The following is a 115,343-nucleotide window of genomic DNA, read 5'->3' as shown; positions in this document are numbered from 1 at the left end:
GTCTGGTGGCCCCCGTTGGCGAGCGCGATCGCCTGGAGGATCTCCGGGTGGACCCCGGCGTAGTTGTCGCTGGCGAAGCCCTTCACCAGCGGGTCGTGCCTGCGGATGGCGTCCGTCACGCGGTCTTCCCCTCCGCCTTCGTACCGGGCGCGTCGGCGGTGAGGTCGATCCGGGTGCCGTTGGCCTCGGTCCTCCACAGGCCGTCGATCGCCTCGGCGAGGTCGTCGACGTCGGTGAAGCCGGGGAACGTCCGCCCGGGGCTCGCCGCGCGCATGTCCTCGTGCACGAGCGCCTTCACGACCAGGATGTTCGCGGTGGAGGCGGTGCCCACCAGGGCGTCGGCGAAGGCCAGGGTCCACGCCTCCGAGGCGGCCTTGGCCGTGCCGTACGCCGCGTTGCCCTGGGTGGGGCGCTCGGCCGCCTTCGCGGAGACGATGGCGAACCGGCCGCGCTCGCTGGCCTTGAGCAGCGGCTCGAAGGCGAGGGTGACGTGCTGGAGGGTACGGATCAGCAGGTCGTGCAGGAGGGCCCAGTCGTCCAGCGACGTCTCGGCGAAGGTCTTGGACCCGCGCCAGCCGCCGACCAGGTGCACGATCCCGTCCACCCTGCCGTACTCGGCCCGCACGTCCGCCGCGAGCCTCGCGACGGCGTCGGCGTCGAGCAGGTCGACCGGCAGGCACCCCTCGGCACCGCTCCTGTCGACGCCGATCACCGTGTGACCCTCGCCGGTGAACCTGCGGACGACGGCCCGGCCCGCGGGGCCGCCCGCACCGGTGACAAGGATGATCATGCTCGGATGCCCTTCGTGGAGTCGACGACGTCGCCGAGCTTACGGCGCAGGGCCTCGTAGAACATGCTCAGGGGGAACTCGTCGGGCAGCACCGCGTCCACCACGGCCTTGGGGAATCCCTCGACGGGCAGGGCGCCGACCCCTCCGGCCCAGACCGAGGCGGGGTTCGGCTCGACGTAGGCGGCGACCAGCTGGTGGGCGGCGAGCCAGTGGGCGAGCTTGGAGCGGTCGATGCCGTCGCGGTAGAGCTTCTCGACCTCGCCCCGCAGGTCCGCGACGCCCCCGGCGAGCCGGTCCCAGTCGACGCTCAGCCGGTTGTCGGTCCACCGGACGACGTCGTTGCGGTGCAGGTAGGAGAAGAGCAGCTGCCCGCCCAGGCCGTCGTAGTTGCGGACCCGGTCACCGGTGATCGGGAAGCGGAACAACCGGTCGAACAGGATCGCCAGCTGGACGTAGCGGGCGTGCGGCACGCCCTCCTTCTCCAGCTTCACGGCCTCCCCGAACGCGGTCAGGTCGCAGCGCAGCTCCTCCAGGGAGTAGAGCCAGTACGGCATGCGCTGCTTGATCATGAACGGGTCGAACGGCAGGTCGCCGTGGCTGTGGGTGCGGTCGTGGATCAGGTCCCAGAGCACGAAGGTGTCCTGGGCGAGCTCCTGCGACGCGATCAGCCGGGCCGCGTCCGGCGGCAGCGCGAGCTTCAGCGTGGCCGCGGCGGCCCCGCTCACCGCGCGGAACCTCGCGGCCTCCCGGTCGGCGAAGATCCCGCCCCAGGTGAAGCGGGCCGGGGTCTCGCGGACCGCGACGGTCTCGGGGAAGAGCACCGCGGAGTTGGTGTCGTAGCCGGAGGTGAAGTCCTCGAAGGCGATCGGCACGAACATCGGGTTGTCGTAGCCGTTCCGCTCCAGCTCGGCCAGCCAGCCGGGCCAGATCGTCCGGATCCACACGGCCTCGATGTGGCGGAAGGTGGTGCCGTTCTGGGTGTACATCGGGAAGACGACCAGGTGCTCCAGCCCGTCCACCCGCTGGGTGTCGGGGTGGAAGGCGTCGAGGGCGTCGAGGAAGTCGGGGACGCCCAGCCCCTGGCCGGCCCACTTGCGGAGGTCGGCGACGACGGCGGCCAGGTAGGCGGCGTCGTGCGGGAAGCGCGGCGCGAGCCGCTCGACGTGCCCGGCGATCGCGGAGACCAGCTCGGCGGCCCGCGGCCTGTCGCCCTCCTCGGGGACCGAGCCGTCCTTGGCCTGCAGCGGTTTGAGCGCCTCGACGGCGTCCTTGAGCTTCTGGAACTCGGCGCGGGCCTCGGAGTCCCCGGTCACCGAGCCCTTGGCAGCCGCCGGGCTCTTCGCGGCGGGGACGCGGGCGGCCCAGGTGACGAGGTTGCCCCAGAGCACGGCGTGGTCGTAGTCGCCGATCGAGTCGTCGCCGAACAGGTCGGAGTCGGCGACCACCACGACGCGGCCCTCGCCGTGCCCTACGGCCACAGCCAGCGGGCGGTTCGCGGGGGTCGCGGTGGGCGAGGTGGTGAACAGGACGGCCGCGTGATCGGGGGCGGTGAGCACGCCGGACCGGTAGAAGCAGGCCCGCCGGGCCCCGGCGAGCAGGTCCTGCCCGTTGTGGGGAGCGTTCCGGGGGGTGCCCAGGACCCAGGAGGCCACGCCGTTGTGGGCGCTCCCGGGGTCCCGGACGAGGGTGTGCTCGACGCCCACGCCGAAGCGCGCGAGCAGCTCGGTGAGGTTGCTGCCGTACTTGTCCTGCTCGTACTCGGCCAGCACGACCAGCCCGCCGCCGTCGCGGACGTACTCCTCGATCGCGTCGAGCTCCTCGACGGGCAGGACCGGGCTGCCCAGCCCGGTGGTGTGCTCCCACCGGTCGGCGGAGGGGTGCGCGATCACCAGCACGTCCCGCGCGCTCAGCAGGGCCGGGGTGAGCGGGCCCTCGACGTGCGCGTCCACGGAGTGCCCCAGCCCGCGCAGCAGCCCGGCCGCGCGGGCGTAGCTGCTGTCGTCGGGATGGCCGGGATTCATCGTCTCGGCGACATCCCGCCGGATGGTCCACGACTCGCTGTGTGCCTCGTCGAACAGTACGCGCGGGAACGCCGTCACGATAAATCCTCCTTCAGATGAGAGTGGTTAACGGAAAATATACACAACTTATGCCCGTTTTGACGCATCCCTTACGGGGCGAGGAGGGTAAAAGATGAAGGCCACGCGGGTGGGGGGCGGGTCGCGGGGAGGCGGTGAGGCGCCGGGCCGGTCAAGCCGGTCGAGCGCGGCGACGACGGTGCCGACGCCCTCGGCGGTCAGGTGCTCGGCGAGGAGACGCCGGTTCGCTCACGTGCCCCACGGACTCCGGCGTGTTCCTCCGTTTACGGATAGTTGACCGTTTACCGGTACTCCCGGCCATGGAAACGTTTCGCGCCATAGCCTGATCGCATGGCTATCGCGGATCTGGCGGTCGCCGCGATCGGTGCCGTGGCGGGCATCGTGGGCGCCTAGTTCGCCTGGGTTTCCGTACGAAGGAAATCCCTCGGAAAGCCCGCCTCCCGCACCCCGGATTCCCCGGCGCCCTCCCCCGGAATCGGTGGCGCAGTGACGACTTACCATGTTTTCGTCTCTTATTCGCACGACGACGCCGACATCGTCGCCGACCTGGCCGGGCGGCTGGAGCGGCGCGGGATCCGGGTGGCCTACGACAAGGTTCTCGTCCGGCCCGGTTCGATCATCTTCCACGAGGTGCAGGAGGCGATCAGGAACTCGGCGCACGGGCCGCTCGTCTTCGGTCCCGCGTCGATGGCGAGCGGCCCGGTGACGAACGAGTACCACACGCTTCTCCAGCGGTCCATGTACGACGGGCGGTTGCCCATCCCGGTCCTCGTTGAGGACGTGAAGACCCAGGACCTGCCGGAGTTCGTGAAGATCCGCTTCTACAGCGACCTGCGCGGCGTCTCCGACGCGGTCTTCGACCGGCGGGTGGACGAGATCGCGGAGGCCATCCGGAGGGCGTCGTGAGCGCCGCGCACCGGAGCCGCCGTCGAGCGTGTGAGACGACCATGCCGGCCGAGGGCGGGCCTCGACCGGCATGGGTCACGAAGCGGGACGAGCCCGGAACCGCGCGGCGTCAGTGGTACGAGTAGAAGTTGGGCTCCGGGTCGTTCTCCTGGAGTTCCCGGTGGTTGCCCTCCGGGCCCCACAGTGACCTGTAGGACTGGATGTTGTCCTGGTGCGCCTTCGCGTGCTGGTTGAAGACGACCCAGTTGACCGGCTGGAAGTAGGAGCCGGTCTCGTCCGGCGTCGTGAGGGAGCCGGTGTAGCGGTAGGTGGCGTGGCTCTCGGGCAGCATCGCCGTGAGGTCGACGCCGTGGACGCCCCTGGACTCGCCGAGGGCGGGGGGCGACGCGATCAGGCGGTCGTGCTGCGACTGGCCGTGGAAGGTCCTGGCGTCGACGAGGACCGAGAAGACCACGTAGCCCTTCGGCCCGGTCGCCCGCTCGTGGACGAAATGGGCTTCGAGGGGAGCGAAGGGCTGGCCGGCGAACCTGTGCTCGGCGTGGCCGTGGAAGTGCACGTTGTTCAGGTTGTAGCGCTGGCCGCCGTAGGTGACGTACGGCTGGGAACCCCCGGTGCCGATGACGAACCTGACGTCGTCGTGCTCGCTCGCCTCGCCCAGCGGGGGCTTGTCCTGGAACAGGAGCGTCCCGTCGACGCTGTGCGGGTAGTGGACGGCGAGCGTGGGCCCGGTGCCCGGGCACGCCGCCGAACGGTCGATCACGACAGGAGTCTGGACCGCGCCGTCCGTGCCGGTGCCGTGGCACGGCTTGACCTGAGCCTGAACGGGAGTGGAAAGGGAAATGAACGGAAGGGAGAACACAGCAGCCACCGCAATGGGGGCAAGACGGTACCGCACCAGGCGCCTTTCGTACGAGGGGATGCCAAATACGCCGCCTACGGAGGACCAAAGGGGGCGATGTCCGCATTAAGGGCGACATAAGAGCATTGGCGAGAATAGTCGAAGAAAGTGAACCTGCACCCTGTTTTTGTGTGGCCAAAACGACCATAAGTAAACAGGCGATTACTTGACATCGAGACACCGCACCGCGAGGACGTGACGCGCCGGACGGATCGGCCCGGCGACCACCCCCGCGACCGGCCCGGCACCCCGCCCACGGTCACCCCGGCGACCACACCCACGGGACCCACGGGCGCCCCTCGGCACCCCGCCCCCGCGAAGACGACCCACGGACCCGCCCCGGAGGCCACCCGACCTCACAGAACGTGTCGAAGTAGCCACAAAGGGTACAAAGAGGTCGAAAGGCGACGCCGTAACCGTCATCCAGGGGGGAAGATGCCTGTACGGAGTGCCCGATCCGTTGCCGTTCCGGCAGCGGCACTGCTGGCCGTGACACTGATCGGCGGCTGCGGCGGCGACAGGCCGACCGCGATGAGACCCGAGGCCGTCGTGGCCACATCGCCGCCCGCGATCGCCCCGCCCGCCGCGGGCGCTCCGCCCGCGGCGAACCTCCCGGAGGCGGACACCGCCCAGGAGTACACCGCGGATGACTGTCCGGTCGGCGCCAACACCAAGAGGTTCGCCAAGACCCGCTTCGCGCTGCACGCGGGTCTCGCACTGGGAGCCTTCTACCGCTACATCTACAAACCGCTGCAGAGCGGTGGGTTCAAGGCCGGAGCGGAGAAGCGGAAGCGGACCTTCGCGAAGGCCGCCGCGGCCGGGCTCTTCACCCTTCACGAGCTGAAGGTCGCCAGGCGCTTCGCCCTGGCCAACCCGACGATGTGCAGGGGCGTCAAGGCGGTCGCCGACAGCTTCGACAACCTGACCAGCAAGCTGAAGAACGGCACCGCCACCCCGGCCGACCTCGAGGCCAGCAAGAACTCCTTCGACACCCTGCGGCAGAACGCCGTGAGAAACGGCTACGACTTCAAGGAGAAGACCGCGGTCGTCCCCGGCATGGGCTGAGCGCACGCCACGGCGGCAGACCCCGGAAGACGGGGTCTGCCGCCGTGGCGTGCGTGCCCGCCCGGCCACCCCGAGCCGGCGCCGTTCGGGCCGGGGCGGCGGTCCGGCCGGTGGCGATCACGACGCCGGCGGCCGCTCTCCCTCCCACGGGTCCCCTGCCCACGGGCGCCCCACGGATCACGGCCCCCGAAGATCCCGGTCCGCGGCCGCCTTACCAGATCGGCGTCTTCCGGCCACCTCATGACTCCGGCCCGACAAACGCGCCGTCAGCCGTCAACCGCCGGCAGCCGCACCCCGTCGCGATTTCCGTCCTTTAACCTCGGATGCCCACGCCTTGCCGCTCGGTGGTAACAGAACGGGGAGTCGTTGCGAAATCGGACCGAAACAGATGCTGTTTAGCTTTGCCTGGACCGATGATTCCCGGCAAAGACGTTAGGCGGTCATCGCCCGCACACATTCAGGAAAACATTTCTCCGGGCCGGAATTCGAGGCCCGCGAAAGCCGGCGGCGCCCGGCTACCGGCCGCACGAGCGGCTTCTGACCCGACCCGTCCGAACCCTGTTGGCCCAGGCCAGGTCTTCGGCGGTTTGACCAGCGGTTTCCAGTCTCCCCACCCGATCGTCACCGCTGCTCGCAGAACTGGCCGAGCACCGACTGGAACCCGAACTCGCGTGAAATCCGTTCCTGGCAGAGTTTCACGACCCGGCCAGAAGGGTCACGTTCGCAGCCGGTCCCGCCAGTCGAATCACGCTTACCGGTATACCGCCGAAGAACGCCCCCGAAGTGGCGCCCGAAACCCGCGGGGACCCGCCATGGGCATTCACGGGTTCACGGCACGGTGAACTACTGGAGGAAAATCCCTTGTTAGTACGGTTCAAGCGATTCATGTCCGCACTGGTGGCGGTGGCACTTGTCGTCCTGATGGCGGATACGGCACACGCCGATTTCAATCCCATCGGCTCCGAACCCGATGTCCCCTACGTCCAACCGGCGGACGCGAACGTTCCCAGGCGAGGCTGCGCCACCACGCTGTCCGACCCCAAGAACGCCGAGGGGAGTGTCCCGGCGGTCCAGGTGATCTACGCCTGGCACGAGGAGTCCGGGAACCGCTACGACGACTTCGTCGAGAGGATCGCCAAGATCGTCGACCGGGTGGACTGGTCGCTGGACGAGTCCACGAACTACGACCAGCATGTCAACCTGAGCTGCCGGACCGGCTACGGCACCAGCGGGTACGCGGACTACGCCCGCGCCCTCGTGGTGCCGGAGAAGATCGAGAACGGGGTGATCGGCGGCGAGACCGCCGCGGACGTCGTCGAGGACGACCTGGAGGCGGCGGGTTACGACCACACCAACCGTACCTACATGGTGTTCGAGGACTTCGACGGGACGGCGGAGGCCTTCTGCGAGGTCCTCTGCGTCGCGGCGACCGACGACTGGGACAGCGGGACCATGCTGCACGAGTTCATCCACCTGTTCGACGTCGACCATGCCAAGGTCACCGAGACGGTCCTCCACGAGGACACCGACGTCATGTCCACCCAGTGGCACACCTGGCAGGTGGACCAGGAGTTCAACAACTACTACGACCCGAGCGAGACCACGGCCACGTTCTACACGAGCGCCTATCCGCATCCCCGCAAGGCCAACCTCGCCACCTGGTCGATGCTCACCCCGCCGGTCTGCTGCGACGTGGGGTACAGCAACGACCTGCTGACCGCGCAGGAACGCACGATCGAGGCGGACGCGCCCCATGGGTACCCCACGGGCTTCACCGTCTCCGGCGGCGGATGGCTGCAGGTCACCCCACCTGGGACGGACAACCAGGTGTCGGCCCGCTACTACGACGGCCGGCGGTCCCTGACCGCGAACGTCCAGGCGTGGGCCGAGGGGATCGTGTCGGTCACTCGCAGGCCCCAGGTGACGCCGGGGCAACGCTACAAGTTCTTCGTCCGGCTGACGACCGCCACCTCCGGCGGCGTCAAGCTGCGGCTCTCCTGGTACAACGCGTCGAACGCGCTGATCTCGAACAGCGACGGCTCGCTCCACGCCCTGACATCCGACTGGGCGGAGTACAACGTCTCGGCGGTCGCACCGGCCGGCGCGGCCACCGTGCAACTCTCGGTGGTGAGCCCGAGCGGCCAGTCCTTCGCCTACGTGGTGGACGGCCTCCAGCTCAACCATTGCGACAACACGCGCACCACCGACGGATGCCGCTTGGACAGCGGCCTGCCCACCCCCTGACGAGGACTCCGGCGTCGGTGCGCGGTCCGGTGCGCGGCCCGGCGGCGTGATCGGTAGGGTCTCGATGTGGGGAGCCAGAGCCGCGATCACGCCGAGGACGTCCGGGCCGCGGTGGCCGGGCACCTGCCCGGCTACCGTGTCGAAACCGTCGCACCGCTGGGTGCGGGCCAGGACAACATCGCGTACGAGGTCAACGGCGAGCTGATCGTACGTTTCGGCAAGGAGCCCGATCCCGCGCGGCGGGCCGCGCTCGTGGAGCGCGAGGCGCGCCTCCTGAGCACCGTCGCGCGCCTCTCGCCGGTTCCCGTCCCCGAGCCGAGGTTCACGGTCGCGGAGCGGGGCTGCCTGGCCTACCTCAAGCTTCCGGGCCGGCCGTTGCTCGACCTGCCTCCGGCGGAGCGGTCGGCCCACGGCCCGTCGGTCGCCGTCACGCTCGGCGGCCTGCTCTCCGCGGTGCACGCGGTTCCGGTCGATCGGCTGGCCGGCCTGGTGGAAGTGGACAACCCCCCACCGGCCGAATGGCTGGACGAGGCGGCGGAGATCCACCCGGCGATCGCCGAGGAGATCCCCGGGGCCCACCGGCGGGCGGTGGGGGCGTTCCTGGACGCCCCTCCCCCCGACGACGGCCATGACCCGGTCTTCTCCCACAACGACCTGGGGATCGAGCATGTTCTCGTCGCCCCCGCCACGGGTGCGGTGACCGGCGTCATCGACTGGAGCGACGCCGCGATCGTCGACCCGGCCTACGACTTCGGCCTGCTGTACCGCGACCTCGGCCCCGTCGCCCTGGACGCCGCCCTCGGCGCCTACCGGCCCGGCGACCTCACCGCCCTGCGCGAGCGCGCCGTCTTCTACGGCAGGTGCCGCCTCTTCGAGGACCTGGCGTACGGCCTCGAAACCGGCCTGGACGCGTACGTCCGCAAAAGCCTCGCCGCGATGGAGTGGCTCTTCCCCGCGTGATCCACGCCCTGCCTCCGCTCACCGGTTCGCACGCCGTGTTCCAGGTCCTACGAGGCGCGCGTCCCGTGCCTTCGACCGGCCCCAGGTGAGGACTCCTTACCCCGCGAGAGGGATCCCGGGTCAGCCCGGCGGCGGACGACCCGGCGGGACTCGCCGCCTACCTTCCTGGTTGACAGGCCGAAACCGCCCCGCACAGGAAGACAGAACATGTTCAAGGATTCAGCCGATTTCCGGCGCGTCGCAGCAGGTCTGCTGCTGATCGTCGCCCCAGCGCTCCAGGCCGTCGCCGTCATCCTCGACCCCGGCACCTGGGGGGACGATCGTGAGGCGGTCAGTTTCGGGGACAACCCCGCCCTCGCCCAGGTCCAGTCGGTGATGTACCACTGGGCCTACCTGCTGATGGCCCTGGTGGCCCTCAGCCTGCTGCACGTGATGCGCCGCCGCGCGGTGGTCTTCGGCCACATCGTCGGCTCACTCACCGTCCTCGGCTACATCAACCTGTCGGGCCTGCTCATCGCCGACCCGGTGGAGTGGTGGCTCGGGCAGCGCAACACCCCTGAGCAGACGCAGCGGATCCTCGACGAGATGCTGAACCTGCCCGGCGTCGTCTTCGGGTTCCAGATGCCCTGGCTGTTCTTCGCCATCCTCGGCATGCCCGTCCTGCTGGTCGGCGTCTGGCGGGCGGGATTCGGGCACTGGTGGGTGCCGCTCGTCGTCCTCGTCGGCTACGGCGCCTCCCTGGTGGTCCCGTACGGCCCGGTGACCATCCCGATGTGGATCGCCCCCGCGGTCGCGCTGGGATGGCTCGGCGTCAAGATGCTCCGGATGAGCCGCGAGGAATGGATCTCCTACTATCCGACCGCCGCCCCCGGCCGGACCACACCCGACTCGTACGCGAACACCACCGCCTGAGCCCGGTCGCGCAGGTGGAGCTTCATCAGCACCCGCGCCACGTGGGTCTTGACCGTGGCCTCACCGACGAAGAGCTCGCCCGCGATCTCGGCGTTGGTCAGGCCGCGCGCCAGGGAGCGCAGCACCTCCAGCTCGCGCGGGGTGAGCTCGGCCAGCTGCGGCGGGGGCGCGGGGTCGTGGCGCCCGGCGAAGGAGGCGATGACGCGGGTGGTGACGGCCGGGTCGAGCAGGGCGTCCCCGGCGACGACGACCCGGATGGCGTCCACGAGTTGCTCGGGCGGCGAGACCTTGAGCAGGAACCCGCTCGTCCCGGCGCGGAGCGCGGCGTAGAGGTTCTCGTCGGTGTCGAAGGTCGTCAGCATCACGACCTTCGGCGGGTCCGGCTGGCCCAGCAACTGCCTGGCGGCGGTGAGGCCGTCCATGCGCGGCATCGAGATGTCCATCAGCACGATGTCGGGCTTGGTGCGGCGGGCCACGGCGAGGGCCTCGACCCCGTCGGGGGCCTCGCCGACCACCTCCAGCCCGGCCTCGCTCTCCACCACGAGCTTCAGCCCGGCACGGACCATCGCCTGGTCGTCGGCGATCACGATACGGATGTTCACTTCTCCTCCTTTTCGGGCGGCTGGACACCTCGTTCCGGGGTCGGGCGATCAACGGCCCGCACGCGAGGACCGAAGAAGGGGAAGGAGAACCGCCATTCGGGGAGACTAAAGCCTGGTGCCCGTCTTGCCCATAGGACAAAACGCCCGGACAAGCCGCTCACAAGTGGGACACAAGTCAACGGGTCAGGACGCCGGGAACGAGACACTCCGCACGAACCGGTTGGCGACCGTGTCGTCACACCTGCCGGAGGCGCAGAAGTAGATCAGGAGGGCGGCCTCGTCCTGCCGCTCGACGGCCCAGCCGGTGAACTCCAGCTGGCCGCCGCGCTGCGGGTCGGCGATCGTCCCCTGCAGGCGCGAGGCGTTTCGCCCGCCCACACTCACCTGGACGACCTGGGAGAAGACGCTCACCGTCCCGGGAAGCGAGGACTGCAGGGTCTCCTGCAGCTGCTTGGCGCCGCCGAACGGGTCGAGGGTGTCGAGCGTCTGCGCGTAGAAGCCGGTGGCGTCCTGCGGGGCGTCCTTGATGATCTCGTTCGCCGTGGCCCAGTCGGCGGTGACGGGCGTGGCGAACAGCGCGCGGAACTGCTCCACCTTCGGAGATGCCGCCACGAACACGTCGGCGTGCGGCTCAAGGGTCCAGGCCCCGGGGTACTGGAAGGCGACCGGCACCGCGGACGAGCCCTCGTACGCCACCCAGCTGTCGTCGCCGCGCAGGAACGTCGCGAGCACCGCCACCAGCGCGACGATCGCCGTGATCGCCACGGCCGCGCCGATGAGGATGCCCTTCCCGGACGCGGGCTTCCTCTTCGGCGCCTTCCGCTTGCCGGACGCCTCGGTCGTCTCGGACGGCACCGGCGTCCTCGGCACCGTCGGTGACGGGTGGGCCTGCACGAGCTGGTACGGCTGTCCGGCGCCGCTGATCGCGTCGCGCAGGTCGGCGATGAACTGGCCGCAGGTGTCGTAGCGCTGCTCGGGCGACTTGGCCAGGGCCCGCATCATCACGCCGTCGACCTCGAGCGGCAGCTCGGGACGGAGCGTGGTGAGCGGCGTGGGGGTCTCGGCGAGATGCGCCCAGAGCAGGGCGATCTCGTTGTCACGCTGGAAGGGCAGCCGCCCGGACAGCGCCTCGTAGACCACGCAGGCCAGGCCGTACTGGTCGCAGCGGCCGTCGATGTGCTCCTTGTTGATCTGCTCGGGCGACATGTATCGGGGGGTGCCGATGAACTGGTTGGTCTGGGTCAGCCCGGAGATCGAGGTGCGGTGCTTGGTGATGCCGAAGTCGGTGAGGTAGGCGTGGTCGCCCTCGGTGTGGGCGGCGATCAGGATGTTGGCGGGCTTGACGTCACGGTGGACCAGGTCGTGGGCGTGCGCGGTGTCGAGCGCGGCGGCCACCTGGGCGAAGATCCGGCTGACCTGGCTGACCGGCATCGGGCCCCGGTCGTAGAAGAGCTTGCGCAGGTCGGGTCCGTCGACGTAACGCATCGCGATGTAGAGGGTGCCGTCGTCGGCGCTGTCGGCCTCGTAGATCGGGATGATGTTGGGATGGTCGATGCTCGCGACCGTGCGCGACTCCAGCACGAAGCGCTGGCGGAACCGGTCGTCCTCGCCGAGAAGCGGATTGAGGATCTTCAGTGCCACCCGGCGGTTGAGCCTGGAGTCGATCGCGAGGTAGACGACGGCCATGCCGCCCTTGCCGATGATGTCCTCGATCTGGTAGCCGGCCACCTCCCGGCCGATCAGCGCCCTGTCGTTCACGGACATCACGTCTTGGCCGGCTGGCCGCAGTAGCCGCAGAAGCTGTGGGCGGGGCCCAGCCGCATCCCGCAGCCCGTGCAGTATTTCTGCGCGACCGTGTCACCGGGTTTCGTCCCCGGGGCCGTGTCGTGGCCGGGGGAGGTGTTGTGACCCGGATCGCGTGCCACCAGCACCGGCTGGCCGGGCGTGGAGGAGATCTTGGGCAGCGCCGGGAAGGAGCGTCCGACCACGACCGTGGAGTCGGCCTGCTCGTCGAAGGCCGGTCGTGGCGGTGTCTGCGTCGGCCTCGGTATCGGTATCGGCGGCGCGGTCGGGACCGGGGGCCGGGTGTCCGCGGCCGGACCCGGCTCGGGCTCGGGGTCGGGGTCGGGGTCCTGCGACCCGCGGCGCCAGAGCAGGATCGCGGTGGTCAGCACGGCCAGCACCAGCAGGCCGCCGCCGACGAGGAACGGCCACAGGGGCGTGCCCTGGGGCAGGTCGGTGGCGGCGGACGCCCTCTTGGTGGCCTCGTCCTCGGCGGTGCCGCGCTTGGCCTGCGCCGTCTTCAGGTGCGCGGCCGCCACGGTGTGGCCCGGGTAGAGCTCCAGCACGCGCTGGAAGGCGGGGACGGCGTCGCCGTAGTAGTGGGTGTGGAAGCGGGTCAGCGCCTGCTCGAAGGCGGCGTCGATCGGGCCTCTGGCGGGCGCGACGTCCGCCTCGGCGAGGGCCTTGGTGACCTCGCGGATGCCGAGCATCCGGGCGTCCTTGCCGCCGCCGAGCAGCAGGCCGACGACCTCGCCCTTCTTGTCCTCGATCACCGGGCCGCCGAGCAGGCCCCTGTCGACCAGGGCACCCAGCTTCTCCGGCTCGTCGACCTTGCTCTCCGGGTCCTTGAACTGCCGTCCGCCCTCTCCGGCGCCGCCCGCCCGCAGGTGGGCGATGTCGACGGTCTCCGGCAGGTTCGCGGCGGGCCGCCCGGTGAACCCCGCGACCGCCACCGGCGACCCCTCCTTGGCGGGCACCGTGGTGGCGAGCGGGGCGGTGGGCAGGCCCGCGCTCCCGTCGGCGCGGCCGACGGGCCTCAGCACCGCGGGGCTGTCGGGCCTGTCACCGGTGCGGACGATCTCGGCCTTGAACCCCTCCTTGTCGGCGGGGGCGATGTTGGGGAAGACCGTGATCTCGGTGGTGACGTCGATGATGCAGGTGGCGGTGGGCTGCTTGGGCGGGTAACACTCCTGCAGGTGGTGGTTGAGCTGGTCGTCCTTGAGCTTGTGCCGCTCGAAGTCGTCGGGGATCTTCACCTTGTGGTGCGCGGCGAAGATCTTGTTGGCGGCGTAGATCCGGACGTCGCGGTCGGTCTTGACCACCCCGGTGAGGGTGACCATGCCGCCGTCGGGGTTGATCACGGTGCCGGTGCCGCTGCCGATCGGCACCTCGTAGGAACGCTCCACGTGCATCAGCTCGCCGATGTGGTCGAGCAGCGTGATGTCGACGCGCGCCGTCGCCTCGATCCTGACCACCGCGGGGGTCACCAGGTCGGTGATTCCGCTGGGGTGCTCGTGAGCCAGGGCGGGCGCCACCCCGGCGATCGCCAAGGAGAGCCCACCCAAAACCGCCAGCGCCGAACCGAACCGCCGCATCGCCACTCCCTACAGGGGATAGGACCAGGGTCGCAAACGGGGGTGAATAAGTGAACCGTCCAGGCCCGAGGGCTTGACTTTCTTTCCCGCCATCACCCGTGAAAAGCCATGAGCAGGGCATCGCCACCCCGTCTTGACCATCCCGTCTTACGGCCTATCGTCACGCCCACGCCCCGTCGCGGACAGTTACGCAAAGTCTAATCCTGACCGACCCCCGGCGCGACAACGTATGCCGGATGAAGATCGCCCCACTCGAAGAGACCCGCTCCCTCGGCGGGGAGATCAGGTGCTCGGCTCGTCACGGTTCGCCCATCGGTGGGCGCCCTGGAGGACGGCGGTGTGGACGGCGCGGGCGATGCGGGCGCCCCAGGTGGAGCGGGGGCCGCCGAAGAGTTCCTCGGGGGCGCCGGAAACGCCGGAAGCACGGTCGGGGGCGGCCACGCAGACGGCGTCGGAGGCGGTGCCGGTGCAGGGGAAACCGGCCTCCAGCAGCGCCTGGGTCTTCGCCTCGGTCACCGTCATGACCGCGTTGACCAGGGCGGCGTCGCTCATGGCGACCGGTACGGCGACCGCGATGTTGACCGTTCCCGGCAGGTACATGGGGGCCAGCTCGGGGTCGGCGGCGCCCTCCGGGGCGGCTGCCCAGGTGGGGACGCGCAGGCCGACGGTCGCCACGGCCTCCGCTCCCCCGTCGCGGGCCCGGGTGAAGTGGTCGACCGAGGCCGCGGTGAGCATGCCGACCCCGGGTCCCGGCGGGGCCAGCTCCAGGAGGTGGTCCACCGGGTCCATCCGCGAGTATCCGGCGACCACCTGCGCGTTGAGCATCCAGGCGGCCGGGCCGATGCCGCCGCCGACCATGGCCGAGGAGATCGCCCGCCAGCCGGGCCCGAACTCCCACAGCAGCGAGGCGAGCCGGGCGCCGTCCTCGTCGCGGTGGCTCAGTCTCAGCGCGGCCCCGTGTGAACCCCGGGCCCGTCCGGGGACGTCCGCACGGACCTCGAACCCGCTCACGAACGCCTCCGCCGCGTCATGGTCCCGCTCAAGGACACCCCAGCCGAGTCACGGTCCCGTTCAAGGACGCTCCAGGTGGACCTCGGGCCTGCCGCCGGGACCGGCCGCGACGCGGACGCGGGCGTCGAAGTGCTCGCCGATCAGCTCCCCGGTCAGCACCTCGGCCGGGCTGCCGGAGGCGGCCACCCTGCCGCCCGAGAGCAGCATCATCGAGTCGGCGTACTGACCCGCGAGGCTCAGGTCGTGCAGGGTCGTGACGACGGTGAGCCCGTCGGCCAGCCGGAGCCGGTCCACGAGTTCCAGCACCTGCTGCTGGTGTCCCAGGTCGAGGGCCGTGGTGGGCTCGTCGAGCAGGAGCACCGGCGCCTGCTGGGCCAGCGCCCTGGCGAGCACGACGCGCTGGCGCTCGCCCCCGGACAGGCGGGCGAGCGGACGGGCCGCGAGGGGGGACAGGTCCAGCCGTTCCAGCACCGAGGCGGTCACCTCGCGGTCGTGACGGCTCTCGCGGCCCAGATAGGGGATGTACGGGGTGCGGCCGAGCAGGGCGTAGTCGAACACGGTCATGTCGACCGGGAGCGCCGGGGACTGCGGGGCGCAGGCCAGCAGCCTGGCCCGCTCCCTGGGCTTGAGCCGCCTGAGCGGCACGTCGTCGACGAGCACCTCGCCCCCGAAGGGCAGCACTCCCGCCAGGGCGCGCAGCAGCGTGGACTTGCCCGCGCCGTTGGCGCCGATGACGGCGAGCCAGTCGCCGTCCCGTACGTCGAGACCGACGCCGGACAGCACCGCGCGCCGGTCCAGCACGACCGACAGGTCCCGCACCACGAGGTGGCTCACCGCTCTCCCCTCCGCTTCTCCCCCGCGCGCGGCGCGCGGGTCACCGTCGCGCGCTCACCGTACGGGCGGGCCGATGGCCTCACCCCGCCGCACACGTCCCCACTGCGCGGCCTCACGTCTCCACCCTGCGGGTCACGCGCAGCACGGCCACGAAGAACGGCGCGCCGACGAAGGCGGTCACCACCCCGATGGGCAGCTCGGCGGGGGCGAGCACGGTCCTGGCGATGAGGTCGGCGAGGACCAGGAAGGCGGCCCCGCCGACCAGCGAGAGCGGCAGCACGATCCGGTACGACGCCCCGGCCAGGCGGCGGACCGCGTGCGGCACGACGATGCCGACGAAGCCGATCAGCCCGCTGACCGCGACGGCCGCCGCCGTGGCCAGGGAGGCGGCGAGCAGTACGACGAGGCGGACGCGGGCGGCGTTCAGGCCGAGGGTGACCGCCTCGTCGTCGCCGACCGAGAGCACGTCGAGGAGCCTGCCGTGCAGCAGCATGACCGCCACCGAGACGGCGGCGTACGGGGCGACGAGCGTGACCTGGCCCCAGCCGCCGCCGACGTCGCCGAGGATCCAGGCGTAGATGCGCTGGAGCTCCTCCACCCTGAGCTGCTGCAGGAACGTCTGGATCGCGGTGAGGAAGGACGTGACCGCGACGCCCGCGAGGACCAGCGTGGCGGTGCCGCCGCCCCGGCCCGCCGCGCTGCCCAGCGCGTAGGCGAGCAGCACGCCGCCGACGGCCCCGACGAAGGCCGCGGCCGGGATGCCGATCGCCTCGACGTCGCCACCGGTGAAGACGATCGCCGCCGTGGTCGTCAGACCGGCGCCCGCGGCGGCTCCCAGCAGGTAGGGGTCCGCGAGCGGGTTGCGGAACACGCCCTGGTAGCCGGCTCCCGCGATGGCCAGCAGACCGCCGACGATCGCGGCGAGCAGGACCCGGGGCAGCCGCAGCTCGGTCAGCAGGCCCAGCTCGACCGGGGCCAGTCCCGAGTCCGCCGAGACGAACGGCAGCCAGTCGAGCAGCTGGAGCATCACGCCGCGCGGCGCGATGCCCGCCGCGCCGACCAGCAGCCCGGCGAGCATGCTCGCCAGGAGCACGCCCACGGCCGAGAGCGTCACCAACGGGCTCAGCCGGGCCGTCTGCCCTCCCCGGGCACCGGCCTCCCAGCCCGCCACGCCGGGGTCCGGGCCGATACCGGGTTCGGTGCCGGTGCCGGTGTCGGTGCCTGGGCCGGTGACAGTGTCCGTACCGGTGTCGGTGTCGGGGTCGGTGTCCGTACCTGGGCCGGTATCGGTCTTCGTGCCAGAGCCGAGGCCGGTAGCCGTGCCGGTCCCGGGGCCGGGGGGTGACGGGTCCGAGGCCGCGTCGCCGGGACTCACCGCGTCCCCGGGACGGATACCTCGTCCTTCGGGGCGGGGGGGAGGCATTTCTCGTTTCTTCTTCGTGGCGCCGATCAGCTCGCCGCGACCTTCTGGACGGCGTCGCCCACCTGCCTGGCGAGGTCGACGACGCGCGGCCCCCAGCGGGAGGCGACGTCGTCGTCGAGGAGGACGACCTGGTCGTTCTTCACGGCGGAGAGCTTGGACCAGCCGGGACGCTTGGCGAGGGTGTCCCTGGACTGGTCACAGCACTTGGTGTCGGCCAGGAAGACGAGGTCGGGGTCGGCCTTGGCGACGAACTCGGCGGAGAGCTTGGGATAGCCTCCGGCCGCGTCGGGAGCCTCGTCGGCGATGTTGGTCAGGCCGAACAGCCCGTAGACCTGTCCGATGAAGGTGGTGGAGGTGGCCGAATAGGGGGTGGTGTCCAGCTCGTGATAGTAGGTGAGCTTCGCGTCCTTCGGCGCGGCGGCGGCGAGCTCGTCGAGCTGCTTCCTCATCCCGGCGACGAGCTCGGCGGCCCTGTCGCCGTTGCCGGTGGCGGCGCCGAGGTCGGTGATCTGGTCGTAGGCCTCGTCGAGCTTGGTGGCGGCGGGCTCCAGCAGCACGGGGACGCCGACCTTGCCCAGCGCGGCCACGACGCTGTCGGCGTCGTTGGCGACCACGACCAGGTCGGGCTTCCTGGCGATGATCGCCTCCACGTTCGGCTTGAAGCCGGACAGGTCGCTCTTCGGCGCCTCGGCGGGATGGGTGGACTGGTCGTCCACCGCCACGACCTGCGGTCCGGCACCGATCGCGAACAGGCTCTCGGTGGCGGTGGGCGACAGCGAGACGATCCGCTCCGGCCGTTTCGCGACGGCCACGGGGCCGTTGCCCGCCTCGACGGTGACGGGGAATCCCGCCGCCGAGGGGGTGGCCGCCACGCTCGCGGAGGCGGCGGAGGTCGGGTCGGGGGCGCTCTGGCCGCATCCGGCGAGGGTCAGCGCGGCGAGCAGGGCACCGGCTAGGGCGGCGGGGGCGCTGCGTACGGGCCTCACACGAGGTCCTTTCAGTTGCCGGAACCGAGAGACCCAGGAGAGACGGGTCACCCTTTTCCACGAGGGTCGGCGTCGACGCGGCGGAGGCGACCTGGCTCGACCCCTGAGGGCCATGACAGTTGCGGGACAGCGCCGGGCTCACACCGGACTTCGCTCACATCGCGCGTCAGACGAACGGTATCAATCCCTCTCGGACATCCCCCAGGGTCCCCGGCGTCAGGCGGCCCCCGGTCCCCGGGTTCCCGCGTCCCCGGATCCCCGGATCCCGGTGTCAGGGCCCCGCCCGCGCTCTCCGGCGAACCGTCCCGCCCGGAGCCGCCTCCGCGACGAGCCGCACCCGGCGCGAACCGCTCACCCGGCCGGAACGCGTCTCCTGCGCGCCCCTCACCCGGCCCCGTTGACCTCCCGGCGGAGCCGCTCCTCAGGTGCGCCGCTCCTCAGCCGAGCTGTTCCTCGGCGGCGGCGATGATCTCCTGCAGGCGCAGGCCGTGCGCGGCGTCCAGCGGGTGGCCACCGCCGCGCCGTACGGTCGACGCGAACTCGGCGAGCATGAGGGAGAAGACGTCGGAGCCCAGGCGGGTGCCGTCCAGGGACTCCCGGCCGAGACGTCCGTAGATCTCGACGTCGGAGGGCGGGTTCTCGCCCGGCACGCTCATGCACAGCGACGCCTCGCTGACCGCGCCGGTCTCGTGTTCGAGCAGCAGGCCGACCCAGCCCAGCGGGTTGCCGTGCGCCCGGACGCCGACGACCCTGCCGAGCGCCACGTCCAGCATGTCGATCATGTGCGGGCCGACGTCGAGGATCGCGCCGCGCTCCAGCCGCCAGGAGGTGGCGAAGGCGCCGCCGAGCATCGCCCCGGAGATGTTGGCCGCCCTCCCGCCGAACGGCTCGATGGCCGACACCCTGGCCAGGAAGGCACGGGTGGCGGGCGAGTAACGCCAGGTGAGGACCATCTGCGAGGCCACGCCCGCCTCGGCGACCGCCTCGGCCAGCCGCCGGGCTCCGTCCAGGTCGGCGGCGAGCGGTTTCTCCAGCAGCAGCGCCTTGCCCGCCTTGGCGGCGCGCACTCCCAGCTCGGCCTGGACCGCGGGCGGCACCGAGAACGCGACCGCCTCACAGTTGTCGAAGAGCTCCTCGATCCGCTCGAAGACCGGGGCGCCGAACCTGGCCGCCGCCTCGGGACGACGAGCCCACACGCCCGCCAGACGTGTGTTCGGACCAGCCGCCAGCATCGGCGCGTGCACCATCTCGGCCCACGGACCGGCGCCGACCAGACCCACAGATAACGTCACCGATCCAGTTTCGCACGCTCTCCCACCGTGATCGCGTGCCCCGGACGGTGTTCCGTGCCCAGCCGCCGGTGCGTCACCGGTACGCCACCGCCGGGCCACCGCCGAGCCATCCGTACCGGCATGATGGACACCACCATGAACCAGATGACTCTGCTGCGGCACGGCGAGACCGAGTGGAGCAGGGACGGCCGGCACACCGGGCTCACCGACCTGCCGCTGACCGCCAAGGGCGAGGACCAGGCGCGGGCGCTGGCCCCGCTGATCGCGGGCCGGACGTTCGGCCTGGCCCTGGTGAGCCCGGCCAGGCGCGCGAGGGACACCGCCCGGCTGGCCGGGATCGAGAACCCCGAGACCGAGCCCGACCTGTGGGAGTGGGACTACGGCGGCTACGAGGGCGTCACCACCGCCACGATCCGCGAGAGCCACCCCGGCTGGTACCTGTGGCGCGACGGTGTCGTCCCCGGCGACTCCGGCCATCCCGGTGAGAGCGCGGAGCAGGTCGGCGCCCGCGCCGACCGGGTGATCGCCCGCGCCGGGGAGGTGGAGGGCGACGTGGTCGTGGTCGCCCACGGGCACTACCTGCGGGTGCTGTGCGCTCGCTGGCTCGGGCTGCCCCCGCGGGACGGGCGTCTCTTCCGCCTGGACACCGGGACCTACTCCCGGCTCGGCTTCGAGCACGGCGAGCGGGTGGTCCTCGCCTGGAACGCCCCTGTCTGACCCGTCTCCTCCCGCAATTCCCGTAAGTCCCGTAAGGGCAGGGAACGGGGAGGCCGGGGGAAGGACCGGGGCGATGGAAGGCGTCGCGAGGAGAGACTTTCACCCCGGGCCCGGAAGGAACCTCCCTGCCCTCGCGCCCGTCCGGGCGCGATCACGCCGTACGGCGTCACACCGGACGACCGCACGCCGTACGACGTCATGCCGTACGGCGGGGAGATCTCGTTCAGGCGGCGAGTTCGGCGGGCTGGGGGCCCCGGCCGGTGAGCCATTCGAGGACCTTGCGATGACCGTGGCAGGCGTCCTCGAAGTGACCCCAACGCCAGTAACGCGGCTGGTCGCGCACTCCGGTGACCCATGTGCGGTAGGACACCGGAGTGGGCGTACCCTCCCCGGTCGCCGCCGAGGCGACGCCGTAAGTGCGGATCACGACGCGCCCGCCTGGCGCGAACAACACGTCGTCGGCAACCGGATACAAGGTCATCTGGTCGAGCACGGTTTGAGCCCCCAATCACTGTGATCTCAAACTCTTCCGTGCCGATCCACTCCCCCGGTTACGTCACAAGCGCGCCACGGTTAACCTGGCGGCCCTGATGTAAAAACGGTGTTACACCGTTAAACCGTCGAACTCCCCATCCTTCACCCCGAGCACCAGGGCGCGGATCTCGTCCCGCGTGTAGATCAGGGCGGGTCCCTCGGGGAAACGCGAGTTACGGACCGCGATGCTGCCATCCGACAGTTCGGCCAGTTCGACGCAGTTACCCGTCGAGTTGCTGTAGCGGCTCTTGCGCCAGCTGGCCCCGGCAAGGTCAGTGGCGGGCATACCGTTGTAGGTCTGCTTCATTTACATCTCTCTGAGAAGGTCGCCGAGGATCTCGGCGGTGCCCCCGGGCGTGGTGCTTTCCACGCACAACTGCTCCATGGCCGTGAGATATGGATCGATATCCTCACGCTTGTCCAGGTAGAGGGCACCCCAGAGCTGCTCGACATAGACGACGTCCGACAGATCGGACTCGGGAAACCGCAAGATGCTGAACGCACCACCCTCGGCCGCGTGCATGCCGAATCGGAAGGGCATCACCTGAAGGGTGATGTTGGGAAGCGAGGACACTTCCAGCAGGTGCTGGATCTGTTCGCGCATGATCTCCTTGCCTCCGATGGGACGCCTCAGGGCCGCCTCGTCGATAACCGCCCACAACCGGGGGCCGTCCTTCTTCGTCAGGCGATCCTGCCGCTGCATGCGCATATGCACACGACGCTCGATCTCCGCCTCCGGCACGTCCGGGTAGCCCAGCCGGATCACGGTGTGCGCGTAGGCGGACGTCTGCAGCAGGCCGGGAATGAACTGCACCTCGTAGGTGCGGATCATGTTCGTCGCCTCCTCCAGCCCCACGTAGGTGGTGAACCAGTGCGGCAACAGGTCGCCGTACTTGTGCCACCAGCCCGGGGTGTTCGCCTCGCGGACCATCTCCAGCAGGCCGCGCCGTTCTGCGTCGTCGAGCACGCCGTACAGGGTGAGCAGGTCTTCCACGTCACGTGTCTTGAAACCGACACGACCGAGTTCCATGCGGCTGATCTTGGACTCGGAGGCGCGGATGTGAAATCCCGCGGCCTCACGGGCGAGTCCCTTCTCCTCACGCAGCCGGCGCAGGCTCGCTCCGAGCATGATTCGCCGAACAGTGGAACCGGTACCGGGCGGATCCATGGACACGTGGTGCTCCTCGCTCGCTTTCCTGATCGACAGTCTGTCACTTCGTGACCTAAGAATCCTTGGCCACGACCAAGATCCCCTTTCGTCCGTAATCACCCAATCAGGGGTAACGGTAGCGGTTGCACAGACCTTATGCACGTGCATTCGCTCTTGCACCTGCACGGGAGTTTGCAGCATGATGACGGCTGTGCAGTCCGCCCAAACCGCGCCCCCCCGAGCGTCAACGTCATGGACGGCGCTCGACTGGTGGCCCCCCGCCGGCTGGTGGCCCGATTCCGCCCGTGATCTCCTTCCCGGAGCCCCGGCAGCCATGGCCAGCGCCACCTTCGTGCTCCCGCCCCACGCCGAGTCCGTCCACTCCGCCCGCAGCTTCGCGACGGGCACCCTCACCGGATGGAACCTCGGCGAGCTGAGCGAGAACATGGAGCTGGTGGTCTCGGAACTCGCGACCAACGCCTTCAGGCACGGTCTGAGGCTGGCCGAGTCCCGGGCCAGGGAGCCGATCCGGCTCTCCCTGCTCCGGCGCGGCAGACTGGTCGCCTGCACGCTCAACGACCCGGGAGCCGGATTCCCCGCGCTCCGCGACCCCTCTCCCCTCGACATCGGCGGTCTCGGGCTGCACATCGTCGAGTCGCTGAGCCTCCGCTGGGGCTGGGCGCCACTCGCCCCGTACGGCAAGATCGTGTGGGCCGTCCTCAGGACGGGCCTCCCCGAGAACCCGGCCCCCCTCGACCACCCGTAGTCCCCTTCCGGACGCCCTCCGGCCCGCCCGCCCCCTCGGGGCCCACGCCCCGCCCTCTCGGGTCCCACGACCCTCTCCGCTTTCCCAGGACCTCTACCGAACCCTCCCGGACGGCGCCGCCCCTTCCCCTTTCCGAGGCGCCGGTCGGTCCCGGGGCCGCCATCCCTCCCGCCTCGCGGCCCCGGGACCGATCAGAACCGGACGGAGAGCTTTATAACGATCGCATTCTGCGCGGTGGATGCCGTCAGAGATGCCCTCTGCATTACCGTGGATGTTTATGGCTCACGGAGAGTCCCCGCGCGAGATTCCTGAGAGAGCTGCGAGATGGACGATCACCTGCTCGGCTGGTTGAAAACCCTCGACGAAGAACGGCTCGCCCGAGTTCTGGCCAACCGGCTGGACGCCATCGCCCCACCGTGGCCGCGCCGCCTGGACACCCTGGCGCAGCGGCTGGGCAACGGGTTCGCGGTGATGGAGGTCATGCGCGGGTTGCCGCTGCCCTCTCTCGAGGTGGCGCAGGCCGCACTCGCCCTCGGCGAGCAGGCCGGGCCGGAGACGGTCGCCCGGTTCATGGGCGTGCCCGAGACCGAGGTGTCGCCCTGGCTCGACCTGCTGTTCGACCACGCGCTGGCGTGGCCGGACGGCGAGGGCCGCGTCCGGGTGGCCGAGGGGGTCGCCCGGTGGTGGGCGGCGCCCTGCGGGCTCGGCGAGCCGCTCCCCCACTACCTGAACTCCTGGACGGTCAGCGCCGACGCGCTGCGCGGGCTGGCCAGGACCCTCGGCCTTCCGCACGGTCCCAAGCGGCGCACGGTCACCAGGGTCACCGAGATCCTCTCCGATCCCGCGCGGGTGACCGCGCTGCTGGAGAGGGCCCCGGAGGGCGCGAGGCGGCTGCTGGACGAGTTCGCCTGGGACGGCCCGGTCCGCGACGTGGACGGCGGCAGGTTCGTGGTGCCCGGCGCCCCCGAGAAGTGGGCGGCCGACCACGGGCTGCTCTTCCGTCCCAGCTGGAACGTGGCCGAGATGCCCCGCGAGGTGGCGCTCGCGCTGCGCGGCCCCGACTACCACCCTCCCTTCACCCCGGTCCCGCCCGACCTCGCCACCATCCCCGTCGACCCCGAGGCCGTCGACCACCTGATGACGCTGGCCGCCCCGCACGTGGTGGAGCGCTGCGCCGCCATGCTGGAGAACACCGCGAAGTTCCCGCTGCCGCTGCTCAAGGCGGGCGGGGTCGGGGTGCGCGAGGTCCGGCGGGTGGCCAGGGACACCGGCTGCGACGAGGACGAGACCCGGCTGCTGCTGGAGGTCTGCGCGGTGGCCCGGCTGCTGGCCTGGGACGAGTCGGCCGGCGGGCTGGTGCCCACCGAGAAGTTCGACCGCTGGCGGCTCGACGACGCCGCCGCCAGGCTGAGGGTGCTGCTGTCGGCGTGGTGGCGGATGGAGCGCTCGTCGCTGCGGAAGGTCGACGGCAAGTACGGCACGGTGCTCGGCGACGACCCGGCCGGAGCCATGGTCGCCCGCGCCCGGCGGGCGCTGCTCGGCGTGCTGGCCCGGCTGCCCGCCAGCACGGCGTGCACCGACCGGACGGGGCTGGTCAGGTCCGCGCACTGGCACGCCCCGCTGCTGGACCAGTCGCTGCTGGCCGAGTGCGCCCCCGCCGTACTGGAGGAGGCCCGCATGCTCGGGCTCGTCGCCCTCGACACGATCACCGACCTCGGCCGGGCGATGGCCGGGCTGGACGCCTTCCCCGGTGACGAGATCGACGACTCCTCGCCCATCGTGGAGAACGACCCCGTGCTGGTCGAGTGCTCCACCAGGGCGCTGGCCAGCGTGCGGCGCAGCGCGCTCTTCGGCGCCGACCTCACCGCCGTGGTGACCGGCCCGCCCGCCGGAGAGCTCGCCGAGCTGCTCGACCGGGCCGCCGAACGCGAGTCGCGGGGCGCGGCCTCGGTGTGGCGGTTCACCCCGGCCAGCGTGCGCCGGGCCATGGACTCCGGATACACCGCCGAGGGCCTGCTGGCGGACCTCGCCGAGGTGGGCACGGTGCCGCAGCCCCTCGACTACCTGATACACGACGTGGCCAGACGGCACGGCGAGGTCACGGTGACCACGGTCGCCTGCATCGTGCAGGCCTCCGACCCGGCGCTGCTGGCCGAGATCGCCGGGCACCGGCGGCTGGGCAGGCTGGGCCTGCGGCTGCTCGCCCCGACCGTGCTGGCCAGCTCGGTGCCCGCCGACAAGACCCTCGCGGCGCTGCGGGAGAACGGCTACGCGCCGGTGCCGATCGAGGACACCGGTGAGATCACCATCCGCAGGGCCCGCGTCGAGGAGCCGCAGAACGGGCGGCTGATCCTGCTTCCCGGGGGCCGGGTCGCCGAGTTCGAGCAGCCTCCCTACCCGCTGGTGGAGCCGCCCCCCGACCCGCACGAGCACGCCCAGCGCCTGCTCGTCGCCGAGGGCGAGGCCTCCCAGTCCGTCGGCAGGACGTGGGCGGTCATCGGCCGGATGGCCTCTCGCCTGCCGACCGCCCAGCAGTCGCTGCTCGGCTTCGTCGTCGACCGCGGCGTACGGGCGGCGATCACGCTGACCGACGGCCTGACCGCCACCATCAGCCACGGCGAGCTGCGCAGCGGCGTGCTCGACGCGTGGTGCGAGGAGGCGGGCGACTACCTGGAGTTCCCGCTGGCCGACATCGTCGAGGTCCGCGGCACCTACGCCTGACCCGGGCCGCACCACCGGCCCGGCCCGGCGTCCTTCGTCCTCCTCCGTCGGCCTGGCCGTACGCAGTCCGCCGCCCGACCTGCCTGCGTGTGCCGTACGCCGTCCGACCTGGCCTGCGCGTCCGGCCTGGCCTGCTGGTGCCGTACGCCGTCTGGGGGCGGTGGCGATCCGGCTAGAGCTTCTTCGCCTTGGCGAGGTCGGTGTTGAGCTGCTCCAGCACGTCGGCGTAGCCCTGGTAGCTGTAGCGCTCCTCGGCGTGCCACTGGTAGACCTGTCCCGCCTTGACCGCGGGCAGCGCCGCGAAGGTCGGCTTCTTCTTCATCTCCTCGGGCCGCATCGACTGGGTGCGTGCGTCCACCAGGATCACGTCCGCGTCGTAGGTGTCGGCGTTCTCCCAGCTCAGGGTCTGCCAGAAGCCACCGTCGTCGACCTTCTCCGGCACGACCAGGTCCAGGCCGAGTTCCTTGAAGTAGCGCAGGTCCGCGTGGTCGTCGGGGTTGGCCACCCAGATGGACTCCGGCCCGCTCGCCAGGACCAGGACCTTCAGGCCCTTGGCCTCGGGGGTGGGGAGCGCGGCGGAGGCGGCGTCGAACCTGGCCTTGGCCTCGGCCACCTCGGGGGCGTCGAGGTCGGCGCCGAGGGCCGTGGCGACCTGCCCGTACCGCTTGATGAGCTGGGGCACCGACACGTCGAGCAGGCTCACGCCGAGCGTGGGCGCGACCTGCTCGATGGTGGCGGCGGACTTCTGCGGCACGTACCAGAGGGCGTCCTTGGCGTACATGCCGCTGATCAGCAGGTCCGGCTGGAGCGAGATGTACTTCTCGACGTTGAACTCGTCCCACACGTTGCCGATGGACTCGACCTTGGTGATGTCGACGTCGCCGACCTGGGGATCCTTCGTGCCGTCCTTGAGCTTGTGCGGCCCGAAGACGGCGACGGGGCGGACCCCGAAGTCCCAGAGCGCCGCGGCGGCGCCGACCTGGGCGACGACCCGGGCCGGGCGTGTGGGCGTGTCGATCTTCTTTCCACGGTCGTCGGTGAACGTCCACGGACCCGCCGGGGAGGCCGCGGCCGGGGAACCGCCCGTCGCCGCGGGCGTCTCCGTACCGCCGCCGCACGCTGCCAAAGCGAACACGAGGCCGAGGCCCGCGGCCATGAATCCCCGCCGGGGCAGGACAGGTAGGGACATTTCCGACTCCAATGGATAGGCTTACCTAAATTGACTCTTGCATTAGATTAGCCTTACCTAACCATTGTCGACGAAGAGGGGTACCCGGTGAGCAGGGCCGCTGTGGCCACGGCCGCGTCCGCGCCGGAAACGGCCGCGAAACCGGACGCGACACGTCCGGAGCGAGCGGGAGGGACCGGACGGCGCTCGGTGGCGCTGGCGGCCGGGCTGCTCGCCGGGCTGGCGGTGCTGGTGCTGCTGGCGACGGTCAGCGTCGCGGTGGGCTCCCGCTCGGTCCCGCTGTCCACGGTGCTGGACGCGCTGCTCGCGCCCGACGGGTCCGCGGACCACACGGTCATCAGGGACCTGCGCGTACCGAGGACCCTGATCGGCATCGGCGTGGGCGCGGCGCTCGGACTGGCCGGCGCGCTGATGCAGAGCCTCACCCGCAACCCGCTCGCCGACCCCGGGCTGCTGGGCGTCAACCAGGGCGCCATGTTCGGGGTGACGGTCGCGATCGGGCTGCTCGGGGTGGGCGACCCCTCCCTCTACGTCTGGTTCGCGTTCGCCGGTGCGGCCGCCGCCGCCGCGCTGGCCTACGCGCTGGGTTCCGCCGGGCGGTCGGGCGGCGGGCCGGTGCGGCTCACGCTCGCCGGTGTCGCGCTGGGCATGGTCTTCAACGCCGCCGCCTCGGCGATCCTGCGGACCGACAGCGCGACCTTCGACCGGATGCGGTTCTGGCTCACCGGCTCGCTGGCCGGGATCAGCGGCGACGTCGCGGTGCGGCTCGCCCCGTTCCTCGCGGCCGGGCTGGTGCTCGGGCTGCTGCTCGCCAAGCCGCTCAACGCCCTCGCGCTCGGCGACGAGGCGGGACGCGCGCTCGGCGTGAGCGTGGCCCGTACGCGCGGGCTGACCGCGATCGCCGTCACCCTGCTGTGCGGGGCCGCCACCGCCGCCGCCGGGCCCCTGTGGTTCGTGGGGCTGGCCGTGCCGCACGCGGTGCGCGCCTTCACGGGGCCCGACCAGCGCTGGGTCCTGCCCTACACCGTCGTGCTCGCCCCCGTGGTACTGCTCGGCTCGGACGTCCTCGGCCGGGTGGTCGCCGCCCCCGCCGAGGTGCAGGTGGGCATCATGTGCGCCGCCGTCGGCGCCCCGGTGTTCGTCCTGCTCGCCCGCCGCCGGAGGCTCGCCGCCCTATGAAATCCTCCCCATCCGCGGACACCCGCCTCAGAGTCTCGCCGCGCGCACCCCTCACGAAAACCACCCCACCACCGACGACCGTCTCGAAGGCTCACCGCGCGGACCTCTCATGAAACTCATCTCACCACCGGCAATCGTCCCGGAGACTCACGGCGCGGCCCCCTCGGGGCGGACGCCCGCCTCGAAGGCCCTTCCCGCCGCGCTGCGCCTGCGTTCCTGGTCGCTGCGGCTCTCGCCGCGCGGCCTCGCCGCCGGGACCGCCGTCGCCGCCCTGGGAGTGGTCGTCAGCCTCGTCGCCCTGTCCGTCGGCGAGTTCACCGTTCCCATCCCCGACATCGTGGCCGCGCTGTTCGGCCAGGGGCCTCCGGCCGCCGAGCTCATCGTGGGCCGCCTGCGGGCACCGCGTGTCGTGACCGGCCTGCTGGTCGGCGCAGCGTTCGGGCTGAGCGGGGCCATCTTCCAGAGCCTCACCCGCAACCCGCTCGGCAGCCCCGACTTCATCGGCTTCACCGCGGGGGCCTCCACCGGGGGCATCGCCGCCGTCGTGCTGGGCGGCACCGCCTGGCAGATCGCGGGAGCCTCGCTCGCCGGGTGCGTCGTCTCCGCGCTGGTGGTGTACGCCCTGGCCTTCCGGCGCGGGGTGCAGGGCTACCGGCTGATCCTGGTCGGCATCGGGATCAGCGCGCTGCTGGTCTCCGCCGACTGGTACATGCTGACCCGCGCCAACATCAACGACGCCGCCACCGCCGGGGCGTGGATCACCGGCAGCCTCAGCGGGCGCGGCTGGGAGCACGCGATCCCGGTCGCGTACGCGCTCGCCGTGCTCCTGCCCGTCTGCGCCTGGCTGTCGCGCCCGCTGCGGATGATGGAGATGGGCGACGACGCGGCCAAGGCCGCGGGCATCCGCGTCGAGCCGGTGCGCGCGACGGCCATCGCCGTCGGCGTACTGCTGTGCGGAGTCGCCACCGCCGCCGCCGGACCCGTGGTCTTCGTGGCGATGGCCGCTCCCCAGCTGGCCCGCCGGATCAGCCGCTCCCCCGGCGTCACGCTGGTCACCTCGGCTCTGACGGGCGCCACACTACTGGTGGGCGCCGACCTGGCCGCCCAGCGTGTCTTCGCGCCGGTGCAGCTGCCGGTGGGAATCATGACCGCCGCGATCGGCGGTACGTACCTGGTGTTTCTACTCCGGAGGGAACGACGTTGAGACTGTACGGCACCGGGCTGACGCTCTCCTACGACAAGCGCGTGGTGGCCAGTGACCTGGACGTCACGATCCCCGACGGATCGTTCACCGTGATCATCGGCCCCAACGCGTGCGGCAAGTCCACCATGTTGCGCGCCCTGGCCCGCATGCTCAAACCCCGCGCCGGGGCGGTCCACCTGGACGGGGCCGTGATCACCTCGCTGCCGTCCAAGGAGGTGGCGCGCAGGCTGGGCCTGCTGCCGCAGAGCTCGATCGTTCCCGACGGCATCACGGTCGCCGACCTGGTGGGCCGGGGCCGCTACCCGCACCAGCGGCTGATGCGGCAGTGGTCCCGCGAGGACGAGGTCGCGGTGGCGGCGGCCATGGAGTCGACCGACGTGACCGATCTGGCCGACCGCTGCGTGGACGAGCTCTCCGGCGGCCAGCGCCAGCGTGTCTGGCTCGCCATGGCGCTGGCCCAGGAGACCCCGATCCTGCTGCTCGACGAGCCGACGACCTTCCTGGACATCGCCCACCAGATCGAGGTGCTCGACCTCTGCGCCGACCTGCACGAGCAGGGCAGGACCATGGTCGCCGTGCTGCACGACCTGAACCAGGCCTGCCGCTACGCCACCCACCTGATCGTGATGCGCGACGGCCGGATCGTCGCCGAGGGCGACCCCGCCTCGATCATCACGGCCGCGCTGGTGGAGGAGGTCTTCGAGCTGCGCTGCGAGATCATCGAGGACCCGCAGAGCGGCACCCCGTTGATCGTCCCCGAGACCCGCCGCCGCGCCCCCGCCCGCACATAGCCCCTGCTCGTACGTGGGCGGGGACCGCGGATCAGCCCTCCAGGGCGACCCGGCGGATCAATCCTCCAGCGCGACCCGGCGGATCAGCCCTCCAGCGCGACCCGGCGGGCCAGTCCGAGAGGGAGCCCGCCGGAACCGGCCAGCGTGTCGTGGAAGGCGCGCAGGTCGCCACGGCCCGCGGCCAGGTAGTCGTCGCGGATGCGGTCGATCTCCAGGGCACCGGTCAGGTAGGAGGGCGCCTGGGTGGGCCACGCGCAGTAGCGGTCGACCTCGCCCTTGGCCGTGCCGGGGGTGAGCGACGATCTCGTGGTCATGTACTCCTCGGCCTGCTCGATCGTCATGTCGCCGCAGTGCAGCGAGGTGTCGACGACGATGCGGGCCGCCCGGAAGAGCCGGAAGTCGAGGTGGGCGAGCTCCTGGGCCGGGGTGGTGAAGTAGCCCTGCTCGTGCATGAGCTTCTCGACGTACAGGCCCCAGCCCTCGGCGAAGTACGGGGTGCGGAACAGCTTGCGGGCCCGCCGGGGGTTGTCCGCCATCCACGACAGGTGCCAGTGGTGGCCCGGGTAGGCCTCGTGGACGGCGATGGAGGGCATCTGCGCCCTGGCGTTGGTACGCAACCGCTGGCGGACCTGCTCGTCGGTGAACGAGGACGGGGTGAACGGGACGAAGAAGTGCCCGATCCTGGAGGTCGACAGGGGCGGGGGCGACATGTAGGAGGCGACGGCGACGATGGGCCGCTGGAACTCCGGCGACGGGACGACCCTGCACTCCTCGCCCTCCGCGAAGGTCACCAGGCCGCGCTCGCGGACGAACCTCCTGGCCCGCTCCGTCTCGGCCTCGTACTCGGCCCGCATGTCCTCCAGCGTCGGCGCGTGGTCGCCCTGCAGCTCGGTGACGGCCGCGTGCCAGTCGCCGGATCCGCCGTCCAGCCTCGCGGCGACCTCGCGCATCCGCGCGTCCAGCTCGTCGTAGGCGGCCTGCCCCCGCTTGAGCAGCTCGCCGGCGCCGTAGCCGAGCATCTCCCGCTCACGCAGCAGGGTGGAGTAGAGCTCCTCCCCCATCCGCCAGGTGCCGGTCGCCCGGAAGCCCTCCAGGAACTCCACCAGCTCGTCGAAGGCCGCCGCCGCGGGCTCGGCCGCCGCGGCCAGCCGGGCGCGCAGGGCCTCGTCCGCGACCTGGCCGGGGACCGTCTCGGTGAGGAAACGCCGGGCGGTCCGCGACTGGCCCAGCCCCCGCGCGACCAGCAGCGGGGCCGCCAGGGCGGGGTCGAGGTTGGCCCGGCAGGCGGCGATGACGTCCGGCACCTCGGCCAGCCGCGCGACGGCCGCGTCCACCAGCTCGGCCTCGCCGGACAGCCTCTGCAGGAACGGACCGAACATCGAGGAGAAGATCGGCCCCACGTAGGCGCCCGGGTCACGCCGCCAAATGGGCCACGCCTCGTACGCGATCTCGCCGCGCAGCGTGGACATGACCAGCTCCCGGTCGATCTCGTCCTCGAAGCTCTCGGGCTCCACGGGGACTCCTGGGCCACCGGGGCTCCCCGGGCTTTCGACGTCCCCGGCGCTCCCGGGCGTCCGGACCTCCTGGAGCCGTTCCAGCCAGCGGCGCGCCTCCCGCTCCCTGGCGAGGATGCCGGACTCGGTGAAGTCGCCGAGAGTCCTGTCGTACCCCTGTGCGCCCGCGAGGTTGGCGTAGGCGGGATTCGCCGCCAGATACCAGTCAAGGAAGCCGCTCACGAGCTCAGGAGACGTCATAACGCCGGATCCTACTCGGCGGACGAATCCCCATCACCGATGTCGTCCCCCGGTCTTCCGGCGCCCGGGTCCACCCGGGTTCGCCGACGAGCGGGCACGGCTCCGCGGTTCCCATAAACTTCATGCTGTGGGTGACCCGAAGTTCGAGATCCAGATGCTCCACGACCGCGTCATGGTCAAGATCGAGCAGGAGTCCGAGGAGCGCCGCAGCACGGCGGGCATCGTCATCCCGGCGACGGTGAAGATGGCCAACCGCCTCGTCTGGGGAGAGGTCTGCGGCGCGGGCCAGAACGCCCGCGCGGTCAAGGTCGGCGACAAGGTCCTGTTCAACCCCGAGGACCAGTACGAGGTCGAGGTCCACGGCCAGCTCTATCTGGTCATGCGCGAGCGCGACCTGCACGCCATCGCCACCCCGCAGACCGACAACGGCACCGGCCTGTATCTGTGAGAGCCGCGCGGTTCCCGGTGAGGTCCGTGGAACGCGCGGGTCACTTCCGGGTGTAGCCGAGATAGAGCTTGTTGGACCAGTCGTCCGCGGAGAAGGCGGCCAGGACCCGCGTGGTCTTGCCCTTGAGGGTCGACAGGACCACCTGATAGTGGCCGGAGGCGGGGATGACGGCGATGAAGTGCTTCTCGTCCCACCAGCCCCACAGGGCCTTCGGCTTGATGCCGGGCACCTTCGCCGCGAGCTTGCCCGAGGTCCGGTCCCAGACACAGACGTGCTCGGTGTAGCTGGACGGGCACCAGGTCATCAGGCCCCGTCCCGAGGGGGTGAAGGCGTCCTCCCCACCGGCGGGCCTGCCGGTCTTGACCAGGGTGCGGCGGATCGCGCCGTCCTGCCCGTAGAAGCGGGTGCCGCCCGAGTGCTCGGCCACGATGTCGGCGCCGTCGGAGCTCCAGCGGAACCTCGCGGCCTTGTCGACATTGGCCACGGTCACCGTCTTCGCGGTCTTCGCGACCGCGTCGACGACCACGAACCCGGAGGTCACCCACGCGGATCCGCTCTTCCTCTCGACGGTCAGCACCGCCTTGCCGCCGTTGCGGCTCCAGTGGGCGTAGTGCGCGACGAGCGGCTTCTTCACCGTACGGATCCTGGTGCCCTTGGAGGTCGCCAGGTCGAGCAGGACGACCGAGTCGTAGCCGCTCTGGTAGGAGGTGGGCACCGCGAGGGCCTGCTTCCCCTTCGGCGCGACCGTGATCTCCTGGTAGGCGGCCTGCCGGGTGAAACCGGCCCCCCTGCGCAGGTAGTTCATCTTGCCGGAGGAGTAGGAGGTCACCCTGAGCGCGTCCGTGGAATCCTCCCGGACGGTGACCCGGGTGCCGGGCAGCACTATGTCGACGGGCGCGGCCACGGGCGCAACGGCGGACGCGGCGGCTGCCGGCTCGGCGGCGTGTGCGGCCGCCGGAATCGGCACGATCACCGAAGCCAGGACGGCGAGGCAACCGAACAATCGGTAAATCCCAGGAGTCACGGGCACGGCGGAATACTAAGCCGGAAAGCCCCCAAGATCTTGATCTAGAACGAATCGGTTAGAAGAGGTGTGAGAGAGGCCGACCGGGGTGAGGGGACACCGGAAGGCGGGCGGGACAGGAGACCGCCGACACCGGGAGACGGGGGCGGGACGTCCAAGACCGCCGTAAGGCGTCGTAGGGCGTCGCGAATCGCCGTAGGTCTCAAGGACCGGGCGGATGGCGGGCCGGAGGTGGGTGGCGTGGCCGAAGGCGGCACGGCGGGCCGGAGGTGAGCGGCGTTGCCCGGGACGGTATGGCTGCGAACGGCCGCGGCGGACCGGGGGAAAGCGGCGCGGCCGTCTCGGTGCCGCGGCCACGGGCGGCGCGGCGGAACGAGGGCGGGTGGCGTGACCGAAGGCGGGCGCGGCCGCGGGCGGCGCGGGGGACAGACCGAAAACGAACGGCGATTTTACGGCGGCGGACTCCAACCCGTCTCCCACCGTTTTCGCGGAGGGTTGGCGACGCGCCTCGCGACACTCAAGGCAAAGTCACCGGAGCCCGCCGGAGTGGATTCGGCCTTGGCGAGCCGTGTGGTCACGTTAAGGCCCCTATCACCGATTAATGTCCTCCCATGAAGGATCGGTCATGGGCACCCCGTTCCTGGGTCTCCACCGCGACCGGTTACGCGGCGATGGCGATCGGCGTCCTGGACATCATCAGGGCCGTGCTTCCGGCGTTCAGGAGGAGCCGGGTCGGCGAGATCACCGGGCTCCTGCCCGGAACGTTCACCTCGCTCGCCCAGGCGGTCTCGCTCGTCCTGGGCGTCCTGGTCGTCATGCTCGCCCACGGCCTCCGGCGCAGGAAGAGGCGGGCGTGGCGGGCGGTGATGGTGCTCCTGCCGCTGAGCGTCCTCGTGGACCTCCTGCACTCGCACCGCCCCTTCACCGCCGTCCTCAGCGTGCTGGTCGTCGTCCTGCTCGTGATCAACCGGAACGAGTTCAACGCCCTCTCCGATCCCCGGACCCGCTGGCGGGCGCTGTGGAACCTCCTCGTCCTGGGCGTCCTGGACATCGTCATCGGCTGGGTCGTGGTGAACGCCCACCCCCTGATGATCGTCGGCGCCCCCAGTGCCGGAGAGCGGCTCCAGCACGTGCTGCTCGGCCTCGTCGGGGTGCAGGGGCCGGTCGAGTACTCCTTGGAGCGAACCGCCGACCTGGTCTACTACTCCCTCCTCGGTCTCGGCGCGCTCACCGCGGTGACGACCCTCTACCTCGTCCTGCGCCCGGAGAGGCCCGTCGCCCGGCTGGACCCCGAGCAGGAGAAGACGGTCCGCGAGTTGCTCGCCCGGCACGGTGCCCGTGACTCGCTCGGCTACTTCGCGCTGCGCCGCGACAAGAGCGTCGTGTTCTCCCCGACGGGCAAGGCGGTGATCGCCTACCGCGTGGTCTCCGGGGTCATGCTCGCCAGTGGCGACCCCATCGGGGACGTCGAGGCGTGGCCGGGCGCGATCAAACGCTTCATGGAGGAGGCCGAGCGGCACGCCTGGGTGCCCGCCGTGATCGGTTGCAGCGAGACGGGCGGCGAGGTATGGACCAGGGAGGGCCGCCTGTCCGCCCTGGAGATCGGCGACGAGGCCGTCGTCGACGTGGCCGCCTTCACCCTCGAAGGCAGGACGATGCGCAACGTCCGGCAGATGGTGAACCGGGTGGAACGCGCGGGCTACACCTGTCTCGTACGGCGGGTCGGAGACCTCACCGAGGAGGAGAAGGACCGGATCCGGCACGCCGCCGACTCCTGGCGCGGCACGGACACCGAGCGGGGCTTCTCCATGGCGCTCGGCCGGTTCGGCGACCCCGCCGACGCCGGATGCGTCGTCGTCACGGCGCACGGTCACGCCGGGGGCACCTCGAAGGCCGGGAGCACCTCGAAGGCCGGGGGTTTCCCACAGGCTGAAGGCACCTCACAGGCCAAGGGCACCTCACAGGCCGAGGGCGCCGAGGGCTCTAAGGACTCTGAGTGCGCGATGGACGGCGAGGGCGATGCGGGGGGTGAGGATGGCGAGGGCGCGGTGGACGGCGGGACCGGGCCGGGCGGGGACATCCGCGCCATCCTGCACTTCGTCCCATGGGGGACGGACGGCATCTCCCTCGACCTGATGCGTCGTGACCACGAGGCCGACCCGGGCCTCAACGACCTGCTGATCGTCAAGACCCTGCAGGCGGCCCCGTCCCTCGGTGTGAGCATGGTCTCGCTGAACTTCGCCATGTTCCGCGCCGCGCTCGCCAGGGGCGAGCGGCTGGGCGCCGGCCCGATCCTCCGCGCCTGGTACGGCGTCCTGGTCTTCCTGTCCAGGTGGTTCCAGATCGAGTCGCTGTACAGGTTCAACGCGAAGTTCCAGCCGCTGTGGAAACCCCGCTTCCTGGTCTATCCCGCGGCGCGGGACCTTCCGCGAATCGGCATGTCGGCACTCCAGGCGGAGGCCTTCATCTCCCTCCGCCTTCCCGAGGTCGTCTCACGCCGCATCAGGAGCCTCCTCCCCGCGCGCCTCCGCACCTCACGCATTCCATGACCATGGGGACGCGGTGCCGCCGGTGCTCGTAGAACCGGTGACCGAGCGCTGTCACGACGAGCACCCCGCCGAGCAGCAGGAGCATGAACGGCCCGTACTTCTCGTGTCCTATCAGGCCCATGACGAGATGGGCTATACCAGCGGCGACGATGATCGCGCCGACGTTGAGCAGTTCCCTGTTGAGCGTCCACCCCGAGGCGGATCGTTCCCGTTCCGTCTCACTCATGCGTCCAGGCTCACTACCGCCAGTTACAGTCCGCGGCGGATCCCGTCACCACGATGTAAAACACGGAGCATCTTCCCGCGGCGGCGAACATGTGAACCCGGTGATCCGGCGGGAACACACCCCCGCGAAGACCGGGGACCAGAGACCGGAAACCGGAGACCTGCGAGCGGCGAGCGGCGAGCGGCGAGCGGCGAGCGGCGAACGGCGAGCGGCGAACGGCGAACGCACCTGTCAGCCTCCGAGCCTGCGGAACGTGCGCGCCGACAGGGGCAGGAAGACGGCGATCAGCAGCAGCGGCCAGACCACCGCCATGAGCACGGCGTTCTGCGCGACCCAGGACTCGCCTCCCCAGCCGGGGTTGTCGAAGAGCCGCCTCGCGGCCGTGGCGGTGGCCGAGAGCGGGTTCCACTCCGCGATCGTCCCGAGCCAGCCGGGCATGGTGCCGGGATCGACGAACACGCTGGACAGGAAGCCGACGGGCCAGACCAGGATCTGCACGGACGTCACCACCTCCGGCCCTCCCGCGACGAGTCCGACGAAGATGCCCACCCAGAGCAGGGCGAAGCGCAGCAACAGGAGCAGGCCCACGGCGGTGAGCGCCGCGGAGGCCCCTCCCCCGGCACGCCAGCCCAGCAGCAGCCCGGTCACGATCATGACGGCCAGCCCGACGACCGAGTTGAGCATGTCGGCGATCCCCCGGCCCGTCACGACCGCGGAGGCGCTCATCGGCATCGACCGGAACCGGTCGGTCACCCCCTTGGCCGCGTCGGTGGTGACCGCCGTCATCGTGCTCTCCAGGCCGAAGAGCACCGTCATGGCGAACATGCCGGGGATCAGGAAGTCGAAGTAACCTCCCCCGCCGGGGACGCCGATGGCGCCGCCGAACAGACCGCCGAACATCAGCACCATCATGATCGGGAAGAACCACCCGAGGATGACCGGGCCGGGCCGGCGGACCCAGTGGCTCAGGTCGCGCAGGGTGATGGTCCAGGAGTCGGCCAGCGCCCAGCCGAACCGGGACATCAGAGTTCCGGCGAGCTGCGGGGCCGGGGGTGGAGCCGGGGTCGTCGTGCTCATGGGGATGCCTCCGCACCGGGGATCGAGGTCGTCGTACTCACGGGGATGCCTCCGCAGCGAGGTTCAGGGGCGTCGTGCTCTCGCGGGACGGGGGCGCTACTCGGACGGGCGCCCGTACGGGAGAGGGCGGCGTTCAGGCGCACGCCCGCACAGGAGGGGGCGACGTTCAAGCGGACGCCTCCGTACGGGAGAGGGCGATGCTCAAGCGGACGCCCCCGTGCGGGAGGCGGGGACGGCGACCGGGGGCCGGGTTCCCTCCTCACCGCTCGTCAGGTGCAGGAACACCTCGTCGAGCGTGGGGCGGCGCAGTGTGACGTCGAGCGGCTCGATCCCGGCGTCCCCGAGGGCGGTGGCCATCGTGACGAGCGCCCGGGTGCGCTCGGCGACCGGGACGCTGACCCGGCGCGCCTCGGCGTCCACGTGGACCTCGCCGGACGCGACCCGCGCCGCGAGGGCCTCCGTCGCGGTCACGTCCGCCTGGTCGGCGAGGACGAGGTCGAGCCAGTCGCCGCCGATGGCGGACTTCAGCTCCTCGGGGGTGCCCTCGGTGACGACCCGGCCGGCCCCCAGCATCGTGATCCGGTCGGCCAGACGATCCGCCTCCTCCAGGTACTGGGTGGTGAGCAGCACGGTCGTGCCGGAGCCGACCAGGTCACGGACGGCCGCCCACACCTCCTGGCGGGCGGCCGGGTCGAGGCCGGTCGTGGGCTCGTCCACGAAGAGCACCGGGGGCGCCACGATGAGGCTCGCCGCCAGGTCGAGCCGTCTGCGCATGCCGCCGGAGTACCTGACGACCGGCCTGCCTCCGGCGTCGGCCAGTGAGAAGCGCTCCAGCAGTTCGTCGGCCCGCCTCCGCGCCCTGTCGGCGGAGAGGTGGTTCAGCCTGCCGAACATGACCAGGTTCTGCCGCCCGCTGAGGATCTCGTCGACCGCGGCGTACTGGCCGACCAGCCCGATCCGCTCGCGTACCTGCCGCGCCTGTGTCCGGACGTCGAACCCGGCGACGCTCGCCCGGCCCGAGTCGGGGCGCAGGAGCGTGGACAGGATTCGAATCGCCGTCGTCTTTCCCGCGCCGTTGGGCCCGAGCAGGCCGCAGACCGTCCCGGGCGCCACCCGCAAGTCGAACCCGTTGAGGCCCGCCCCCTCGGCGGCCCCCGCGTAGTTCTTGCGCAGATCGTGCGCGGCGATCGCCACCTCGTCCCGCCCGGCCACCTTCACATCCACCCGTTGCACCCTTCACACCCGTCTTCCCACCCGGCGTCCATTACGGACGATTCGCCCGACATCGACGCACCTGCAGAACGTAGACCGTACCGTACACCGTACGGCTCGGTTACGGTGGTCTCGACGCCGAGAATCTGGAGACCGTTCCCGTGAGTGCGAAGAAAGCTTCCGACGCCGACCCGGCACGCAGCCTGGCGCTCCTGTGGGGATCACACAGCAAGCCCGGGCGTTCCGGGCTGACGGTGCGCTCGATCGTCCTGGCGGCCATCGAGCTGGCCAACGACGAAGGGCTCGACGCGGTCTCCATGCGGCACGTCGCAGAGCGGCTGGAGGTCGGGACCATGTCCCTCTACACCCACGTCCCCGGCAAGGGCGAGCTGGTGGATCTCATGATCGACACCGCGTACGGGGAGCTCTACGACGACGTGGACGCCCCGTCCCGGCAGCCCGGCGGGTGGCGGGGGGCGCTGGAGTTCGTCGCCGCCCGCAACTGGGACCTCTACCGGCGCAACCCGTGGCTGCTGCAGATCATCGACGTCCGCTCCACGCTGGGGCCGAACGCCTCACTCAAGTACGAGGCCGAGCTGCGCCCGCTGGAGGGCACCGGCCTGTCGGACGTCGAGATGGACTCCGTCCTGGCCCTGGTCCTCAGCCACGTGGAGAGCACCGCCAGGGCGAAGGCCAACCAGGCCCGGATCCAGGAGGAGAGCGGGATGACCGACGCCGAGTGGTGGCTGTCCAACGCCCCGCTCCTCGACAAGATCGTGGACTCCGCCCGGTTCCCCCTCGCCTCCCGCGTCGGCCAGGCGGCCGGGGAGGCCTACCAGTCGGTCGCCGACCCCGTCCACGCCCTCACCTTCGGCCTGGAACGCATCCTGGACGGCATCGCCGGCCTGATCGAGGGCCGGGGCCGCCCGTGACACCGAGGGGCCACCGGGCGGACACGCGGTCGCCGGAGACATGTGGCTGGAAACAGAGAAACCGGGGCGCGCGGGACGGGAACGCCCTCGGTAGCCGTTCCCGTCCCGCGCACCCCGGCGGGCCGGTCTAGTAGTAAGCCGGTCTAGTAGTAACCGGTGCCCGTGATGGCGGCGGTCTGGTTGCCCATGTTCTTCACCCGGTAGCGGATGCACGGGGCGGGCGGGGAGGTGCTGGCGGCGACGTACGCGGCGTGGTCGTTGGCGGCGATCGGCACCGTCCCGATGTACCTGCCACGGCAGTTAGCGATCTTGACCTTGACGGGCACGCTGTTGGTGTCGAGCTTGACCAGCACGTTTCCGTTGTACTGGGCCGCGGGGACGAGCTCGGGCGTGAGGAACACCTCCTCGCCGGGCTGGACCCTCGCGGCCAGGTTGACGTCGTCGGCGTGGGCGGGGGTGCCGGTCAGGGCGACGGCTCCGGCGGCCGCCAGGGCCAACATCGAGGACAGGGCGCGCATAGAACGTCACTCTCCTTATTCGTCTCTGCCGATCCGTCCCTGCGGATCGGACGTGGAGACACTACGGAGAGTCACATCCGGGAAAGATAACGAGGTGGGCGGACCTGGGTAAAACTCCGGGGAGCGCCGGTTCCCCTCCGGACACGCGACGCCATCGGCGACCAGAGCGTCGCCATTGCCATCACGTGGGGACAACCACCCCGGATCAGGAGGCACGGGGCGAAGCCGCCAGAACCAGGATCAAAACCGAGGATCGGGGCCGGGAACGGGCTGTCGGCTCGACCGGATCACGCGGGCGCCGGTCGGCCTCGCGGCCGGGACCGAGATCAGGATCGGGCCATCGGACTATCGGGCGAGGAGCTTCTGGGCCTCGACGATCAGGTCGAGGTCGAAGCTGAGCTTGAGGCCGTAGTAGACGATGGCGGTGGCGGTCGCCGCCGCGGCGAGGACGACCAGGATCTTGACGGTCCAGCCCTGGCGGCCCAGCCAGGCCGTCCAGGCCGACAGGGTCCGCTTGCCGAACTCCAGCACCCGGTGGGCCCAGTGGAACTCGGTGGCCAGCACCGCCAGCCCCGCGAAGACGACCAGCCAGCCGGGGCCGGGGAAGGGCACCATGATCAGGCCGCCGATGACCAGCACGGCGCCGATGGCACCAATGACGATCTTCAGGGTGAGGCGGCCCGCACGGGTGGACCTCACCCCGTCGAGCCAGCCGTTCAGGCCGGACCGCTCGGCCGCGGCGTCTTTCAGCGCGTCCGCGTCGCCCGTCTCAGACGGCCGCCCGGGCGCGCCGTGAGGCTCGTGCACCCCATCTGAGATCGTCATGTTCTCCCCAGCAGAGTCGGTTTCTTCCACAATAGGCTCTGCTGGGCGACCCGGCCTCGCCGACGTCCTCAGATCATCCTCAAGGCGGAGGGCCGGGGGTCCTTCGGAGGGATGTCACGAGATCACCACGGTCGTCCCCCGCGCCCGTTCGGGGCGCGGGGGACGACCGGACGGCGTTCCGGACACCCCTCCGGGGTGAGGGCGCCCGCCCCCTGCCGGAAAACGGTCAGAGAGCGGGCGGAAAGCGGTCAGGGGGCGGATGGAGAGCGGTCAGGGGGCGGTGCAGGTGACGGTGGAGGGAACGCCGTTGGTGCCGGTCCAGGAGGCGCCGAAACCGAACGACGTGGAGGCTCCGGCCGCCAGGACGCCGTTCCAGCTCACGTTCTTCACGGTGACGTCCGCGCCGGTCTGGGTGTGGACGCCGCCCCAGAGCTGGGTGATCGTCTGACCGTTCGGGAACGACCACTTGACGGTCCAGCCGGTGGTCGCCGAGGTGCCGGTGTTCTTTACGGTCACCTCGCCCTGGAAACCGCCGGGCCAGGAGTTGGACACCACGTAGGTCGCGGTGCAGCCGCCGCTCACCGGCCCGGTGAGGGTCCTGAAGGTCACCGGGGCCGAGGCGGTGGAACTGTTCCCCGCCGCGTCACGAGCGACCACATAGAAGGTGTACGACGTGTCGGCCGTCAACCCGGTCAGCGCGAACGACGCCGAGGCCGGCGAACCCACCTTCACATCCGTCGCCCCCGCCTCACGGTAGACGTCATAACCACTCACCCCGACGGCGTCCGTCGAAGCCGTCCAAGTCAGCGTCGCCCCCGACGAAGTGATCGCCGACGCCACCGGAGTACCCGGCCTGGTCGGCGGAACGGTGTCGACCGTCCCGGTGAGGGTCCTGAAGGTCACCGGGGCCGAGGCGGTGGAACTGTTCCCCGCCGCGTCACGAGCGACCACATAGAAGGTGTACGACGTGTCGGCCGTCAACCCGGTCAGCGCGAACGACGCCGAGGCCGGCGAACCCACCTTCACATCCGTCGCCCCCGCCTCACGGTAGACGTCATAACCACTCACCCCGACGGCGTCCGTCGAAGCCGTCCAGGTCAGCGTCGCCCCCGACGAAGTGATCGCCGACGCCACCGGAGTACCCGGCCTGGTCGGCGGAACGGTGTCGGGGGGCGGGACGGTCCCGCCGTTGTCGGCGTACACGACACCGCGGCCGTTGGTGCCGAGGTAGACGCGGCCGTAGACGCGCGGGTCGCCGGTGAGGGCCTCGCCCGCGTTGCCGTACTGGTGCTTGTCGTCGTTGATCCTGACCCAGCTCGCGCCGGTGTCGTCGGAGCGGAAGACGCCGGTCACGCCGCCGATCGTGGCGAGGGTGTACAGCGCCTGGTAGCCCCCGGCGGAGGCGGACTTGCCGAAGCCGATGTTGACGGCGCTCGTGACGCCGGACAGCTTGGTGAACGACGCGCCGCTGTTGGTGGAGTGCCACAGGCCCGAGGCGGCGCCGGTGTCACTGGGGGGCCCGGCCAGCCAGATGTCGCCCTCGCGGCCGGGTACGGCCTTGAACTTGACGTTGCCCTCGGCGGGCAGCCCGGTCGCGGCGGTGGCCGTGAAGGAGGCGCCGCCGTTGGTGCTGACGTAGAACCTCCCGGCGCTGAAGCCGTAGAACTTGCTGGAGTTCACCCGGTCGGACTCGACCACGGCTCCCGTCGGGAGCCCGGTGGAGGCGGTCCAGGAGTTGCCGTAGCCGACCGAGTAGTGCACGCCCACGCCCTTGGGCGCCCAGACGAACCGGGAGCCGTCGGCCGCCGCGGCGATCGTGCCGCCCTCGTTGATCCCGCCGGGCTCGGTGCCCTGGAACCAGTTGGCGCCGCCGTCGGTGGAGAAGGCGGCGTGGCTGTCGTTCGGCCGGTCGGCGTCGGTGAAGCTGCCCGCGCGGACCATGACGGACGGGTTGGTCTCGGCGTAGTCGAGGCTGGTCGTCGTGGTGAAGATCGGCGAGGTGAACAGCATGGGCGGCACGGCGTCGAGGTTGGTGTGCCGGAAGCCGCCGATGTCGCCCAGGCCGCTGATCAGCGGGGCACCGGACGGCGGGCTGATCAGGTCGAGGACGGCGGTCTCCTCAAGCCCCTTGACCATGGGCTTGATGGTGAGCTTGCCGCCGGTGTCCCACTTCTTGAGATCCTCGGTGCCGTAGACGGTGGCGCCGGTGCCGTACATCATCCGGTTGCCGTCGAACGGGTCGATCTCCAGCGACTCGGTCATCCAGCCGAGCTTGGGCGTTACCTCCGGCGGCTGGGGGTTGGTCCCGAAGGTCAGCCAGGGCGCGGAGGAGATGTCCATCGTGTAGCGGAAGCTGCGCTCCGGGTAGGAGGTGAAGTCCCAGATGCGTGTCCAGGTCGCGCCGGAGTCGGTGGACCTGAAGAAGATCACGTCCGGCCACCAGGATATCTGGGTGGCGACCATGATCGTTCCGGGGTTCTGCCGGTCGATCGTGAGGCCGCTGTAGCCGAAGTAGTCGTCGGCCGAGCTGGAGGGGACCGGGCTGATCTGGGTCCACGCCCCGGTGGTGGTGTTGAGCTTCCACACGTCGCCCTTGGCGCCGTCGTAGGGGCCCGCGGTGTCGCTGGTCGCGATGTAGAGGGTGTGGTTGACGTGGTCGAGCACGCCCTTGTGCGCGATGTAGCCGGTGGGCTGCCCGGCGACCCTGCTCCAGGTGGTCCCGCCGTCCGAGGAGCTGTAGACGGTGTTCTGCTTGTCGGCGACGCCCACGTAGATCTTCTGCGTGGTGTTGCCGGCGGTCGCCGAGCTGGGGTCGAAGGTCACCCAGACCACGCCCGGACGGTGGCTGGTGTAGCCGTTGGGGTCGGAGGGGTTGTCTGCGTAGTTCCCCGGGTTGGGGAAGCTCGTGACCTTGGCCCAGGTCACGCCCTTGTCGGTGCTGCGCCACAGGCCGTTGCCTTCGGGCGCGCCGAAGTAGACGACGCTGTTCCTGTTGGGGTCGACGGCGAGCCGCTCCCCCATCCCCCGGCCGGGCATGTTGCCGCCGAGCTTGAACGGCAGCGGCGTGGCCTGCCAGGTCGCGCCCTTGTCGGCGGAGCGCAGGATGGCCCCGTTGTTGGGGTCCCAGCTGTTGGTGTACATCCCGGCGGCGACGTAGACCCGGTTGGTCTCCACCGGGTCGGTGGCCAGGCTGACCACGCCGTTGTATCCCCACTTGTCCCAGCCCACCCAGTCGAGCAGCGGGATCCAGCTCTTGCTCGACTGCTCCCAGCGATACGCGCCGCCAATGTCGGTGCGGGCGTATATCAGGTTCTGTTCCTTCTGGTTGAAGATGATCCCCGGCACGAACCCGCCGCCGTCGATCCTGACGTTCTTCCACTCGTACGACTCGGCGGCGGCCACCGAACCGGTCCCGGTCGTCCCGGTCCCGGTCACCGAACCGGTCCCGGTCACCGCGGTCCCGGCACCGGACGCGGACGCCTGGGCGCTCGCGCCCCCGACGGCCGCGCCGACCGACGCGCACGCCACCGCCACGGCGGCGAGCATGCTGAACAGCCTTCTTCGCATGTACGGCTTCCCTTCGCAATGCAACGGACAAACCGCCATGCACGATCAGGCGACGGGACCCTGACCTTCGACCGCCCATGATGCGCGTGCATGAACGCCCAGAGGTTCACATGCCGGACCCCGGGTCGTCAATAGTTTGAATAGACAACTAACAAACCTGCCGCGAATCACGGCGAACCTCCCCTGGGTGGCGCCGTGGACGACCCGAAGACCGGCCCGGAGACCGACCCGGCGACCGACCCGGAGACCGGCCCGCGCCGCGGCCTATCCCGCCTCGCAGGGAGCGCAGTCCCGCCGGGGAGGGAGCATCAGCCGCGAGCCGGGCCCCCTCGCGGCGGCCACGTCGTCGGGGTTGGCCAGCGCGCAGCGGTCCAGCGAGAGGCAGCCGCAGGCGATGCAGTCGGTCAGGCCGTGCCGGAGCCGTTCGAGCTGCTTGATGCGGTCGTCGAGCTCGTACTGCCACATCGTCGAGAGTCTCGCCCAGTCGTCCCTGGTGGGGGTGCGTTCGTCGGGGAGGGCGGACAGCGCCTCCTGGATCGTCTTGAGCGGGATCCCGACCCGCTGGGAGACCCTGATGAAGGCGATCCTGCGGAGTGTGTCGCGAGGGAAACGACGCTGGTTGCCCGCGGTGCGGCGGCTGCGGATCAGGCCCTTGGCCTCGTAGAAGTGGAGGGCGGAGACCGCGACCCCGCTGCGCGAGGAGAGCTGGCCGACGGTCATCTCCGGATTGTTGGGCATGCGTCAGTCTAACTTGACCTCAATCAATATTGAGGTTGCAGGGTGAGGGCATGACATTCACGGAGGCGGAAAGAGAGGGAGCATGACATTCACGAAGGCGGAACTCGCCTACCTCGGAGAGCAGCGCCTGGGCCGCCTGGCCACGACGGGCCCCGGCGGCTCCCTGCAGAACAGCCCGACCGGGTTCCGCGTCGACACCGAGACGGGCGTCATCGACATCTACGGCCGTGCGATGGGCACCACCAGGAAGTTCCACAACGTCCGGACCAACCCGCAGGTGGCCTTCGTGGTGGACGACGTCGCCTCCACCGATCCCTGGCGGGTCAGGGGCGTGGAGATCCGCGGCGAGGCCGAGGCCGTCGAGGACCACGACCCGCCCTCCCCGTACTTCAGCCGGGAGATCATCCGCATCTACCCCCGGCGGATCATCTCCTGGGGCGTCGACCCCGCCCAGGAGGGCATGAAGGGCCGCGACGTCTGATCCCCCGTTCCCCTCTCGGGGAGGCACCTCGGGGGCGCTTCTCCTGCGGGAAAGGCCGATCAGGTAGGAATGGCGCATGACGAGAGCATTGGTACTGGGTGGCGGCGGCGTGGCGGGCATCGCCTGGGAAGCGGGGATCATCACCGGTCTGCGCCGGGCGGGCATAGACCTGGGAGAGGCGGAACTGGTCATCGGCACCTCCGCCGGGTCGGTGGTCGGGACGCTCGTCGCCACCGAGGCCGACCTGGAGAGCTCGGTCGGCGTCCAGGCGAAAACGGAGGTCGCGACCGTCTCCGCCGTCGACATGGAGGCGGTCATGGCCGCCTTCAGCATCCTCTACGACCCGTCCCTGGACCCCGAGGAGGCCCGGCGCCGGGTCGGCGAGCTGGCCCTGGCGGTGAAGGACAGCGGCGCCAGGATCGAGACGATCGGTGACCGGCTGCCCGTCAAGGAGTGGCCGGAGCGCCGCCTGCTGATCACCGCCGTCGACGCGAGGACCGGCGAGTTCGTGGTCTGGGAGCGCGACTCGGGGGCGCCCCTGGTGTCGGCGGTCGCCTCCAGCTGCGCGGTCCCGTGCGTGTTCCCGCCGGTGGAGATCGACGGGCGCCGCTACATGGACGGCGGGGTCCGCTCCCCGACGAACGCCGACCTGGCGGCGGGCAGTTCGGCCGTGGTCCTCCTGGAACCGCTCGCGCACACCTCGCCGAAGGCGCGAGTCGAGGCCGAGCTCGCCGAACTGGGTGGCGCCGAGATCGCCCACGTCGTCCCCGACGAGGCGTCGGTCGCCGTGTTCGGCGCCAACGTCCTCGACCCGGCCCTGTGGCGCCCCGCCTTCCAGGCCGGTCTCGCCCAGGCGCCCGCCGTCGAGGAGAGCGTGGCCAGGGTCTGGAAGGACTGAGACCGCATGAGCGGAAGGCGGGTCCCCGGCAGGGTTCCCGGCGCGGTCGACGGTGAGGCCGGGAGGCTCGGTGAGACCGGGAAGCACGACATGACCGGGAACCACGACGTGACCGGCACCGGGGCCCTCGGTGGGGCACACGGCGAGATCCACGGCGGGGTCCGCGAGGTTTCCGGCGGGGGCGCGGGCGGGCCGGCGCCGCTGTGGGTGGTGAGCGGGCCGCCGGGAGGGGGGAAGTCGACCGTCGCGGCGGCCCTGCTGGCGCTGCTCGACCCGGTCCCCGCGCTGCTCGACAAGGACACCGTCTACGGCGGCTTCGTCGCGGCCACCCTCCGCGCCCACGGCCGTGACGACGGGGAACGCGAGGGCCCCTGGTACGACGAGCACGTCAAGCGCTTCGAGTACGAGGGGCTGACCGAGGTCGCCCGGCAGATCCGTTCGCACGGCTGCCCGGTGATGCTGGAAGGCCCCTTCACCACCCAGGTGCACGACGCGGCGGCGTGGGAACGCTGGGCCGGACGGCTGGGCGGGCCGCCCATCCGTCTCCTCTGGATCCGCTCGGACGGTCCGACGCTGCGTGCCCGCCTGGAGGCCAGGGGGCTCGCCAGGGACGCGGGCAAGCTCGACCGCTTCGAGGACTATCTGCGGGCCATCAAGGTCGACGAGCCGCCCGCCGTGCCCCACGACGAGATCGACAACCGTCCCGGCGCCCCGGCGCTCACGTCACAGCTGGAAAGGCTCGTCACCTCCTGGGGCACCGCCCGCGCCTAGCCCTCGCCCCGGACTTCGCTCCCGGACTTCGCTCCCGGACTTCGGAGCTCGCTCCCGGACTTCGCGCCCGCCCGCGCGCGGTCTCCGCGACCTCACGGCCGACCCGCCCGGCCCCCGCGCGCTCTCATGGCCGATCACCACACGGGGTGCGCCCGCCGAAGCGCCCGTCCCGCGGCCTCTCCTCGCGCGTACGGCGTCATGGGTGACCGCGTACGACGTCACGGAGGCCATGGACGGCGTCACGGGTGGCCGCGCGACGGCGGGAGAACGGTGGGAGAAACGGTGGGAGAAACGGTGGGAGACAGGTGTCGTGGAGTGGGATCACGGAACCTGGAAGCGGTCGTCCCTCGCGTCGGTGATCGCCATGTGGCCGGGGAGGTGACCGATGGCGAAGGACACCCCGCTCGCCATGACGGCCGCCTGCGGCGTCACCCCGCAGGCCCAGAAGACCGGGATCTCCCCCGCCCGCACCTCGACGGGGTCGCCGAAGTCGGGCACGCCCAGGTCGGTGATCCCGAGCTCACCGGGATCACCGATGTGGATCGGCGCCCCGTGCAGGGCCGGATACCTTGAGGTCACCCGTACGGCGGCCGGAACCAGGGAGGCCGGGATCGGGCGCATCGAGACGACCAGCGGGCCGCTCAACGATCCCGCGGAGCGGCAGGCGATCGAGGTGAGATACATGGGCACGTTCGTCCCCGTCTCGATGTGCCGCACCGGGACCTCCGCCCTCAGCAGCGCGTCCTCGAAGGTGAAGCTGCAGCCCAGCAGGAAGGCGACCAGGTCGTCCCGCCAGACGTCGCGAACGTCGTCGACGTCGGCCACGACCCTGCCGTCCTTGTAGACGCGGTAGGCGGGCAGGTCGGTACGGAGGTCGCCGCCGAACAAACCGGTGCTCACCGCGCCGGGGTCGCCGACATCCAGGACGGGACAGGCGACGGGGTTGCGCTGGGCGAACAGGAGCAGGTCATAGGCGAGTTCGTGGGGCACGACGAGCAGGTTGGCCTGGGTCCAACCCCGGCACCACCCCGCGGTGGGTGCCCGCAGCCCCTCCCTGAAGTGGGCCCGGGCCTGCGCAGGAGTGAGCGCCGCTACGTCCATCGGCGGATCATAACCTCGGTTCCGCCTCCCGGCCAGCGTCCCTCACCGGCACGAGAAGCGCGCGGCCGGCCTCCGCCGGCCCATGGCCAGGTGGCGGCGTCCTTCGCCCATGCGAGAGGCCTGCGACCGGTCTCCACCGGCATGTAACCAAGCAAAGGCGTCTCTCATTCGCGCGAGAGGCGTGCGGCCGGTCTCGGGGCATGACCCGCTGCACATGACCGCGACACATGACCACGACGCCACCCGTCCGCGCGAGGGGTACACGACCGGCCCTCGCCGACAGGTGGCCGGGCGGTGACGTCCCTCGCTCGCGTGGGGAGCGCGGGTGCCGGGTGCCGGTGTCACGGGGGCCGCCGGTGTCCGGAATATCGGCGAAGCCCGAAACCCAGGAATCTCGAATATCGGACACCGCTGCCAGACTACGGCCAGGTCGCACGGAAGCCCTCTAGATGAGATGGACGGAAACGCGCTAACGGGTGTCCATAAATATCGCATTTAAATAGCCTTAATTCTTTTTGGAACGATTCGACAAAATTGAGTCATTTTTCATGACATGTTGGCATTGCGGGCATAACGTCCCGGCCTTACGTTCCCGGTATGGATCTCGAGCTCCGACACCTCAAGATCGTGCGCGCGGTGGCACAGGCCGGCAGCGTCACCAAGGCCGCCACCCACCTCGGATTGGCCCAACCCGCGCTGACGGCGCAGCTCAAACGGATAGAGCGGGTTCTCGGGGGAGCTCTTTTCGAACGCGACCACAACGGTGCCAGGCCCACGCCCCTGGGGCAGCTGGTCCTGTCACGCGCGATGGTGCTGCTGCCCGCGGCCCGCGAACTCCAGGAGGAGGCCCTTCGATTCGCGAACGCGAACGCCGACATCCCCAGCTACCGGCTGGGTGCCACCAACGGGCCGATCCTCGGCGGCCTGATGGACCGCCTCGCCACCGCCTGGCCGTCCACCCCGGTGAGCACCCACACCTCCTGGTCCGCGAGGGAGCTCACCGCCATGGTGATGCTGGGCCGGATCGACTTCGCGTTCATCGGCGCCTGCGGGGAGAGCCCCCCTCCGGTGGAGGGGCCGGTGGTGTGGTCGACGGTGGGGACCGACCCGGTCTTCGTGCTGCTCAACGAGGACCATCCACTGGTGGACAGGGAGGAGGTGGAGCTCGCGGAGCTGGCCGACGAGCAGTGGACGGTCACCCCCGGCGACAGCTGCTTCGGCGACTGCTTCGCCACGGCCTGCGCCCGCGCCGGATTCACCCCCAAGACCATCTACGAGACCGACGTGGCCACCTGCATGCACCTGGCCAAGGTCGGCCGCGCCGCCGCGCTGTGCCAGGCGACCTTCCAGCCCGCCGAGGGGCTGAAGCTGGTACCGCTCGCGGGGGCCCCGCTGCGCTGGCGGCAGCTGCTCGGCTGGCACCCGGAGGCGTCCAGCGCCGCGGTCGCGACGTCGATCCTCGAACACGCGAAGGCCGCGCATGCCGACGCGATCGGGCGGAGCAGACGGTATGCCGGGTGGCTCATCCAGAATCCCGGACTGGGCACCTCTCCATAACGTGACGATAGGAGACATCTGGTAGAGGCGCGACTCATGTGCACGCCGTTACTTTGACGGCACCCCCCACATGAGGAGAGAACCCATGCTCCGCAGAAGTGCCGTGACAGCGGGCTTCGTGCTCGCTGTCGCGATGGTGGCCACCCCCGCCACCGCCGCTCACCAGGGACCCGGCGAATCCGCCGCCCCGTACACCCTCGCCGAGGCCCGGACACTGGTGCAGGCCACCGCCAAGCCGTCACCGGGCCTGGTCGACGCCATCCGGCGCGACCTCGGCGGTACCAGCGAGCAGGCCACGGCCCGGCTGATCAACGAGGCCGCCGCCGCCAAGATCGAGCCCGCCCTTCGCGGGCAGCTCGGCGCCGCCTTCGCCGGATCCTGGGTGACCGGTCCCACCTCCAACCTGGTGATCGCCACCAGTGACTCCACCAAGGTCGCCTCACTCGCGAAGTCGGGCGCGGAGGTCAAGCTCGTCAAGAACTCCCTGGCCACGCTCGACACGGCCAAGGAGCGGCTCGACCAGCTCGTGGCCACCGCGCCGAAGTCGATCCCGTCCTGGTACGTCGACGTGCCGAGCAACAGCGTCGTCGTGCTGGCCGGTGACGTCGCCGAGGCGCAGGCGTTCGTGGACGGCAGCGGCGTGGACAGGGCGCTGGTCCGCGTCGAGGCCTCACAGGAGAAGCCCCGGCCCCTCTACGACGTCCGCGGCGGCGACGCGTTCTACATGGGCGGCCGCTGCTCGGTCGGCTTCTCGGTCACCCGCGGCAGCCAGGGCGGCTTCGCCACCGCCGGCCACTGCGGCACGCCCGGCACCGCCACCCAGGGATACAACCAGGTCGCCCAGGGCACCTTCCAGGGCTCGTCCTTCCCCGGCAACGACTACGCGTGGGTCGCGGTCAACGCCAACTGGACCCCGACCGGCGTGGTGAACGGCTACAGCTCGGGCATCCTCCCGGTGACCGGCTCCACCCAGCAGGTCGTGGGCAGCTCCATCTGCCGCTCCGGCTCCACCACCCAGTACCACTGCGGCACCATCAGCCAGCACAACACGAGCGTCACCTACCCCGAGGGCACCATCACCGGTCTGACCCGCACCACCGTGTGCGCCGAGCCCGGCGACTCCGGCGGCTCCTACATCTCCGGCAGCCAGGCCCAGGGCGTCACCTCCGGCGGTTCGGGCAACTGCACCTCGGGCGGCACGACCTACCACCAGCCGATCAACGAGATCCTCTCGGTGTACGGGCTCACCCTGGTGACCAACGGGACCCCGCCGCCCACCGGCTGCAGCGGCTACCAGAACTCCTACACCGGCTCGCTGACGTCCAACGCCAATGCCTACCAGCCCGGCACCTCCGGCTACAGCGCCGCCGCGGGCGTCCACCGCGTCTGCCTGGACGGCCCCAACGGCACCGACTACGACGCCTACCTGCAGAAGCTGAGCGGCTCGACCTGGACGACCGTGGCCAGCGGGACCAGCGCCAACCCCGACGAGGCCTTCACCTACACCGGCACCGCGGGCACCTACCGCGTACGGGTACACGCCTACAGCGGCTCCGGCTCCTACACCCTCGGCCTGACCAGGCCGTAAGGCTCTCCCTCGGTCCGGCCAGGCCGTAAGACTCCCCCCTCGGCCCGGCCGGACCGCGGCGCCCTCCCCTGCCGGACTCGACCGAGCCCGGCCGGGGAGACGCCGGACGGACGGAGAGACGCCGGACGGACCGGAGACACTCCGGACGGACCGAGGCCACTCCGGACGTACGAGCCCCGGGCGATCCCGGGAAGATCGCCCGAGACCGGGCCGGTCCGCCGCCCCCGCGGACCGGTCGCCCCCGCCGTCCTCCCCCACGAGCCTGTGCGACCTCGTGGGAGGAGGGCGGCATCGCCATGCCCGGGCGTCGAGAAGAATGGAGGGATGAGCGACCTTCTGACGCTGAGCGAGGGCGCGGTGCTGACGCATCTCGCCACCCGGGCCGAGCTGGCGAGCGGGGTGCTGCCCGCCTCCGACGACCTGCGGCTGTGGGCCCGGCTGGCCGACGGCGAGGGGGTGCCGCTGGCGGGCGGCGGCCGGATACGCACCTCGCTCGACACCGGCGAGCCCGTCCTGACCGGGCCCGACGGCTGGCTCGACGGGGTGGAGCCCGAGCAGGTGGTCGCGCTTCGCCTGCGCGGCGGCACCCTGGAGCTGTCGGTCACCGAGCTGGACGACGTCCCCGCCGAGCGGGCGGTGCGGGTCGTCCAGGAGTTCGGGGAGCAGGCACTCGACGCGCTGCGCGCCTTCGCCGAGGGGCTGGAGCCCAGTCCCGGTGTGCCGGTCGACGTCGTGGTCCTGGAGCTGCTGATGAAGGCCCCCGAGACCTTCGCCGACCCGCTGCCGCCGCTGGCGCCGCTGCTGCGCAACGCCTCGCTGGAGCTGCGCGACGGCCGGGTGGGCATCGTGGGCGCGCCGTGGGACACCGCGTCGGTCGCCGACCTGGCCCCGCTGGACATCATCAGGCTCGCCCTGGTGCGCAGCGCGCTGCGGACGTACGGCGAGGGCGCCGACCTCTCCAAGGCCGTCACCTACCTGTCGCGCTCGGAGGTGGTGCTCGCGCGGATCGCCGACGAGGTGGAGCGCGAGCCGCTCGGCCCGGCGCTGGTCGAGGCCCTGCCCCGCACCGAACCGGCCGCGCTGCTGCTGATCGCGAGGTCGGCCGAGGGCGAGGGCCGCTCGTTCGAGGCGTCGGGGCTGATCTCCGAGGTGCTCTCCCTCTCCCCCGGCATGGCACCGGCCGTGCGCGACGCCGCCGAGTACGCCGCGTGCCGCACCGACCCCGGCGCCCCGCTGCCCGAGCGGGCCGCGCACCTGTTCCGGCAGCTGCTCACGTACGCCTACCGCCCGGCCCGCCACCGGCTGATCGAGGATCTGATCGCGCTGAGCGTCCGGGTGGCCGAGCCCGCCCTCGCGGACCTGGCGCTGTTCGAGAACGACGTCGTCGGCGAGTTCCTGGACGCGCGGGCCGAGTGGCTGCGCGACGACGAGGTGGAGCTGCTGGAGTCCTGGAGGCGGACGCCGCTGCGTCTGTGGGAGGTCCTCGGCGTGTCCGGGAACGAGATCACCGTGGCCGCCGCCGTCGAGGGGGGCGGGGCCGGGGAGCGGGTGACGCTGTCCGACGAGCTGCTCTCCGGGCAGGCGCTGCCCGGGGACCTGATGCTGACCAGGGTGCTGGGTGACGGGACGGGGCCGCATGTGTTCGGCCACCCGTTCAAGGTCGATCCGGAGCGGCGGGAGGAGATGCTCGCCCTGCTCGCCGACCCGGTCGACCCCTACGCGGTGGCCGCCTTCTTCAGGCGCCCCCGGCGGGCCCCCGGCGCGGCGGGCGGGGACGCCGGGAGCGCCTCACGCCCCCGCGAAGAACCGTGAAGAACCGCGAAGAACAGGGTGCGCGGGGAGAACGCCCCGGCGAGGGCCGGGGGCACCGGGGCGCGGGCGTGCGGGAGGTGTGACGCGGCCGGGCCTCCGGCCGCGCGGGCGGGTGCCGTCCCGCGCCCCGGTCTCCGGCGGCGAAGGTGGAGCCGGGACTCGTCAGAGGGTGCGCAGGAAGGCCAGGCCCGTGGTGGCGAGGGCGTCCTGGGTGTCGGCGAGGGGACGCCAGATCGAGGCGGCCGTGGCGATCGTCCGGTTGTGCGCGGTGAACGACTCGATGCAGAGCGGGCCCCGATAGTCCACGGCGCGCAGGGCGTCGGCGAGGGCGGGCCAGTCCAGGTGGTCGGCGCCGGGCGCGCCCCGGTCGTTGGCGCAGACCTGCACGTGCGCGACCAGGTCCCCGGCCCGCCGTACGGCCGCCGCCGGGTCCCGCTCCTCGATGTTCATGTGGTAGACGTCCAGCGCGAGGCCGACGCCCGGGATCCCGCCGACCGCCTCGACGGCCTGCTCGACGGTGTTGATCAGGCTCGTCTCGTAGCGGTTGAGCGGTTCGACGGCGACCGTCACCCCGCGCTCGGCCGCGTACGCGCCGACCGGGGCGAGGTTCTCCCGCAGCTCGGCGTAGCAGGTCTTGCGCTCCTCGTCCGACATCCGCCAGGTCCGCCCCACCGAGGCGTAGGCGGGCCCGCCGATCACCGGGCTGCCCACCGCCACCGCGGCGTCCACGCACCCGCGCAGGTAGTCCTGGGTGGCGATGACCGTCCCCGCGTCGGCGCCGACCAGCTCCCTGCCCGGCGGCATGACGAGGACCACCGACGCCTTCAGCCCGAGGTTCCCCAGCAGTTCGGCCGCCTGCGCGGGGTCCCAGTCACCGATCCGCTCCACCGGCAGCTCGATCGTGTCGAACCCCCAGGCGGCCACCTTCGGCGCCAGCCGGCCGAGATCCTCGTCCGTCAGCGGCGAGACCCACACCCACGTGTTGACCCCGATGGGGAACATCGGCAACCCCTTCCCTGAACTTCCCTGAGCTTCCCTGAGCTTCCCTGAGTTCGCCGCGGGCTCGTCGCGAGCCCGCGAACGGTTCGCCGCGGGCTCGCGACGAGCCCCCCGGGGCTCCGGGCACCGCCTGGCGGCGGTGCCCGGAGCCCGGCGGATCTGTCTTACTTGCCGCCCCAGTTGGCGGGGAAGTCCGGCAGCTTCTCGCAGCCGCAGAGCGCGTAGTGCAGCGGCGGCATGTTGGGCTGCAGGTAGCTGTCCAGGTTCTCGGAAGTGATCTTGGGCTGGGGCAGCTTCCAGGTCTTGGGCACCTCCTCGCCCTTGAGGATCTTCAGGGCGGCGATGATCGGGGTGCGCCACTGGTAGGTGGGGTAGGTCGGCGCGATGGCCGTGAGGCCGCCGCTCTTCCACTTCTGCAGGAAGTCCTGCTGGTCCTCGCCGACGATCGCCGGCACCGGCACCCCGGCGTCCTCGAACGCCTCGACGGCCGCCACGGCCGTGGCGCCCGCGTCCATCCACACCCCGTCGATCTTGCCGTGCCGCTGGATGTAGTCGCTCACGATGCTCTTGGTCTTGGCGGCGTCGCCGTCCGTGAACTCCACCCCGACCACGTCGAGCCGGCTCTTGTCGAAGGTGACCTTCGCCGCCGACCAGCGGGTCTCCAGCACGTCGACGCCCGGCAGGATCCGCAGCGCGAGGACCTTGCCCCCGGCCGGTACCTTCTCCACCAGGAACTCGGCGCCGTCGGCGCCGAAGGCGTAGCCGCCGATGGGGTTGATGAACGTCACCGGGCAGTCGGTCTCCACGCCGCGGTCGAAGACGATCACCGGGACCTCGGGGCACGCGCCCGTCACCGCGGGGGTGAGCGTCGCGGTGGTGTTGGGCGAGACGATCAGCGCGTCACAGCCCTTGCCGACCAGCTCGGCGATGTCGGAGATCTGCTTGTCGTCCTTGCCCTCCGCGTCGAGGGCGGTGAACTTCTTGATCTCCTTGTGCAGCGCCACCTCGGCCTGCATGGTCTTCCAGCCCACCTGCCGCCACGGGTTGTTCACCGCGGCGTTGGAGAAGCACAGGTCGTAGGGCCCGTCCTTCTTGTACTTGGCCGTGTCGACCATCTCCGGGGCGATGGCCTGCTCCCACGGCTTGTCCGCGGGCCCCACCGCGTTCTGGGTCCGCATGGCCAGCTGGGCGTCGTAGTCGGCCTGGACGAAGAACTTCGACTGCTCGCCGGTGTTGGGGGACGCGGCGGCCGTGCCGGCGGACGAGGCGGCTGCGGACGTCTCGGGAGCGGCACCGGAGGTCGCCGGCTTGTCACTGGCGCATCCCGCGGCGAGCAGCATCGCGGAGACACCCGCGACGAGCACCGTTATCGGCCTGTTCAATGAAGGTCTCCTTCTTTTTTCTGGGGGTACGTTCAGGCGCGTGCCGCGCGCCTGAACGGGAGCCGTACGGCGCTCGCCGCGACCGCGGCGATGATGATCACGCCCTGGACCGCGAACTCCAGGGCCCCCGAGATCCCGTACAGGTTGAGCAGGGTGAACAGCGCTTCGAGGGTGAAGGCGCCGGCCATCGCGGCGACCACGGAGCCGCGCCCGCCACCGAGCGCCACGCCGCCGAGGACGACGGCCGTGATGGCCTGGAACTCCAGGCCCTGCCCGACCTGGGCCGAGACCCCCGCGAAGCCGCCGAGCAGGATGCCCGCGACGGCCGCGGCCAGGCCGGAGAGGACGAAGGCGGCGATCCGGGTCCGGTCGACCCGGACCCCCGACAGTCCGGCGGCGCGCTCGTTGTCGCCGGTGGCGATGAGCCGCTTGCCGAAGTCGGAGCGCATGAGGAGGATCGCCGCGGCGCCCGCGGCGAGGAGGATGAGCACCGACCAGGGCACCGGGCCGAGGTCCTTGCGGCCGAACATCCTGAACGTCTCCGACAGCGCGCCGCGCGGGGCGCCGCCGGTCCACAGGAACACCGCGCCGGACAGCACGAGCATCATGCCGAGCGTGGTGATGAACGACGGCACCCGCAGCCCGGTGGTGATGACCCCGTTGGCGAGCCCGACCAGCAGCCCGATCACGATCAGCAGGGCCAGCACCGGCCAGGTCGCCTGCTCCTGGCCGTCGATCAGCCGGGCGGCCACCACGACCTGCACGGTGACCAGCGACCCGACCGACAGGTCGAACTCCCCGGAGACGATCACGAAGTACTGCCCGGCCGCCAGGATGACCAGCGGCGCGGCCCGCTTGATGAAGGCGAGGAACCCGGCGGGCTCCAGGAAGAACGGATTGGCCAGCGCGATCAGCACCAGCAGCACCGCGAGCACGGCCAGGATCGGCCCCATGGACCTGAGGGCTCTCATCGGGATCTCCGGGCGGCGCGACGGGCGTGGACGGGCCTGGGGGCTCTCATCGGGATCGCCTCCGGGCGGTGCGGCGGGCGTAGACGGCGACGGCGGCGACGATGACCACGCCGCGGACCACGTCCTTGAAGAACGCGTTGACCTCCAGCTGGTTGAAGACGCTGTCGAGCACGGCGAGCAGCAGCACCCCGCCGACCGTCCCCGCGACCCCGCCCCTGCCCCCGGCCAGGGCCGTGCCGCCGAGGACCACCGCGGCGATCGACTCCAGGTCGTAGCCGCCGTCGGTGCCGACCGTGGGCGCGCCCGCGCCGAGCCTGCTCGCCAGCAGCAGCCCGGCGACGCCCGCGCAGACCGAGCACAGGACGTGCGCGGCGACGACGATCCTGCCGGTCCGCACGCCGGACAGCCGGGCGACCTCCTCGTCGCCGCCGACCGCGTAGATCCGGTACCCGAGCCTCGTGCGGCGCAGCAGGAACCAGGCGGCGGCCGCGACGGCGGCCCACAGCAGCGCCGAGACCGGGACCGGCCCGATCCTGTCGTAGCCGAGCCGCTGGAAGGACTCGGGCACGCTGCCCGCGGGCCCGTCGTAGAGGTGGTCCACGATCCCCTTGACGATCAGCGCCGTGCCGAGGGTCGCGATGAAGGCGTGGACGTGCAGCCGGGTGATGACCAGCCCGTTGACCAGGCCGATCAGCGCGCTCACCGCGAGCACCGCCGCGACGCCGGGGACGACCCCGCCGTCCTGCCCGGCCATGATCTCGGCCGCGACGAGCGAGGTGAGGCTGATCAGGTACGCGACCGACAGGTCCAGCGACCCGACCAGGATCGCCAGCGTCTGCCCCACCGCGACGATGCCCAGCGCGGCCGAGCGCTGCTGGATGCCGACGACGGTCTCCAGCGTGAGGAAGTTCCCCCCGTCGAAGGCCACCAGCACCCATCCGACGAGCATCACCCCGACCAGGGCCAGGTAGATGACCTGGGTCGAGCCGATGCGGCCCGCCAGGGCGCGCCGCCCGCCGCCTTGCGGGGGGACGGGGGCCGCGGGACCCGCGGTGCCGGTCGCCTCCGCGGGGCGGACCCGGCCGGTCATGCCGTCACCTCACCGGCGGCCAGGCGCATGACGGCCTCCTCGGAGGAGCCCGCCGGGAGCGCCCCGGCGACGCGGCCGTCGCGCATCACCACGACGCGGTCGCTCATGCCGATCAGCTCGGGAAGCTCGGACGAGATCATCATGATCGCCATGCCGTCCTCCGCCAGGCCGCGCATCAGGTCGTGGATGGCGGCCTTCGCCCCCACGTCGACCCCGCGCGTGGGCTCGTCGAAGATCAGGACCTTCGGCGCGACGCTCATCCACTTGGCCAGCACGACCTTCTGCTGGTTGCCGCCCGACAGGTAGCGGACCTCCTGGTCGGGGCGGGGCGGGTGGAGCCGTACCGCCTCCAGGAGTTCGAGGACGCCGGTACCGCCGGTGCCGCCGATCCGGCCGCCGTTGCCGATCCTGCGCACCGAGCGGGAGACCAGCAGGGCGTTGTCCCGTACGGACTGGCGCAGCGCGAGCCCCTCGGCCTTGCGGTCCTCGTTCACCAGGCCGATCCCGGCGGCCACGGCCTGCCGTACCGACACCGGCCGCAGCGGGCTCATCGTGCCGCGCGTGAACGGCTCGGCCCCGAAGAGGGCCTTGGCCAGCTCGGTGCGGCCCGACCCCTGCAGGCCGGCCACGCCGAGGATCTCGCGCTCGCGCAGTTCGAGGTCGATCCCGTCGAGTACGGCGTTGCCGCCGCCGCGCACGCTGAGCCGTACCTCGCCCGGCTCCGCGCTCCTGGCGGGGAAGTAGGTGCCGAGGTCGCGGCCGACCATCAGCCTGACCAGTTCGTCGGAGGTGATCCCCGCGGTGTCGGCGGTCCTGACCAGCGCGCCGTCCTTCAGCACCGTCACCCGGGTGGCCAGGTCGAAGACCTCGCGCAGCCGGTGGGAGATGTAGAGGACGGCGATCTTCCGCTCCCGCAGGCGGGCCACCAGCCGGTAGAGCAGTTCCACCTCGTGTTCGGCCAGCGCCGCGGTGGGCTCGTCCATCACGATGATCCGGGCGTCCTGGGAGAGCGCCTTGACGATCTCCACGACCTGCTGCTGGGCGATGGAGAGGTGGCGGACCAGGTCGTGGGAGGAGAAGGAGGTCTCGCCGAGTTCCTGGAGCAGGCGGGTGGTCGCGGTCTCCATCGCCTCCCGGTCGACCAGCCCCCGCCGGACGGGCTCGCGGCCCAGGAAGACGTTCTCCGCGACGCTGCGCTCGGGCAGCAGGTTGAACTCCTGGTAGATGATCGCCACCCCGGCGCGCTGGGCCTCGACCGGGTGGGCGAAGGAGACCTGGGCTCCGTCGATCTCGACGGTGCCCTCGTCCGGGGCGTGCACCCCGGCGAGGACCTTCATCAGCGTGGACTTTCCGGCGCCGTTCTCCCCGACGACCGCGTGCACCTCTCCGGCGGCGACGTCCAGATCGACCCCGCTCAGCACGCGAACTCCGAGAAAGCTCTTGGCGATGCCGCGCATCCTCAGGATCATGGGGTAACCGCCCCGGCGTGAGACCCGGTGTCGGGAAAATTCGTCAGGGATGTCAGGGATAGGGCAAACACGTCCGAAAAGCCGGTTCCGACGACGCCGGATGGTAATTGATTCGTCGATAACCGCCCGATTTCCTCCATGTTTCCGGATGCTAAAGCGCCCTTATGCCGATGGTCAAGCAAAAGCGCGTCACCATTTGGCATAATGGAGTAGGTGGAGGACCTAAGTTGCTTTGACGTGGTGGAAACAAGGAGTGTTGACTGTGCGCATGCTTAGCGAAGCGAACGGTTCGATCGCCGGCGCGGGGGCGCTTCTGAACATCCTGCGCGACGGTCAGGCCAGGACGAGGGCCGAGTTGGTCCAGCTCACCGGGCTGGCCAGATCCACCCTGGCCCAGCGTCTCGACGCGCTGCTGAGCCAGCAGTGGATCATCCCGACGGAGGAGGCCATCTCGTCGGGGGGCCGTCCGGCCATCGCCTTCACGTTCAACCGCACCGCCCGCGTCGTCCTCTCCGCCGACCTCGGCGCCACCCACGCCCGGGTGGCGGTCACCGACCTCGGCACCACGGTCCTCGCCGAGCGCGCGGCCGAGGTCTCGATAGACCGCGGTCCCGAGGAGACGCTCGGCTGGCTCCAGCGCACCTTCGAGGAGATGCTCGCCGAGACCGGTCACCGCCCGGACGAGATCTGCGGCATCGGCGTCGGCCTGCCGGGCCCGGTCGAGCACAGCACGGGACGGCCGGTCAATCCGCCGATAATGCCCGGCTGGGACGGCTTCCCCGTCCCCGAGTGGCTCGGCTCGCGCCTCGGCGCCCCCGTGCTCGTCGACAACGACGTGAACATCATGGCGCTGGGCGAGCACTGGGCCGCCCGCCCCGAGGCCGACCACCTCATCTTCGTCAAGATCGGCACCGGCATCGGCTGCGGCATCATCAGCGACCGCCGCCTGCACCGGGGCGCGCAGGGCGCGGCCGGCGACATCGGGCACATCCGGGTGGCCTCGGCCCTGGACACCGTCTGCCGCTGCGGCAACATCGGCTGCCTGGAGGCCGTCGCCAGTGGCGCCGCGATGGCCGCCAGGCTGTCCGCGGACGGGGTCGAGGCCGAGGACAGCCGCGACGTGGTCCGCCTCGTACGCGGTGGCAACACCCACGCCGTCCAGCTCATCCGGCAGGCGGGCCGCGAGGTCGGCGACGTGCTCGCCTCGATCGTCAACTTCTTCAACCCCTCGGTGATAGTGGTCGGCGGCGACATCTCCGAGGCCGGGGAGCAGGTGCTCGCCGGTCTCCGCGAGGTCATCTACAGCCGGTCGCTCCCCCTCGCCACCCAGCACCTGACGATCACCGCCAGCGAGCTGGGCGACCGCGCGGGCGTGATCGGCGCCGCCGTCATGGTCATCGAGCACGTGCTCGCCCCCGGCAGCGTCGACAGGTCCGTGTCCGTCCCCACCGTCTGACCGGCTCCTGCCCGTCCTCACCGCCTGGCCGTTCTCCCTTCCCTCGGCGTCTGATTCCCCGTCGTCGTCCGACCGGTTTTCGTCCGCCCCTGCCGTCCGGCCGGTCCGGGCCCGTCCCCACTCGTCCGACCGGTCCTCGCTCGCCCCCGCCCTTCGACCGCGCCGGTGAGCGACGGCGGGCGAACGGCGCTCGTGGGACACTCGTTCGACCATGAACGCCGAACCCGTGAGGACCGCCCGGCTCACATTGGAGCCGCTGGCGGTGCACCACGCGACCGAGATGGCCGAGGTGCTCGGCGATCCGGCCCTGCACACCTTCATCGGCGGTTCGCCCGAGACCCCCGAGCGGCTCCGCGACCGCTACGCCCGCCTGGCCGCCCCTCCGCCCCCCGACCGGGGAGAGTCGTGGCTCAACTGGGTGATCCGCCTCCACGCCCCGGACATCGGCTCGGACCGGCTGGACGACGACCCGGGCAGCGGCTCAAAGGGCGGCTCGGACAGCGGCTCGGATCCACGGGCCGGCGGCTCGGACCGGCTGGTCGGCTACGTCCAGGCGACCGTCGCCGGTGACCGCGCGACCGTGGCCTGGGTCGTGGGGACCCCCTGGCAGGGCCGTGGCATCGCCGGGGAGGCGGCGGTCGCGCTCGTCGCCTGGCTCAGGGAGCGGGGCACGACCACCATCGTCGCCACCATCCACCCCGACCACACCGCCTCGTCGGCGGTGGCCCGCCGCGCGGGCCTGACACCGACCGACGGCAGGGTGGACGGCGAGGTCGTCTGGAGATCCGGCCAGGTCCGGGACCGGCCGCCGACGACGGATCGTGGATCGCATGAACCGTGGACCGTGAACGGCATGGACCGTGTGCCCCGGGGACCGCATGGACCATGGACCCGTGGACGCCGTGGATCGCACGGACCGTGGACCCCATGAACCGTGAACCGCACTGACCGTTAACCCCGTGGACCCCGTTGGACCGTGGGACGGGCAATCCGGGGGGATCCGCGTAATCGCGGGACCGCCGAACCGGGACGCATCTGAGTAGGAATGCTCAGGGGGACTGAGTGCGCGCGCCCTCCCCGCGTTTTGCGATCTTCGAAATGCTCAGATCATGAAATGGTGGATTTTCCTGGTCGGGCTCGTCACCACGGTGGTCGCGGCGTGGCTGCTCGTCTACGCCCACGTCCCGCTCTCCACGCTCCTGTCGCTCGGGCTCGGCGCGATCAGCCTCATCTGGCTGGTCGTGCTCCTCACCCTGCCGTGGAACCTCTACTTCGGGGCGCGCCAGGTGGTCCACGAGATCCACGTGTCCAGGGAGCGCGGCATCGAGGTGCCCGAGGGGCACGAGGCCGAGGCGCTGGAGATCGCCCGGCGGATGCGCGGGTTCGCCATCGGCGGCCACATCGTCTCGGCGGCGCTCCTCGCGGTCATCACCTACTTCTCCGGCGCCTCGGTGGGCTACTACTTCGCCGGTTTCTACCTGCTGAGCACCTGTTTCCGCCCGGCGGGCGCCTACCTGTCCCACCTTCGCGAGCGGGTCACCACGCTGATGAGCGAGGCCCGCCACCCTCGCGAGGACATCGTCTCCCTTGTCGCCAGGGTGGACGGTCTGGCCGCCGAGGTGACCGCGCTGACCAGGTCGGCCGAGCGGCTCCTGGACGTCACCGAGACGCTCGGCGCCGACCTGCGGAACGGCGACGAGGCCCTGGAGCGCCGGATCACCGGTCTCGCCCGGCGCTTCGAGGACACGGTGGACGGTCTCACCGACAACCACGAGGTCATCACCGGGCTCAAGGCCTTCCTGCGCCTCGTCCGCGCCGACGCCCCCGGTCACAGCCACAACCACGGCCACGCTTGACCGCCACCGCGCGTACGGCGGGAAATCGCGCACGCGGGGACGTTCCGCACGGGCGGCGAGGGAACTCTCAGCCGGGGACCAGTTCCTGTGACTCGCTGAGCTCCCGCGTGAACCAGGCGATGGTGCGGCGCAACCCCTCGATGACGTCGATCTTCGGCCGCCAGCCCAGCGCGGAGGCCGCCAGGGAGATGTCGGGGCGGCGGATCTCGGGGTCGTCGTCGGGGCGGCCGACGAAGCGGATCGGCGATTCCGAGCCGGTGAGGTGGCGGACCGTCTCGGCGAGGGCCAGCATGGTCAGCTCGGTGGGGTTGCCGATGTTGACCGGGCCGGTGAGCCCACCGCGGGCGAGGGCGACGATCCCCTCCACGGTGTCGTCGACGTAGCACACCGACCTGGTCTGCCCGCCGTCGCCGGCCACCGTGATCGGCTCACCGCGCAGCGCCTGGCGTACGAAGGTGGGAATGGCCCGGCCGTCATAGGGCCGCATCCTGGGCCCGTAGGTGTTGAAGATCCGCACGATCGCGGTGTCGGTGCCGTGGGAGGTGCGATACGCGGTGGTGAGGGCCTCGGCGAACCGCTTGGCCTCGTCGTAGACGCTGCGCGGCCCGACCGGGTTGACGTTGCCCCAGTAGCTCTCGCGCTGCGGGTGCTCCAGCGGATCCCCGTAGACCTCGCTCGTGGAGGCCAGCACCAGCCGGGCCTCCTTCTCCCTGGCCAGTCCCAGGGCGTGCAGCGTGCCCAGGCTGCCCGCCTTCAGCGTCGCGATCGGATGACGCAGGTAGTCCGCCGGAGAGGCCGCCGAGGCGAGGTGCAACACCAGGTCCACCGCCCCCGGCACGTGCACGAACCCGGTCACGTCACACTCCACCAGCCGGAAGACCGGCAACCCCACCAGGTGCCGGACGTTGCGCGGCGAACCGGTCAGGAAGTTGTCCAGGCAGACCACCTCCGCCCCCTCGGCCACCAGACGCTCGCACAGATGCGACCCCACGAACCCGGCCCCACCGGTCACCACCACCCGCCGCCCGTTCACCGCACACCCACCTCCGTCAACCGCGCCACAGCATCCAGGACATCCCAGACACCGATCTCCAGCAGCCCCGGATCGGGCTCGTAGCCGTAGGGGTCCCCGAGACCCCCGGCCCACAGGACGGTGTGCGGCCCCGTCCCGGGAGGCCCCCACCGGGCGGGTGAGACAGGGCCGAACAACACCACGGAGGGGGTGACGAAGGCCGCCGCCAGATGGGCCACCCCGGTGTCACCGCAGATCAGCAGCCTGGCCCTCGCCACCAGCTCGGCCAGTTCGAGCGGCCCGGTGCGCCCGGCGAGCACGGACGCGGACGGCAGCCCGGCGAGCAGCGCCACCCGCTCGGCGAGGTCCCGTTCCTTCTCGCTCCCGGTGACCACGACCTCGTGGCCGTTGTCCCGCAGCTCCGCGGCGACGAGCGCGAACCGCTCCGGCGGCCAGCGCCTGGCCGGGTACGCGGCTCCCGGGTGGACGACGACCGGCCGTGACCCCTCGTCGCCGAGCCGGGGGCGTTCCAGTTCCAGATCTGCGGGGTCGGCCTCGATGCCGTACCAGCCGAGCAGGTCGCACCAGCGCCGCACCTCGTGCACGCCGTCCGGCCAGTCCGGTCCGTACGCGTCGGGGAAGGCGGGGTGCGCGTGGGTCAGCAGCCGCGCCGGGCCGGTGCGGTGGAGCGCGGCGATGCTGTGCGGGCCGCCCCCGTGCAGGTTGACGGCGACGTCGACGCGGCAGCCCAGCGGCGGTACGTGGCCGGGGCCCGACACGTCGCACACCTCGTCCACCCCGCCGATCAGCGGCACCAGGGGCGCCAGCGCGGAGGGCGCGGCCAGCACGATCCGGTGGCCGGGGTGGGAGCGCCGCAGGGCGCGCAGCGCCGGGACCGCGGTGAGCAGGTCCCCCAGCCCCAGCCCGCGCAGCACCACCATGAGCGGCCGATCGTCCGCGGGTCCCGCGACATCGACGCCCCGCCCTCCGGGGGCGGTGTCGGTGTCGGTGTCGGTGTCGCCGACGGTCTCCAGGGGGCTCGCGTGTCCCGGTACCAGGGGGACTCTCATGTGACTGCCTCTTTCGCGGACGTCGTGGCGATCCTCATGTGACGGCCTCTCTCACGCCTCATGTGGCGGCCTCTTTCACGAACGTCAGGCGGTCGACCGCCTCGACGACCCGCGTGCTCGGCACCGACGACAGGCACGGGTGACCGGCGACCGGGCAGGCGCCGGCCCGCGTCGCCCTGCAGGGGGCCTGCTGGTCGCCGAGGATCACGGTCGGCACCCCGTACGGCGCCCAGCGCCCGGCGGGGGCCACGGGGGCGAACAGGCTGACGACCGGCGTGCCGACCGCGGCCGCGAGGTGGGCGGGACCGGCGTCGGCGACGACCACCGCGCACGCTCCTTCGAGCACCGCGGCGAGCTCGGGAAAGGTCGTCCTGCCGCCCAGGTCGACGACGGACCTCGCCGGGTGCCCGACCGGCCGCTCGCCGCGCGGGGCCGAGGGGCCGTCCGGACCCCGGCCTCCCGTCGCGACGGACCGCCCGTCGACCCAGCCCTCGGTGAAGGTGGGCTCCTCCGCCTCCTCCCAGCCGCGCAGGCGGACGGGGCCGCCGCCCATCCAGCCACCCGCGAAGAGGGGGCCGGGCGACAGGCCGTGCTGCCCGACGCCGGAGGCGATCCGCGCGGTGAGTCCCCGCTCGTCCTGGCCACCGGTCACGACGACCCTGCGGCCCGAGCGGACCAGGTCGTGGACCGCGCGTGCCCAGTGCTCCTCCGGCCACGCCCTGGCCGGGGCCGACACCCCGGGATGCAGGACCACGTAGCCCGGCGGCCCGGTGAGGTGGCCGACGTCGGGCAGCGGGCGTCGTACGGCGAGGCCGCCCGGATCCCCCCTGGGGAGTTCGAATCCCGCGGCGCCGGCCAGCCCGAGCATCCGCTCGGCCTCCGGCACGTCCACGTCCTCGTCGACGACGTGCCACACGTCGAGCAGCGAGCCGGGGTGGTCGGCGGAGATCGCGGCGATCCTCAACGCACCCGCGAGCCTGAACAGCAGGGCCAGCGGCAGCGGCGACTGGTGGAGCGAGGTGAGGATCAGCGCCTGCTCGGGGGCCACGTCCCGGACGATCCGCAGCAGCCTCAGGACGTGCGGGCCGGTCATGGGCGGGGCGGCGGGGTCGATCCACGGCGTGCGCCACTCCACCACCCGCGACACCCCGGGCAGCAACTCGGCGGCGGCCCGGCCGTAGGGCCCGGTCAGCAGCACGACCTCCCGCGCGCTCGCGGCCACCGCGCGGACCGCCGGACCCGCCAGGAGGACGTCGCCCGCGTTGTCCACGCGGGCGACGAGAACGGTGCCGGTCACCACCGCCCCCCGGGCCGTGCCATGGTGGTGATGATCTCCCCGCCGGCCTCGGGGACAGCCGACAGATCATGAAATATCGCGTTTTTCCCGAGAAATCTCATGGTGCTCGGCCTCTCGTTCGATATCTAATGACTACCGAGAGGAGCGGCCACACAAACCGAAAAATCGTATATAAGCGCAGTTGAGAGGGTTATGCGATTGTTCTTATCGCTATAAGTAATCGCTCACAGGGTTACCTGGCTCCCGCGCCGGGTAACAAGGCGGATCACCGCGGCGGCTCGTCCCCCACGCGGGGCTCAGCGCCCCGAACCGGGCAGGCCGCCCCCCGGTGACCGGACAGCGCGACCGCTCAGGGGTCCGCGCGGGACCGGGGTACGCGGTGTCCGCACTGGGACCGGGGAACGCGGGATCCACATCGGGCCGGGGAACGCGAGGCCCGCCGGGTACGCCAGATACGCCGGGAGCCGGTCAGCCGGGGACGAGGTGGGCGTTGGGCTCGCGGGCCCGGTCCGCCAGCTCGGGAATCTCCAGCACGGTCACCCCGGCCGCCGCGAGTTCCTCTGCCCCGTGGCAGTCGACGAAGAGCAGCGGCTCGCGCCACGCCATCACCACGCGCCGGACGCCGCTGTCCAGGATCAGGCGGGTGCAGGTCCTGGGACGCGACCTGCGCGCGCTGCACGGCTCCAGGCTGCTGTAGACCGTGGCACCGGCCAGCCGGGGGTCGTCCGGGGAGATCTTGGCCAGCGCCGACTCCTCCGCGTGGACGTGCGGGTCGCCCTCCCGCGAGTATCCCCGGGAGATCTCCTCGCCGTCGGCGGAGACGACCACTGCGCCCACCGAGAAGGCCGTCTCCGAGGGCGGGCACGACCTCGCCAGGTCGCACGCCAGCTCCAGCCAGTCGCGGTCGTTCATCCGGTCCCCCTCAGCTCAGCAGGTAGCGCAGGAGGGTGACGTCGCCCATCATGCGGGCCTCCGCCAGTTCCATCCTGCGACGGCGGTCGCGGGGGAAGTCACCACCCAGGACGAAACGCGGCGCGGCAGGATCGCCGACGAAGAACGGGGCGACGACGAGATGGAGCTCGTCCACGAGGTCCTCCCGCAGGAAGCGGGTGTGGACGGAGGTGCCGCCCTCGACCATCAGGCGGCGCACCCCCCGCCCGTACAGGTCGGAGAGGACGCGGCCGAGATCGACTCCGCCGCCGTCATCACCACCGTCCCCCGGGCCTTCCGGGCCTCCCGCGGCGACCACCTCGGCGGCCCCGCCGAGACGGGCGGCGAGTTTCGCCACGGCCCCCGGCGCGGCGTACACGATCCTCTCCGCGTCACCGGCGGTGAAGAAGGCGGCGTCCGGGTCGAGGTCCCCGGTGGAAGTCAGCGTCACCTTCGCCGGGGAGGGCGGCAGGCCGCGCGCGGCCCGCTCCCGCCCGCGCTCCGGTGACCTGACCAGGAGGCGGGGGTCGTCGCGGCGGACGGTGCCCGCCCCGACCAGGATCGCGTCACAGGTGGCGCGGACCGCGTCGACCCGGTCGAAGTCCTCGTCGTTGGAGAGCAGGAGCCGGTGCGGCGTGTTGTCGTCGATATATCCGTCGACGGACATCGCGCAGCTCAGCAGCACGTACGGGCGCTCGCCCACCCTCCACCTCCCCCGGTCGGGCACCGGCCGATCGTAACAATCCCCGCCCGGTCTGCCCGCGGCGACGCCCGCCTCCGCCGCGTCCCGCCCGGCGGGCTCCCGGCCGACAACGCGACGGCGGGTACGGAACGCCATCTTCACGTCATCTGTACGTCAGCGGCAATTCCCCGATTGTTTACCCTCTGTTAACCTAAAACTGAAGCTTTCCAAATGAAGGGTCATAAATGCGTGTGAGCTCCCAAAGCCGTGGTCACGGGCGCTTTCCCGGCCTCCTGCGCTCTCTCCGAGGACCGACCGGCCACCACCTCCACGACACCGGTGTCTCGTACGCCCACACCGCCCGTACCTCTCGCGCCGTCCGCGCCGTCCGCGCCGTCCAGGGCGAGGGAGAGGCGTGACGGCGAGCCCCCCGGGGCGCGGGTGCCGCGAGGGCGCGGGGCACGGCCGGAGGTCCCTCCGCTGATGGGATGGACCCTGGCGTTCGCCGTCGTGGCGATCCTCTTCGTGCTGGCCAGCGGCGCCAACGACGGCGCCACCATCATCGGCCTCGGGCTCAGGTTCCCCCGCTCCCCCGGATGGGTGGTCGCCGTGCTCCTGGTGGCCGTGCTCTTCGCCGTCCCGTACCTCCTGGGAGTCGCGGTCGCGCGCACGTTCACCGAGCGGCTGGCCGGGCTCGGGACGAGCGGCGGAGCGGCGGCGTTCCTGGTGGGGGTGGTGATCGCGGTGGCGGTGGTCGCGGTGCTGACCGGCAGGGGCCTGCCGACCAGCCTCACCCTCGCGGTGATCGGCGGCATCAGCGGCGCGGGACTCGGCGCCGGGCTCCCCGTGTCGTGGCGGGACCTGGGCACCGTCCTGGCGATCGGGGCCGGCGCGCCCCTCGCCGGGCTGGCCCTGGGCTACCTGCTGGGGGCCGTGTCGCGCCGGGTGCCCTCCCACCGCCGCATGCCGCGACTGGTGTTCACCACCCACCTGCTGGCCTACTCGGCCCAGTGCGTGGCGTACGCGGTGAACGACGGCCAGAAGATGATCGCGGTGGTGAGCGTGGCGATCGGGGTGAGCCGCCACGGGCTCGGCGGGGTGGGGCCCGTCGAGGTACCGCCGGCGTGGATGGCCGCCCTGGTGGCGATCTTCCTCGCCGGTGCCCTGACGAGCCTGGTCCGCGTCGGAGGCCGGCTGGGCCGCGGGGTGGTCATCACCCGGCCGCTGCACATCGTCTCCGCCGAGACGGCGGCCACCGGCGCCGTCCTCGGCAGTTCGGCGCTGGGCAGCCCGGTGAGCATGACCCAGTCGATCACCGCGGGAGTGGTCGGCGCGGCGACGAGCGAGGGAACGAGGAGAGTGCGATGGCAAGGGGTCGTGAACGTGGGTACGGCGTGGCTGGTCACGCTGCCGTCGTCGATGGCGCTGGGCTGCCTCGGCGGTCTCGCCCTGAGGCTGATGTGAGGCGTGCCAAGAGCAGGACCCGGAGGTTCGCGCGTGCCTGGGACGACCTGCGCGGCCGTTCCGGGCGGCGGATCGTCGGGCTGGTACGGGACCAGGTGGCCATCGCGCGGGCGGGAGCCGAGCTGGCCCGCTCGGTCGCGTCCGGCGAGATCGAGCGGTCGGCGGCGCGCGCCCGGATGGCCGACGTGGAGCACGAGGGGGACGAGGCCAGGGCCGAGCTGGTACGGGTCCTGCGGCGGGTGCTGGCGACCCCCATCGACCGGGAGGACCTGTTCCGGCTCTCCCGCTCGATCGACGACGTGCTGGACCACCTGCGCGACCACGTACGCGAGATCGACCTGTTCGGGCCGGAGGACCTGCGGTTCGCGGCCGAACCGCTGCAGGCGGTGATCGACGGCCTCGACGAGTTGGAGGGCGCCGTACTGAAGATGATCGACGCCCCGGCGTCGGTCACCGAGGCCGTGCTGGCCACGCGCAAGGCGTGCAGCCGTGTCCGCCAGCTCTACCAGGCCCGGCTCGCCGTGCTGTTCGCCGGACCGCTGGACATGGACACCCTGCGCAGGCGCGAGCTGCTGTCGCGGCTCGACGCGGTGGGCCGCCGCCTCGGCGAGGCCGCCGACGCGCTCGCGGACGCGATGCTCAAGCGAAGCCACTGAGGGCGCCCTGAGGCCGTTCGCCCGGAGGGCCGGGACGACGGAGACACGGAGACCCGGAGATATAGAGACCTGGAGATACGGAGAACGCAGAGACGCGGAGACCGCAGAGACCGTAGAGACGCGGAGACGGCGAAGACCGCGGGCGGGAACTCCCTCGCGGCCGGATTCGTCATTCACCATGAGGCCGCCCACCATGTGACGTCCCCGACACCGAGAGGCATCTTCCTTGCGTAGCTCATTCTTCGGCAACCTCGACCAGGACCGGCTCCCCGACCACTTCGCCCTGCAGAACTCCAAGATGCTGCGGGTGCGGCTGGGCGGTGAGGTGCTGGCCCGGCAGGGGGCGATGGTCGCCTTCCAGGGGCAGATGGACTTCGACTACGAGGGCGCGGGGAGCGTCGGCCGCTTCCTGAAGAAGATGGTCAGCGGGGAGGGCGCGCCGCTGATGCGGGTCCGCGGGCAGGGCGTGATCTTCTTCGCCGACAACGCCACCGACGTCCACCTGTTCTACCTGGAGAACGAGGCGCTCACCGTCAACGGCACCAACCTGCTGGCCTTCGACCCGCAGCTCACCTGGGACATCCAGCGTGTCCAGGGCGCGGGCGTCGCCGCCGGCGGCCTGTTCAACACCACGCTCAAGGGCACCGGCTGGGTGGCGGTCACCGCGCACGGCGCCCCCGTGCTCCTCGACGCGGCCCAGGCGCCGACCTTCGCCGACGGCCAGTCCGCGGTGTGCTGGAGCGCGGGGTTGCACGTGGGCGTCAACCGCACGATGAAGGCGGGCGCGCTGATCGGGCGAGGCAGCGGCGAGGCCCTGCAGCTCGCGTTCAAGGGGGAGGGCTTCGTCCTCGTCCAGGCGAGCGAGGGCCCGATCGTCCCCCAGGCCGGCGGCTGAGGTCACGGGTCCGCGCGAGGGCGGTGGCCCGACCGTCCTCCGGTCCGGTGGCCGACGTCGCAAGGCCGCGCCGGGGTCCGGCCGGATCGTCCTCCGGTCCGGTAGCTGACATCGCGAGGCCGCGCCGGGGTCCGGCCGGATCGTCCTCCAGACCGGCGGCTGACGTCACGGCTCCGTGCGGGGTCCGGCCGGGGCCGACGGCCCGACCGTCCCCCGGTCCGGTGGCCGGTCCCGGTCGCTACGGCCTGGCCTGGATGAGCCCGTGGGCGCCGGTGGTCAGCCAGGGGCGGCCGGTGGCCTCCAGGGCCTTGACCACGTCGCCGTCCAGGCCGACCGCGACCTCGGACTTCAGGGTGCGCAGCGCCGCGACCGGGCCGGGGAAGTACGCGGTGGCCTCGGCGAACGGGGTGGTGTGCGGCCAGGCCCTGTCGCCGACCAGGCGGCGGTAGTTCAGGTCACCCTTCATGATCGTCAGTGATGCGGACGCGAAGTCCTCCCGCATGCCGACCGGCATCTCGCGGTAGGGCAGCGGCGCGCAGGAGAAGGCGTGCGCCCGGACGAGCAGCCGCCCCGACCCGAGCGCCGCCCGCAGCCGCCCCGCGACCTCTCCCGCCTCGCCGCCCGCCGCCGACATGCGCCGCAGGCAGGCCAGGACGTCGGCCGGGGTGGCGTCGGACACGTAGTACGGCAGCGGCTTGACGTGCAGGACGACCTCGCCCGTTCCCCGGGCGTGCAGCAGGTGGTCGATCAGGACGAGGTCGGGCAGCAGTTCGCTCCCGGCGTTGTCCGCGACCAGGCAGATCCTCGCGACACCCGCGCGACCGGCCACCCCGCGGTCCGCCTCGTCGTCGGGAGCACCGGAAGGACCGGAAGCACCGGAAGGACCGCGAGCACCGGAAACGCCGGAGGCACCTGGAACGCCGGGAACATCGGAGACGACGGAAAGGCCGGGAACATCAGGGACACCGGCCCTCTCGCCGCCGATCAGCGACCACAGGAGCTCGCTGTCGTCGGCCACCAGCCCGGATTCGCGCCCGGCGAGCTCAGGACCGGCCGCGACCCGGAACACGAGGTCGGCCCGGTTCCCCCACAGCGCCCGCAGGGTCAGCGTCTGGGCCCGCTCGCCGGGGGGCAGGGCGGCGAGGGCGTCGAGCTCGCGCAACTCCTCGTCGACGGCCTCACCGGACAGCTCGGCCTGCTTGAAGGGCTCGAACGGGTCGACGCCCTGCCACGCGCCGGGTCCGAAGTAGCCGACCGCGGACAGGAGCTTGCGGTAGAAGTAACTCTCCGCCCACAGGAACGGCGCGTCGTCCCACCGCCGCCCGATGTGCCCCCGGTCCCAGCTCTCCCACAGGTCGCGGTCGTGCGCGGAGCCCTCAAGCGGCTCCATGACCCCCTCGATCTCCTCAAGCAGCAGGTCGAGCGCCCGGTTCACCCGGATGTCGTACGGCGTGGCGGCCCGGACCTTCTCGATCAGGGCGGGGTGCCGTTCATGAAGAACCCGCCACGGATAGGAACCGGGGACATCGCTCAGGAACTCCGGCGGATCGTACGGCGCCGAGGGCACTCCGGACAGCTGCCGAGCATCACCGTCTGCCATTTCCGACTCCTTTTTTGACGCAGGACAACTCTTGTTATGAAATATGTTTAGCTAGAGCGAACAGGCGGCCACGCCGCTTGACGGAGGGAGCCGTAGGTGGGCACATCGGAGCGTCGCAGCGGTGAGGAGCTGGACCGCCACGACGCCGTCGGAGCCCGGATGCGGCAGTTCCGCAAGGAGCGCGGTCTGACACTACGCGGTCTCGCCACCCACTCCGGGCTCTCGATCGGGTTTCTGTCGCAGGTCGAGAGGGGGATCTCCTCCATCGGCCTGACCGCGCTCAACAGCGTGGCCACCGCGCTCGACCGCAGCGTGGCGGAGTTCTTCAACGACGTGCCGCCCGAGGAGGAGACCGAGGAGGAGCACGCCCCGGTCTCCCACCTGCCGAGCCACTTCACGCTCACCCGCTCCGCGACGGCCGCCACCGAGTACATCTCGGGCCAGCAGACCTACCGCATGCTCTCGGCCAGGGGCCCGAACCTGGTGCTCGAACCGCTGCTGGTGCACATCGCGCCCGGCGGCAAGCGCGAGAACTCCTACGGTCACGCCGGGGAGGAGTTCGCCTTCGTGCTGGAGGGCGAGCTCCTCTACGAGGTCGACGGCGTCGAGCACCGGCTGCACCCGGGTGACAGCGTCCACCTGAGGTCGACCGTCCCGCACAGCATGTTCAACGACACCGACCGGGTCACCACGGTCGTGTCCGTGGTGACCCCCCGGCTGTTCTGACCCTTCCCCGCCCGGACGGCGGGAACGGCCCGGCGGCGACGCGGGACGGCCGCTCCCGGCGCGAGACGATCGGTGACAACGCGAGGCGATCGGTCCCGGTGCGAGGCGATCGACCACAGTGCGGGGCCGGTCGGTGACGACGCGGGCCGGTCAGCGGCGGCGCAGGGCGCGGGCCGCCAGCGCGACCGCGGCCAGCGCGCCGAGCGCCCCGGCGGCGACCGCCCCGCGCTGGCGGGAGATGCGCCGCTGGATCTCGGCGTACGGCACCGTGCTGAACGACACGAGCTCGTAGCGGGAGGCGTAGCGGCCGGGCAGCAGCCGTTCCAGACCGTGCTCGACCCGCTTGCGCAGCAGGAACGACCGGGAGGCGACCTTGTCGCGCATCTCGACGAAGTTCTCCAGCGCGAGCTCGGCGATGGTGTCGGCGTGCTCCTTGCGGCGGGCCCCGTACATGGCGAGGGCCCGGGGGAAGTCGTCGCCGGTCTCCTCCAGGCAGCGGTCGAGCTCCACGCAGTCCTCGAAGCCGCAGTTGGCGCCCTGGCCGTAGAAGGGGACGATGGCGTGGGCCGCGTCGCCGAGCAGGCCGACCACCGCTCCGGCGGTGCCGCGCACGTGCCAGGGGCGGGCCCGCATGGTGACCAGGTGCCCGATCGGGTTGTGGGCGTAGTCCCCGGCGAGGTCGGGCATGAGGGCGCGGGCGTCGGCGTAGTTGGCGGCGAAGAACTCCTCGAACCGCTCCACCGTGTCCAGCTCCGCGAAGCTGCCCGGCCCCGACTTGGGCCAGAACAGCGTGCAGGTGAAGGACCTGTCCGGGTTGGGCAGGGCGATCATCATCGCCTTGCCGCGCGGCCAGATGTGCAGCGCGCCCGGGTCGAGGGCGAACCCGCCGTCGCGCGCCGGGATCGTGAGCTCCTTGTAGCCGTAGTCGAGGTACTCCTGGCTGAAGTCGAAGCCGGGAAGGAACTGCAGCCGTCCCCGTACCGCGCTGTAGGCGCCGTCCGCGGCGAGCACGACCGGGGCGGTGTGGGTGACGGGACCGCCGGGGGTGTCGAAGTCCATCCGTCCCGAGTCGACGTCGAGCCCGGTGAGCCGGTGCTCGAAGAGGGCGCGCACCCCGGGCATGCCGAGGGCCGCGTCCAGCAGGGTCCGGTTGAGCTCCGAGCGGCTGATGGAGTTGATCGCGCGCTGCCCTCCGGCGCTGTACGGCTGGAAGCCGAGCGTGCCGTCGGGGGCGTGCATCATCCGGCCGGGCATCGGCAGCGCGGCCTTCAGCACGGTCTCGTCCAGGCCGATCCTGCGCAGCGCGTCGATCCCCCGCTCGGAGATCGCCAGGTTGATCGAGCGCCCGCGCTCGGGGGCGGCCTCGCGCGGGTCGGGCCTGCGCTCGTACAGGGTGACCTCGTAGCCTCGGCGGGCCAGGTAACAGGCCGTCAGGCAGCCGACCAGCCCGGCGCCGACCACGGCGACCTCACCGACCCCGCCGCTCCTGCCGACCCCGCCGATCTCGCCGGCCTCGCCGACCTCGCCAGGGGAACTCATGCCGGTCTCACCTCCCTGGCGAGCGCGTCGGCCGCCCGCCAGCAGTCGTGGAACGTGGAGTACATGGGCACGGGGGCGAACCGGATGACGTCCGGGCGCCGCACGTCGGCGAGGACGCCGTGCACCTCGTGCAGCCGGGCGGCCAGCTCGGAGGCGTCGACGCCCCCCGTCACCCGGAGGGAGAGCTGGGCTCCGCGCCTGGCCGGGTCGGCGGGCGTGACGATCTCCAGCGGGCGGTCGCGGGCCACCTCGGTGAGCAGCCGTTCCAGGTAGCCGGTGAGCGCCAGGCTCCGCTCCCGCAGCGCCGCCATCCCGGTCTCGGCGAACATCCGCAGCGAGACCCTGACCGGGGCCATCGCGAGGATCGGCGGGTTGGAGATCTGCCAGGCGTCGGCGGTGGGGACGGGGACGAGTTCGGGCCGCATCTCGAAGCGGGTCGCCTGCTCGGTGCTCCACCACCCGGCCAGCCGGGGCAGCTCCGGGTCGGTCACGTGGCGCCGGTGCACGAAACACCCGGCGACCGCGCCGGGACCGGCGTTGAGGTATTTGTACGAGCACCAGGCCGCGAAGTCCACGTCCCAGTCGTGCAGCGCGAGCGGCACGTTCCCGGCGGCGTGCGCGAGGTCCCAGCCGACGACGCACCCGGCCGCGTGCCCGGCGGCGGTGACGGCGGGGATGTCGAGGAACTCGCCGGTCAGGTAGTTGACCCCGCCGAGGAGCACGAGCGCCACCCGGTGCCCCTCGCGGGCCAGGTAGTCCGCGATGTCCTCGGTGCGCAGGCAGTCCTCGCCCTCCCGGGGGCGCAGGCGGACCACCGTCTCATCGGGGTCGAGCCCGTGGTGCACGGCCTGGCTGCGCACCGCGTAGCTGTCGGAGGAGAAGGCGTGGTCCTCGATGACGATGCGGGTGCGCTCGCCCGCCGGACGGTAGAAGGTCGCCATCATCAGGTGCAGGTTGACCGTGAGGGAGTTCATCACCACGGTCTCGTCGGGGAACGCGCCCACCAGGGCGGCGGCGTCCTCGCGCAGCTCCGCGTGGTAGGGCAGCCAGGGGTGAGCCGCCCGGTGGTGTCCCTCGACCGCGTGCAGGGCCCAGTCGTCCAGCTCGGCGGAGATGGCGGCGCGGGCGGCACGGGGCTGGAGGCCGAGCGAGTTGCCGGCGAAGTAGGCGACCTCGGGATGGCGGGAGGCCGCGGGGGCGGGCGGGACGAGGAACTCCGCGCGACGGCACACCGGCTTCCCGGGGCCTCCCCCGTACCCGGCGTGCGCGGCCTCCGTGCCAGGTGTGGCACGCGCGGCGTACTCGGCGTCGGCGGCCAGCGCCTCCCGCTCACCTGGGCTTCCGGAACCGTCGAAGCCGATCGCCGGGCCTCCGGCGTGCTCAATCGTCACGTCATCTCCTTCTCCCTTCTTATGTTCACCCATACTGAACTGAGGTGAAATTAGCGGCGCGCGACGATTCCGGCCGCACACTTTACGGACGGAAGGTTCTCCGGGCATCCGGTTTCGAGATGACGGAGCGTCACCGGAGAGTGCCGCCTCTCACACTCGGTCACCGCGTCGTCGCCACCCCTTTCGGGGAACGATCCAGCAGTGGCAGCACCTCGGCGCCCAGCAGCTCCACGCCGCCGTCGTCGGTGAGACCGTGCGGCGTACCGAACTCCACCCGGCGCACGCCCGCGTCGAGAAGGGCCTGGGCCTGCGCGGCGACCTGCTCAGGGGTGCCGGAGAAGGCGAACAGGTCGAGCAGGTCACCGGGGATCAGCCGCCCGGCCTCCTCGTCCCTCCCCTCGGCGACCAGCTCCTTGACCCGGCCGAGCAGGTCGGCGGGGATCTCCACGGTCGGATCGAGGTCGGCGACCACCGCGAGGTACATGGCGACCTCGCGGCGCGCCCTGGCGCGGGCCGCGGCGCCGTCGGCGTCCACGACGGTCACCGCGCCCAGGACGACGCCGATCTCGCGGGGATCGCGCCCGGCCGCCACCGCCCCGGCCGCGACCCGCTCGCGGATCACCCCGGCCATCGCCGGGTTCGCGCTGCCGCCCACCTTGATCTCGTCGGCGATCCGCCCGGCCAGCGCCGCCCCTCGCGGACCCCAGGCGCCGAGGAGCAGCGGCGGCCGGGCCCGGTGCACGGGGTAGCGCAGCCGCGTGCCGGGCGCGAGACGGAACATCTCCCCCTCGTACCCGCCGTCGTCACCGGCCAGCAGCCGGTGGACCACCTCGACGGCCTCCGCCAGCGCGGTCAGCGGCCTGGGCTGGGCGATGCCCACCGCGCCGAGCCAGGTGCCGCGCGCCAGTCCCAGGTAGGCGCGGCCGTGCGAGGCCAGGTCGAGGGCGGCGAGCTGCCCGGCGATCTCGTACGGTGCCGTCGAGTACGGGTTGAGGCAGGCCGCGCCGAGCCGCACCCTCTCGGTGGCGGCGGCCATCTCCAGCAGGGGAAAGATCGGCGGCTGGTACATCAGGTCGCCGAACACGCTCAGTACGTCGAAGCCGTGCTCCTCGGCGCGACGCGCGAGCCGCGCGTAGTCACCGGCCCGCTTGTCGCTCTGCAGACCGAGACCGATCTCGGCGGCCGTCATCGTGAACCCCCGGGATCGACGGCGGCCGTCGCGGCTTCCCTCGGGCTCGCCGTCATCGTGCCCCCCTCGGGGCGGCCGTCGTCATGCGCCGAACCCTCGGATCGGCGGCGGTCATCGCGGTTCCCCTCGGGGCGGCCGTCATCGTGACCCCTCTCAGGTCAGGTCGGCGGAGTTCATCCGGCGGCGGCGGGTCCGCTCGACCCGCATCACCAGCCGCTCCTCCGGGTCGGGGCAGGTGAACAGGGTGTCCCGCTCCAGCCAGTCGCCCTCGGCGAGGTCGCGCTGCTTGGCGGCGAGGAACGGCAGGACCGAGGCGAGCGCGTAGACGCAGAAGTGCTCGCCGTCGGGGAGCCGCAGGTGGGCGCTGTTCTCCAGCGTGAAGCAGTCACCCACCCCCATCCCGCAGACGGATCTGCCCTCGATGCGGTCGACCACCACCCGCAGGTCGTACAGCTCCATGTCCCCGTCGTCGCCGTGCGCGCCGCCGATGTCGTCCATACCGGTTCCTCTCCCTCAGCCCGTCCTGTCTCAGCCCGTCTCAGCCCGTCCGGACCATGATCTTTCCTGTCGTACGTCGTGTGGCCAGGTCGGTGAGGGCGGCGGGGGTTTCCGCCAGGTCCACCACGCGCGACACGAGCGGCCGGACGGCGCCCGAGGCGAGCAGGGCGAACAGCTCCTCGTAGGCGTCCCGCACCGCGCCGGGCCTCCGCCACGGGTACGCCGACCCCCACGACACCCCGACCAGGGAGGCGTTGGCGGCGACGAGCGCCATCGGGTCGACCGGCGGCGGGGACCCTCCGGCCGCCCCGACGGCCACCAGGCGCCCCTCGAAGGCGAGGCAGCCCAGCGAGCGCGCGAGGACGTCGCCGCCGACGGGATCGACCACCACGTCCACGCCGTGACCGTCCGTCAGGTCCATGACCGAGGCGGCGAAGTCGGCGTCCAGGTAGTCGATCGCCTCGCCCGCCCCGTTCTCCAGGCACAGCGCGGTCTTGGCCGGACCGCCCGCCGTGCAGATCACACGCGCCCCGAAGGCGAGCGCGAGCTGGGTGGCGGCGATGCCGACACCCCCCGCGCCCGCGTGCACGAGCACCGTCTCCCCCGCCGCCAGCCCGGCGCGGCGCAGCGCGAACCACGCGGTCTGGTACGTGACGGGCAGGGCCGCGACCGTGACGGGATCGAGCCCGGCCGGGTACGGCACCACGAGTGAGGCGTCGACGGTGACGACGTCGCCGAGGGCGCCGTGCGGCAGGGTGGGACAGGCGAGAACCTCCCTGCCCTCCAGGTGCCCGGCACCCGCCCCCGCGGCGACCACCGTCCCCGCGGCCTCGACGCCCGGCGTCATCGGCGGGTCGGGGCGCACGGGGTAGGTGCCCCTGCACAGCATTACGTCGAGGTAGTTCAGCCCGACGGCCCGCACCGCGATCCTCACCTCCCCCTCGCCGGGGGCGCGGTCCTCGGGCACCTCCGCCAGGGAGAGGACCTCCTCGGGCTCGCCGTGCTCGTAGGCGACCAGCCGCCGGTTCACGGCGCGAGCAGTTCGGAGTGATGGTGCACGATGAGCCAGTCGCCGCCGACGCGGCGCAGCACGTCGGTCACCCGGCTGCGCTGCGCGGGCCCGCCGGGCGGTTCGGCGACGAGCACGTAGCGGGCGACGCCGGTGTCGTCCCACACGTCGATCCGCTTGTCCTCGGCCGCGAGCCGGTCGAGGCGGGGACGGGCACCCGAGCCGTCCCTGTCGTCGCGGTAGGCGTCGAGTTCCGACCGGGTCCGCAACGGCCCCGGCAGGTGCGTCTCCCAGGTGGTCACCTCGTCGTGCAGGTGCCCGTCGAACCGGCGGCGGTCCGCCGCGAGGAACGCGTCGTACATGTCGTCGATGCCCGCCGCGATCAGGTCGGTATCGGCGCCGGAAGCGGAACCGGGGCCGACACCGACACCGACACCGGCACCGGCACCGGCACCGGCACCGGCCTCGATGGCAGTGGCGGCGGCGGTGGCAGTGGCAGTGGCGGCGGAACCGCTTGGAGCGTCTTCGTCGCCCCGCGCCTCACCGGCCGGAGCCGCGGCGGAGTGTCCTCGATCCCCGGATCCCGGGTAAACGGTGTTCACGACTTCTCCCATCCCGACCGGTCGTCGCGGACGACCCGGCCGCCCTTCATCACCCAGCGGACCCCGCGGAAGGCCGAGGTGCCCGCGAGGGGGTCGGCGTCCATCGCGACGAGGTCCGCGTACTTGCCGACCTCGACGGTGCCGAGGTCGGCGTCGGCGCCGAGCCAGCGCACCGGGCCGAGCGTCCCGGCGTACAGCGCTCCCGCCGGGCCGAGGCCGCCCTCGGACATGCACTCCAGCTCGCGTACCGAGGCGTTGGTCCCCTCGAAGTCCCAGAACGGCGGCATGTCGCTGCCCATCAGGACGTCCACCCCCGCGTCGAGGGCCATCGCGTAGCTCTCCAGGTGCCGGGGGCCGGCGCCGAGCGAGCGGCACTGCATCCACTCCGGCACGCCGAGTTCGTCGAAGAACTCCTTGCAGCGGGTGACGAGCAGCGTCGGCACCAGGGACGTGCCGCGTTCGGCCATCCGCTTCGCGACCTCGGGGGTGAGCTGGTAGCCGTGCTCCACGCAGTCGAGGCCGAGCTCGACGGCCTCGGCGATCACCGCGGCCGGGCCCGCGTGCGCGGTGACCTTGCGGCCCCAGGCGTGCGCGGTCTGCAGCGCCGCCGCCATCTCGTCGGAGAACAGCTGCGGGGTGTCGATCTTCTCGTGCTCCCCGGCGATCCCGCCCGAGATCATGATCTTGATGAGGTCGGCACCCGCCTTGACCTGGGCGCGCACCCCGCGCCGGAACCCGTCGGCGCCGTCGCACTCCAGGGTGTCGCTGCCCTCGTGCCCGTGGCCGCCGGTGCAGACCAGGGCGCGACCGGCCGTGAAGATTCGCGGGCCGATCGCCCGGCCCGACTCGATCGCCCGGCGCAGCGCGAAGTCGGCGTGGTCCTTCTCGGCCACGCACCTCACCGTGGTGACCCCGCAGTGCAGGGTGCGCCGGGCGCCGTCGGCCATGTAGAGGGCGAGCTCGTGCGCCGTCATGTTCTTGACGCTGTCGCCTCCCTGCCCGGGGAGCGACAGGGACAGGTGGGTGTGCATGTTGACCAGGCCGGGGGTGACGTACGCGCCGTCGAGGTCGATCGGGCGGGCGTCGCCGGTCCGCTCCAGGATCCGCTCGCGCGGGCCCACGGCCGCGATCCGGTCGCCCCGGACCCACACCGCCGCGTCGACGATCCGTCCCTCGCCGCCCACCGCCCCGGCTTCCGGCGTACGACTCCTCGGGGCCGTACCGGGAACGGCGGCGCGGGCGTCGGTGACGGTGCAGTTGACGAGGACCACGTCGTTGACCATGTCGTTCATCGGACGGCCCCGGTCTCGTAGGTCCGGCGGGCGGCGTCGGGTGAGACGTAGCCCTCGGCGACGTCGCGGCGGACCAGTTCCGGATCGCGCTCGCGCGGATCGCCGTGCCCGCCGCCCCCGGCCGTCAGCAACGTGACCCGATCACCGATCTCCACCCGGGTCCGCCTGGTACTGACCCGGTGCTCACGCTCGGTGCCGGGAAAGACCACCACCTGGTTCGGCTCGGGCTCCAGCCCGCCCTCCAGCGCCCACGGCCGCGACCGCGTCTTCTTGATCACCGACAGGAACTCCCCCGGCACCACGAACCGGATGTCACGCCGCAGACCCACCCCGCCCCGGAACCGCCCCGCACCCCCGGAGTCCTCCCGCATCTCCACCCGCTCGAAGAACATCCCGGTCTTCGCCTCCAGGACCTCGACAGGGGTGTTGCGGGCCTGGGTCTGGCACAGGTGGTTGGCGGCGTTCATGCCGTCGTGGGAGGGGGTGGCGCCCCAGCCGACCGGATCGTTGTTGCTGACCGCGAACATCTGCCCGGTCTCCGGATGAGTCCCGACCATCATGAACCCCGGCACGTCACCTCCCGAGGAGGCCGGAAGCCGGTCCGGCATGCCCTGCGCCAGCGCCTTGTAGATCAGCTCCAGGGCGACCGTCCCCGTCCACTGGGTGAAGGTCGCCGCCGGGTAGACGGCGTGGAAGAGAGTGCCCGGCTCGGCCCGCACCTCCAGCGGGGCGAAGTGCCCGGCGTTGGTCTGCTCCCCCGGCGTGGTGATCGCCTTGAAGGCGACCCGGCAGGTCGCGATGGTCGCGCCGAACGGGAGGTTGACCGGCCCCGCGGTCGCGCCGGACGACCCGGCGAAGTCGACGGTGAAGGTGCCGTCGGCGATCGTGACGGTGACCTGCATGCGGATCGGATCGTCTGTGACGCCGTCGTCGTCCAGCCAGTCGACCGCCGTCCACGACCCCTGCGGCAGGCGGGCGACGGCCTCGGCGGTGGACTCCGCGGCGGCGGCGATCACCGTCTCGACGACGGACCCGACGACGTCCGCGCCGTAGCGGTCGTAGAGCTCGCGGACGCGGCGCTCGCCGGTGCGCAGCGCGGCGACCTGCGCGTTCAGATCACCGATCACCAGATCCGGCATCCGCGAATTGAACCGGATCAACTCGATGATCTCCCGATTCGGCACACCCCCCGAGAACACCTTCGTCCCCGGAAAGATAATCCCCTCCTGATGCATGTCCGTGGAATCCAGCACATACCCGGGATCCTTCGCCCCCAGATCCATCCAATGAGCCCGCACACACAAGAAACCCACCAGATCCGCACCCGCGAACACCGGACAGAACAACGTCGCGTCATAAGAATGCGCCGCGTTCCAGTACGGATAATTCAACAACACCACATCACCCGGAAACAGATTCTCCCGCCCCACGTACTCCACACCCTTGCGGACGGAGTAGTCGTTGGCGCCGAGGAAACGGCTCAGCCCGGTCGACTCGGCGACCAGTCGCAGGTCCGCGTCGTAGACGGAGATGCCGAAGTCGAAGACCTCGTAGATGACCGGGTTGAAGGCGGTACGGACGAGCGTGGCCCGCATCTCCTCGGCGGCCGAGGTGAGATAGCTGCGCACCACCTCGACCGTCGCGCCGTCCACCGGGACACGCCCCTCACCGGCGGGAACGGCCCTCTCCCTTCCCGGGACGCCGGAGCCCGGCGTGGAGGAGACGAAGGACTCAGACATCGTCGATCCCGTAGGTCCGGCGGGCGGCGTCGGGTGAGACGTAGCCCTCGGCGACGTCGCGGCGGACCAGTTCCGGATCGCGCTCGCGCGGATCGCCGTGCCCGCCGCCCCCGGCCGTCAGCAACGTGACCCGATCACCGATCTCCACCCGGGTCCGCCTGGTGCTCACCCGGTGCTCACGCTCGGTGCCGGGAAAGACCACCACCTGGTTCGGCTCGGGCTCCAGCCCGCCCTCCAGCGCCCACGGCCGCGACCGCGTCTTCTTGATCACCGACAGGAACTCCCCCGGCACGACAAAGCGAATGTCACGCCGCAGACCCACCCCACCCCGGAACCGCCCCGCACCCCCGGAGTCCTCCCGCATCTCCACCCGCTCGAAGAACATCCCGGTCCTGGCCTCCAGGACCTCGATCGGGGTGATGCGTCCCGTACTGCCGGAGACGTGGGTGGCGGCGTTCATACCGTCGTGGGAGGGGGTGGCGCCCCAGCCGACCGGATCGTTGTTGCTGACCGCGAACATCTGCCCGGTCTCCGGATGGATCCCGACCATCATGAACCCCGGCACGTCACCCCCGGACGAGGCGGGCAACCGGTCCGGCATGCCCTGCGCCAGCGCCTTCAGGATGAGCTCGACCGCGACGATGCCGGTCCAGAGGGTGAACGTCGGCTGCGGGTAGACGGCGTGGAAGAGCGTGCCCGGCTCGGCCCGCACCTCCAGCGGAACGGTCGTGCCGAAGTTGGACGGCTCGTCGGGCGAGGTGAGCGCCTTGAGGACGACCTTGCAGATCGCGATGGTCGCGCCGAACGGCATGTTGATGGGACCGGGCGTGGCGGGCGAGGAACCGGCGAAGTCGACGGTGAAGGTGCCGTCGGCGATCGTGACGGTGACCTGCATGCGGACCGGTTCGTCGGTGATGCCGTCGTCGTCCAGCCAGTCGACCGCCGTCCACGATCCCTGCGGCAGCTCGGCGAGGGCGGCGCGGGTGCGCGCCTCCCCGTCCTCGACCATCCGCCGCACCGCGGCGTCCACGGTCGGGCGGCCGAACTTCTCCAGGATCTCCAGGAACCGGCGCTCGCCGGTGCGCAGCGCGGCGACCTGCGCGTTCAGATCACCGATCACCAGATCCGGCATCCGCGAATTGAACCGGATCAACTCGATGATCTCCCGATTCGGCACACCCCCCGAGAACACCTTCGTCCCCGGAAAGATAATCCCCTCCTGATGCATGTCCGTGGAATCCAGCACATACCCGGGATCCTTCGCCCCCAGATCCATCCAATGAGCCCGCACACACAAGAAACCCACCAGATCCACACCCGCGAACACCGGACAGAACAACGTCGCGTCATAAGAATGCGCCGCGTTCCAGTACGGATAATTCAACAACACCACATCACCCGGAAACAGATTCTCCCGCCCCACGTACTCCACACCCTTGCGCAGTGAGAAGTCGTTGGCGCCGAGGAAGAAGGTGAGCCCGGTGGCCTCGGCGATCAGCCGCAGGTCCGCGTCGTACATCGACATGCCGAAGTCGTGGACCTCGTAGATGACCGGGTTGAACGATGTGCGGATCAGCGTGGCCCGCATCTCCTCCGCCGCCGCGAGCAGGTAGCTGCGCACCACCTCGGCGGTCGCCCCGTCCAGCCGGGCCCCGTCCGGCTGAGCCCCGTCCGGGCGTGTGCCGTCCGGGTGCTCTCCGGCCGAGTGCCCGTCGTCCTGTCGCCCGCCATCCAGCCGCTCCGTCATGACGCCGCCTCCACAAGCCGTACCAGCAGGTAGCCGTGCTCCTCGACCTCGACGCGCTGTCCCGAGGGGACCACGGTGGTCGAGGTGCCCTCGTCGATCAGGGCGGGCCCGTCGAACGCGTCGCCCGGCTCCAGCAGCGCGCGGTCGTAGACGGCGAACGACGCGGTGGCGCGGGTGCCGAAGTCGTAGGCGTCCCTGCGGGCGAGCAGCGCCCGGCCCGCGTCGCCGTCGCCCGGCGGGCGCACCACCAGCTCGGGCCTGTCGGTACGGCCCACGCCCCGCACCCGCAGGTTGAGGATCTGCACCCGGTTGTCCATCGCGTGCCCGTAGCGCGCCGCGTGGGTCTCCTCGAACGCCCGCCTGATCGCGTCCCGGTCGAGGTCGCGGCCCGCGGTGACGATGAGCGAGTGCTCCTGTCCCAGGTAGCGCAGCTCGAACTGGCGCTCAAGGACCATGCGCCCGGCCGGGACCCGCTGCGCCTCCAGGGAGGCGACCGCCTCGGCCTCGACGCCCTTGAACACCGTCTCCAGCCCGTCGAGGTCGGCGTCGTCCAGGGTGGCCATCACCGTACGGGAGAAGTCGTCGACGATGTCGGCGCTGAGCATGCCCCACGCGGAGAAGCCCGACGGGGCGAACGGCACGATGACCTCGCCGATGCCCATCTCCGCCGCGAGCAGCGGGGCGAGCAGCGGCCCGGCCCCGCCGAACGCGAGCAGCGAGAAGCCGCGGGGGTCGTGTCCCCGCTCGACCGTGATCTGCCGGACCGCGCCGACGGTCTTGGCGAGCAGCACGTCGAAGACGCCCGCCGCCGCGGCCTCCGGGCTGAGCCCGAGCGGCCCGGCCACCTGCTCGTCGAGCGCCGCGCGGGCGGCGTCGGCCCGCAGCTCCATCGCACCGGAGAGGAAGCGGTCCGGGTCCACGTAGCCGAGGACGACCGCCGCGTCCGTGACAGTGGGGCGGGTGCCGCCCCGGCCGTAACACACCGGGCCGGGGTCGGCACCCGCGCTCTGCGGCCCCACCTTCAGCAATCCCCGCTCCAGCCACGCGATCGAGCCCCCTCCGGCGCCGATCGTGCGGATGTCGTAGGTGGGGATCAGCAGCGGGAAGTGCTCCAGCTGCGCCTCGTAGGCGGCCACCGGGGACCCGTGCTCGATCACGCACGCGTCCAGGGAGGTACCGCCGATGTCGAAGGTGAGAAGGTCCCGGCGACCGAGGGCGGCGGCGATGTGCGCCGCGCCCACGATGCCGCCCGCCGGGCCCGACAGCACGGTGTGCGTCGGGGAGGTCTTGGCCACGGCCGACGTCATGGAACCGCCGCCGGACCGCATGATCAGGAATCGCCCGTCGAAGCCGCGCTCGGCGAGCCCGCGCTCCAGCCGGTCCACGTACCTCTCGAAGATCGGCCGGATGTAGGCGTCGAGGACGGTCGTGCTGGTCCGCTCGTACTCGCGGTACTCCCTGACGATGTCGGTGGAGACCGAGACCGTCACCTGCGGGTACGCCTCGCGGATGATCCGGGCGGCCTCCCGCTCGTGGGAGGGGTCGAGGAAGGAGTGCAGGAAGCAGACGGCGATCGACACCACGCCCCCCTCCTCGACGAGGACGCGGGCGGCCTCCCGCACCCCGGCGGCGTCGAGCTCCTCGACCACCCGGCCCCGGTGGTCGAGGCGTCCGCGCACCCCTGCGGTGTGGCGGCGCCGCACGAGGCTCTCCGGCCGCTCGTACTGGAAGTCGTACATGTGGTCGGCGGGCACGTTGCCCCTGCCGATCAGGAAGATGTCACGGAAGCCGTCGTTGGTGACGATCCCGGTGGGCTCGCCGCGCCGCTCCAGGACGGCGTTGAGGCCGAGGGTGGTGCCGTGGATGAACAGCTCCACCTCCGACAGGTCGGTGCCGAGAGCGGTGACCGCGTCGAGCACGCCCTCCCAGGGGCGGGCCGGGGTGGTCGAGGCCTTCCTGAAGCGCACCTCGTGGGTGCGCGTGTCCAGCTCCATCGCGTCGACGAAGGTGCCGCCGATGTCGACGGCGAGCCGGAGGTGCTTGGGGTCGGGCATTGCGGGTGTCACCTTTCGATCAGCGCGGGGATCTCGGCGACGCGGCGGCAGGCGACCAGGCTCGCGTCGTACGGGCGGAGTTCCTGCTCCTGTTCCCGGCACTCGCCGGTCGCGAAGGGACAGCGCGGCGCGAGCGCGCAGCCCGCGGCGGCGTCCGCCTCCTCCAGATCCTTGGTCAGCTCGACTCTCGGGCCGCCGTACCCGGCGCCGAGGCTGGGGGCTCCGGCCAGCAGCGCCCGGGTGTAGGGGTGCAGCGGGTTGCCGAAGACCTCCTCCACCGGCCCCTCCTCGACGATCCGCCCCAGGTAGAGGACCGCGACGCGGTCGCAGAACCCCCGGACGGTGGCCAGGTCGTGGGAGATGAAGACCGTGCCGCGCGAGCGGTCGCCGCTCACCTCGGCGATCACCTTCAGGATCTGCGCCTGCACGGTGACGTCGAGCGCCGAGGTCGGCTCGTCGAAGACGATCAGGTCGGGGTCGCCGACGAGCGCGCGGGCGATGCCGACGCGCTGCGCCTGCCCGCCGGACAGCTCGTGCGGGCGCCGCCCCAGGATCGACGGGTCCAGCTCCATGCGCTCCAGGACGCGGGCGACGCGCGACGCCCGCTCGGCGGCGGGCACCCCGGCGGCGCGCAGCGGCTCGCCGATCGCGTCCGCCACGGTACGCCGGGGGCTGAGCGACCCCACGGGATCCTGGAAGACCAGCTGGGCCCGGGTGCGCAGGCGGCGCAGCTCCCGGCCGCGCAGCTCGGAGAAGACCCGCCCCGCCACCTCGACCCTCCCCTGTGAGGGCGCCACCAGCCCGAGCATCAGCCGGGCGAGCGTGCTCTTGCCGCAGCCGCTCTCCCCGACGATGCCCAGGGTCTCGCCCGCGGCGACGCCGAGGCTCACCCCGCGCAGGGCGTGGTGGCCCCCGCCGCCGAAGCGTGCCCGGTAGAGGACGTGCGCGTCCTCGACGCGCAGCACCTCCCCGCCCGTCCCCCTTCCGGGGACGGCCCTCGCCCCGGACGGTGCCTCCGTACGGGCGGGCGGCTCCCCGTCCACGGGCGGGGTCCCCGTGAGAACGGGCGCGACCCCCGCGAGAGACGGCCCGGGAGGCGTGTCGGCGGGCGCAGGTGCGTCGGCGGGCGCAGGTATGTCGGCGGGCTCGGTGAGGGGTCCGGAGCGGGGGTGGAAGCAGGCGACGCTCCAGTCGGAGGCGAGGGCCTCGGCGCGCGGAAGCTCCGTCGTGCACAACTCCGTCGCGTGCGCGCAGCGCGGCGCGAACGGGCAGGAGGACGGCGCCTCCACCGGCAGCGGCATCGCGCCGGGGGTGGCGGTCACCGGGCGCCCGTCGATGTCGGGCACCGAGCGCAGCAGCGCCCGCGTGTAGGGGTGGGCGGGCTCGTCGAGCACCTGCGGCCCGGGGCCGCTCTCCACCACCGTCCCCGCGTAGAGCACCACGACGCGGTCGCAGACCTCCGCGATGGAGGCGAGGTCGTGGGAGATCAGCAGGACGCCGCGCCGCTCGGCGTTCGCGGCGAGCCGGAAGCGGTTGAGGATCTCCCTGGTGAGGGTCACGTCCAGCCCGGTGGTGGGCTCGTCGGCGATCAGCAGGCCGGGGGCGCACCCGGTGGCCAGCGAGATCATGACGCGCTGCGCCATGCCGCCGGAGAGCTCGTGCGGGTAGGCGTCCAGGCGGCGCCTCGGGCTGCGGATGCCGACCGACTCGAACAGCTCGGCGGCGACCTCCCTGGCGGGGGCGGGGGCGAGGTCCCGGTGGGTGACCAGCCGGTCGACGAGCTGGCGGCCGACGGTCCTGGTGGGACTGAGCGCGCCGCGCGGGTTCTGGAAGCAGATCGCGGCGCCGTGCCCCCGGAAGGACTCCAGCTCGGCGGCGCCCATCGTCAGCACGTCGGCGCCGTCGAACATGACCCGCCCGGTCGTACGGGAGCCGCCGGGCAGCAGGCCCACGATCGAGCGGGCCACCATGCTCTTGCCGCCGCCGCTCTCACCGACCAGGCCGACCACCTCGCCGGGCTCGACGCTCAGGTTCACCCCGCTCAGCGCGGCGACCCGGCGTCCAGGACGGTCGATCACGACGGAGAGGTCCTCGATCGACAGGAGGGTCATCGTCCGTCACCTCCTCGTGGAGTCGGCGCGTTCCTGCAGGCCCTCACCGAGGAGGCTGAAGCCCAGGACGCAGATCAGCAGGAAGAGGCCGGGGGGCACCGAGGTCCACCACCGGCCGGCGACGACGTCCCCGGTGCCGAGGCTGATCATCGCGCCCCATTCGGCGGTGGGCACCGGCACGCCGAGCCCGAGGAAGGACAGCCCGGCCAGCGTGAGCATCGCCCAGCCGCAGTTCAGCGGGGCGATCACGCGCACCGGCGTGAGGCTGTTGGGCAGGACGTGCCGCCAGAGCACCCCCCAGAAGGAGGCGCCGGAGGTGCGGGACGCCTCCACGAAGGGCAGTTCCCTGATCGAGCGCACCTCGGCCCGCACCAGCCGGGCGTACGCGGGCGCGTTCACCAGCGCGATCACCGCGACCAGGTTGGCGGTCCCGCCACCGAGCAGCGCGGCCACCGCGAGGGCCAGGATGAAGGTGGGGAACGCCTGGAAGACGTCGAGCACCCGCATCAGCACGTCGTCCGGCCAGCCGCCCCGGTATCCGGCGACCAGGCCGACGAAACTGCCCGCGACCACGGCGAGGGCGACCGCGGCGACCGCGATGCCGACGTCGAGCCTGGCGGCGTACAGGACCCGGCTCCACACGTCCATGCCGTTGAGGTCGGTGCCCAGCAGGTGGGCGCCGCCCGGCGGGGCGAGGGAGGCGAGGGGGTCGATCTCCTCCGGGCCCCACGCGGTCAGCAGCGGCGCGAACACGACCGCCACCGCGACCAGGAGCAGGATCGCGGAACCGGCCGTGATCAGCGACGACGCGAAGCGCCGGTCCCCACCGGCCTCCCGGACGCGCCCCGCCTTCGGGGTGCGCCCCACCTTCGGGGCACGCGCGTCATCGGGCTTCCGCACGTGTCCGGCTCCGGCCTCGGGGGCGTGTTCGGCGTCCGGCATCAGATCCTCACTCTCGGGTCGAGGACCGCGTGGACGACGTCGGCGACGAGGAACACCACCACGTAGAACAGCGCGATCACGAGCACCGACGCCTGCACCACCGGGTAGTCCCGGTAGAGCAGGCCGCGCAGCGCCCACTGCCCGAAGCCCTGCCAGGAGAAGACGTACTCCACGAGGACCGTCGAGCCGATGGAGAAGCCGAACACCAGGGCCGCCAGCGCGGGGAGGCGCACCAGCGTGGCCCGTACCAGGTAGCCGCGCAGCAGCAGCCGGTCCCTGAGCCCGTGCGCGGCGGCGGCGGCGTACGCCTCGGAGGCGAGCACCTCCAGCGCGGAGGCCCGGACGCTGCGCAGCAGCGGCGCGACGATGACGATCACCAGCGTGGCCACCGGCAGCACGAGGTGTTCCAGCGCCGAGACGAACGCGGGGCCGTTGGCCGTCAGCGCCGCGTCGAGCAGGTCGGCGCCGGTGATCAGGCTGAGGTCGGTGTCGGGGTCCACCCGGCCGCTGGGCGCCGGGAACCAGCCCAGGACGCTGTAGCCGACGAGGACCAGCACCAGGCCGAGCCAGAACTCCGGCACCGAGTTGCCGACGAGCGCCGCGACGCGGACGGTGTGGTCGCCGAACCGGCCGGCGTTCCGCGCCGACCAGATGCCGAGCACCGTCGCCAGCACCAGCGCCACGACCAGCGCGATCACCACGAGCTCCATGGTCGGCCCGACGCGCACGGCCATCTCCGAGCCCACCGGGGCACCGCTCTGGATGGAGGTGCCGAAGTCACCGGTGAACAGCCCGCCGACGTAGTCGAGGAACTGCCGCCACAGCGGCTGGTCCAGCCCGAACCTGGCCCGCGCGGCGGCGGCGTCGGCCTCCGTGGCGTTGGGGCCGAGGATGGTACGGATCGGGTCGCCCGGCAGGACCCTGACGAGGAGGAAGGTCAGGACGACGACGCCGAGGAGCACCGGGACGAGCTGGAGCAGCCGTCTGAGGAGGAACCGGAGGATGCGCATGGATTACTTTGAAACGCTCAGGTAGCGCAGCCGGGCCAGACCGTCCATCGGCTGGACCCAGCCCGCCACCTCCTCCCTGACGGGGAGGTTGAAGTTGGGCTGGCAGACGACGACCCACGGCACGTCCCCGGCCAGGATCTCCTGCACGCGCAGCCAGAGCTTGGCGCGCTCGGCCTCGTCGACGACGGTGTGGGAGTTCTCGAAGATCTTCTCGATCTCGTCGTTGACGTAGTTGGAGTAGTTGAGGCTGGCGCCCTTGGTGAAGCTGGTCCCGAGCATGTACTCCACGTCGTTGACCCAGAGCTGGCCCACGGTGACCTGCAGCGGGATGTTCTTCTTCTCCCTGCGCTCGGCGAGCGTGGCGGGGTCGAGCGGGGTGAGCTTCAGCTCGATGCCCGCCTTCCTCGCCTCGCTCTGCACCAGGACGGCGATCTGCTGCTGCTCCTCGCTGTCGGTCTGGAAGACCAGCTCGGAGGTGACCGAGGTCTTGCCCGCCCCGGACAGCGTCTCCTTGGCCTTGGCGACGTCGTAGGCGTAGGGGTAGCCGGTCTCGGAGTAGCCGGGCATGTCCAGCGGGACGACGCTCTTGGCGGGCCGCGCGTCGCCGCCGTAGACGTTGGCGATGATCTGCTCGTACGGGACGGCGTGGGCGAGCGCCTTGCGGACCGCGGGGTCGTCGAAGGGCGCGGTGGTCACCGACATCTGGATCGCGACCTGGCTGTTGCTCGGCGCGGAGATGACCTTGATGCCCTCGGTGGTCTTGAGGTCCTTGATGTCGCGCTGGCCGATCCCGAAGGCGATGTCGATGTCGCCGTTCTGCAGCTGGAGGCGCTGGTTGGCGGCGGCGGGCACCACGGTGAGCCTGATCTCGGGGCTCTTGGCGCCGTCGGGGCCGGGGTAGCCGGTGTTGGCGGTGAGCACGATCTCCTGGCCCTGGACCGCCTTGCCCACGTTGAAGTAGCCGCCGCTCGGCGGGTTCTTGGCGAACCACTCCTTGGCCCAGGGGTCGTCGGCGGTGGCGTGCTTCTTCGCCTCCTCGGAGTCGAAGACGTACAGCGAGATGGCCTGGATCTGCCGGGTGAGGGCGCTGGGGAACGCCTGGGTGAACGTCACGGTGTGGTCGTCGACCACCTTGACCTGGTCGGCCTCGGTGAGCCCGATCAGCCGGTAGATCCCGGCGACGTTGGCCTTCGCGGCGAAGGCGCGGTCCTTGGACCACTTGACGTCCTTGGCGGTCATCTCGTTGCCGCTGGCGAACTTCACGCCCTTGCGCAGCTTGAGGGTCCAGACCTTGTTGTCGGCGTCGGGCTCGAAGGACTCGGCGAAGGTGGGGGTGATGGCCTCGGTGTCGAGGATCTGGCCGCCGCCGACCGAGGTGACCCCGTAGTCGACCATGTAGGGGAAGACGTTCTTGTAGAGCATGAGCGCGGTCAGGTCGAACCCGACGAAGTCCTGGTCCCAGCTGCTCAGGTAGCTGCTCACCGCGATCCGCAGCGCCGAGGCGGCCGGGGCGCCGCTCCCGCCGGGGGCCGCGCTCGCCGCCGGGGTGTCCGAGCCGCCCGCCTTGGTGCCGGCGGCGCACCCGGTCGCGAAGAGGAGGGCGACCCCACCCCCGAGTTGCAGGATCGAGCGACGGGACAGCTCGGGGGACACCGGACCGTGGGGGTGAGGGAAACCGGGCATCGCAGTCCTCCAGGGGCCATGAGGGATAGGCCGCGAGGTGAGCGGATCGCCGCACTGACGGCCCACCCGACCTACATGTGCCGTTTGTTCTATCAGACCTGAGTTTGGTGAACAAGAGACAAACCCTTGTTCACGCACAAAACCAATGCTCAGATAGGAGACAGTGGGCAAGAAAGATCATATCGAGCAGCTATGTTCACTGAATTTCACACTAATGACGCCCAGATGTGACCAGCCCTTCCTACCCTGTCGGCAGGGCCGGGCGTACCGGGCCCCCGCCCGGGGCGACGGGAGGGCGACCCGCGCGAGCCGGGGCGGTGGGAGGGCGACCCGCGCGAGCGGCGGGCCAAACGGGTGCCGAGCCGATCGGGCACGGACAGGCAAGCATCAGGCACGGACGGGCAACCACGCCCCGCACCCCTCTGCCATAGTTTTCGGCGAAGGCGCCGGGGGGCTCGGCGGGTGGCGAGGAAACGGTCAACAGGGGATTTCGTGATCCGTCGAGACCATGCGGTCCCGGATCGCATGGTCTCGACGGATCATGGGAGGCACCGCGTCCGGGCTCCACCCGCCGCTCTCGCCACTTCCCACCGCTCCCGGCCGCTTCTCCGCAGCCCTCCACGGCTCTCGGCAGCTTCTCCGCGGCTCCCGGCCGCTCCCGGCACCTCCGCCGGCTTCCGGCCGCCTCCTTGTGGCTCTCCGCGGCTCCCGGCCGCTCCCGGCGGGCCGATCGAGTCCGTTCCCCGGGCCCCGCCGCCACCGTTCGCGGCCCGCCCGGTTCGCAATCGCGGTGCCCGGGAAAGGCGGGATGTATCGAAGCGAGTACGAGTTCGCCCGTTTCATGATTACCGCGCCCAGGACGGGCAGAACATATCGGGGCGAGTACGGCTTCCGACCGGAGCCGGTCCTCGACCACAGTGCCGCCGGAACCCCGGCGGCGCACCCTGCGGGAGTGAGCCGATGTTCTCCGTACCTGGACTGCTCGTCGTGGCCGCCACGGCCGTGATCGCGACGCTGGCCTGCGCGCTCGCCCTGGTGGCCGGGTCCGCCTGGCCGCTCTCCCTGCTCAGCGGCGTCGCGGCGGGCGCGGCCACCCTCAGCGTGCTCTCCCGCCTGCTGGACGACGGCCACCGGCTCCGCCCCTAGCGCTCCCGGTGTTCACGCCGCCGCCGTCACCACCCGTCCCGCCGCGTACGGCGGCCGCGCACGACGAGCCGCGCACGATCGACGATCACGTACGGCCGACGGCCGCGCACGATCGACGGCCGCGTACGGCGGCACGTCTTCCGGCGGGAACGGGTGGTGGACGAGCGGGGTCCGGCGGATCAGAAACCGCGGGCCAGGTGGTAGTACGCCTGGTTCCAGCGGATCTCCTTGGCGAACTGGCGGGGAGTGGTGTCCGCGTCGATGACCAGGAGTTCGACCCCGAGCATCTCGGACAGGTCGGTGAGCTCCTCGGTGGTGAGGGCCGACGACAGGACGGTGTGGTGCGGGCCTCCGGCGGTCAGCCACGCCTCGGCGGAGGTGCTCAGGTTCGGGCGGGGCCTCCACACCGCGCGGGCGACGGGCAGGCTGGGCAGCGGCTCGGCGGGGGTGACCACGTCGATCTCGTTGGCCACCAGCCTGAACCGGTCCCCCATGTCGGACAGGCCGACCACCACGGCGGGTCCCGGCTCCGCGTCGAAGACGAGCCGGACGGGATCCTCGCGCCCGCCGATGCTCAGCGGGTGGATCTCGCACGAGGGCACCCCGGCGGCGATCGTCGGGCAGACCTCCAGCATGTGCGCGCCCAGGATGACCTCCTGGCCGGGGGTGAGGTGGTAGGTGTAGTCCTCCATGAAGGAGGTGCCGCCGGAGAGACCGGCCGACATCACCTTCAGGGTGCGGACCATCACCGAGGTCTTCCAGTCGCCCTCGCCGCCGAAGCCGTAGCCGTCGGCCATCAGCCGCTGCACCGCGAGCCCCGGCAGCTGCCGCAGCCCGCCGAGGTCCTCGAAGTTGGTGGTGAACGCGCCGAAGCCCCCCTCGGTGAGGAAGTGGCGCAGCCCCAGCTCGATGCGGGCGGCGTAGCGCAGCGAGTCGTGGCGCTCGCCTCCGGTGCGCAGCTCGGGGGCGACCTTGTAGGTGTCCTCGTACTCGGAGGTGAGGACGTCCACCTCGGCGTCCGCCGCGGCGTCGACGGCGGCGACCAGGTCGTTGACGCCGTAGGTGTTGACCGAGACGCCGAAGCGCAGCTGCGCCTCCACCTTGTCGCCCTCGGTGACCGCCACGTCGCGCATGTTGTCGCCGAAGCGGGCCAGCCGCAGCGAGCCCACCTCCGCGCGCCCGGCCGCGGCCCGCGCCCACGCGCCCACGCGCGCCACCACCGCCGGGTCGCTCACGTGCCCGGCGACGGTCTTGCGCGCCACGCCCAGCCGGGCCTGGATGTAGCCGAACTCGCGGTCGCCGTGCGCCGCCTGGTTGAGGTTCATGAAGTCCATGTCGATGGAGCTCCACGGCAGTGCCACGTTGGCCTGGGTGTGCAGGTGCAGCAGCGGCGTGCGCAACGCGTCCAGCCCGGCGATCCACATCTTGGCCGGGGAGAAGGTGTGCATCCAGGCGATCACCCCGACGCAGGCGTCGGAGGCGTTCGCCTCCAGGCAGACCCGGCGGATCGCCCCGGCGTCGGTGAGCACGGGCTTCCACACCACCCGGAACGCCAGCGTCTCGTCAAGCTGCTCGGCGATCCGCCGGGACTGCTCCGCCACCTGGGCCAGCGTGTCCTCGCCGTACAGGCCCTGGCTTCCGGTGAGGAACCAGATCTCGCGCTCGTGGAGGGTCACCGCGGACTCCTTTGCCCGTAGACGTTCTGGTAGCGGTTGTACAAACTGTCGATGTCGGACTGCGCGATGGGCACCGGCTCGCCCAGCTGGCGGGCCACGTGCACGGTGCGGGCGACGTCCTCGCACATCACCGCCGCCTTGACGGCCGCGCGGGCGTCCGCGCCGATGGTGAAGACGCCGTGGTTGCGCATCAGGACCGCCGGGGAGCGGTGGCCCTCCAGGGTGGCGACGATTCCCTTGCCGATGTCGTCCCCGCCGATCAGCGCGAACGGCCCCACCGGGATCTCGCCGCCGAACTCGTCGGCCATCGCCGTCAGCACGCACGGGATGGCCTCGTCCCGCGCCGCCCAGGCGGAGGCGTACGTGGAGTGGGTGTGCACCACGCCGCCCACCTGCGGCATCATCCGGTAGACGTAGGCGTGCGCGGCGGTGTCGCTGGACGGGGCCAGATCGCCCTCGACCAGCTCGCCGTCCAGGTCGCACACCACGATCGACTCCGGGGTGAGGTCCTCGTACATCACCCCGGACGGCTTGATGACGAAGAGGTCCTCGCCGGGGACCCGGCCGGAGACGTTCCCGGCCGTCCAGGCGACGAGGTTGTAGCGGACCAGCTCCTGGTGGAGCGCGGACACCGTCTCCCGCAGCCTCCTGACGACGGCGCTCATCCGGCCGCCCCCGTTTCGTGCGGGGCCGGGCCCCCGGCCCCGCGCCGGGCCGGATGCCCGGCCGCACGCGGGGGCGGGGGCAGCGCTCGCCCGATCAGGTGTTCCTCGCGCCCGGTCACGCGTCCTCCTCGTTCGTCGACGTGCTCTTGTCGTTCTCGCCGGCCGGTGTGACGGCCTCGTTGCGCAGGGCTCGCAGGCCGTGCAGCATCTCCCCACCGGCGAAGTGGTCGTGCAGGCGGCGGTACTCGGCGTACAGCCGGTCATAGGTGTCCGCGCGCCCGGCGTCGGGGATGTAGGCGGCCTCGCCGCGCCGGCCCATCGCGGCCGAGGCCGAGGTGATGTCGGGGTAGGCCCCGGCGGCGACCGCGGCGTGGATGGCCGACCCCAGGGCGCAGCCCTGCTCGGAGCCGATCACCGAGATGGGGCGGCGCAGCACGTCGGCGTAGACCTGCATCAGGAAGCGGTTCTTGATCAGGCCCCCGGCGGCGACGAACTCGGTCACCGGCACCCCGGAGTCCTCGAAGGTCTCCACGATCGTGCGGGCGCCGAACGCGGTGGCCTCGATCAGCGCCCGGTAGGTGTCCTCGGGCCGCGTCGCGAGCGTCTGGCCGACGACCACGGCGGAGAGGTTGTGGTCGACCAGCACCGAGCGGTTGCCGTTGTGCCAGTCGAGCGCCACCAGGCCGTGCTGCCCGACCCGCTGGCCGGCGGCGAGCTCGGTGAGCAGCTCGTGCACGCTGAGCCCGCGCTCCTCCGCCTCGCGCTCGTAGGAGCCGGGGACCGAGGTCTCGACGAACCACCCGAAGATGTCGCCGACCCCCGACTGGCCCGCCTCGTACCCCCACAGGCCGGGCACGATGCCGTCGCGCACCACGCCGCACATGCCGGGCACCTCGGCCAGGGCGTCGGAGGACATCACGTGGCAGGTGGAGGTGCCCATGATGGCGACCATCTGGCCGGGCCGCACGGCGTCGGCGGCGGCGGCCGTGACGTGGGCGTCGACGTTGCCGATCGAGATCGCGATGCCCTCGGGCAGCTTCGTCCACCCGGCGGCGCGGGCGTCCAGCCGTCCGGCGAGGCCGCCCAGCGGGGACGGCTCCCCGCCGAGCTTGTCGGTGAAGCCGGTGAAGGCGGGGTTGAGCTCGGCGAGGAACTCGGCGGAGGGGTAGTGGCCGTCCTGGCGGATGGCCTTGTATCCGGCCGTGCACACGTTGCGCGTCTCCACGCCGGTGAGCTGCCAGACGATCCAGTCGGCGGCCTCGATCCAGCGCTCCGCGCGGCCGTAGACCTCCGGGTCCTCCTCCAGCACCTGGAGGCCCTTGGCGAACGCCCACTCCGAGGAGATCTTCCCGCCGTAGCGGGGCAGCCACGACTCTCCCCTGCGGGCGGCGACGGCGTTGATCCGGTCGGCGTGCGACTGCGCCGCGTGGTGCTTCCACAGCTTCGGCCACGCGTGCGGGCGGCCGGCGAACCCGTCGACCTCGCACAGCGGGACGCCGTCGGCGGTGGCGGGAAGTATGGTGCAGGCCGTGAAGTCGGTCCCCAGGCCGATGACCTGCGACGGGGAGATCCCGGCCGCCGCCACCGCCTTGGGCACCGCCTGGCGCAGCACCTCCCGCCAGTCCTCCGGCGACTGCAGCGCCCAGTCGGGGCCCAGGCGCACCGCGGTGCCCGGCAGCCGGTCCTCGATCACCCGGTGGGCGTACTCGTGCACGGCGGTGCCCACCTCGGCACCGTCGCTCACCCTCACCACCACGGCGCGGCCCGACAGCGTACCGAAGTCGACACCGACCACGTAACGATCGTTGTTAGCGTTCACATCATCTCCAGGACATCGGGACGTTGGGGCCTCGGTACGGGCTCGGTACGGGGGTCCGGCACGGGTGACCGCGCGGGATCCGCGGGGTTCAGGCGCGGTGCGGCGCACCGGGACGCCGCGGCCCCGAGCCGGGAACGACCCCCGGCCCCGGACGCGACCTCCGGCGCGACACCACGGTACGCGGGCCTAGGCGGGGAACCACGGCGCACGGACCTCGGCGGGGAACCACGGCGCGCGGGCTTGGACGCGGAATCACGGTGCGCGGAATCACGGTACGCGGGCCTAGGCGCGGAACGGCGCGGTGCTGGCCCTGGCCACGAACCGCGGCGGGACGACGTGTCGCTCGTGGGACCATTCCGCTCCCGCCTCCATCTGCCTGAGCAGGACCTCGATGCTGTGTTTACCGACCGCCCCGAAGTCCTGCCTGATCGTGGTGAGCGGCGGGGTGAAGAACTCGGACTCGGGGATGTCGTCGAACCCCACGATGCTGAGCCGCTCGGGCACCCGCACGCCCTGCTCGGCGAAGGCCCGCAGCGCGCCGAGCGCCATCTGGTCGTTGGCGACGAACACCGCGGTGACGCCCGGCGTCGCCGCCAGGAGCAGCCCGGCCTCGTAGCCGGAGCGCGGGCTCCAGTCGCCGGACAGCAACTCGGGGACCGGACGGCCGGCGGCGGTCAGCACCTCGCGCCAGCCCTCGATCCGCCCGTCGGCCTCCAGCCAGTCGGACGGGCCCGCGACGTGCCACACGGTCTCGTGGCCGAGGTCGAGCAGGTGCCGGGTGGCCAGGCGGGCGCCCTCGACCTGGTCGACGCTGACCACCGACACCTCGCCCGCGTGACTGCCCTCGACGGCCACCACGGGGATGTCGGTGGGCACGTCGGCCAGCGCGGGGGCGGCCGAGCGCTGCGGCGCGACCACCACTATGCCGTCGACCGCCTGTTCGGCCAGGTAGCCGAGCGCGTCGCGCACGCCCGCGGTGTCGATGGTCTTGAGGCTGACCATGCTGACGAAGTATCCTGCCGCCCTGGCCGCCTGCTCGATCCCGTAGACCGTGCTCGCGGGCCCGTACAGGGTCGTGTCGAAGCTCACCACCCCGAGGGTGCGTGTGTGTCTCGTCACCAGGGCGCGGGCGACCATGTTGCGCCGGTAGCCGAGTTCGTTGATCGCCTCCAGCACCCGGGCGCGTGTCTCGGCGCGGACGTTGGGATGATCGTTGAGCACCCGCGAGACCGTCTGGTGCGACACACCGGCCCTCGTGGCGACGTCCGCCATCACGGGCGGACGTCGTTCGAGACTCGAGCTCAAGGGTCGGCTCCTTCAGGATGGCTTGGGACAGACTGTGAGCGCTAACAATGCCTCTCGTCAAGCACCCGCGAGATTACGTTCTTATTACTCAGAGATCATCTGTTAACGCCTACTTGACGTTGCCGTCATCACGCCCTTAACTGACGCATACTCTCTTGTTAGCGCTCACATCTCCTGCGGGAAGGTCTCCATGGTGCGAGAACTCCTGACCGCCCGAAGGTTGACAGTCGGCCGACCCGGGCAGTTGACAGCTCGTCACACAGCCGGACGGATCACCGCGCGGTCCGACGCCGCTGATGTGAGCGCTCACGTCGAGGCTCATGACGCCGTCCGTGAAGACGCTCACGGACACGTTCACCACACCGCTCATCGGCACCGGAGCGGGCCGTGTCCCGGCCCGTTCCGGTGTCGCCGTGGGCCCGGCTCGGACAGGACGCGCCCCGGCGGTGGCACGCCGGAAGCCGGGACGCGCCGCCTCGGCACCCGCTACTCCCGGGACGCACCGCGTCCCACCGCTCCCCCGGCCCGCCCCTGGGTCGGGGCGGGCTCCCACACAGGAGGTATTCGATGAAGTTCGCGAAGCTGGCCACCGCCGCGGTGAGCCTGGCTCTCGCCATGGGAGTGACGGCCTGTGGCTCCAGCGTCAAGACCGCCGAACAGGGCGAGTCCGGGACCGCCTCCGCGGCGCCCGCGGAGACCCTCGTCGGCGTCACCATGCCCACCAAGTCCTCCGAGCGCTGGATCCACGACGGCGACAACGTCAAGAGCGCCCTGGAGAAGCTGGGCTACAAGGTCGACCTGCAGTACGCGGAGAACGACATCCCCACCCAGGTCAACCAGATCGAGAACCAGATCACCAGTGGCGCCAAGCTGCTGATCATCGCCTCGATCGACGGCACCGCCATCACCACCCAGCTCCAGGAAGCGGCCGACAAGAAGATCCCGGTCATCGCCTACGACCGGCTCATCCGCAACTCGCCGAACGTCGACTACTACGCCACCTTCGACAACTACAAGGTGGGCGTGCAGCAGGCGACCTCGCTGCTGGTCGGCCTGAAGCTGAAGAAGGAGGACGGCTCCGAGGGCGACGCCAAGGGCCCGTTCAACATCGAGATCTTCGCCGGCTCCCCGGACGACAACAACGCCACCTTCTTCTACAACGGCGCGATGGACACCCTGAAGCCGTACATCGACTCCGGCACCCTCGTCGTCAAGAGCAAGGAGACCGACTTCAAGACCGTCGCGATCCTGCGCTGGGACCCGGCCACCGCGCAGAGGCGCATGGAGGACCTGATCACCAAGGCCTACTCCGGCGACACCAAGGTCCAGGGCGTCCTCTCCCCGTACGACGGCCTGTCCATCGGCATCCTGTCGGCGCTGAAGAGCAGCGGCTACGGCACCTCCGGCCAGCCCTACCCGATCGTGACCGGCCAGGACGCCGAGGTCGCCTCGGTGAAGTCGATCATCGCGGACGAGCAGTACGCGACGATCTACAAGGACACCCGCAAGCTGGCCGCCGTGACCGTCGAGATGGCCGACGCCGTGCTCAAGGGCGGCAAGCCCGAGGTGAACAACACCAAGGACTACGACAACGGCAACAAGGTCGTCCCGTCGAACCTGCTCGAACCGGTGATCGTCTACAAGGACAACTACAAGCAGGCCCTCGTCGACACCGGCTACTACACCGAGGACCAGCTCAAGTAAGCGGTACCGGTGTCATGACGAAAGGCACCCGGCCGGCGGCGCCCCACCCGCCGGCCGGGTGCCCACGGAGCGGAAAGGCAGTGCGGAGGCGGACGGCATGACCGACGACATACTTCGGATGCGTGGCATCACCAAGACGTTCCCGGGCGTCAAAGCCCTGCAGGACGTCAACCTGGTGGTACGGCGAGGCGAGATACACGCGATCTGCGGGGAGAACGGCGCCGGCAAGTCGACGCTGATGAAGGTCCTGTCCGGTGTGTACCCCCACGGCTCGTACGAAGGCGAGATCCTCTTCGACGGCGAGCCGTGCCGCTTCTCCGACATCAGGGACAGCGAGAAGCGCGGCATCGTCATCATTCACCAGGAGCTGGCGCTCAGCCCGTACCTGTCGATCGCCGAGAACATCTTCCTCGGCAACGAGCGGACCAGCCGCGGCCTGGTCGACTGGAACCGGACGAACGCCGAGGCCGCCGAGCTGCTGGAGCGGGTCGGGCTGCGGGAGAACCCGGTGACGGCCGCGATGGACATCGGGGTGGGCAAGCAGCAGCTGGTGGAGATCGCGAAGGCGCTCTCCAAGAAGGTGAGGCTGCTCATCCTCGACGAGCCGACCGCCTCGCTCAACGACGAGGACTCCGCGCACCTGCTCGACCTGCTGCGCGGGCTGCGCGAGGAGGGCATCACCTCGGTGATCATCTCCCACAAGCTGAACGAGATCCGGGCGATCGCCGACTCGACCACGATCCTGCGCGACGGCCGGACGATCGAGACCCTGGACATGAGCAACGACCAGGTCACCGAGGACCGCATCATCTCGGGCATGGTCGGCCGCGACCTCGAGCACCGCTTCCCGCCGCACGAGCCGAAGATCGGCGAGGAGGCGCTGCGGATCGAGGACTGGACGGTGCACAGCCCCAGCCAGCACGGCCGCGTCGTCGTCTCCGGCGCCAGCCTGACGCTGCGCCGCGGCGAGATCGTCGGCCTCGCCGGGCTGATGGGCGCCGGGCGCACCGAGCTGGCGATGAGCGTGTTCGGCCGCAGCTACGGGGTCGGCATCTCCGGCCGCGCCTACAAGGACGGCCGGGAGATCCAGCTCCGCACGGTCGGCGAGGCGATCGGCCACGGGCTCGCGTACGCCACCGAGGACCGCAAGCGGTACGGGCTCAACCTGATCGAGGACATCAAGCGGAACGTCTCGGCCGCGGCGCTGGGGAAGCTGGCGAAGCGCGGCTGGGTCGACGACAACAAGGAGTACCAGGTCGCCGACGGCTTCCGCGAGAGCATGAACATCAAGGCTCCCAGCGTGCTGTCGGTCACCGGGAAGCTCAGCGGCGGCAACCAGCAGAAGGTGGTGCTGTCGAAATGGATCTTCACCGACGCGGACGTGCTGATCCTCGACGAGCCCACCCGGGGTATCGACGTGGGTGCCAAGTACGAGATCTACTCGATCATCAACCAGCTCGCCGACCAGGGCAAGGCCATCCTGGTCATCTCCTCGGAGCTTCCCGAGCTGCTCGGCGTCTGCGACCGCATCTACGCCATGTCGGCCGGTCGCATCACCGGTGAGGTCTCCCGGGCGGAGGCCACCCCGGAGCGGCTCATGCAGTTCATGACCAAGGAAAAGGAGTAGGGAGCACGATGAGCAGCGGCCAGATCCCGGCACACGGCGTCGCCGAGCCCGCGGGAAAGACCGGAGCACCGCCACCGGGCGGCAGCGACCTCCTGGCGGTGCCCGCGAAGGCACCGGGGGGCCGTTTCTCCTTCAACCTGCGGCAGAGCGGCATCTACATCGCCTTCGCGCTGGTCATCGTGCTGTTCTCCGTCCTGACCGACGGCAGGCTGCTCAGCCCGCAGAACATCTCGAACATCATGGTGCAGAACTCCTACATCCTGATTCTCGCGATCGGCATGATCCTGATCATCATCGCCGGGCACATCGACCTGTCCGTGGGCTCGGTGGTCGCGGTCACGGGCGCGATCGCGGCCGTGCTGATGGTCGACATGGACGTGGCCTGGCCGCTCGCCCTCCTCATCACGCTGATCGTCGGCGCGCTGATCGGAGCCTGGCAGGGCTACTGGATCGCCTACTTCGGCATCCCGGCGTTCATCGTGACCCTGGCCGGAATGCTGATCTTCAGGGCGCTCACCCTGACCGTGCTCGGCAACCAGGGCATCGGCCCCTTCCCCGACGAGGTGCGGACCATCGCCAACGGCTTCGTGCCCGGCTTCTTCGGCAACATCGGCCTCGGCCCGCTCGGCGGCGCCGACCTCCTGACGCTGCTCATCGGCCTGGCCGCGGTGGCCGGGATCGCCGGCACGCAGTGGCGGACCCGCCAGGCGCGGCTGGGCTACCGGCAGAAGGTCGACGCGCTGCCGCTGTTCTTCCTGAAGATCGGTGTCGCCGCCGCGGTGGTGATGGTCATCATCGTGCAGCTGGCCAGGTTCAAGAACCTGCCCTGGGTGCTGGTGCTCCTCGCGATCCTCGTCCTGGGCTACACGCTCGTGACCAACCGCGCCGTCTTCGGCCGCCACATCTACGCCATCGGCGGCAACCTGAACGCGGCGAGCCTGTCGGGCATCAAGGTCAAGTCCGTCACGTTCTGGATCTTCGTCAACATGGGCGTGCTCTCCGCGCTCGCCGGGATCATCTTCGCCGGGCGGCTGAACCAGGCGGGGCCGACGGCGGGCACCAGCTTCGAGCTGGACGCCATCGCGGCCGCGTTCATCGGCGGCGCCGCCGTCCAGGGCGGCGTGGGCAAGGTGGTCGGCGCGCTCACCGGCGGTCTCATCATGGCCGTGATCAACAACGGCATGTCCCTGATCGGCGCGCCCAGCGAGCGGGTCCTGCTCTTCAAGGGCCTGGTCCTGCTCGCCGCCGTCGCCCTCGACGTGTGGACGAAGCGCCGCGCGGGCGCGGCCCGCTGACCCTTTCCGCCGGTTCCATCGGTTCCATCGGCTTCGTTTCCTCCGCCCCCTGCCCGCGGACACCCCTGCGGGCAGGGGGCGGATCCGTCGGCGGCCACGGGGGCCCGCCGACGGACACCAGGGGACACCGGGGGACACCGGGGGACACCGTGGGACACCAGGGGACGCCGGGGGACGCCCGGGGACCGCCTGGCCAGGGAGGCTTCGGCGGACGCGGAGGCCCTTCGGCGGGTACGAGGCCCTTCGTCGGCCGCGGGGTGTGGAGGTCCTCGCCCCGGGTAAGGCGAGTGATCTCGGCCGGTAAGAGGGGACACGGATGGCGATCGACTCGGTGGGCATGTGGATCGCGGTCATCGCGCTGGTGGTGGTGCTGCTCGTCCTCGACTTCGTGGTGGCGGCGCGCCGGCCGCATGCCGTGGGCATGCGCGAGGCCACCGCCTGGACGGTCTTCTACATCGGCGTGGCCATCGCCTTCGGCCTGGTCCTGTGGTGGCTGGCCGGGTCGGGACTGGCGACGGAGTACTTCGCCGGATGGATGGTGGAGAAGAGCCTCTCCGTCGACAACCTCTTCGTCTTCGTCATCATCATGGCGCGGTTCTCGGTGCCCGAGGAGCACCAGCAGAAGGTGCTGCTCTTCGGCATCGCCACCGCCCTGGTGCTGCGCGCCGTCCTCATCGCGGTCGGCGCGGCGGCGATCGCCCTCTTCTCCTTCACGTTCCTGATCTTCGGCCTGCTGCTGATCTGGACGGCGATCCAGCTCGTCCGGCACCGGAACCAGGACCCCGACGTCGAGAACAACCCGCTGATCCGGCGCGCGGGCAAGGTGCTGCCGGTCAGCGACGACATGCACGGCGGCAAGCTCGTCGCCCGCGAGGACGGCAGGCGGGTGGTCACCCCGCTGTTCGTGGTCTTCCTCGCCATCGGGAGCACCGACCTGCTGTTCGCCCTCGACTCCATTCCCGCCGTCTTCGGCGTCACCAAGCATCCGCTCATCGTCTTCGCCGCCAACGCCTTCGCGCTGCTGGGGCTGCGCGCCCTGTACTTCCTGATCGAGGGCCTGCTCGAACGCCTGGTCTACCTGTCGATCGGCCTGGCGGTCATCCTCGGCTTCATCGGTCTCAAGCTCATCCTGTCGTTCCTGCACGAGGACATCTCGAAGTCCTTCCCCGAGGTCCCGACCCCGGTCTCCCTCGGAGTGATCTTCCTGGTCCTGCTGGTCACCGTCATCACCAGCCTGCGGAGGGTACGCAACCACCCCGAGGAACGCGCGCACGCGGGCACCCTGCACCGGATGCGCCGCAAGGACGGGAAGAAGGGCCAGGGCGAAGGGCAGGGAGAGGGGCAGGGAGAGGGGCAGGAGGGCCGTTCCGGCGGGCGGGGATCCACCGGCGACCGAGCGGGGCGCATCCCGCGCGAGCGAGGAGAGACCTGAGCGGGCGGTCGCCCGCACGCTCAGGCCAAACTCACCGCACACCGCACACCGCACACCGCTCAGGACGCAGGGCTCAGGACGCAGGGCTCACCGCTCAGGGCTTGGGGCTCACTGCTCAAAGCTCAGGGCGGACAGACCTCGGACCGGGCTCGGACCGGGCTCGGACCGGGCTCGGACCGGGCTCGGACCGGGCTCAGGCCAGGCAGCGCAGGGCGGCCTTGAGCCTGCGGTCGAGAGGATGGTCGTCCGGCAGGCGGCCGACCGTCGCCTCCACGAACACCGGGGCCGGCAGCAGCTCGCTCATCCCGTCCACGTGCACCCGGACCCCGTCGGCGGCCGGCTCGACCTGGACCTTCGAGTCCTGCTCGGCGAGCACGAACGCCCCCACCCGGGCCCGCCACCAGGCCCGCTCCCCCGCCTCGTCCTCCGTCACCGGCGCGCCGACGTCGTCGGCGTGGGTGGCGTACTCGGAGGCGTAGTGGAAGGCCTGCAGCCCCACCGGGTACGGCCCGGCCGAGGTCGGCAGCGTGGCCTCGTGGCCGAGCGCGCGCATCCGCTCGCGCGTGTCCCCGTTCTCGCGCCGCCACTCCTGGAGCACTTCCTCGACCGGAACGCCGCGGCGTCCCTCCACGCACCACTCGTTGAAACCGTCGAAACCACCGTCCACGCCCTCGCGACGGAGCATCGCGGTGAAACCGTCGATGTCGTCGTCCAGGCAGGCGTGGTTGTACAGCTCCTCTCCCGCCAGGTGCCCGAGCACGTCCCGGACCGACCAGCCGGCCGCCCGTGAGGGGCGGTCCCAGCCCTCCGCGTCGAGTTCCGTGAAGTAGCGGTCGAGGCGTTCCGCCTCGGCGTCGAAGAGGTCGAACGGATCGAGGCCCACCAGGGGGTCCTCAGGGTCGTTGGTCATGCCTCAGCCGTACCCCGAGAACGGCGGGCATCCCCCGCGGCCACTGCCCGGCGGTGGTTCCGGGAGACTTTACCGGCCTTCCTGACAACATTGACAGAGAAGATCCCTTCATCTTTGATGACTGTGCCGCACTTTGTTTGGTCTGGTCCGGCAACCAGTTCCAATCCTGGAGTCGCAGTAATGGCACGATGGCGTCTTCCCCCGACCATCACAGGCCGCACCGGCCGATGGGAGCACCGTCGAACGGCACCCCCGGCACTCCGGCCCCCGGGAGGTGTCCCGGCGAGCCGGGACACCACATGAGTCACGGCACCCGCCCCTGATCGCGGACCGCACGGACGGCACCAGCCAGCAGCGGACCTTTCCACCCCCCTGAACCACGCACCCGCCCACACCGACCAGGGCCCGTCGGGGTCCTGCCCTGGGAGGGTGCGGACGAAAGGATCAGCTATGCGACGGAACTCCAGGCGGTTCTGGGCCGCCGTGCTCGGGTTCGCCCTCACCGCGGCAGGGCTGACGACGGCGACGGCCGCACCGGCACAGGCCGGGGCAGCGCATGTTCGGTCAGCACAGGCCGGGTCAGCGCAGACCCGGTCAGCGCAGGCCGGGTCAGCACAGGCCGGGTCAGCACAGGCCGAGTCGAACGGCGGCGTGCGGGTCATGCCACTCGGCGACTCCATCACCGACGGGTTCAACGTGCCCGGCGGCTACCGCGTCAACCTGTGGCAGCGACTGGTCACCGGTCAGTACACGGTCGACTTCGTCGGGTCCGGGTTCAACGGGCCGTCCACCCTCGGTGACCACGACCACGAGGGTCACTCGGGATGGCGGATCGACCAGATCGACACGAACATCGTCGGCTGGCTGCAGACCTTCGCCCCCCGCACCATCCTGCTGCACATCGGCACCAACGACATGACCCAGAACCACGACGTCGCGGGCGCGCCGGCCCGGTTGTCCGCGCTCATCGACAAGATCCGCGCCAACGCTCCGGCGGTCGAACTCTTCGTCGCGCGGATCACGCCGTCTGCCGACCCCACGGTGGAGGCTCGGATCCAGGCCTTCAACGCCGCCGTCCCCGGCGTCGTCGCGCAGAAGGGGCCGATGACCCACCTGGTCGACATGCACTCCGGGTTCACCACCGCCGACCTCGCCGACGGTCTCCACCCGAACGTGAGCGGCTACGCCAAGATGGCGGAGCGCTGGTTCGCCGCGCTACAGGCGGTGCCCGGCAGCCTCACCCAGACGTCCGTACCGCCGGTCGGCACCGCCGTCTCGCTGTCCAACCCGCAGTCGAACCGCTGCCTGGACGTCTCCGGGGTCAGCACCGCCCCCGGCGCGCAGATACACATCTGGGACTGCCACGGCGGGACCAACCAGCGCTGGACCCGCACCGCGGCCAACGAACTGCGCGTCTACGGCGACCGCTGCCTGGACGTGAACGGCAACGGCACGGCCAACGGCACGAAGGTGCAGATCTGGACGTGCAACGGCGGGACGGCGCAGAAGTTCACGTTCACCACGAACGGCACCATCGTGGGTGCCGGGTCGGGCAAGTGCCTCGACGTGGCGGCGAGCGGGACCGTGAACGGGACACTGGTGCAACTGTGGGACTGCAACGGCACCGGGGCGCAGCGCTGGTCCGTGCGATGACCGCCGCTGTGGAGGCACCCTCGCGGGTGCCTCCACAGCGCTCCGGCGTCCAGGAAGCCCGCGGCCGGACCGGCCGCGTGCATGACACGACCGGTTCGTGTTCCGGCTAGTCGTCGTCTTCGGCGTCATCGTCTCCGTTCTCGCCATCGGCGTCGCCGCCCTCCTCGTCGTTTCCCTTGGAGTGGTGACGGCCCGGTCCCCGATCCCGGCCGCCCGGCTGGAAGACGAAGCCCGAGTCACGCAGGAAGACGATGAGCGGCCCGTCCGAGGCGAGCTTGCCCCTCCGCCGCGCCTCGGACAGGTCCCGGCCGAGTTTGCGCAGCTCGTCGCGCGCCTTCTCGTTCTCGCCCCTCTGGACGGCCCGGGCCACCTTGACGATCCTCTCGCGGATCTCGCGGGCCACCTTGCGGTCGATCTTTCCCTGACGCTCCTGGTCGGTGACCGCCCGGTGGAAGGCCGGCAGGAGGTCCTGCCAGCCCCGCGCCGACGGCCGCACCGGTGCCGGGGACGCGCTCCGCGAGACGGCCGGTGTGGGGGACGACGACACCGGCCGTGCCGGGGACCGCGTCCCGGACGGCGTCGCCGCCCCGATCGCGGTCGGCACCGCCGTACCGGTCCGCCCCACCGGATCCGACGGCACCAGCGCCCAGAGAGCCGTCGCCACCAGCACGGCCACCACACCCAGCGCGATCGCGACGGACCGTCCGGGCGATCGCCCCCGTGTGAGCGCGGAGAGGACACCGGCCCCGGGCACCTGCGCGGGCACCGGTTTCGGCGTGGCCGTCGGTGACACGGTCTCGTAGGTGGACGCCGACACCGGCGTGGTCTCCGGTGACACGGTGTCGTACGCGGACGTCGGTGCCGGTGTCGCTGCCGGTGGCGGTGCCGGTGGCGCGATGTCGCGGGGGGCCGACGCGTGGCGGGCCGCTCCGGCGAGCCCGCGGACCACCTCTCCCCCGGTCGGCCGCGCGCCGGGATCCTTCTCCAGCATGGCCAGGACGAGCCTCTCCAGCTCCACCTGGACATCGGGCCGGTAGCGCCTGAGCGGGTCCGGCCGGTCGCGGACGTGCTGGGAGATCACCTCCGTGGCCGGTCCGACGAACGGGGGTCTCCCGCACAGCAGCTCGTAACAGACGCAGCCGAGCGCGTACAGGTCGGAGGCCGCGTTTCCCGGCTCGCCGAGGATCTGCTCGGGAGACAGGTAGGCGGCCGTGCCGATGACGCTTCCCGCCGAGGTCAGCCGCATCGCGGCCTCGGTCGCGACCCTGGCGGTACCGAAGTCGACGACCTTGAGCGTGCCGGTCGTGCCCAGGTACAGGTTCGCGGGTTTGACGTCGCGGTGCACGACCCCGGCCCGGTGCGCGGCGTCCAGCCCGAGCGCGGCCTGCCCGGCCAGATGGCACGCCTCGGGCACGCTCAACGGTCCTCGCCCGGCCAGCTCGGCGGCGAGGTCCCGGCCGGTCAGCAACTCCATCACCAGGTACGGCCGGTCCTCGTGCTCGCCCATGTCGAGCACCGTCACCACGTTGGGGTGGACGACGCGCGCGGCGGTCCTCGCCTCCCGGGCGAACCTCTCACGCGTCGCGGCGTCGGCCACCGTGGGTGACAGGATCTTGACCGCCACCGCCCAGCCCGGCCGCAGGTCGTACCCGCGCCAGACCTCGCCCGTACCGCCACGGCCGATCAGCTCGTCCAGCCGGTACCGCCCGGCGAGCACGGCCGCCGTCCCCTCCCAAACCCCCACGATCCCCGCCACCGATTCTGAGCCCGACAATTGGCCCACAACTATACGAGGGGACTCTCCGGCCGGTGGATATACAACCCAAATGCCCCCCAAGCCGGGGCTTCTTGCCTGCTGGATCTCCTTGACTGGACGGCCCGATGAGACTGCGGCGCCAACCCCCCAGATGGAGCGGGCGCACCGAGCGTGAGTCATGAGGCGCCGGACTCCCCCGCCGGTCGGCCGGAATCGGAACGGCCGGCCACCGGCGCTCCGGAGAGCGTGCCGGGAGACATCGGAGAACCCGGAGTCCCGGAGGCGGCGGCGCCTCCGGGACTCCGGCCGGGTGGCTCAGCCGGCGTCCGCGTTCCCCGCCGCGTTCACCGGGCGGTAGGCGAGGGCGACGAGGCCGGTGTCGAACGTCGTGTTGTCCACGAGTTCCAGGGTCGCCGTGACGTTCTCCCCCCGGAACAGCCGCTGCCCCTCGCCCAGAATGACGGGAGAGACCAGGAGCCGGTACTCATCGAGCAGGCCGTGCTCCATGAGCGTGTCCGTCAGCCGGCCACAGCCCCAGATCATGATGTTCCCGCCGGGCCGCTTCTTCAGCTCGGTCACCGTGGTGACGAGGTCGTCGCCGTGGACGATGGTCGAGTTCTCCCACTCGGCCTTCTCCAGGGTCGAGGAGACCACGTACTTCTCGATGCGGTTCACGTGGTCGGCGTAGGGGTTGCTCATGGCCGGCCAGGCCTGGGCCATGCCCGCGTAGGTAACCCGTCCCAGCAGCAGGGTGTCGCAGCCGAGCGTGAGGTTCAGGGTGTACGCCATCGTCTCCTCGTTCGAGTACGGCATGGACCACAGGTGGGGGTTGTCGATGAAGCCGTCGAGGGTGGTGTGGGTCTTGGCGATGATCTTGCGCATGGTTTTCTCCGGGTCGTTCGCGTTGGATGAGTATCGAATGAGAGAAAGGGCTCAGGTGACGTACGGGCTCCTGGCTCGGGCGTCGCGCAGGGCGCGGGCCCACCAGGCCAGCCGGTCGAGCGTGGTCCGTACCGCGGTGTTGCACTCCGCGGTGGCCTTGGGCCAGCTCCCGTCGGGGGCGAAGAGGTCCCAGTAGCGGGGAAGGGTGACGGCGTCGCGGATGGTCACGGCGTGCAGTTCGGTGAAGACCTGGCGGAGCTGGTCGACCGCGTACAGACCGCCTGAGTCCCTGCCGTAGGCGACGAAGGCGACGGGCTTGGCCTGCCACTCCTCGTAGTACCAGTCGATGGCCGTCTTCAGCGGGGCGGGGAAGCTCCGGTTGTACTCGGGGGTGACCACGACGAAGGCGTCGGCGGCCGCCAGCCTCGGCGCCAGCGCGGCCACCTCGGCGGGGGCGGGCTCGTCCTGGTCGTTGAGGGTCTGCGGCAGACCGGTCTCGGCCAGGTCGATCAGGTCGACGTCCAGGTCGCCGCGCCTGCGGGCCCTGGCGGTGAACCAGCCGGCCACGGTGGGCCCGAACCGGCCGTCACGGGTGCTCCCGATGATGACCGCGAGCCTCAGCCGGTCGTCCTCCCGCATCTTCGTACCTCCCTCACGCCCGTTCCCGGTCCGACGTGTCCTACCATGTCGCATCCCTCTTACGGAAAAGCTCCCGTCGTTTTACGGCCGGGCCGGGGAGCGCGAGAATCCGATGCAAGACGGTGAGCGCGCGGCGTTATCGTGGCCTTCATGCGTTTCGGGGTGCTTGGGCCACTGGCCGTGTGGACGACCTCCGGCGAGCCGGTGGCGATCCCCGGGCTGAAGGTCCGCACCCTGCTGGCCGACCTCCTCGCGCACGAGGGGCGTCCGGTGCCCGCCGACCGGCTGATCGACGACCTGTGGGGCGACGACCCGCCGGGCAACCCGGCCGCCGCCCTGTCGGCCAAGGTCTCGCAGCTGCGCAGGGTGCTGGAGGACGCCGAACCCGGCGGCCGGGACCTGGTCGCCCGCCATCCCGCGGGCTACGTGATGAGGGCCGACACCGACGTGGCCGGTTTCCTGCGCCTGCTCGACGAGGCGGCCCTCGCCGGGGACCCTCCGGCCAGGGCGGCGCTGCTGGCCGACGCGCTGGCGTCGTGGCGCGGTCCCGCGTTCGCCGACTTCGGCGACGAGCCGTTCGCGCGCGCCGCGATCGCGCGGCTGGAGGAGCAGCGGCTGGCCGCGCGGGAGGACCACGCGGAGGTACGGCTGGAGCTGGGCGAGCATGTCCAGCTCGCGGGAGAGCTCGGCGACCTGCTCGCGGCGCACCCCCTCAGGGAGCGGCTGCGCGCCGCGCACATGCGCGCCCTGTACCGGGCCGGACGGCAGAGCGAGGCGCTGGACAGCTACGAGGAACTGCGCGTCCTGCTCGCCGACGAGCTGGGCCTGGACCCGGGCGCCGAGCTGGTCGCCCTGCAGCGGGCCGTCCTCACCCAGGATTCGGCGCTGGCCGCGCCCGGCGTCCCCCCGGACAGGCCCGGCGGCAACCTCCCGGTGCCCCTCACCGGCCTGATCGGCAGGGAGGAGGCCGTCACCGGGATCCGCGCCCTGCTGGAGGACGAACGGCTGGTGACGCTCACCGGGCCCGGCGGCGTGGGCAAGACCCGCCTGGCGATCGAGGTCGCCAGGCATCTGACCGGCCCGGAGGCGCCTCCCCCGGCCCTCTCCGGTGCCGTGTCCCTCTCTTCCTCCGACGCCTCCTCCCGCGTGGTCTCCCCCGCCGGCGTCCTCTCCGGCGAGGTCCCCTCCTCCCAAGCTCCCCCCTCCCGCGTCCCCTCCCCCCACATCTCCTCGGAGAGCGTGCGTGACGGCGTCTGGCTGGTCGAGCTGGCCGCGCTCGACCGTCCCGGCGACGAGGACGCGGTCCACCGGCTGGCTGAGACGATCATGGCGGTGCTGGACGTCCAGGACGCCGCGGGTGCCACGGGGCCGGTTACCGCCGCCGACCGGCTCACCGAGGCGCTGCGATCCCGGCGGCTGCTGCTGGTGCTGGACAACTGCGAGCACGTCGTCGAGCCGGTCGCCGAGCTGGCCGGGCTGCTGCTGCGCGCCGCCCCGGGGCTGCGGCTCCTCGCGACCAGCCAGGAGCCGCTCGCCCTGCCCGGCGAGGTGGTCTGGAGCGTCCCGCCGCTGGAGGTCCCCGGCCGGGCCGTCGGCGACCTCCCCGCGCTGGAGCGGACGGGTTCCGTCCAGCTGTTCGTGGCACGCGCGTCCGCAGCGACCCGGGGGGCCCGGGGGTTCGTCCTCGACGCGGACACCGCACCGGCGGTCGCGGCCCTGTGCCGCAGGCTGGACGGCATCCCGCTGGCGCTGGAGCTGGCCGCGACAAGGGTGCCCGCCCTCGGGGTGCACGGTCTCGTCGCCCGCCTGGACGACCGGTTCCGGCTGCTGGCCACCGGGCACCGGGGCGTACCGCCGCGCCAGCAGACCCTGACGGCGATGATCGACTGGAGCTGGGAGCTGCTGAACGACGCCGAGCGCGCCGTCCTGCGCCGCCTCGCCGTACATGCCGACGGCTGCGCGATGGAGGCCGCCGAGGCCGTCTGCTCGGGGGACGACATCCCGGCCGAGGACGTGTTCGACCTGGTGGCGCGGCTGGTGAACCGGTCGCTGGTGGTCATGGTGGACGGTGCCGACGGGCCGAGATACCGGTTGCTGGAGTCGGTGGCGGCGTACTGCGTCGAGCGCCTCCAGCGGTCCGGGGAGTACGAGCGGGTGCGGCGGCGGCACCTGCGTCACTACACCGGCCTCGCCGAGCGGGCCGCGCCGCGCCTCTACGAGGCGGACCAGCGGCTCTGGCTGCGACGTCTCGACGCCGACGCCGCCAACCTCCGCGCCGCGCTGAACGCGGCCGTCAGGAACGGCGACGCGGACGGCGCGCTGCGCCTCGCCGGCGCGATGGCCTGGTACTGGTTCCTGCGCGGCCGGCTGACCGAGGCCCGCCGATCCCTGGCGGCGGCACTGGCCGTCCCCGGCGAACCATCGGCCGCCGTCCCCCGGGACCGCGAACCGGGCGCCGCCGGAAACCATGAGCCGGACGCCACCGGGAACCGCGAACCGAGCACCGCCGTGAACCATGAGCCGGACGCCACCGGGGACCGTGGACCTGGCACCACCGGGAACCACGCGCCGGACACCGCCGACGGCTCCGGGGGCCTCTCGTCCGCCGCGCTCCGGGCCAGGGCTCTCACCTGGAAGGCCGCGGTCGAGTTCCTCCGGGGCGAGGTGGCCGTCGCCGACCGGGAGAGACTCCGCCGGGCGGCCCTGGAGGCGTACGAGGACGCGGGCGACCCCGGCGGGCGTGCCAGGGCGCGGTGGATCCTCGCCTACGCGGGGCTCGACCTGGGCGACCTGTCCGCCGCCGGAGAGCTGCTGGACCGGGCGCTCCCCTCCTTCGAGGCGCTCGGCGACCGGTGGGGGACGGCCGCGGCCCTCGCCCTGCGGGCCAAGCTCGCGCACGTACGCGGCGACCTGGACGGGCTCGCACGCGACGGCGAGCGCAGCGCGCGGATCTTCGGCGAGCTCGGGGAGCGCTGGGGGCAGCTGGAGGCGGGCGGCTGGCTCGGCGCGCTGGCCGAGATGACCGGTGACCTCGACCGGGCCGAACGGCTGCAGCGCGACGGCATGCGCCTGGCCGAGGAGCTCGGGCTGTGGACGGAGTTCGCCGGGCGGCTGGGCTGGCTGGGCTGGATCGCGCTGCAGCGCGGCGACTACGCGAAGGCGGTGGAGTCGAGCGAGAGGTCGCTGCGGCTCGCCGTGGAGCAGGGTCACCAGGCGGGGCAGATCTTCGCCCGGATGGGACTCGCCTTCGCCGCGCGCAGGGACGGCCGCCTCGACATCGCGGAGACCCACCTGCGCGACGTGCTGGACCGTACCCCGCCCGGCGCCGAGGAGCCGCCGCCGTACCTCCCGATGATCGTGACCGAGCTCGGCTTCGTCGCCGAGCAGCGCGGCGACGCGGCGACGGCCCTCACCCTGCACCTGTCGGCCCTCGACCTCGTGGCCAGGTTCGACGGGGCCAGGGACATGAGGGTCGCCGTGTACGGCCTGGCCGGGGCCCTCGCCGTCGCCGGGCACCACGACCGCGCCGCCCGGCTCCTGGGCGCGGGCGCCGCGGCCCGCGCCTCGAACTCCGTGCCCCTCACCCCGATGGAGCGCGGCGACGTCGACCGGATCACCGCGCGGATCCGTGACGCGCTGGGCGAGGAGCGTCTCGCCGCCGAACACGGACGCGGCGCCGCGCTCACGCCCGAGCAGATCAGGTCCCTCGCCGTCCTGCCGGAGGCCTCCGTGTCCTCACCGGGCTGACCACGCTCCCCCGCCGGACCGGGAAGGGCGAACCCCGGGGCGCGCCGCCCCGGGCAGGCGGTCCCGGACGGATCCGGATGGCTACCCGGGGCGAGTGAATCGATCCCATGATGGATTATGAGCCCTGGCGATCCTGGCAGACTGTCGGGCATGAGGAAGAGCGAGAGCGAGGAAGAGGTCCCCGCCCCCAGGGCGCGCCGCAGGGGGCGCCCGCCCAGGGACCGCTCGGCGCCGTCCGCGCCGTCGACGCCCGACCGCATCCTCGCCGAGGCGACGGACCTGTTCGCCCGGCACGGGGCCGACGGCGTCTCCATGCGCGACATCGCCGCCCGGGTCGGGATCGACGTCTCCAGCGTGCACCACCACTTCCCGTCGAAGGCGTCCCTGTACGACGCCTGCTTCGCCCGCGTCTTCGAGCTGGAGCAGGCGACGCTCACCCCTCCGGCGCGCGCCTTCCTCGCCGCCGTGCGCGCGGAACCCCCGGGCGACGTCGTGGGCGTGATGCACGCCCTGGTGGACGCCTTCGTCGACTTCCTTCACGAGCATCCCCAGACCACGTTCCTGTGGCTGCGGCGGTGGCTGGACCCCACCCTCCACCTGTCCCTGGACGAGGCGTACTCGCTGCCGATCTACGGCGAGATCGAGCGCGCCCTGCTGGAGGCGGCCACCCGCGGCCTCGTCGTCGAGCCGACGCCGCACATCACCGTGCGCAGCCTGGTCTGGGCGGCCCACGGCCACGTGACCGCCCTGAGCACCCTGAACGCCCACGGCGGCGACCCCGTGGTCGCCGACCGCGAGAGGCGTGAGTTCCGCGCCTACGCCCACCGCTTCGTCGACCGGCTCTACGCGACCCCTGGCGCGGGCGCCTCGGACGGCTAATATTCCATCATCGGATGGAATACGGGAGGCAACGGATGGGCACGAAAGAACCGGGTCACGGGGTGACCGCCGTCGTCGGTGGCGGCGCGGCGGGCATAGCCGCGGCCAAGGCCCTCATCGAGGCCGGTCTGCCCGTCCTCGGCGTCGAGCGCGCCGCCTCCCTCGGCGGCCTGTGGCGGCTGGACCCCGACACCGCGTCCTACGAGGGCCTCCGCCTCAACACGAGCAAGCCGCGCACGGAGTTCTCCGACTTCCCGATGCCCGCCGAGTGGCCCGACTACCCGACCCGCGCCCAGCTGCTCGAATACCTGCGGTCCTACGCCGACCGCTTCGGGGTCGGCGAGCGCTTCCGGTTCGGCACGACGCTCGAATCGGCCCGGCGCACCGAGGACGGCTGGGAGCTGGAGCTGACCGGCCCCGAGGGCCCGTACCGCGAGACGGTCGAGCACCTGGTGGTGGCGAACGGCCACAACCACGAGCCCCGGCTCCCCGAACCCCCGTACCCGGGGACGTTCACCGGCACCGAGTCGCACGCGCACGACTACGTCACCCCCGCCGGGCTGGCCGGGAAGCGCGTGCTCGTCGTGGGCACCGGCAACTCCGCGATGGACATCGCCTCCGAGCTGGCCGGTCACGCGTCCGCCGTGCTGCTGTCGGCCAGGCGAGGGGTCTGGGTGCTGCCCAAGCGGCTGCTGGGCCGCCCCTCCGACCAGCTCAACGGCGCCCTCGCGGCCCTGCTGCCCTGGCGGGTGCGGCAGGTGGTCTCCCAGGCCGTGCTCAAGGTCGCCGACAGGAGACCCGCCGGGCCGCGCCTGCCCGCGCCGCGCGAGGGCGTGCTCCAGGACCATCCCACCCTGAGCGACTCCGTCCCCCGGCTGATCGCGGAGGGAAGGGTGCTCGCCCGCCAGGGTGTCGCGCGCCTGGACGGCCCGCGGGTCCATTTCACCGACGGCCAGGTGGACGAGGTCGACCACATCGTCTGGTGCACCGGCTACCGGGCCGTGACACCGTTCCTGGACACCGCCACGATGCCCGACCCGGCGAGCGCGCTGCTGTACCGCCACGTCTTCCCCATCGGCGACGACACGATCAGTTATGTCGGGCTGATGCAGTCGACCG

95 protein-coding genes (2 of these 95 only partly in view) are annotated in these 115,343 nt (G+C 71.6%); 36 read left to right on the top strand and 59 right to left on the bottom strand.

The window, feature by feature from the left end; genetic code table 11:
* The 3 genes in view from ACFFRH_RS00995 to ACFFRH_RS00985 are tightly spaced (each overlapping or abutting the next) and all read right to left on the bottom strand, a layout consistent with a single transcriptional unit that may run on beyond the window.
* Positions 1-119 carry the start of a threonine aldolase family protein gene (locus ACFFRH_RS00995; RefSeq protein ID WP_386153289.1) on the bottom strand. 946 nt of this gene lie to the left of the window's left edge, so only the first 119 of its 1,065 coding nucleotides appear in the window; its start codon is at positions 117-119; its stop codon lies beyond the left edge, outside the window.
* On the bottom strand, positions 116-790 hold the full coding sequence (locus ACFFRH_RS00990; RefSeq protein ID WP_386153286.1) for an SDR family NAD(P)-dependent oxidoreductase: 675 nt from the start codon (positions 788-790) through the stop codon (positions 116-118). The genes ACFFRH_RS00995 and ACFFRH_RS00990 overlap by 4 nt, the downstream gene beginning before the upstream one ends.
* The gene (locus tag ACFFRH_RS00985) at positions 787-2,889 is read right to left on the bottom strand and encodes a DUF6421 family protein (RefSeq protein WP_386153283.1); all 2,103 of its coding nucleotides are present in this window, start codon (positions 2,887-2,889) and stop codon (positions 787-789) included. The genes ACFFRH_RS00990 and ACFFRH_RS00985 overlap by 4 nt, the downstream gene beginning before the upstream one ends.
* Positions 2,890-3,375: 486 nt before the next feature.
* Here ACFFRH_RS00985 and ACFFRH_RS00980 point away from each other — a divergent pair, with 486 nt between their 5' ends.
* Positions 3,376-3,795, top strand: a complete 420-nt coding sequence (locus ACFFRH_RS00980) for a toll/interleukin-1 receptor domain-containing protein (protein ID WP_386153281.1) — start codon at positions 3,376-3,378, stop codon at positions 3,793-3,795.
* Between the two features lie 109 nt (positions 3,796-3,904).
* Here the strand turns inward: ACFFRH_RS00980 and ACFFRH_RS00975 are convergent, their stop codons facing one another.
* Entirely contained in the window at positions 3,905-4,555 is a 651-nt protein-coding gene (locus ACFFRH_RS00975) for a carbonic anhydrase family protein (protein WP_386153278.1), read from the bottom strand.
* A gap of 627 nt (positions 4,556-5,182) precedes the next feature.
* Between ACFFRH_RS00975 and ACFFRH_RS00970 the strand changes: the two genes are divergently transcribed.
* The 4 genes from ACFFRH_RS00970 (at position 5,183) to ACFFRH_RS00955 (ending at position 9,874) form a co-directional block, all read left to right on the top strand.
* Entirely contained in the window at positions 5,183-5,758 is a 576-nt protein-coding gene (locus tag ACFFRH_RS00970; protein WP_386153275.1) for a hypothetical protein, read from the top strand.
* An 861-nt stretch (positions 5,759-6,619) separates the two neighbouring features.
* The gene (locus tag ACFFRH_RS00965) at positions 6,620-8,002 is read left to right on the top strand and encodes a hypothetical protein (RefSeq protein WP_386153272.1); all 1,383 of its coding nucleotides are present in this window, start codon (positions 6,620-6,622) and stop codon (positions 8,000-8,002) included.
* Positions 8,003-8,068: 66 nt separating this feature from the next.
* Complete coding sequence (locus tag ACFFRH_RS00960) at positions 8,069-8,962, top strand: phosphotransferase family protein (RefSeq protein ID WP_344749132.1); 894 nt, start codon at positions 8,069-8,071, stop codon at positions 8,960-8,962.
* 207 nt (positions 8,963-9,169) lie between these two features.
* Complete coding sequence (locus ACFFRH_RS00955; RefSeq protein WP_344749133.1) at positions 9,170-9,874, top strand: hypothetical protein; 705 nt, start codon at positions 9,170-9,172, stop codon at positions 9,872-9,874.
* Here ACFFRH_RS00955 and ACFFRH_RS00950 read toward each other — a convergent pair.
* From ACFFRH_RS00950 to ACFFRH_RS00915, 8 genes are all read right to left on the bottom strand, one after another.
* Positions 9,814-10,476, bottom strand: a complete 663-nt coding sequence (locus ACFFRH_RS00950; protein ID WP_344749135.1) for a response regulator — start codon at positions 10,474-10,476, stop codon at positions 9,814-9,816. The two genes, ACFFRH_RS00955 and ACFFRH_RS00950, sit on opposite strands and share 61 nt — an antisense overlap.
* A 183-nt stretch (positions 10,477-10,659) precedes the next feature.
* Positions 10,660-12,240, bottom strand: coding sequence for a serine/threonine protein kinase (locus tag ACFFRH_RS00945; protein ID WP_344749136.1), 1,581 nt, complete (start codon positions 12,238-12,240; stop codon positions 10,660-10,662).
* On the bottom strand, positions 12,240-13,853 hold the full coding sequence (locus tag ACFFRH_RS00940; RefSeq protein WP_386153267.1) for a tetratricopeptide repeat protein: 1,614 nt from the start codon (positions 13,851-13,853) through the stop codon (positions 12,240-12,242). The genes ACFFRH_RS00945 and ACFFRH_RS00940 overlap by 1 nt, the downstream gene beginning before the upstream one ends.
* A 282-nt stretch (positions 13,854-14,135) precedes the next feature.
* Positions 14,136-14,801 carry an adenosylcobinamide amidohydrolase gene (locus ACFFRH_RS00935; protein WP_386154228.1) on the bottom strand — a complete coding sequence of 222 codons (666 nt, stop codon included), beginning with the start codon at positions 14,799-14,801 and terminating at the stop codon, positions 14,136-14,138.
* 123 nt (positions 14,802-14,924) lie between these two features.
* Positions 14,925-15,698 carry an ABC transporter ATP-binding protein gene (locus tag ACFFRH_RS00930; RefSeq protein ID WP_344749140.1) on the bottom strand — a complete coding sequence of 258 codons (774 nt, stop codon included), beginning with the start codon at positions 15,696-15,698 and terminating at the stop codon, positions 14,925-14,927.
* A 112-nt stretch (positions 15,699-15,810) separates the two neighbouring features.
* Positions 15,811-16,824: a FecCD family ABC transporter permease gene (locus ACFFRH_RS00925; RefSeq protein WP_344749146.1), complete on the bottom strand. Its 1,014-nt coding sequence runs from the start codon at positions 16,822-16,824 to the stop codon at positions 15,811-15,813.
* Positions 16,825-17,147: 323 nt separating this feature from the next.
* Positions 17,148-18,107 carry an ABC transporter substrate-binding protein gene (locus ACFFRH_RS00920; RefSeq protein ID WP_344749141.1) on the bottom strand — a complete coding sequence of 320 codons (960 nt, stop codon included), beginning with the start codon at positions 18,105-18,107 and terminating at the stop codon, positions 17,148-17,150.
* A gap of 437 nt (positions 18,108-18,544) precedes the next feature.
* The gene (locus ACFFRH_RS00915) at positions 18,545-19,399 is read right to left on the bottom strand and encodes a Gfo/Idh/MocA family protein (protein ID WP_344749142.1); all 855 of its coding nucleotides are present in this window, start codon (positions 19,397-19,399) and stop codon (positions 18,545-18,547) included.
* A 135-nt stretch (positions 19,400-19,534) separates the two neighbouring features.
* Between ACFFRH_RS00915 and ACFFRH_RS00910 the strand changes: the two genes are divergently transcribed.
* Positions 19,535-20,116: a histidine phosphatase family protein gene (locus ACFFRH_RS00910; RefSeq protein WP_344749143.1), complete on the top strand. Its 582-nt coding sequence runs from the start codon at positions 19,535-19,537 to the stop codon at positions 20,114-20,116.
* A gap of 223 nt (positions 20,117-20,339) precedes the next feature.
* On the opposite strand, the gene ACFFRH_RS00905 is transcribed toward ACFFRH_RS00910, so the two are convergent.
* The 3 genes from ACFFRH_RS00905 to ACFFRH_RS00895 form a co-directional block, all read right to left on the bottom strand.
* Positions 20,340-20,597 (bottom strand): hypothetical protein, encoded by a 258-nt coding sequence (locus tag ACFFRH_RS00905; protein WP_386153262.1) that lies wholly within the window; start codon positions 20,595-20,597, stop codon positions 20,340-20,342.
* A 123-nt stretch (positions 20,598-20,720) separates the two neighbouring features.
* Positions 20,721-20,957, bottom strand: coding sequence for a DUF397 domain-containing protein (locus tag ACFFRH_RS00900; protein WP_344749145.1), 237 nt, complete (start codon positions 20,955-20,957; stop codon positions 20,721-20,723).
* Complete coding sequence (locus ACFFRH_RS00895) at positions 20,958-21,818, bottom strand: Sco1979 family transcriptional regulator (protein WP_344749147.1); 861 nt, start codon at positions 21,816-21,818, stop codon at positions 20,958-20,960.
* Between the two features lie 316 nt (positions 21,819-22,134).
* Here ACFFRH_RS00895 and ACFFRH_RS00890 point away from each other — a divergent pair, with 316 nt between their 5' ends.
* Positions 22,135-22,566 carry an ATP-binding protein gene (locus ACFFRH_RS00890; protein WP_344748151.1) on the top strand — a complete coding sequence of 144 codons (432 nt, stop codon included), beginning with the start codon at positions 22,135-22,137 and terminating at the stop codon, positions 22,564-22,566.
* Positions 22,567-22,890: 324 nt separating this feature from the next.
* Positions 22,891-25,287 carry a helicase-associated domain-containing protein gene (locus tag ACFFRH_RS00885; protein ID WP_386153257.1) on the top strand — a complete coding sequence of 799 codons (2,397 nt, stop codon included), beginning with the start codon at positions 22,891-22,893 and terminating at the stop codon, positions 25,285-25,287.
* 172 nt (positions 25,288-25,459) lie between these two features.
* On the opposite strand, the gene ACFFRH_RS00880 is transcribed toward ACFFRH_RS00885, so the two are convergent.
* Positions 25,460-26,476 carry an ABC transporter substrate-binding protein gene (locus ACFFRH_RS00880; protein WP_344748149.1) on the bottom strand — a complete coding sequence of 339 codons (1,017 nt, stop codon included), beginning with the start codon at positions 26,474-26,476 and terminating at the stop codon, positions 25,460-25,462.
* 87 nt (positions 26,477-26,563) lie between these two features.
* Here ACFFRH_RS00880 and ACFFRH_RS00875 point away from each other — a divergent pair, with 87 nt between their 5' ends.
* The 3 genes from ACFFRH_RS00875 to ACFFRH_RS00865 all read left to right on the top strand — a co-directional run bounded on the left by ACFFRH_RS00875 (position 26,564) and on the right by ACFFRH_RS00865 (position 29,650).
* Complete coding sequence (locus ACFFRH_RS00875) at positions 26,564-27,655, top strand: FecCD family ABC transporter permease (protein ID WP_344748148.1); 1,092 nt, start codon at positions 26,564-26,566, stop codon at positions 27,653-27,655.
* A gap of 109 nt (positions 27,656-27,764) precedes the next feature.
* On the top strand, positions 27,765-28,859 hold the full coding sequence (locus ACFFRH_RS00870) for a FecCD family ABC transporter permease (RefSeq protein ID WP_344748147.1): 1,095 nt from the start codon (positions 27,765-27,767) through the stop codon (positions 28,857-28,859).
* Positions 28,856-29,650 carry an ABC transporter ATP-binding protein gene (locus ACFFRH_RS00865; protein WP_386153253.1) on the top strand — a complete coding sequence of 265 codons (795 nt, stop codon included), beginning with the start codon at positions 28,856-28,858 and terminating at the stop codon, positions 29,648-29,650. Before ACFFRH_RS00870 ends, ACFFRH_RS00865 begins: the two co-directional genes overlap by 4 nt.
* 83 nt (positions 29,651-29,733) lie before the next feature.
* Here the strand turns inward: ACFFRH_RS00865 and ACFFRH_RS00860 are convergent, their stop codons facing one another.
* The gene (locus ACFFRH_RS00860; RefSeq protein ID WP_386153250.1) at positions 29,734-31,386 is read right to left on the bottom strand and encodes a DUF885 domain-containing protein; all 1,653 of its coding nucleotides are present in this window, start codon (positions 31,384-31,386) and stop codon (positions 29,734-29,736) included.
* 145 nt (positions 31,387-31,531) lie between these two features.
* Here ACFFRH_RS00860 and ACFFRH_RS00855 point away from each other — a divergent pair, with 145 nt between their 5' ends.
* On the top strand, positions 31,532-31,852 hold the full coding sequence (locus tag ACFFRH_RS00855) for a GroES family chaperonin (RefSeq protein ID WP_344748144.1): 321 nt from the start codon (positions 31,532-31,534) through the stop codon (positions 31,850-31,852).
* A 40-nt stretch (positions 31,853-31,892) separates the two neighbouring features.
* On the opposite strand, the gene ACFFRH_RS00850 is transcribed toward ACFFRH_RS00855, so the two are convergent.
* Positions 31,893-32,756 carry a hypothetical protein gene (locus ACFFRH_RS00850; RefSeq protein WP_386153247.1) on the bottom strand — a complete coding sequence of 288 codons (864 nt, stop codon included), beginning with the start codon at positions 32,754-32,756 and terminating at the stop codon, positions 31,893-31,895.
* Between the two features lie 731 nt (positions 32,757-33,487).
* On the opposite strand from ACFFRH_RS00850, the gene ACFFRH_RS00845 reads away from it, so the two are divergent.
* Positions 33,488-35,425: a phosphatidylglycerol lysyltransferase domain-containing protein gene (locus tag ACFFRH_RS00845; protein WP_386153244.1), complete on the top strand. Its 1,938-nt coding sequence runs from the start codon at positions 33,488-33,490 to the stop codon at positions 35,423-35,425.
* Here the strand turns inward: ACFFRH_RS00845 and ACFFRH_RS00840 are convergent.
* The 3 genes from ACFFRH_RS00840 to ACFFRH_RS00830 form a co-directional block, all read right to left on the bottom strand.
* Positions 35,379-35,651: a hypothetical protein gene (locus tag ACFFRH_RS00840; RefSeq protein ID WP_344748123.1), complete on the bottom strand. Its 273-nt coding sequence runs from the start codon at positions 35,649-35,651 to the stop codon at positions 35,379-35,381. The two genes, ACFFRH_RS00845 and ACFFRH_RS00840, sit on opposite strands and share 47 nt — an antisense overlap.
* Before the next feature lie 231 nt (positions 35,652-35,882).
* Positions 35,883-36,728 carry an ABC transporter permease gene (locus ACFFRH_RS00835; RefSeq protein WP_344748124.1) on the bottom strand — a complete coding sequence of 282 codons (846 nt, stop codon included), beginning with the start codon at positions 36,726-36,728 and terminating at the stop codon, positions 35,883-35,885.
* Between the two features lie 201 nt (positions 36,729-36,929).
* Positions 36,930-37,952, bottom strand: a complete 1,023-nt coding sequence (locus ACFFRH_RS00830) for an ATP-binding cassette domain-containing protein (protein ID WP_344748125.1) — start codon at positions 37,950-37,952, stop codon at positions 36,930-36,932.
* A 149-nt stretch (positions 37,953-38,101) separates the two neighbouring features.
* Between ACFFRH_RS00830 and ACFFRH_RS00825 the strand changes: the two genes are divergently transcribed.
* Complete coding sequence (locus tag ACFFRH_RS00825) at positions 38,102-38,872, top strand: TetR/AcrR family transcriptional regulator (protein WP_344748127.1); 771 nt, start codon at positions 38,102-38,104, stop codon at positions 38,870-38,872.
* Between the two features lie 143 nt (positions 38,873-39,015).
* Here the strand turns inward: ACFFRH_RS00825 and ACFFRH_RS00820 are convergent, their stop codons facing one another.
* The 4 genes from ACFFRH_RS00820 to soxR form a co-directional block, all read right to left on the bottom strand.
* A complete protein-coding gene (locus ACFFRH_RS00820; RefSeq protein WP_344748128.1) occupies positions 39,016-39,390 on the bottom strand; it encodes a hypothetical protein in 375 nt (124 codons plus the stop codon).
* A gap of 345 nt (positions 39,391-39,735) precedes the next feature.
* The gene (locus ACFFRH_RS00815; protein WP_344748129.1) at positions 39,736-40,215 is read right to left on the bottom strand and encodes a TIGR02611 family protein; all 480 of its coding nucleotides are present in this window, start codon (positions 40,213-40,215) and stop codon (positions 39,736-39,738) included.
* Positions 40,216-40,485: 270 nt separating this feature from the next.
* Positions 40,486-43,782, bottom strand: a complete 3,297-nt coding sequence (locus ACFFRH_RS00810) for a cellulose binding domain-containing protein (RefSeq protein ID WP_344748130.1) — start codon at positions 43,780-43,782, stop codon at positions 40,486-40,488.
* Between the two features lie 264 nt (positions 43,783-44,046).
* Complete coding sequence (gene soxR / locus ACFFRH_RS00805; RefSeq protein ID WP_386153236.1) at positions 44,047-44,520, bottom strand: redox-sensitive transcriptional activator SoxR; 474 nt, start codon at positions 44,518-44,520, stop codon at positions 44,047-44,049.
* An 82-nt stretch (positions 44,521-44,602) separates the two neighbouring features.
* Here soxR and ACFFRH_RS00800 point away from each other — a divergent pair, with 82 nt between their 5' ends.
* The 3 genes from ACFFRH_RS00800 (at position 44,603) to ACFFRH_RS00790 (ending at position 46,670) form a co-directional block, all read left to right on the top strand.
* Positions 44,603-45,001, top strand: coding sequence for a PPOX class F420-dependent oxidoreductase (locus tag ACFFRH_RS00800; RefSeq protein WP_386153233.1), 399 nt, complete (start codon positions 44,603-44,605; stop codon positions 44,999-45,001).
* A gap of 76 nt (positions 45,002-45,077) precedes the next feature.
* The gene (locus ACFFRH_RS00795; RefSeq protein ID WP_386153230.1) at positions 45,078-45,899 is read left to right on the top strand and encodes a patatin-like phospholipase family protein; all 822 of its coding nucleotides are present in this window, start codon (positions 45,078-45,080) and stop codon (positions 45,897-45,899) included.
* A 6-nt stretch (positions 45,900-45,905) separates the two neighbouring features.
* Entirely contained in the window at positions 45,906-46,670 is a 765-nt protein-coding gene (locus ACFFRH_RS00790; RefSeq protein WP_386153228.1) for a P-loop nucleotide/nucleoside kinase family protein, read from the top strand.
* 321 nt (positions 46,671-46,991) lie between these two features.
* Here ACFFRH_RS00790 and ACFFRH_RS00785 read toward each other — a convergent pair whose 3' ends face one another.
* A complete protein-coding gene (locus ACFFRH_RS00785) occupies positions 46,992-47,771 on the bottom strand; it encodes a putative hydro-lyase (RefSeq protein ID WP_386153225.1) in 780 nt (259 codons plus the stop codon).
* Between the two features lie 597 nt (positions 47,772-48,368).
* On the opposite strand from ACFFRH_RS00785, the gene ACFFRH_RS00780 reads away from it, so the two are divergent.
* The 3 genes from ACFFRH_RS00780 (at position 48,369) to ACFFRH_RS00770 (ending at position 52,728) form a co-directional block, all read left to right on the top strand.
* Positions 48,369-49,328: a LysR family transcriptional regulator gene (locus ACFFRH_RS00780; protein WP_386153223.1), complete on the top strand. Its 960-nt coding sequence runs from the start codon at positions 48,369-48,371 to the stop codon at positions 49,326-49,328.
* Between the two features lie 85 nt (positions 49,329-49,413).
* On the top strand, positions 49,414-50,916 hold the full coding sequence (locus tag ACFFRH_RS00775) for a S1 family peptidase (protein ID WP_386153220.1): 1,503 nt from the start codon (positions 49,414-49,416) through the stop codon (positions 50,914-50,916).
* Positions 50,917-51,240: 324 nt separating this feature from the next.
* A complete protein-coding gene (locus ACFFRH_RS00770) occupies positions 51,241-52,728 on the top strand; it encodes a hypothetical protein (RefSeq protein ID WP_386153217.1) in 1,488 nt (495 codons plus the stop codon).
* A 162-nt stretch (positions 52,729-52,890) separates the two neighbouring features.
* Here the strand turns inward: ACFFRH_RS00770 and ACFFRH_RS00765 are convergent, their stop codons facing one another.
* The 5 genes from ACFFRH_RS00765 to ACFFRH_RS00745 all read right to left on the bottom strand — a co-directional run bounded on the left by ACFFRH_RS00765 (position 52,891) and on the right by ACFFRH_RS00745 (position 58,627).
* Entirely contained in the window at positions 52,891-53,730 is an 840-nt protein-coding gene (locus tag ACFFRH_RS00765) for a sugar phosphate isomerase/epimerase family protein (RefSeq protein ID WP_386153214.1), read from the bottom strand.
* 161 nt (positions 53,731-53,891) lie between these two features.
* Complete coding sequence (locus tag ACFFRH_RS00760) at positions 53,892-55,109, bottom strand: substrate-binding domain-containing protein (RefSeq protein ID WP_344749037.1); 1,218 nt, start codon at positions 55,107-55,109, stop codon at positions 53,892-53,894.
* A 32-nt stretch (positions 55,110-55,141) separates the two neighbouring features.
* Positions 55,142-56,080 carry an ABC transporter permease gene (locus tag ACFFRH_RS00755; RefSeq protein WP_344749036.1) on the bottom strand — a complete coding sequence of 313 codons (939 nt, stop codon included), beginning with the start codon at positions 56,078-56,080 and terminating at the stop codon, positions 55,142-55,144.
* Between the two features lie 46 nt (positions 56,081-56,126).
* A complete protein-coding gene (locus ACFFRH_RS00750; protein WP_386153210.1) occupies positions 56,127-57,170 on the bottom strand; it encodes an ABC transporter permease in 1,044 nt (347 codons plus the stop codon).
* Entirely contained in the window at positions 57,167-58,627 is a 1,461-nt protein-coding gene (locus ACFFRH_RS00745; protein WP_386153208.1) for a sugar ABC transporter ATP-binding protein, read from the bottom strand. The genes ACFFRH_RS00750 and ACFFRH_RS00745 overlap by 4 nt, the downstream gene beginning before the upstream one ends.
* Before the next feature lie 280 nt (positions 58,628-58,907).
* Here ACFFRH_RS00745 and ACFFRH_RS00740 point away from each other — a divergent pair, with 280 nt between their 5' ends.
* The 3 genes from ACFFRH_RS00740 (at position 58,908) to ACFFRH_RS00730 (ending at position 61,951) form a co-directional block, all read left to right on the top strand.
* Positions 58,908-60,095 (top strand): ROK family protein, encoded by a 1,188-nt coding sequence (locus ACFFRH_RS00740; RefSeq protein ID WP_344749033.1) that lies wholly within the window; start codon positions 58,908-58,910, stop codon positions 60,093-60,095.
* A 211-nt stretch (positions 60,096-60,306) separates the two neighbouring features.
* Complete coding sequence (locus ACFFRH_RS00735) at positions 60,307-61,026, top strand: GNAT family N-acetyltransferase (protein WP_344749031.1); 720 nt, start codon at positions 60,307-60,309, stop codon at positions 61,024-61,026.
* Positions 61,027-61,204: 178 nt separating this feature from the next.
* The gene (locus tag ACFFRH_RS00730; protein WP_344749030.1) at positions 61,205-61,951 is read left to right on the top strand and encodes a hypothetical protein; all 747 of its coding nucleotides are present in this window, start codon (positions 61,205-61,207) and stop codon (positions 61,949-61,951) included.
* Between the two features lie 67 nt (positions 61,952-62,018).
* Here the strand turns inward: ACFFRH_RS00730 and ACFFRH_RS00725 are convergent, their stop codons facing one another.
* The 5 genes from ACFFRH_RS00725 to ACFFRH_RS00705 all read right to left on the bottom strand — a co-directional run bounded on the left by ACFFRH_RS00725 (position 62,019) and on the right by ACFFRH_RS00705 (position 66,963).
* A complete protein-coding gene (locus tag ACFFRH_RS00725) occupies positions 62,019-62,984 on the bottom strand; it encodes a UDP-glucuronic acid decarboxylase family protein (protein WP_344749029.1) in 966 nt (321 codons plus the stop codon).
* Entirely contained in the window at positions 62,981-64,033 is a 1,053-nt protein-coding gene (locus ACFFRH_RS00720) for a glycosyltransferase family 9 protein (protein WP_344749028.1), read from the bottom strand. Before ACFFRH_RS00720 ends, ACFFRH_RS00725 begins: the two co-directional genes overlap by 4 nt.
* A 58-nt stretch (positions 64,034-64,091) precedes the next feature.
* Positions 64,092-65,330: a glycosyltransferase family 9 protein gene (locus ACFFRH_RS00715; protein WP_344749027.1), complete on the bottom strand. Its 1,239-nt coding sequence runs from the start codon at positions 65,328-65,330 to the stop codon at positions 64,092-64,094.
* 468 nt (positions 65,331-65,798) lie between these two features.
* Positions 65,799-66,242 (bottom strand): cytidine/deoxycytidylate deaminase family protein, encoded by a 444-nt coding sequence (locus ACFFRH_RS00710; RefSeq protein ID WP_344749026.1) that lies wholly within the window; start codon positions 66,240-66,242, stop codon positions 65,799-65,801.
* Between the two features lie 10 nt (positions 66,243-66,252).
* Entirely contained in the window at positions 66,253-66,963 is a 711-nt protein-coding gene (locus tag ACFFRH_RS00705) for a RibD family protein (RefSeq protein WP_344749025.1), read from the bottom strand.
* Positions 66,964-67,425: 462 nt separating this feature from the next.
* Here ACFFRH_RS00705 and ACFFRH_RS00700 point away from each other — a divergent pair, with 462 nt between their 5' ends.
* From ACFFRH_RS00700 to ACFFRH_RS00690, 3 genes are all read left to right on the top strand, one after another.
* Positions 67,426-68,406, top strand: coding sequence for an inorganic phosphate transporter (locus ACFFRH_RS00700; protein WP_344749023.1), 981 nt, complete (start codon positions 67,426-67,428; stop codon positions 68,404-68,406).
* Complete coding sequence (locus ACFFRH_RS00695) at positions 68,403-69,062, top strand: DUF47 domain-containing protein (RefSeq protein WP_344749022.1); 660 nt, start codon at positions 68,403-68,405, stop codon at positions 69,060-69,062. The genes ACFFRH_RS00700 and ACFFRH_RS00695 overlap by 4 nt, the downstream gene beginning before the upstream one ends.
* 226 nt (positions 69,063-69,288) lie before the next feature.
* Positions 69,289-69,957 (top strand): AIM24 family protein, encoded by a 669-nt coding sequence (locus ACFFRH_RS00690; RefSeq protein ID WP_344749021.1) that lies wholly within the window; start codon positions 69,289-69,291, stop codon positions 69,955-69,957.
* A 238-nt stretch (positions 69,958-70,195) separates the two neighbouring features.
* On the opposite strand, the gene ACFFRH_RS00685 is transcribed toward ACFFRH_RS00690, so the two are convergent.
* Complete coding sequence (locus ACFFRH_RS00685) at positions 70,196-71,557, bottom strand: ARMT1-like domain-containing protein (RefSeq protein ID WP_386153199.1); 1,362 nt, start codon at positions 71,555-71,557, stop codon at positions 70,196-70,198.
* Between the two features lie 96 nt (positions 71,558-71,653).
* On the opposite strand from ACFFRH_RS00685, the gene ACFFRH_RS00680 reads away from it, so the two are divergent.
* The gene (locus ACFFRH_RS00680; protein ID WP_344749018.1) at positions 71,654-72,283 is read left to right on the top strand and encodes a helix-turn-helix domain-containing protein; all 630 of its coding nucleotides are present in this window, start codon (positions 71,654-71,656) and stop codon (positions 72,281-72,283) included.
* A gap of 150 nt (positions 72,284-72,433) precedes the next feature.
* On the opposite strand, the gene ACFFRH_RS00675 is transcribed toward ACFFRH_RS00680, so the two are convergent.
* The 14 genes from ACFFRH_RS00675 to ACFFRH_RS00610 form a co-directional block, all read right to left on the bottom strand.
* Positions 72,434-73,822: an FAD-dependent oxidoreductase gene (locus tag ACFFRH_RS00675; protein WP_386153196.1), complete on the bottom strand. Its 1,389-nt coding sequence runs from the start codon at positions 73,820-73,822 to the stop codon at positions 72,434-72,436.
* Positions 73,819-75,213 (bottom strand): kynureninase, encoded by a 1,395-nt coding sequence (gene kynU / locus ACFFRH_RS00670; RefSeq protein ID WP_344749016.1) that lies wholly within the window; start codon positions 75,211-75,213, stop codon positions 73,819-73,821. Before kynU ends, ACFFRH_RS00675 begins: the two co-directional genes overlap by 4 nt.
* A 160-nt stretch (positions 75,214-75,373) precedes the next feature.
* Positions 75,374-76,402, bottom strand: coding sequence for an LLM class flavin-dependent oxidoreductase (locus ACFFRH_RS00665; RefSeq protein ID WP_386153193.1), 1,029 nt, complete (start codon positions 76,400-76,402; stop codon positions 75,374-75,376).
* 153 nt (positions 76,403-76,555) lie between these two features.
* On the bottom strand, positions 76,556-76,900 hold the full coding sequence (locus ACFFRH_RS00660; protein WP_344743682.1) for a TIGR04076 family protein: 345 nt from the start codon (positions 76,898-76,900) through the stop codon (positions 76,556-76,558).
* Positions 76,901-76,940: 40 nt separating this feature from the next.
* Positions 76,941-77,930, bottom strand: coding sequence for a zinc-binding dehydrogenase (locus tag ACFFRH_RS00655; protein ID WP_386153190.1), 990 nt, complete (start codon positions 77,928-77,930; stop codon positions 76,941-76,943).
* Complete coding sequence (locus tag ACFFRH_RS00650) at positions 77,927-78,511, bottom strand: DUF4440 domain-containing protein (protein WP_386153187.1); 585 nt, start codon at positions 78,509-78,511, stop codon at positions 77,927-77,929. Before ACFFRH_RS00650 ends, ACFFRH_RS00655 begins: the two co-directional genes overlap by 4 nt.
* On the bottom strand, positions 78,508-79,803 hold the full coding sequence (locus ACFFRH_RS00645; RefSeq protein WP_386153184.1) for an amidohydrolase family protein: 1,296 nt from the start codon (positions 79,801-79,803) through the stop codon (positions 78,508-78,510). The genes ACFFRH_RS00650 and ACFFRH_RS00645 overlap by 4 nt, the downstream gene beginning before the upstream one ends.
* A complete protein-coding gene (locus ACFFRH_RS00640; protein ID WP_344743686.1) occupies positions 79,800-81,542 on the bottom strand; it encodes a hydantoinase B/oxoprolinase family protein in 1,743 nt (580 codons plus the stop codon). Before ACFFRH_RS00640 ends, ACFFRH_RS00645 begins: the two co-directional genes overlap by 4 nt.
* Positions 81,535-83,289 (bottom strand): hydantoinase B/oxoprolinase family protein, encoded by a 1,755-nt coding sequence (locus ACFFRH_RS00635; RefSeq protein ID WP_344743687.1) that lies wholly within the window; start codon positions 83,287-83,289, stop codon positions 81,535-81,537. Before ACFFRH_RS00635 ends, ACFFRH_RS00640 begins: the two co-directional genes overlap by 8 nt.
* A complete protein-coding gene (locus ACFFRH_RS00630; RefSeq protein WP_344743688.1) occupies positions 83,286-85,343 on the bottom strand; it encodes a hydantoinase/oxoprolinase family protein in 2,058 nt (685 codons plus the stop codon). Before ACFFRH_RS00630 ends, ACFFRH_RS00635 begins: the two co-directional genes overlap by 4 nt.
* Before the next feature lie 8 nt (positions 85,344-85,351).
* Positions 85,352-87,454 (bottom strand): dipeptide ABC transporter ATP-binding protein, encoded by a 2,103-nt coding sequence (locus ACFFRH_RS00625; RefSeq protein WP_344743689.1) that lies wholly within the window; start codon positions 87,452-87,454, stop codon positions 85,352-85,354.
* Between the two features lie 6 nt (positions 87,455-87,460).
* Positions 87,461-88,396, bottom strand: a complete 936-nt coding sequence (locus ACFFRH_RS00620; protein WP_344743690.1) for an ABC transporter permease — start codon at positions 88,394-88,396, stop codon at positions 87,461-87,463.
* On the bottom strand, positions 88,396-89,406 hold the full coding sequence (locus ACFFRH_RS00615; protein WP_344743691.1) for an ABC transporter permease: 1,011 nt from the start codon (positions 89,404-89,406) through the stop codon (positions 88,396-88,398). The genes ACFFRH_RS00620 and ACFFRH_RS00615 overlap by 1 nt, the downstream gene beginning before the upstream one ends.
* Positions 89,407-89,409: 3 nt before the next feature.
* Positions 89,410-91,089 carry an ABC transporter substrate-binding protein gene (locus ACFFRH_RS00610; protein WP_344743692.1) on the bottom strand — a complete coding sequence of 560 codons (1,680 nt, stop codon included), beginning with the start codon at positions 91,087-91,089 and terminating at the stop codon, positions 89,410-89,412.
* A 960-nt stretch (positions 91,090-92,049) separates the two neighbouring features.
* On the opposite strand from ACFFRH_RS00610, the gene ACFFRH_RS00605 reads away from it, so the two are divergent.
* Positions 92,050-92,235, top strand: a complete 186-nt coding sequence (locus tag ACFFRH_RS00605) for a hypothetical protein (protein WP_344743693.1) — start codon at positions 92,050-92,052, stop codon at positions 92,233-92,235.
* Between the two features lie 179 nt (positions 92,236-92,414).
* On the opposite strand, the gene araA is transcribed toward ACFFRH_RS00605, so the two are convergent.
* From araA to ACFFRH_RS00585, 4 genes are all read right to left on the bottom strand, one after another.
* Positions 92,415-93,911: an L-arabinose isomerase gene (gene araA, locus ACFFRH_RS00600; RefSeq protein WP_386153175.1), complete on the bottom strand. Its 1,497-nt coding sequence runs from the start codon at positions 93,909-93,911 to the stop codon at positions 92,415-92,417.
* On the bottom strand, positions 93,908-94,576 hold the full coding sequence (locus ACFFRH_RS00595; RefSeq protein ID WP_386153172.1) for an L-ribulose-5-phosphate 4-epimerase: 669 nt from the start codon (positions 94,574-94,576) through the stop codon (positions 93,908-93,910). The genes araA and ACFFRH_RS00595 overlap by 4 nt, the downstream gene beginning before the upstream one ends.
* 115 nt (positions 94,577-94,691) lie before the next feature.
* Positions 94,692-96,395 (bottom strand): ribulokinase, encoded by a 1,704-nt coding sequence (gene araB / locus ACFFRH_RS00590; protein WP_386153169.1) that lies wholly within the window; start codon positions 96,393-96,395, stop codon positions 94,692-94,694.
* Between the two features lie 282 nt (positions 96,396-96,677).
* Positions 96,678-97,667, bottom strand: coding sequence for a LacI family DNA-binding transcriptional regulator (locus ACFFRH_RS00585; RefSeq protein WP_386154223.1), 990 nt, complete (start codon positions 97,665-97,667; stop codon positions 96,678-96,680).
* A gap of 600 nt (positions 97,668-98,267) precedes the next feature.
* Here ACFFRH_RS00585 and chvE point away from each other — a divergent pair.
* From chvE to ACFFRH_RS00565, 4 genes are all read left to right on the top strand, one after another.
* Entirely contained in the window at positions 98,268-99,404 is a 1,137-nt protein-coding gene (gene chvE, locus ACFFRH_RS00580) for a multiple monosaccharide ABC transporter substrate-binding protein (RefSeq protein ID WP_344743695.1), read from the top strand.
* Between the two features lie 97 nt (positions 99,405-99,501).
* A complete protein-coding gene (mmsA, locus tag ACFFRH_RS00575) occupies positions 99,502-101,031 on the top strand; it encodes a multiple monosaccharide ABC transporter ATP-binding protein (protein WP_344743696.1) in 1,530 nt (509 codons plus the stop codon).
* Between the two features lie 8 nt (positions 101,032-101,039).
* Positions 101,040-102,326: a multiple monosaccharide ABC transporter permease gene (gene mmsB / locus ACFFRH_RS00570; protein ID WP_344743697.1), complete on the top strand. Its 1,287-nt coding sequence runs from the start codon at positions 101,040-101,042 to the stop codon at positions 102,324-102,326.
* Positions 102,327-102,642: 316 nt separating this feature from the next.
* Positions 102,643-103,758 carry a TerC family protein gene (locus ACFFRH_RS00565; RefSeq protein WP_344743698.1) on the top strand — a complete coding sequence of 372 codons (1,116 nt, stop codon included), beginning with the start codon at positions 102,643-102,645 and terminating at the stop codon, positions 103,756-103,758.
* Positions 103,759-103,951: 193 nt separating this feature from the next.
* Here the strand turns inward: ACFFRH_RS00565 and ACFFRH_RS00560 are convergent, their stop codons facing one another.
* A complete protein-coding gene (locus ACFFRH_RS00560; RefSeq protein ID WP_344743699.1) occupies positions 103,952-104,668 on the bottom strand; it encodes a maleylpyruvate isomerase family mycothiol-dependent enzyme in 717 nt (238 codons plus the stop codon).
* A 450-nt stretch (positions 104,669-105,118) separates the two neighbouring features.
* On the opposite strand from ACFFRH_RS00560, the gene ACFFRH_RS00555 reads away from it, so the two are divergent.
* Positions 105,119-106,321 (top strand): ricin-type beta-trefoil lectin domain protein, encoded by a 1,203-nt coding sequence (locus ACFFRH_RS00555; protein ID WP_344743700.1) that lies wholly within the window; start codon positions 105,119-105,121, stop codon positions 106,319-106,321.
* A 106-nt stretch (positions 106,322-106,427) separates the two neighbouring features.
* Here the strand turns inward: ACFFRH_RS00555 and ACFFRH_RS00550 are convergent, their stop codons facing one another.
* From ACFFRH_RS00550 to ACFFRH_RS00540, 3 genes are all read right to left on the bottom strand, one after another.
* Positions 106,428-108,095, bottom strand: a complete 1,668-nt coding sequence (locus ACFFRH_RS00550) for a serine/threonine-protein kinase (RefSeq protein ID WP_386153162.1) — start codon at positions 108,093-108,095, stop codon at positions 106,428-106,430.
* 297 nt (positions 108,096-108,392) lie between these two features.
* Complete coding sequence (locus tag ACFFRH_RS00545) at positions 108,393-108,959, bottom strand: dihydrofolate reductase family protein (protein ID WP_344743702.1); 567 nt, start codon at positions 108,957-108,959, stop codon at positions 108,393-108,395.
* A gap of 51 nt (positions 108,960-109,010) precedes the next feature.
* Positions 109,011-109,598 carry an NADPH-dependent FMN reductase gene (locus ACFFRH_RS00540; RefSeq protein WP_344743704.1) on the bottom strand — a complete coding sequence of 196 codons (588 nt, stop codon included), beginning with the start codon at positions 109,596-109,598 and terminating at the stop codon, positions 109,011-109,013.
* A gap of 150 nt (positions 109,599-109,748) precedes the next feature.
* On the opposite strand from ACFFRH_RS00540, the gene ACFFRH_RS00535 reads away from it, so the two are divergent.
* The 3 genes from ACFFRH_RS00535 to ACFFRH_RS00525 all read left to right on the top strand — a co-directional run.
* Complete coding sequence (locus tag ACFFRH_RS00535; RefSeq protein WP_344743720.1) at positions 109,749-113,345, top strand: AfsR/SARP family transcriptional regulator; 3,597 nt, start codon at positions 109,749-109,751, stop codon at positions 113,343-113,345.
* Positions 113,346-113,495: 150 nt separating this feature from the next.
* Positions 113,496-114,224 (top strand): TetR/AcrR family transcriptional regulator, encoded by a 729-nt coding sequence (locus ACFFRH_RS00530; protein WP_344743705.1) that lies wholly within the window; start codon positions 113,496-113,498, stop codon positions 114,222-114,224.
* Between the two features lie 35 nt (positions 114,225-114,259).
* A protein-coding gene (locus tag ACFFRH_RS00525) for an SDR family NAD(P)-dependent oxidoreductase (protein WP_344743707.1) crosses the window boundary here: on the top strand, positions 114,260-115,343 show its 5' portion. Its footprint extends 1,046 nt past the window's final position; the window shows 1,084 of its 2,130 coding nt (coding positions 1-1,084); the start codon lies at positions 114,260-114,262; its stop codon lies beyond the right edge, outside the window.

It is taken from the genome of Streptosporangium vulgare, assembly GCF_042428775.1.
GTDB lineage: Bacteria > Actinomycetota > Actinomycetes > Streptosporangiales > Streptosporangiaceae > Streptosporangium > Streptosporangium vulgare.
The sequence above is the reverse complement of the archived record's forward strand: the minus strand, read 5'-3'. Positions and strand labels throughout refer to the sequence as shown.

What these genes read in the sequence shown, in the direction of transcription:
- ACFFRH_RS00835 (WP_344748124.1), bottom strand. Translation starts at nt 36,728, where the DNA reads ATGAGCACGACGACCCCGGCTCCACCCCCGGCCCCGCAGCTCGCCGGA.
- ACFFRH_RS00530 (WP_344743705.1), top strand. Translation starts at nt 113,496, where the DNA reads ATGAGGAAGAGCGAGAGCGAGGAAGAGGTCCCCGCCCCCAGGGCGCGC.
- ACFFRH_RS00735 (WP_344749031.1), top strand. Translation starts at nt 60,307, where the DNA reads ATGAACGCCGAACCCGTGAGGACCGCCCGGCTCACATTGGAGCCGCTG.
- ACFFRH_RS00765 (WP_386153214.1), bottom strand. Translation starts at nt 53,730, where the DNA reads ATGTTCCCCATCGGGGTCAACACGTGGGTGTGGGTCTCGCCGCTGACG.
- ACFFRH_RS00565 (WP_344743698.1), top strand. Translation starts at nt 102,643, where the DNA reads ATGGCGATCGACTCGGTGGGCATGTGGATCGCGGTCATCGCGCTGGTG.
- ACFFRH_RS00910 (WP_344749143.1), top strand. Translation starts at nt 19,535, where the DNA reads ATGAACCAGATGACTCTGCTGCGGCACGGCGAGACCGAGTGGAGCAGG.
- ACFFRH_RS00870 (WP_344748147.1), top strand. Translation starts at nt 27,765, where the DNA reads ATGAAACTCATCTCACCACCGGCAATCGTCCCGGAGACTCACGGCGCG.
- ACFFRH_RS00595 (WP_386153172.1), bottom strand. Translation starts at nt 94,576, where the DNA reads ATGAGCGCCGTCGTCAGGAGGCTGCGGGAGACGGTGTCCGCGCTCCAC.
- ACFFRH_RS00770 (WP_386153217.1), top strand. Translation starts at nt 51,241, where the DNA reads ATGAGCGACCTTCTGACGCTGAGCGAGGGCGCGGTGCTGACGCATCTC.
- ACFFRH_RS00905 (WP_386153262.1), bottom strand. Translation starts at nt 20,597, where the DNA reads ATGACCTTGTATCCGGTTGCCGACGACGTGTTGTTCGCGCCAGGCGGG.
- ACFFRH_RS00620 (WP_344743690.1), bottom strand. Translation starts at nt 88,396, where the DNA reads ATGCCGGACGCCGAACACGCCCCCGAGGCCGGAGCCGGACACGTGCGG.
- ACFFRH_RS00645 (WP_386153184.1), bottom strand. Translation starts at nt 79,803, where the DNA reads ATGAACGACATGGTCAACGACGTGGTCCTCGTCAACTGCACCGTCACC.
- ACFFRH_RS00795 (WP_386153230.1), top strand. Translation starts at nt 45,078, where the DNA reads ATGACGAGAGCATTGGTACTGGGTGGCGGCGGCGTGGCGGGCATCGCC.
- ACFFRH_RS00775 (WP_386153220.1), top strand. Translation starts at nt 49,414, where the DNA reads ATGCTCCGCAGAAGTGCCGTGACAGCGGGCTTCGTGCTCGCTGTCGCG.
- ACFFRH_RS00625 (WP_344743689.1), bottom strand. Translation starts at nt 87,454, where the DNA reads ATGACCCTCCTGTCGATCGAGGACCTCTCCGTCGTGATCGACCGTCCT.
- ACFFRH_RS00885 (WP_386153257.1), top strand. Translation starts at nt 22,891, where the DNA reads ATGGACGATCACCTGCTCGGCTGGTTGAAAACCCTCGACGAAGAACGG.
- ACFFRH_RS00755 (WP_344749036.1), bottom strand. Translation starts at nt 56,080, where the DNA reads ATGAGAGCCCTCAGGTCCATGGGGCCGATCCTGGCCGTGCTCGCGGTG.
- soxR (WP_386153236.1), bottom strand. Translation starts at nt 44,520, where the DNA reads ATGCCCAACAATCCGGAGATGACCGTCGGCCAGCTCTCCTCGCGCAGC.
- ACFFRH_RS00895 (WP_344749147.1), bottom strand. Translation starts at nt 21,818, where the DNA reads ATGGATCCGCCCGGTACCGGTTCCACTGTTCGGCGAATCATGCTCGGA.
- ACFFRH_RS00585 (WP_386154223.1), bottom strand. Translation starts at nt 97,667, where the DNA reads ATGGCGGACGTCGCCACGAGGGCCGGTGTGTCGCACCAGACGGTCTCG.
- ACFFRH_RS00555 (WP_344743700.1), top strand. Translation starts at nt 105,119, where the DNA reads ATGCGACGGAACTCCAGGCGGTTCTGGGCCGCCGTGCTCGGGTTCGCC.
- ACFFRH_RS00940 (WP_386153267.1), bottom strand. Translation starts at nt 13,853, where the DNA reads ATGCGGCGGTTCGGTTCGGCGCTGGCGGTTTTGGGTGGGCTCTCCTTG.
- ACFFRH_RS00535 (WP_344743720.1), top strand. Translation starts at nt 109,749, where the DNA reads ATGCGTTTCGGGGTGCTTGGGCCACTGGCCGTGTGGACGACCTCCGGC.
- ACFFRH_RS00665 (WP_386153193.1), bottom strand. Translation starts at nt 76,402, where the DNA reads ATGACGGCCGCCGAGATCGGTCTCGGTCTGCAGAGCGACAAGCGGGCC.
- ACFFRH_RS00750 (WP_386153210.1), bottom strand. Translation starts at nt 57,170, where the DNA reads ATGACCGGCCGGGTCCGCCCCGCGGAGGCGACCGGCACCGCGGGTCCC.
- ACFFRH_RS00880 (WP_344748149.1), bottom strand. Translation starts at nt 26,476, where the DNA reads ATGTCCCTACCTGTCCTGCCCCGGCGGGGATTCATGGCCGCGGGCCTC.
- ACFFRH_RS00785 (WP_386153225.1), bottom strand. Translation starts at nt 47,771, where the DNA reads ATGGACGTAGCGGCGCTCACTCCTGCGCAGGCCCGGGCCCACTTCAGG.
- ACFFRH_RS00815 (WP_344748129.1), bottom strand. Translation starts at nt 40,215, where the DNA reads ATGACGATCTCAGATGGGGTGCACGAGCCTCACGGCGCGCCCGGGCGG.
- ACFFRH_RS00780 (WP_386153223.1), top strand. Translation starts at nt 48,369, where the DNA reads ATGGATCTCGAGCTCCGACACCTCAAGATCGTGCGCGCGGTGGCACAG.
- ACFFRH_RS00610 (WP_344743692.1), bottom strand. Translation starts at nt 91,089, where the DNA reads ATGCCCGGTTTCCCTCACCCCCACGGTCCGGTGTCCCCCGAGCTGTCC.
- ACFFRH_RS00890 (WP_344748151.1), top strand. Translation starts at nt 22,135, where the DNA reads ATGGCCAGCGCCACCTTCGTGCTCCCGCCCCACGCCGAGTCCGTCCAC.
- ACFFRH_RS00635 (WP_344743687.1), bottom strand. Translation starts at nt 83,289, where the DNA reads ATGACGGAGCGGCTGGATGGCGGGCGACAGGACGACGGGCACTCGGCC.
- ACFFRH_RS00810 (WP_344748130.1), bottom strand. Translation starts at nt 43,782, where the DNA reads ATGCGAAGAAGGCTGTTCAGCATGCTCGCCGCCGTGGCGGTGGCGTGC.
- ACFFRH_RS00955 (WP_344749133.1), top strand. Translation starts at nt 9,170, where the DNA reads ATGTTCAAGGATTCAGCCGATTTCCGGCGCGTCGCAGCAGGTCTGCTG.
- ACFFRH_RS00800 (WP_386153233.1), top strand. Translation starts at nt 44,603, where the DNA reads ATGACATTCACGAAGGCGGAACTCGCCTACCTCGGAGAGCAGCGCCTG.
- ACFFRH_RS00660 (WP_344743682.1), bottom strand. Translation starts at nt 76,900, where the DNA reads ATGGACGACATCGGCGGCGCGCACGGCGACGACGGGGACATGGAGCTG.
- ACFFRH_RS00745 (WP_386153208.1), bottom strand. Translation starts at nt 58,627, where the DNA reads ATGCGCGGCATCGCCAAGAGCTTTCTCGGAGTTCGCGTGCTGAGCGGG.
- ACFFRH_RS00740 (WP_344749033.1), top strand. Translation starts at nt 58,908, where the DNA reads ATGCTTAGCGAAGCGAACGGTTCGATCGCCGGCGCGGGGGCGCTTCTG.
- ACFFRH_RS00700 (WP_344749023.1), top strand. Translation starts at nt 67,426, where the DNA reads ATGGGATGGACCCTGGCGTTCGCCGTCGTGGCGATCCTCTTCGTGCTG.
- ACFFRH_RS00605 (WP_344743693.1), top strand. Translation starts at nt 92,050, where the DNA reads ATGTTCTCCGTACCTGGACTGCTCGTCGTGGCCGCCACGGCCGTGATC.
- ACFFRH_RS00685 (WP_386153199.1), bottom strand. Translation starts at nt 71,557, where the DNA reads ATGGCAGACGGTGATGCTCGGCAGCTGTCCGGAGTGCCCTCGGCGCCG.
- ACFFRH_RS00710 (WP_344749026.1), bottom strand. Translation starts at nt 66,242, where the DNA reads ATGAACGACCGCGACTGGCTGGAGCTGGCGTGCGACCTGGCGAGGTCG.
- ACFFRH_RS00640 (WP_344743686.1), bottom strand. Translation starts at nt 81,542, where the DNA reads ATGTCTGAGTCCTTCGTCTCCTCCACGCCGGGCTCCGGCGTCCCGGGA.
- ACFFRH_RS00820 (WP_344748128.1), bottom strand. Translation starts at nt 39,390, where the DNA reads ATGCGCGCCCTGTCCTCGATGTTGGCCCTGGCGGCCGCCGGAGCCGTC.
- ACFFRH_RS00845 (WP_386153244.1), top strand. Translation starts at nt 33,488, where the DNA reads ATGAAGGATCGGTCATGGGCACCCCGTTCCTGGGTCTCCACCGCGACC.
- mmsA (WP_344743696.1), top strand. Translation starts at nt 99,502, where the DNA reads ATGACCGACGACATACTTCGGATGCGTGGCATCACCAAGACGTTCCCG.
- ACFFRH_RS00540 (WP_344743704.1), bottom strand. Translation starts at nt 109,598, where the DNA reads ATGCGGGAGGACGACCGGCTGAGGCTCGCGGTCATCATCGGGAGCACC.
- ACFFRH_RS00560 (WP_344743699.1), bottom strand. Translation starts at nt 104,668, where the DNA reads ATGACCAACGACCCTGAGGACCCCCTGGTGGGCCTCGATCCGTTCGAC.
- ACFFRH_RS00545 (WP_344743702.1), bottom strand. Translation starts at nt 108,959, where the DNA reads ATGCGCAAGATCATCGCCAAGACCCACACCACCCTCGACGGCTTCATC.
- ACFFRH_RS00900 (WP_344749145.1), bottom strand. Translation starts at nt 20,957, where the DNA reads ATGAAGCAGACCTACAACGGTATGCCCGCCACTGACCTTGCCGGGGCC.
- ACFFRH_RS00945 (WP_344749136.1), bottom strand. Translation starts at nt 12,240, where the DNA reads ATGTCCGTGAACGACAGGGCGCTGATCGGCCGGGAGGTGGCCGGCTAC.
- ACFFRH_RS00630 (WP_344743688.1), bottom strand. Translation starts at nt 85,343, where the DNA reads ATGCCCGACCCCAAGCACCTCCGGCTCGCCGTCGACATCGGCGGCACC.
- chvE (WP_344743695.1), top strand. Translation starts at nt 98,268, where the DNA reads ATGAAGTTCGCGAAGCTGGCCACCGCCGCGGTGAGCCTGGCTCTCGCC.
- ACFFRH_RS00790 (WP_386153228.1), top strand. Translation starts at nt 45,906, where the DNA reads ATGAGCGGAAGGCGGGTCCCCGGCAGGGTTCCCGGCGCGGTCGACGGT.
- ACFFRH_RS00730 (WP_344749030.1), top strand. Translation starts at nt 61,205, where the DNA reads ATGAAATGGTGGATTTTCCTGGTCGGGCTCGTCACCACGGTGGTCGCG.
- ACFFRH_RS00720 (WP_344749028.1), bottom strand. Translation starts at nt 64,033, where the DNA reads ATGAGAGTCCCCCTGGTACCGGGACACGCGAGCCCCCTGGAGACCGTC.
- ACFFRH_RS00990 (WP_386153286.1), bottom strand. Translation starts at nt 790, where the DNA reads ATGATCATCCTTGTCACCGGTGCGGGCGGCCCCGCGGGCCGGGCCGTC.
- ACFFRH_RS00840 (WP_344748123.1), bottom strand. Translation starts at nt 35,651, where the DNA reads ATGAGTGAGACGGAACGGGAACGATCCGCCTCGGGGTGGACGCTCAAC.
- mmsB (WP_344743697.1), top strand. Translation starts at nt 101,040, where the DNA reads ATGAGCAGCGGCCAGATCCCGGCACACGGCGTCGCCGAGCCCGCGGGA.
- ACFFRH_RS00675 (WP_386153196.1), bottom strand. Translation starts at nt 73,822, where the DNA reads ATGAGTTCCCCTGGCGAGGTCGGCGAGGCCGGCGAGATCGGCGGGGTC.
- ACFFRH_RS00615 (WP_344743691.1), bottom strand. Translation starts at nt 89,406, where the DNA reads ATGCGCATCCTCCGGTTCCTCCTCAGACGGCTGCTCCAGCTCGTCCCG.